Origin of the sequence: Exiguobacterium sp. E4787 (assembly GCF_018618375.1) — a bacterium.
GTDB lineage: Bacteria > Bacillota > Bacilli > Exiguobacteriales > Exiguobacteriaceae > Exiguobacterium > Exiguobacterium chiriqhucha.
Genome location: NZ_JACSLY010000006.1, coordinates 56,245 through 168,975, shown reverse-complemented (window position 1 = coordinate 168,975; position 112,731 = coordinate 56,245). Strand labels below are relative to the sequence as shown.

Genomic DNA, 112,731 nt, shown 5'->3' with positions numbered 1-112,731 from the left:
TTCAAGTGAAGGTGTTTGAGCGGCTCATCGAAGCCGTAGCGTTTCTCGTGATAGAACGCCTTGTAGTCCTCCTCCGAGAGCTCGCTCTTCCGTTTGCGCCAAATCGGCACCATGCTGTTGACCGTCTCTTCTTCGACGTAATCCTCGTACTCGTCCGAGTCTTCTTTTTGACGGTGCTTCGTCACGTCGAGCTTAATCGGATAGCGGATGAAGTCCGAATGCTTCTTGATGAGCGAACGGATCTCGTACTCTTCGAGGAACGATGAGTACGTCTCGTCGTCCGTGTCAGCTTTCACGTGCAACGTGATCTCAGTCCCGATGTCGGTCTTATCTGTCGGCTCGATCGTGTAACCGTCTGTGCCTTCCGACTCCCACAAGTAGCCTTGTTCACTGTCGACCGAGCGGGTGCGGACCGTCACACGGTCTGCCACCATGAACGCCGAGTAGAAGCCGACACCGAATTGGCCGATGAGGCTGTGGTCTTCTTCCATCTTCGTCGCCTGCTTCATCGCGAGCGAGCCGCTCTTGGCGATGATCCCGAGGTTCGATTCGAGCTCATCGGCCGTCATCCCGATTCCGGTGTCACGGATGGTGATTGTGCGGGCGTCTTTGTCGAGCTCGACTTTAATGAAGTAGTCGTCCTTGTTGAAGTCGATTGCCTCATCTGACAAGGCCCGGTAATACATCTTGTCGATGGCGTCACTCGCGTTCGAGATGAGCTCACGGAGGAAGATGTCCTTATGCGTATAGATTGAGTGGACCATCAACTCTAAAATTCGTTTCGATTCGGCTTGAAACTGTTTCTTTGTCATGATCGTTCTCCTTTTTAATTGTTCGTTTTTGGCACTCTGATGATAAGAGTGCTAACACTATTGATTATCCTAATTTTTAGGAAGATGTCAACCCGATTCAAACAAAAGATTGACGCGGGGCTCAGATTCACCTATAGTTGAGTACATGCGATGAGCTGGTCTATGTAAGACGGCGGACATTCCTTCGGGAGCACGTTGTGGAGCGTGGTTCGACGCGGTAGACTTTTCGAGAGCACCTCTAGTGAGAGGTGCTCATTTTTTTGTATATGGGGGATTATGATGCAACTACATACCATCCATCACGTGGCGATTATCGCCTCAAATTATGACGAGGCGAAACGGTTCTACATCGATATCCTCGGTTTCGACGTCATCCGCGAGCATCATCGTCCGGACAAAGGCGATCACAAGATCGACCTGCGGCTCGGCGCGTACGAGCTCGAGCTGTTCATCAAACCGGACAGTCCGAAACGGCCGAGCTTCCCGGAGGCGTGTGGACTCCGTCATCTCGCCTTTAAAGTCGACGACATCGAGTCGGTCGTCGCCGAACTGAATACGCACGGTGTCACGACGGAACCGATTCGGTTTGACACGTTCACGGGCGAGAAGATGACGTTCTTCTTTGACCCAGACGGTCTGCCGCTCGAACTGCACGAATAAAGCCCCTTCACGCGAAGGGGCTTTATTATGGGCGCACATACGACAAGAGCATCTCTCGCAACATCCGTTGTTGGATGCGCGGTTCGATATCGTCCTCTAAATAACTGATGTGAGACTTCAAAATGATATTGTTACCGAACGTACCGAACGCGTTGATGACAGTGACGACGGTTGCTTTCACGTCGAGATCGCTCCGGAGCGAACCGTCCGTCTTCCCGTCCGCGATGAGTGGTTCGAGCGTCTCCATGATTTCGCGCTGCAACTCGATATAGTCGTCAATCCCGGGAAGGGGACTTGCGACGGACGAGGCATAGCTCTCGAACGCCTCACGGAAACGAGAGTGGTTCGTCCGCTTCACTTGTTGGTCGAGCAGATAGTCGAGAATCGCCTCGAGTCGCGAGTAGGCATCTCCCGGTCGGTTCGTCAGTTCTTTGAACGCATCGAGCGTCGGTGCCAAATTGCGAACGGCCGCAGCGACGATCAATTGGTCTTTTTTCGGAAAGTACCGGAACAGCGTCGCGACCCCAAGCTCGGACGCATCCGCGATGTCCTGCATCTGCACCCGTTCAAATCCATCTTGTAAAAAGAGCACCTCGGCTTCTTCGATGATGCGATTCAAACGTTCTTCTTTATTTTGTTGTCGTTTACTCATTAAATCACCTCTTTGTATGTCGTTATTATACCGTGTCGAGGCAGTTTCGTTGAGAATCCAGTGTGCATCGACTACTATAATGATAGTTAGACTATCATATTTAAGGGAATGGAGATGGAATTATGCGGTTAACGGGGAAAGTAGCGGTCATTACGGGGGCAGGCAGTGGTATGGGTGAGGAGACGGCCAAGCTGTTCGCACGCGAAGGGGCGACCGTCGTCGCGACGGACATCAATTTTGAAGCGGTGACGCACGTCGTGGAGACAATTCGGTCGAATGGTGGCGAGGCGATTGCGCTTCAACACGACGTCACGTCACGCAACGATTGGGAAAACATTTATAACGAAGTCCAGTCCGTGTGCGGCAAGCTCGATGTGCTCGTCAACAATGCGGGCATCGCGCTCGCAAAACCGTTCTTGGATCAGACGGAGGAAGACTGGGCGCGCACGTATCGGATCAATATCGATGGCGTCATGCTCGGGACACAGTATGCAATCCCGCTCATGGAGCAAAACGGCGGTGGGTCGATCGTCAACATCTCGTCCATCTCGGCGCTCACAGGCATGGCCGGTGCCGGTGCCTATACGGCCTCGAAAGGAGCCGTTCGGTCGCTCACGAAAGCGGCGGCCGTCGATTACGGGAAACACAACATTCGCGTCAACTCGGTCCATCCGGGCTATATCGTGACACCGATGAGTGCGCCGCACATGGAACACCCGGATTATAAACAACATTTCTTGAATCAAATCGCTTTGCCGAATCTCGGTCGGGCTGAAGAAGTGGCGACGGCCGTCCTCTTCCTCGCGTCGGATGAGGCAAATCACATCACGGGAATCGAACTTCCGGTCGATGGGGGCGTCACAGCAAAATAAGCAACACAACTCGTTCAGGTCAGGGGAAAAATTCCTCTGACCTGTTTTTTAAATTATTTTTCGAAAAAACCATATTAGAGATAGACAAATCAAGAGTTTCCTAAAATAGCGTCTCTCGATTCATATCGAAGATGCGAAAGGCCGCGCCAGCCAGATGAAGCAAGTCATCGTCAAATAAGTGCGCAAACAACAAGGAGTTCGCCGCGGCGAACTCCTTGTTTTATCTTCTACTCGAAGATGCCGAGGAGCTCCATGACCAAGAGGATGAACAGTCCGGAGCCGAGGACGGCCGCGAAGAAGACGAGCACAGCAAATTCTTTTCGTTTCAAGATGGCCCACCAGCCGGTCACGAACGCTCCGAGTCCGAGGACGGAGAACGTGGTCATATAGCTGAGCCGGAGCATGTTCGCGGCGTTGTCGCTCCAAAGCGTCGAGTGGAAGGTCGTATCGAAGTTATCGAGCAGGAGGAACGGCACGTACATGGCCAGGAACAAGCCGATGAGGATGATGGACCACTTGCCGACCGAGGTGCGAGGGAACAAGGCGCCATTCATGACGATTCACCTCTTTTCGTTGCGAAATCATCTGTATAGGTCTATTCCCGTTTTGACCAAAAGTTGACGGGTTTCGTGGAAACGATATGATATAGTCGAAATGAGAGAATGGGGGGACGAGGGTGGAACAGTTCAAACTGAGACGGATTTGGGAAGACGTGTTGGAAATGGAAGTCGAATTGACGCTGAAAGGGAAATGGTGCGCGGTCACGGTGGACGAATATGTCACAGGTGCCGACATCGAATCACTCGTCTCCACGTTACGGGCGTTCAATGCACGAAACGGGAAGTCACCTGAGACTTGGGCGTTCAATGCACGAAACGGGAAGTCACCTGAGACTTGGGCGCTCGATGTCCCGCTCGTTCACGTCTCGTTAAGGTTCGAACTGGCGAATGCGCGAGGGACCGTTCGGGTCAATATTGAGATGGAACAAATGAAAGGCGATGGTGGAGACATGAAGGCGACGTTCTCGTTCGAGACGACGATGGGGCAGATGGATGAGTTGCAGCGACAACTGTCGGCATTCTTGGCGTGCGAAACCGATTGGGTCGAATCGCTTCGCCCAGAATAAGTGGCCAAGTCAAAACGAGAAAGCGGGTGTAGAAAGTGAAAACTCAATTTGAGATGGAACGGATTTGGATGGATGAGACCGAGCTGTTTTACCAGATTAGGCTTCAGCTCCATGCATCCGTCTGTTCGAGCAATCAAGATGTATATATGCAGGACGAGACACTGCAAGAACTGATTGACTCGATTGCTGGATTCAACAACACCTGGGGCAAGGAACCCGTGATTTGGCAGTTGTTGGACCCGGATGCGGATGACCATAAAATCAGCCTCACGTTCACGCTGATTGATCGGACAGGCACGATTCAAGTCGACGTCTTCATCCATGACGAGTGGCAACACGATCCGTTCGACCACTTCCATGCGACCTTCAAGTTCAAGACGACGATGGGGCAGCTCGATGACTTATGCGCTCAACTCAAACGCTTCATCCGACGAGAGACCGACCATGTCGCATCGCTCTATGAACGATGACAAGCCCAGACAAAAAGCGTCTGGGCTTGTTTTAGTACCATTCTTTCGGTTCGTAATTCAATTCGCGGAACAACTGCTCGCGTTCTTTTTTCGACAGGTCGCGCCATTGTCCGGGCGGGAGCTTGCCGAGCGTGATATTCATGACACGTACGCGCTGAAGGCGGTACACTTCGTAACCGAGCGCTTCACACATGCGACGGATTTGGCGGTTGAGCCCTTGTGTCAGCGTGATGTTGAAATCGAACTTCGACAGTTGGTGGACTTTACACGGCAACGTCTTCTGGCCGAGGATTCTGACGCCGGCTTCCATCTGTTCGACGAACTCCGGAGTGATTGGCTTATCGACTGAGACGATGTATTCTTTCTCGTGCTCACCCTCGGCGCGAAGAATCTCGTTGACGATATCACCGTCGTTCGTCATCAAGATGAGCCCTTCCGAGTCTTTATCGAGACGGCCGATATTGAAGATGCGGAGCGGGTGGTTGACGAGGTCGACCAAGTTGCCTTTGACTTTCTTCTCGGTCGTGCTCGTGATGCCGACCGGTTTATGGACGGCGATATAGACGTTGTTTCGTGCGACGCGGGCGGCCGAACCGTTGACGAGCACTTCGTCCCCTGGGTTCACTTGGTCGCCGATTTTCGCTTTCTTCCCGTTGATAGTGACCCGTCCTTCTTCGACGAGACGGTCGGCTTGGCGGCGGGACGCCTTGCCGGATTCACTGATGAATTTATTGATACGCATAGATCCACGTCCTTTTTTTGGCTTCGTCCTCTCACTATAACGTATTTTACATGTGCCTGAAAGCGGGAAACGAACGAGTAGAGAGGATGTGGCACGATGGATCAAGCACGATTGCTATTGCAAGACGCGATTCGATTTCAACAAGCGCTCATGACGTCGTCGTTTCAGGCGGAATTGATTGAGGGGGCCTCTCCGGTCCTATGGTATGGGCGCCCGACGGAGCGACAGTCGCTCACCGTCGGGACGAATCCGTCGCGCGGCGAATTTTTTGAACGGGACGGAACCGTTCGTAGAGGAGAGTCACAAAAGTTCTATTGGCGTGACGAATCACCCGATGTCTACTTGCAAGATGACAACGCGCTCGACGCGACACTTCACTACGCCGCGGCTTACTTCGAGGCCGGACGGGCGACGACGAGCTGGTTCGGCAAACCGGGAGGGGCGAAACTCGAGGCCCTGCTCGAAGGTATGGGTCGCTCGTTCTACGACGGGTCCGCGCTCCATGTCGACTTTTTCAAATATGCGACGTCGCGTCAGATGGGCCAATTGCGAACAGGACGCCAATGGATGGAGCACCCGACATCGCTCGATTTGCTCGAACGGACGATTCGTTATGTGAACCCGTCCCGTTTGATCGTCCTTGGGCGTGATAACTGTGCGGCATTTAATGGGTTCACGCACAGTGAACGGCTGGACGCGTATCCGAGTGCCCGGTTCGAGCTCGGTTATCATGCGACGCTCCATGTCCCGATGGTCGGACTGCATGTCAAACCGTCCGAAGTGTTCGTCGGTCTCGGGAACGGTCGAGACGCGTTTGGGCTCCACCATGGCTCGTATGCGAAACGGGAGCATCTGATGCAAATCGGGTCGGCCATCGAAGCGAGCGCTCGTCGTTATTTCTCCTGAACGTCCTGTGGCGGATACACGCGCGTGATGCTGCCCCAAAAGTTGAACTCGTTGAAATCGATATAGCGGATGTCGCGGGAGCGGTTATCGAGCACCTCGAGCAAGATGACGTCGGGAAAGCCGGGCTTGTGGAAGATGGTGTACCCGATTCCGGTCACGGAGTGATTTTTATAGAACCCATTCGCCATATTCAAGATGAAGGGGCGATCGGCCGCGAGTTCGCGCTCGAACGTCGACCATTTCCATAAATAACGTGAGCTGCTGTGCCCTTTGTAGCCGTAATGGGCCCATAGTTTCGTAACAATCGTACTGATTCGAGTCGGCGGTGTGCCCTTCTCATCTTTGAACTGATGAGCGAGCGCAATCTCACGTGCGTCTCGTTGAATCTCGATTACGTCCTCCGGGATGCGCTCATAGCCAAGGTCATGGTAATAGCGGAAAATAGCCGTCATCGAGGTGAGTGTACAATTGTTCTTGCCCCCGTTGAACGCTTTTTGAAGCAACACTGGAACCCCGTTGATGCGCTTCTCGCTCTTGACCGTCCAATGGCCGTGATAGCGGTCGTTCACGTAGGCCTTGGGGTCGATGATTCCAGCGTAACCTTTCTTTGCCACTTCGAGCTGGCCGGCATAATGTTCGTCCATGACGCACCTCCCTTTTTTCTTTATTATACAAACAACGCCCGTCCTCTGGAATGAGAGAACGGGCGTGTTGTCGTTAAAAGATGAGATGGGCAATCCCGACGATAATCGGTAACGTGATGATCGTCCGTAACAAGAAGATGAGAACGAGATCGAAGAACGAGATTGGCAATTTCGAGCCGAGCAACAGTCCGCCGACCTCAGACATGAAGATGAGCTGGGTGACGGACACACAGGCGATGACGAATCGCGTCAACTCGCTCTCGATGCCGCTGCCGAGCACGGCCGGCAAGAACATATCGGCGAACCCGACGACCATCGTCTGGGCCGCGGCCTCTGCTTCTGGCACTTGTAACAACATGAGAATCGGTTCGAACGGCTTGCCGAGAATCGTGAACAATGATGTATGTTCAGCGATGACGAGCGCGATCGTTCCGACGGCCATGACGACCGGCAAAATGCCGAGCCACATGTCGAGCACGTTTTGGAACCCGTCCTTGAACGTGGCGCCGGCCCCTTTACTCGATTTTGATTTGAGCAATGCTTGACGCAGTGCCCAGACGCGCATTGGGACATTCGCCGGCACCGGTTCTTCCGATTTCAACTCCGTCTTTTCATACGCCGTGTCGGGCTTACGGGACAACGGATAGATGCGCGGCATGATGAGCGCGGCGACGATACCGGATAGGATGATCGTGCCATAATAATGCGGGAAGTAGGCGTCGAGCTCCATGTACGACAAGATGACGATTGTGAACGTGATCGACACGACGGAGAAAGTCGTGGCTATAATCGAGGCTTCTCGTTTCGTGTAATAGCCTTCTTCGTACTGTCTCGTCGTCAATAAAATTCCGATTGTGGCGTCCCCGACCCAAGACGCGAGCGCGTCAAGCGAGGCCCGACCCGGGAGGCGGAACAGCGGGCGCATCACTTTGATGAGCATCGTTCCGACGAACTCGAGCAGCCCGAAGTTCAACAGGAGCGGTAATAACATCCCGGCGAACAAGAACGTCGCGAACAAAATCGGGATTAAATCATATAACAACAGGCCGCCCGTGAACTCGGACGTGATCGCCTCGGGCCCGATGACGAGTAACGTCATAAAGCCGGTGATGAAGCCGATGACGCGCATCACAAACCAAAACGGTGTGACGTTGAACAACGTGTTCAAATGAGGGCGCTCTAAGATGAACGCCGGTTTGACCGCATACGCGATGAGTGAGCCGACGACCGAGATGCCCATCATGATGACGGCAATCGTCGGTACGATGCCGCCGATCAAATCAATCAGCCAGTTCGATAAAAAGGCGACGGGAATGGTGAACCCGTCACCAGACGGGATTGGGACGATGAAGAATAGAATCCCGATTAACGATGGAATGATGAATTTCATGTAATCTGCTGACGTGAATCTGGGCCCGTCATGACCGGACCGGTTTGGTGTGTGATTCATTCAATTTACCCCTTTTCCCCGAAAGTGTAGTGTGCGCTTCACTGGCACGTCCCCATCGTGCGTTACGTGAATTGCTATGAAGGAATAGCTTCTTCCCGTTCATTATAGAGAAGTGAACAGCGAGCCGGCAACAATTCGTTGTAATCTTCTGAAATATAGAAAGCGTTCTCAAGAGCGAACTATTCGTATTCTCCGGCTCACTTTAGTATGATGACGGCGAGTCTTACAAAATCGAGATATTCACCATATATACTTTAGGAACGGAGCGATACAGATGAGATTAAGTGTATTGGATCAAGCGCCGGTGACATCCGGACATACGTCAGAACATGCGTTACAAAGTGCGGTCGAACTGGCCCAATTGGCAGAAGAGCTCGGCTATTACCGGATGTGGATGGCCGAACATCACGGTGGCATGTCGTTTGCCAGCTCGGCACCGGAAGTCGTCGCGGCTTATATTGCGGCCAAAACAGAACGAATTCGTCTTGGTTCAGGTGGAATCATGATGATGCACTATTCCCCGCTCAAAATGGCCGAAGTGTTCAAGACGCTCAGCGCACTCGCACCGGGACGTATCGACTTCGGGGTCGGCCGGGCACCGGGTGGGGACGCGAACGCCATCTACGCGATGTCGCAGGGTCAAAAACCGATGATGGACGGCCTGTATGAAAAGCTCGGGACGACACTCCAACTCATCAACGATGAGGCGCCGGAAGAACGATGGTATAAGAATACGCCGGCAGCGCCGACGGGTGTGTCACTTCCTGAGGCATGGCTCCTCGGATCGAGCGGGAACAGCGCCATCCAAGCAGGCCGGATGGGGCTCGGCTATTCCTTCGCTCAATTCTTCAATGGGGAGCTGAGTGTCGCGGCGCTCGACGCGTATCGTCAGCATTTCACCCCGTCCGCTTTCATGGAGAAGCCGGACATCAGCGTCACATATCTCGTCACGACGGCTGAGACGGAAGAAGAGGCCGAGTATTTGGCACGTCCGTCGGATTTATCACGCCTGTTCTTGATGAAAGGGCAGCTCCGCCAATTGATGAGCCCGGAGGCGGCACACGACTATCCGCTCACCGAGATCGACAAGATTCAAATCGCCAACAACCGAAAAATCCATCTCGTCGGGACACCGAAGCAGATTGCGACGCAACTGCAGGAAGAATCGGTCCATTATGGATTTGATGAGGCGATGATTTGCAGCATCCAGCATACACAAGAGAGCCGCTTGAACGTCTATCGGTTGCTCGCCAAAGAACTTCTATGACAAAAACGCACCTATTCCTAACGGAAAGGTGCGTTTGTCAGTTAGAGGAACAGTTGCATGAGCACGAGCAAAGCGACAAGCCCGCCGAGCGAGACGGTAAAGAAGACGGCGACCGAACGTTCGTGATTGCGTAAGATGGTATACATCCCGACTACGAACGCACCGAGTGCGGCGGCGATGGCCAACATCGAGACAACGGCCGCCCACGTATTGTCGAATAACGTGTCGAAGTTGAACGGTTGAGCGGATTGGACGATGAGAGCAGACACGAATAAGAGCACGAACACCGCAAGCAACAAGAGAACCGACCATTTTCCTGGCTGTGTCTGTGGATAGACGTTTCGACTGAGCATGATGGTTCACCTCACTTTTGTGACGTTTATTTATCTATACCCGATTATTGCCCGCTCGTTAAAAACGTCTTCCCCTTTTTTTAAACGGTTTCGTGAACAAGACCGGCTAAAACCACTAAACTAGAAGAAACGGAGATTGCCTGGAGGTACAGTATGCAGCAGATGAAGATTGACCCGCACTATTTGTTTGACGTATTCGTTCAATTATACCGGATGGTGTTTTTGATGGAAGTGACACCTGAGGGATATCGTTACGCACGCGTCAGTGAACAGGGGAAACTGGCGTCCTCGCTCCCGGACGATGTGAGTGGCTTGTATTTACATGATATGTATGCGGTCGATGTCGCCAACGAGTTAATCGTGCATTATGACGAAGTCGTCGCGACGCATGCACCGGTCTATTTCATGTCGCAGATGAACATCGAGGCCAATACGGCCCGCTTCGCATCATCGGTCCTCATGCCGCTCGAAGATGAGGCGGGTAACGTGCGTTATGTGTTAGGGCTGACGACCGATTTATCGGAAGAGGCAGAGATGAAGCTATTGAGCAGCATCGAGAACATCGATTATTTGACCGGGATGCCGAACTTGATGAAAGTGAAGCTCGAGCTCGAGAAGCTGTTCACGCAACGAGAAGGAGCGGAAGTGACGAGCGTCATGCGGTTGCACATCAACCGGTTTAAAATCATCTTGTCCTTGCAAGGCGTGGAACAATCTCATCGCCTGATTAAAGAGGTGACGCGGCACTTATCGGACCTGTTGCCGAAAGGATCGATTATCGGACGCGTAGACGGTGAAGATTTTATTGCCGTGTTGCCCTACACCTCAATCGAGACGGCGACGATACATGGGGAACGATTGCTAGCGGCCATCGCAGCGTACACGTACCAAGTGGCCGAGACCGAGTTCGCTTTATCCGGTTGTCTCGGAATCAGCGCGGGGAGCGAGGACGCCGACGGGGTCATCATGAATGCGTCAACGGCGCTCCTCGAAGCGAGACAAGCGGGCAAGCAAATCATCAAAGTGTACGAAAAGGACGATTACGTCCAACATTATATCGATGAGATGACGATTGAGATGGAACTCATCAAGGGACTGAAAGCAGATGAACTGAGCGTCGTCTATCAACCGAAAGTTGGCTGTCAGGACGGGGTGGTTCATTTTGAGGCGCTCGTGCGGTGGCATAGTGCGGCGCTCGGTAACGTCTCACCGGAAACGTTTATTAAGATTGCCGAAACGTCGCTCTTGATTGAAGACATTACCGGGTTCGTTTTCGACCGCGTCTGTCGTGACATGATCGAGCAACCGGACCTGTTTGCAGGGCGACGTGTCGCGGTCAACGTATCCCCGGTGTTGTTTCGACAAGACTATATCAAACAGTTATTACAGGTGCTCGCGACATACGGGTTGAGACCAGAACAGCTCGAGTTTGAGATCACGGAACATACGCTTATGCAAGAACCGCTCCTTGGTATTCAGACGGTCGACTATTTGAAAACGAAAGGCTTTCGCGTGTTGATTGACGACTTCGGCGTCAGCTACTCTTCCCTCAATTACTTGAAGATGTTTGAGATTGACGGCATTAAAATCGACCGCTCATTCATCAGTCAATTGGATAAAGACAACGGCCTGAAAGAGTATGAAATCGTCAAATTGATTGTCTCACTCGCTAAAAAATTGAATTTAGAGGTCACGGCCGAGGGGGTCGAGACGGAAGCGCAGTACCGGGTGATGGAACAGCTCGGTTGTGATGAGATTCAGGGGTATTTCTTCAGTCGTCCACTCCCACTAAATGATCTCCAACAGGCGCTCGATGCGCTCGTCTATCAACATGCGGCGCTGCGGCAACTCGAGTTGGCCACGACTTCTCCATCGACGGTACTTGATGAACAAGAAGCCGAGCGTTTGAAGACGATTCTGCGCCTTGAGATTTTAAACACTCCGCGAGAGGAGCGCTATGATCGGATTACGAGGCTTGTCGCGCGCACGCTGAACATGCCGGTCGCGCTCATCTCGATTTTGACGACAGACCAACAATGGTTCAAGTCCTGCGCGGGTCCCTTGCTTGAGAGCCCACACGTGGACCGGGAATGGACGCTGTGTGATCGGGTCGTGACTGGCCAATCGTCGGTTGTCATCGAGGATGTGCAGACGTCTGAGGCCGGGACAAACAATCCGTTGCTTGAAAACCTCGGTTTTTATGCCGGTGTTCCGCTCACGACGCGAAGCGGACATGTCATCGGCACGCTTTGTGTGACGGACGAACGAGCTCGCACGTTTGACGAGGCAGCGTTGCAGTCGCTTGAAGATTTTGCGCGTTGGGTCATGGCTGAAATCGAATTGACGGAACAGACACGGGCCCAGGCCCAACGTCAACAGACGCTCGAGTCGCTGTATGAGGTGACGGCGCTTCATGAACCGTTCGGCAATAAACTAAAACGGATTCAGACGGTGCTCCGCGGCTGGATCGGCTATTCCCATGCCGTCGTCTTCTCGACGGAGTCGAAACATCGCGTCTTATCCGAGGACGGGGAAGGCAGGCTCGACTGGACGAGTGATGCCCTGCAACAACTTCATGCTTTGACGACAATCGGGCACCAAAAATTAGGTCGTGCCGAACTTGTGATCGATGGAATCGAGTTTAGCTCGATGATCAGTCTGCCGTTGTCCAATGATGGCAAGACGTTCGGTTGGGTCGTGTTCTTGGCCGAACAGGGTAGCTTGAACGACGTCGTCGACGCAGCGACGATCAACGAGATGACGGATACGATATTGCTCGTGACCCGGTGGATGGAGAACGAGATTCGGCGCGAACGTAAGCATCAGGAAGTCATCGAACTCATCACCCAAGACAGTTTGACGAAATTGGCGAACCGGCACTCGTTCATGACCGACATGAGACAAAAGATGAATCGGAAGCAGTCGGTCGTGCTGTTGTTCATCGATTTGGATGATTTTAAACAAGTAAACGATTCCTACGGTCATCTGATCGGGGACGAAGTGCTCATCGAGACGGCACGACGGATTCGCTCGTTCAGTCAAACGTATGACGGGAAGGCGTATCGCTTCGCAGGCGACGAGTTTTTAATCGTCATCGATACGGAGCGAGAAATAGTTGAAGCAGACCGATTTGAGGAGTTGAATCGTCTCATTTCCCAGGAAATGAACGTCGGAGATGGCTTGTCCTTGCGGTTGTCGGCCAGCATAGGCGTCGCTTGTTCGGAAGACCACGCTTCGCTCGATGCGATGATTCATCACTCGGATGCGGCGATGTACGTCGCTAAAAATTGCGGTGGGGATGGGTATTACGTGTACGACTCCCATCAAGAAAATTGATACGGAGGTATCATATGAGCAAATTATGGCTGATCGAAGGATTACCAGGGAGCGGGAAGACGACGTTCGCGGAAACACTCGCTGCAACACCAGGCTATACGTTTTATTCGGAAATCGATGCGTCACATCCGGTCGATGTTCATGACGTCTATTGGGTCGAAGCAGACGGTATGACGGAAGGCGAGGTCATCGATCAAGACGGAAACGGTCGATTCATACGATATCGTCCGAACGAACGTCGTTCTGGAGTCGACGTCTATGAGCTGCCGTTCGATATACATGTTGAACTGATGATCGGCCGTTGGCGTCGTTTCGTGGAACGGGTCAAAGGAGAGGACGGTACGTACGTACTCGAATGTGCCTTCCTGCAAAACCCGTTCACAATCGGCATGGTGGCCCAAGACGTCCCGAACGAGCAGATTGAAGCCTATATCGAGACGGTGGCAGACTTACTGGCCCCGCTCGACCCGACTGTCGTCTATTTAGAGACAGTCGACGTTCCGACCGTGTTTCGCGATGTCTATGCGGAACGGCCTACAGAGTGGCAACGTGGTTTCGTCGAGTATTACACGACTCGCGCTTACGCTCAGGCAAACGGATTGGACGGGATTGAAGGGACGATTCAACTGTTGAAAGACCGGCAACGGCGTGAATTGAGCTTGTTAGAGCGTTTGCCGGTCCGGACGATTCGCCTCGTCAATGACGAACGGGGGGCGTTCGAAGCGCTCGACGCATTACGGAGTAGAGAGGAGGCCGATCATGCAGACACTTAAGCAGCATTCGGACCGGTTTTGGTATATGGAACCGGTCGCGAAGACCGACCGTCCCATCTTAGGGGCCGTCGTCGGCGACACACATACGCTCATGATTGATGCGGGGAACTCTGAGGCGCACACGATTTTATTTCTAGATGCCTTGACCGAACGGGGCATCAAACGACCGTCAATCGTCATGTTGACGCATTGGCATTGGGATCATATCTTTGGATTGTCGGCGCTGACCGACATTGTCTCCGTCACGAGCACGGCGACAAAAGCCGGGATGGAACGATTGCTGCCCTATGCGTGGGACGATGCTTCCTTAGCCGAACGGGTCGAAGACGGAAGCGAGATCGCGTTTTGCGCGGAAGCGATCAAACTCGAATATGGAGAAGAGCGATCGATGCGCGTCGTCTTACCGACGCTGACGTTCGATGATACGCTCACCCTCGACCTCGGCGGGGTACACGTCATTCTGAAGCACGTTGGTGGAGATCACGCTGCCGATGCAGTCGTGGCTTATGTACCAGAGGAAAAGGTGTTGTTTTTAGGGGATGCCCTCTATGCGAACTTGTACGCGCCGACTTGGCGAATGACCCCGGCACGGACATTGCGTCTCTTAGACCTGCTCGATCAGTTCGAGGCCGAAGCGTACGTCTGGTCACACGGTCAAGTCGTGACCCGTGCAGAATATGAGAAAGACCGAGACGTTTTACGCCATTTAGCCCGAATTACCACGAATTTCCCAGGAAATAAAGAAGCGATAACCGCTCAATACGAACGTCTGACAGGTCGGACCGTCGACGAAGAAGTACAAGAGTTGATCTCGTTCTTCGTGAACGGTTCGAGCGAGGAAGCGTGATGAACATCAAACGAATTCATGATGAGGACGAAGCGTTTCAACAATTTTTGACGAGTCGATTGCGGATATTCAATGACGCTCATTCGGTACACCATCGCGAGATCCGCAACGCCGACGTCCCGGTCGTTCAGTTGAAAGTGGAACAGGACGGGGACGTAATCGCGGGGTTGTTCGGGAGCGTCTATTGGGGCTGGTTCGACTTGGACCGACTCTGGGTCGCGTCAGAACATGCGGGGACTGGCCTAGGGAGCCGTCTGCTCAAGGAAGGGGAACGGTTGGCCCGTGAACTCGGGGCGACGCGCGTCAAATTGACGACGTTCTCGTTTCAAGCGAAGACGTTTTATGAGCGCTTCGGCTATGAAGTCGCCGGCGTGCTCTATAATTATCCGCCGGGATCGGACTACTATATGATGACGAAGCAACTGACAGCTGATTGAAAAAAGGCGACTCGTGTGAGTCGCCTCTTTTCAATATACTTTATCCCCGTTAAAGATTGAGTTTTTCACCATGACGTAATCGACGGTGCGCAATGCATCGAGATTGTCCCCACCCGAGTAAGAGATAGCCGACTGGAGGTCTTGCTCCATCTCGGTCAACGTGTCTTGGAGCGCCCCTTTATGCTCAACGAACACTTTCTTGCCTTCGACGTTTTTCCGTTCCCCTTTTTGGAATTCAGAAGCCGACCCGAAGTATTCTTTGAGCAACTTCCCGTCCTGTTCGAACGTCTCACCCGGAGACTCGTCGTGTCCAGCGAACAGCGAACCGATCATGACCATCGATGCCCCGAAGCGAATCGATTTGGCGATGTCGCCATGTGTCCGGATGCCCCCATCCGCGATAATCGGTTTTGTCGCCGCCTTGGCACACCAACGGAGCGCGGCGAGTTGCCACCCGCCGGTGCCGAAGCCCGTCTTGATTTTCGTGATACATACTTTCCCGGGCCCAATGCCGACCTTCGTCGCATCTGCCCCGGCATGTTCGAGTTCTCGGACCGCTTCTGGTGTCCCGACGTTACCGGCGATCACGAACGAGCTTGGAAGATGGTGTTTGATATGTTGAATCATCCGGATGACCGCATTCGAATGACCATGCGCAATATCAATCGTAATGAATTCCGGCGTATGTCCGGCTTCCGCAAGCATCTCGACGAAACGATATTCGTCCTCTTTCACACCGACGCTAATCGATGCATACAAGCCACGCCCATGCATGTCCTCGATGAACTGGAGTCGCGTCTCTGGGTTGAAGCGATGCATGATATAGAAATAGCCGTTCTCGGCAAGAGACCGAGCGACGTTCTCATCGATGATGGTCTGCATATTGGCTGGAACGACCGGCAGACGGAACGTGAAGCCGCCGAGCGTCACGCTCGCATCACATTCAGATCTGCTGTCGACGACACATTTTGCGGGAATTAATTGAATATCTTCATAATCAAATACTTTATCCATGTTGTCACACCCCTATTTACGAACAATTTGGTTTGTTGAATGATAAATACTTCGCCCATTCGGTAATGTAACGTAAATTAGAACATATGTCAAAGGAATATGGCGATAAAAGGCAAAATTTCTGGATGATTGCTGATTAATCATCTCTAATGTTCGTGTTTAGTTACTTTTTTCTATGTTTCACGTGAAAAAAAGACCGCTTAGGAGCGGTCTTCAAACAAAGCGTATTGATTGCGGCCGTTAGCTTTCGCTTGATATAAGGCCAAGTCGGCTCGTTTGAGCAACAGTTTTGTCGACATTCCCGGTAGGTACGGAGCCACGCCGACGCTAGAGGTCGTGACGAACGAATGGCCTTCAATCTGCCATGGGCGCTGAAGGGCGGTCACGAGTTTTTCGGCCACGCGTTTTGGCGCGTCAGCTTCCGTGTAGCGGATGAGCACCGAGAATTCGTCACCGCCAAAGCGGGCGACCACATCTTGATTTCGCAATACGTCGGTCAAACGAGTAGAGAATTGGCGCAACAACTCGTCGCCAATGTCGTGGCCGAGCGTGTCGTTGATTTGTTTGAAACAATCGATATCGAGCGACAGGATGGCGAGTGACTCGTCTTCTTCCTCGAACCGGGCCAACGTCTCTTCCAAATAGGCGAGGAAATAGCGCCGATTCGGTAAGTCGGTCAACGTATCATGGTAAGCCAAATGCTTGAGCTGTTTTTCAAGCACTTTTCGCTTCATGATTTCACGCGGGACGGTCAAATAGTGAAGCAGTTGCCCCGTATCATCATAAATCGCTTGAATCTTCGTTTCGAGCCAAATCCAACGACCATCTTGATGCAGATGACGGAATTCGAGAGTGAGCGGCTCGCTCGTCGATGTCATCGTCCGGAGTTGTTGTCTCGCCGGTTCGACGTCATTCGGATGGATGAAGTCGAGCGTGTTCTTGCCCTCGTAGAACGACGGGGCATATCCGAGCACGGTTTGATGAGACGGCGAAGCGTAGCGGACTTGGCCGTCACGCTCGAGGATACAGACAAGGTCGCTCATATTCTCCGTGATCAGTCGATATTGCGTTTCGCTCTGGTGCAGGGCACGCTCCATCTCACGTTTCTCGGTCACGTCACGCAATAAGGTCATGACGGCGGTCGTTCCTTCGTAATCAATTAACAGGCTGCCGATGTCCATATGCAGTTTTCGACCGGCCGGCGTGACGAGCACGATTTCTGTATCTTGGACCGGATCGCCTTGGCGCAACGCCTGAAGGCTTGCCTTGGTCGTCTCATGATATTCCGTGGCGACGAACGTGAAAATCGATTCGCTCTCGATATACGTCTCGCCAATCGTTTCTAGCGCCAAGGCGTTGGCGTATAGAATCACGCCGTCTTTATGGACGACGATCCCTTCAGGAATCGTCTCAATCAATTGGCGATAACGGCGCTCGCTCTCCTGAGTCGCCCGTTCGGCATTCTTCTCCGGGGTGTGGTCGATAATGATGGCGAACAGTCCCGTGATATGTCCCCCGACTTCAATCGGAATATTCAAGATGGCCAAATCGAGCCAGTTGCCCGTCTTTTGCGGAGCGGTCATGCCGTATTTGTGCGGCGTGCCAGACAAGGCAGAGCGGAGACCCTCATCGACAAGGGGCCGTTCTGACTCGGGCAACCATGACAAAAAAGATTCCCCCAACAAATCGGCTTCCTCGTAACCGGTAATCTGTGTGACGGCAGGATTGACCGATTGGACGCGAAACGCATCGTCGAGGACGAAGATGCCGTGCGGTGAATAGCGTTGGAGCGATTCGTGCTGATCTTTCAAGATAGACAACTCGAGTTCACGACGTTTCCGTTCCGTCACTTCCCGGACGACCGAGATGACGTGCGTGCAGGCACCCGCCTCATCGAAGACCGGCGTCACCTCGGACTCGTAGTAATAAACGGGTAAGTGGATCTCGTGTGAGATGACTGCTGTCGTATAAGATGGTTCGGCCAGGCGATAGTCCTCGAAGACGAGACTCTTTCGTTCTCGTACCGCCTCGTCATAATGGCGTGTGACGAGAGCGGCCGTCTCAGGTGGAACCATGTCTTCGACACGTTTCCCGATATCGGCCTCTGTCCAGCCAATCGCCTGTCTTCCTGGTTCGTTTACAAATACGTAACGATAAGTTGAACCGTCCACTTCCATAAAGAAGACAAAATCAGAGATTTTGTCGAACGTACGGAGCAGGACGGAGGAATAGTGTTGGATGGTCTGGTCGGCGTGCATCATGTCCCTCATTTCAATCAAAAACTTTTCGGCGCGTCATTCTCATATTACCGTAAGTCGTAGCAAAATGTGTGAACATTCCAAAAAAGACAGGACGATGAGACGTCCTGTCAGGCAGCTTGCTTCATTTCGGCCCGCTCGCGGCGACCGTTCATTAAGTAATAGAGGAACACGGTGAAGAAGACGACACCGGCAAGTAACAGATAAAGCGTCGAAAAGCCGGTCAACGGAATGAGTAACCCGATCAAGTAAGGGCCGAATCCGAGACCTGCGTCGAGGGCGATAAAGAACGTCGACGTGGCCATACCCATCCGATGAGGGTCCGCCGCTTTGACGGCGATTGCCTGGGTACCGGACTGGATATTCCCGAAGCCAAGTCCAATCAATGCTCCGGCGAGTAACAGCATGACGGCATTGTTCGCCTGGCTCAAGACGAGCATTCCGACGGCGAAGAGGACGATGGCCGGATACATGACGATATTGGCGCCGCGTTCGTCCATCAGACGACCTGTGATCGGGCGCGAGATGAGGACGGCGATGGAGTAGACGAGGAAGAAGATACTCGCCGCTTCAACGAGGTCGAGCTCGCTCGCATAAAAATTAATATAGGACAGCACACTCGAATAGCTGAGGGCGGCGACGCCGATGATAAGCGCAATCGGTAACGCTTTCGGTTCGACGAATGCACCGAGCGAAAGACCCCGGACGACTTGTGGGTTGTCAGCTTCAGGCACCATTACAAACAAGGCGCTCCCTAAGCTGATGAGACCGATGACGAAACAGGCAAGAAAGATGACCGAGAAGCTCGTGTATTGGCTCATCATCAAGCCGACGAACGGTCCGATGGCAGTAGCGAGCGTTGAACTCATGCTATAGTAGCCGATTCCTTCGCCTTTTCGAGAGCCGGGAATGACTTGGGCGACAATCGTTCCGGTCGCCGTGCTCGATAGTCCCATTCCGAGACCGTGGGCAAAGCGCGTAAACAGTAAGAAGCCGATGCCAAAGTCGAGGAAATAGAGCAAAATCGTAGCCGTGAAGAACGTCAGGCCGATCAGGAGCGTCTTGCGACGTCCGATTGAGTCAATCAAGCGCCCGATAAAGAGTCTCCCGAAGAGGGTCCCGATAATGAAAATGCCGGTAACAAGGCCGGCCTCGCTCGTCGAAGCCCCATATGCTGAGACGGCGTGGACGCCAATCGTCACCATCAATAAGAAAAAGATGAGTGTTAAGAAGAAGTTGACGAGAGAGATGATAAGGAAATCTTTCGTCCATAGTTTTTGTGCGGTCAGTTGCATCTGCAGCCCGCCTCCTTATCCGTTTGATTCTAAATAGTTAATAAACATAACTAAAGGAGTATAACAAAACGAGAAGGGTTTGTCCGAATAGACGCATTCCAATCAAAACACCGATTCGCTTCAGCGAATCGGTGACATCGAGCAATTATTTACGGTCCCAGAACCGGCCTTTCGCGATACCGTCGATAAACGTATCGAAGCCATCGAGACTATGTTGTTTGAACGTGTAGACGCCAGGCTGATCTGTCTTCACGCGGCAACGGTCGAGCACTTCATCGTGATGCAAATGCAACGCGAGCGGTTTGAAGTGTTTATACGTGTTCTCGATGAACTCGAGCACGTCGTCTTCGACCGAGGTCGCGGTGCTGACGAGGAAAGCCGCATCGAACAGACTCGAGTCGACCGTGTCGTACGTCTCTTTCACTTTAAGATCTCCGAGCGTATACGATTTTTTTCCGACGAGGCTGTAGTTGACCTTGTGATCAGCGAGCGCTTGGACCCACGCCTTCACTTGCGCGGCATCAACGTCTCCAGCAAGGAGGACGGCGACGCTCTTCGTGTCCGGCTTCGCAATCGTGTTGGCCATGCTGAGCGCCGGTGAGGCTTTGTCCGAGACGACTTCGTTATTCTCGGCCGGGAGGTCGACACCTAGGTTGTCGGCAACGACCGAGGCGAGATGACGGTCGATTCGATTCAACAAATCGACGGCGTTCTCTTTGACCATGTCCGACTCACATTTGCCGAGCTCGAAGCTGCAGGCGTCTTGGATGTGCTGCTTTTCGACGTCGGTCATGCTGTTATAAAACATCTTCGCTTGCGAATAGAAGTCGAGGAAGCTGTCGCTCCGGCCGCGAATCTTGTGGCCGTCGACTTTCTCTTGATAGTGCTCGAATCCGCCTTGGTCGGCTGGGACGGGCTCCGGTTGATTGTTGTTGAGCGCGTTTTTATGGTAGCTCGTCTGGCCCTTATGGACAGACATCTGATGCATGCCGTCGCGCTGGTTGTTATGGAACGGACAGACCGGCTTGTTGATCGGGATTTGATGGAAGTTCGGTCCCCCGAGACGTGACAGTTGCGTATCGGTGTACGAGAACAGGCGCCCTTGAAGGAGCGGGTCGTTCGAGAAGTCGATTCCCGGCACGAGGTGGCCAGGGTGGAACGCGACTTGCTCGGTCTCGGCGAAGAAGTTGTCGACGTTGCGGTTGAGCATCATCTTCCCGACAAGTTTGACGGGAACCTCTTCTTCCGGCCAAAGTTTCGTCGGATCGAGAATGTCGAAGTCGAACTTGAACTCGTCTTCTTCGGAGATGATTTGAAGCCCGAGCTCCCATTCTGGATAATCGCCTTTATCGATTGCTTCATACAGGTCGACGCGGTGGAAGTCGGCGTTCTTACCGAGCGCTTTCTGCGCCTCGTCCCAAACTTGTGAATGAACACCGAGTTTTGGTTTCCAATGGAACTTGACGAAATGCGCCTTACCTTCCTTGTTGACGAGACGGAACGTGTGCACACCGAACCCTTCCATCATGCGAAGGCTGCGCGGGATGCCCCGGTCGCTCATCGCCCACATGATCATATGGGCCGTCTCATGGTTTTGTCCGACGAAGTCCCAGAACGTGTCGTGGGCGCTGCCGCCTTGAGGTACTTCCGTGTGCGGCTCCGGTTTCACGGCATGGACGAGGTCGGGGAACTTGATGGCGTCTTGAATGAAAAAGATCGGCATGTTGTTCCCGACAAGGTCATAGTTGCCTTCGTCGGTATAGAACTTGGTCGCGAACCCACGAACGTCGCGCACGGTATCCCCAGACCCACGCGAACCTTGCACCGTCGAGAAGCGAACGAACACCGGCGTCACTTTCGACGGATCGTTCAAGAAGTCGGCTTTCGTATAGTCGGCGAGCGACTCATACACTTGAAACTCCCCATGTGCCCCGACGCCTCGTGCGTGCACGATACGCTCAGGAATACGTTCGTGGTCGAAGTGCGTCATCTTCTCGCGGAAATGGAAATCCTCGATCAATGTCGGTCCACGACGTCCGGCTTTGAGCGAGAACTCGTCCTCTGCCATCTTCAGCCCTTGGTTCGTCGTGAGCCCGGCTTGTTGCTCGTTATCAATCATATGTTGTTTTAACTGCTCTTCTTTCTTGTTCCCCATGTTCGTGCCTCCCCTTTAAGTATGTGCACACGCTGTAAGCCACATTTTGGCCTACTGTACGAGTTTTCCCTAACCGACCGAGAAAAAACCCCCATTTTTAAAATGGAGGTTAGCGTAACATCGATAGCGTTTTCGTCGTGCCGTCCGACAGTTTGTAGCGCACGACGTAGTGGCGCGACGTCTTCTGAACCGTGGCAGACGTGATTTTCGTCGTCTTTTCACCGATATGGATCAACGTCAAATACTCGACTTGATTGCGGAGTCACCAGTCGTAGTCCCGGTACGCCACATAACTCGCACCGACGGCGAATTTCGGGAGCGGTGCGACTTTAAGTTGCGACAGATGGATCAATCGGTTCTCGTTGTCTTTCATTTCATAGTGTCCTCTTTTATCTGACTGATCAACGGTCGCATATATACCATCATATATTTAGCCAAAGAAAGGAAAATTCGTACTATATTTTTGGATGAATCAGGTTATAATGCGGCCCAGACACTTTGCTTCAAGACGATACGTTGTACCGTTTCGGGATTGAGATCATATTTCGTTGAGACGGTACGGGTCACTTTCGCTTTCAAGTCAGGGTCGTCCGATTGCTCGGCCTCGTAGACGCGATTCCACGCTTGCCAAACGCGTGCTTCTTCATCTGACAGTTGTGTGTCCCATTCCTTCTCTTTTAACTGCCAGCCGAACGACATCTCTTCATAGGCGCCGGGTTGGACCGTGTCCGCCAGGCTCCAATCGCCTTCAGGGGCGAATACGGCTTCGCCGAGTGGCGATTCGGTACCGATATAGGCTTCGTGATCATAAAAGCGGAGGAGGGCGGCTTGGAACGTATCGCGCGCCGTCATCTCGTCCATGACATCCTGACTGATGGACTGGAGCGTCTCGACGTCAGGTTGTCCGTGGACCACGATATCATACGTATAGCGGACGGCCTCATCTTCTGTCACAGCTTGTCTCGTTTCAATCGTGTAACGTCGTTCATCCTCTGTCGCCTCTGCTTGCGTGACGGTTTCGTCGGTCGTTTCTTCGGCTGGCTCGTGCGGCCAGACGTAGACGGTCAAGGCGATGGCGGGGATGAAGAGAAGAGCGCGCCTCAGCCGATACACCCATTTTGGTTTTTGTTTTGTTGTCATTTCACTCACTCCAATGTGTATGTATAAAAAATCCCCTGATGTCAGGGGATTAACGTGTCCGATTTAATCGTACGATTCGAGCATCTGGATTGTCGATGCCGCGGACCAACTCGCTCAAGATTTTAGAACCTAACATGCTGTAGACCGTGCCGTTGCCCCCATACCCAAGTAAATAATAAAGGTTCGGACGGTCCGGATGTTCCCCGATAAAGGGTAGTTGGTCGATTGACTCACCGAACAGGGCCACCCAGGCGTATTCAACTGTCAAATCATACATCGGGAACAGCGCCTCGACTTCTTGGCGCAATCGCTCGGCCCGTTTTTGAATGAGTGCCTCGCTATGCGGGGTTTCTGCTTTTTCTTCATCGAGTCCGCCGGCGATGATGCGGCCGTCGACGGTCGTCCGTAAATAGAGGTACGGCCGTTTCGTTTCCCAAATGAGCGCCTGACCTTCCCACTCGTCGAAGTCAGGAACGGGATTCGTCGCAATCGCATAAGAACGGTTGAGTTCGATCCGATGCGTGTCGAGGAGCGGGGCCGGGCGATAACCGGTCGCAAAGATGACGTGGCCCGCTTTGAACGTTCCCGCGGGGGTCAAGACGAGCCAGTCGTCTCCATCGGCGACGACTTCTGTGACGTCCGTCTCTTCGAAAATCGGGACGTTTTGGGTCGACAAGTAGCGGACGACCTGACGGCTGAGCGTGAGCGGATTGACCTCGGCATCGCCGTTCGTAATCAAGCCGGCCGGTTTATCGAACGGATAGCGGTCTTGTAACGCCTCCCGGTCGAGCCATTCGGCCGCGAGTCCGTGTTTCGTCAGCATCTCATACTCCCGTTTCAATTTGGAGACATCTGCTTCGCTGCTGGCGAAGCAAAGGCTGTCACGCCGGATATAGACGTCTTTGGCGTCGACCGTCCCAGCGACCTCGTCGAGCGCATCCACCGCCTCGGCACACAGTTTATAGAAGCGGACCGCGTCCTCTTCACCGATTTGCTCGGCTAGTTCGTGCAACATAATGTCGTTCGAGTATTGAATGAGTCCTGTGTTCGCGGCCGTACTCCCGGCTCCGACTTTCCCTTGGTCGATGACGGCGAAATCGACACCGTCTTTGTAAAGCGTATAGGCTGTCAGCGTTCCCGACATGCCCGCGCCGATGACGAGTACGTCGTAGCGCTCTTTCTTGATCGGTTTTTGTAAGACGATCTGTTCCGATTCTGTGGTCGGCCAATATAAGTTCCCGTTGTGCATCTCCATAACGTCATCCTCCGATAATCAGCATCTTCTACTTAATCCCCGAATTTCACGAATGAAAACGCAAAAGGCCGCAGACAATCTGTCTGCGGCTTGCGTATTCGATTCAATCGTTACTTTTTGATGACGACTGTGTTCGCGGATGCGCCTTTCGTGTAGCTGATCCGTTTCACATTCTCTGCGCCACGGATTTCAGCCAAGTTCGTTCCATCGACAATTACTTCTTTGACAGTTGCGCCCTCGAAGTCGATGATGGCACCGGCTTCTTTCGGTTTCACTTGAACGACGATGTTTTTGAGCGGGTCACCTGTCAATTCCGTGTAGGCGCCGCGTACGAAGATGCCGTTCTTGAAGTTCGTGCCTTTACCGATCGTCACGCCGATGAAGTCATCTTGGAGGACGAGGCGTGCAGCCTTGTTGTTCTCGACTGTGTAACGCGTCAATTCCACTTCTGGCTCCGGAGTGAGGTCGATTTGTGCGAGGACCGGATCGTGGTCACTGGCGCGGCCCGACATTTCCGTGAAGTCAGCGTTGACGTGAATCATATCGATTTCGGTCGTCGCCGCTAAACGGTTTGACACGAGGATATGGTCGAGCACTTGCGAGTTCCCTTGATAGACGTACGAGTAACGGTCGACAGCTGGAACTTTCTCGACCATGTTCGTCATCAAGTCGCCTTTGAAGATTTGCATCGCATCCGAGAATTCGAAGTCGTTGAAGTCACCGAGGGCGACGACGTTCGCGTCCGGGTTGTCCGTTTTCACGTCAGCGACGAAGTCATGGACGATTTGAGCGATTTGTTTTCGTTGGACTTCACTGCCGAGCACGACCGGCTGTTTCGAGCCGAAGAAACCAGTGTCGCCACCTTTCGAGTTCCAGTGGTTGGCGATGACGACGACGTTCTCGCCTTGGAAGTCGAACTGGGCCGCGAGCGGTTTACGTGAGCTGTTGAACGCTGGGTTGAGCGGGTCGATGCGGCCCGGGTTGTGCGTCAACTTGCCGTTTTCATAACCGACAGCTGTCGTTGCGTCACCGGCAGGGATGCCTTCTGTGAGCGAGACACGTTCCGGGTCATACAAGAAGCCGACACGGATGTTGGCATTTGGTGCGCCGCCGTCTTTATTGTACTCAGGGTCGATGTTGACGTACTTGTACGATTTGCCGCCAATCGAGACGATATTGTCGATCAAACGTTGGTAGCTTTGATCGGCCGCAGAATCGCCTGTACCTTCCCCGTTGTTATCTTGGACTTCGGTCACGCCGATGATGTCCGGGCTGTTCAACTCCTCGACGAACGCTTTCGCAAGTTTGAGGGCTTTCTCGTCCGACGTCTCTTTGACGTTGTTCGAGAAGTTCTCGAGGTTGTAAGAGGCAATCGTCAATTTGTCCTCTTCAGCTTCGATGAACGTCGTCTCGCGCTTGGCATCACCTTTGACGAAGGCAGCCTTCATCTCATCAAGACCAGCTTGAATCTTATAGTTGCCGTACGAGTATCCAACGACACCGACGATCGGGCCGTTGAAGCGGTCACCGGTCGCGACATCGAAATCACGAGCGTCGGCATTTGGTTCGAGACGGAATTGAATCCGTTCCGGGTTGGCATCATCTTTTTTCAACAGAATACCACCGTTGAACGTCTCGGTCGGTGTTGCTTCGAGCACGGTCACGAGGTCGCCGTTCTGTTGCGGTGATACCGATTTGAGGTTGCCCGTCTCGACGCGCATCCCTTCAAGGCTCTCCCAGAAGTCGATGGCGTCTTTGTCCGGGTTGAAGACGGCGAGGGCATCGCTGTCGATGAACTCGGTCGGCAAGTTCGACGCGTCGATTTTCACTGGCGTCGGGAGTGTGACACCGCTCTTGACGGCGTTGACACTTCCGTTGCGTGTATCTATTTGCGTCATCTTCATATCCGTCTGTTGACGGTCGCTGTAGCCTTCGATGGCGTACTCGCTGACGAGACCTTTCACGTTGACGAGGTCACCGACTTGGATGCCCGCGATTGAACGGCCACCATACAAGATGATTCCTTCTGACGTTCGTGCATCTTGGTCGGCTTCCGTGTCAGGCGTTTGGATATAGTAATACGTGGTACCCATCGATACGAACGAGTACGTGACGACGCCCTCGACGCCTTCAACAGTCTGTCCGTTCATCGGTGACGTGTGGCTTGCGCCTTGGATGTCATGAATGCGGATTTTGTCCGTGATTTTATAGTCGAACGTCGTCACGGCGCTGAACGCATCACCCGATTTGACGGCAACTTTGAGCGTTTTCGTCTCCTCGATGCGGACTGGTGACGTATAAAGGGTACCGTTCACTTTCGGATCCGACCCGTCGAGTGTGTAATAGATGTCAGCGCCCGCTGTCGTCGTCGAAAGTGTCACGTCTTGTGGACCGACGAACGTGCCTGCACCTGGCTTCGCTGTTGCCGGACGGAGTACCGATGCGTCGATTACTGCGTCAGATACGTCGCGCGGAATGATTTGATACGTGTTATCGAACTGTTGCACGATACCCGTGATCGACGAGTAGTTGACGTCCGTCTGTAAATCGAGAATGCCGCGCTCATCACGCACGACGAACTCTTTCGTTCCATCCGTGGCCGTCAAGTTTTGCCCGCTGCCCGAGAGTTTAACGTTCTTCACGGTGACGAGTTCCGACTCGACGTCCTCATTGATTTGTTCGCCAGTTAGGACTTGCGCAGCTGGTACGCTCGCCGCTTGTTTCGAGACGACGACGGCGCTGTTCAATTGAAGCAATTCACGGTACGAACCGATGGCACCCGTGACGACGACTTCATCACCGACGTTGACGGCGAGTGACGTCGGACGGACCGAGAGGCCGCCTGTCGCATCTTGAATCGAAATCGTATTGGCCAGCTTCGCTGTGACGACACCTTTAATCGTGACGGTTTCGCCTTCGGCTTTCGACCGGGCGTCACTGATTGAAATCGGAGTGACCGGAGCCGGTGGTTCGACCGTACCGCCATCGCCGTAGACGACGCCTTGGAACGTGTGCGATCCGAGGTTCGTGAACGTATCGATTGGTTGTGAGTTCCATTCAACGGCCGGGTCGAACGCATCCGCTCCGTTCGCATCGCCAGTCGTCACCGTATCTTTACGGACTAACGACTGGTCCACCGTGGCGACCGTCGTTCCCCATTTCGTGCCCGGGTCGAATCCGATTTGACCGAAGACGTCGAGCACCGTGTCTCCTTTTTTCAAGACGAGCGTGTCGTCGCCGTTAAAGTTCGTCACACCGCTCGTCGCGTTCGATTTTGCTTTCAAGGCATCGTTCGCACTGCCGTTGACGATGACGTATGTGCCACCTGGTTGAAGCGTACCTGTCAAGTTGAGCGTCGTGCCTGGAGTGGCCGCTCCGTTCGCATACAATTCAAGTCTATAGGCCGAGAGGTCGATGGCCGCATTCGTTCCATTGAACAATTCGATGGCTTTGTTGTTACTAGACCCTTCAACGTATTCCGAGATGAATAGGTCTGAAGCGTTCAATGTCTCTGCGTGTACGTTTGCCGCGATCGGCGTCATGCTGCTGACGATGAGTCCGGCTGATAAGGCGAGGCCGGTCATTTGTTTGAATGAACGTGCTTGTGGTTTCCCCATGTGTTAGTCTCCCTTTGATTATGTAGATGGCCGATACGATGTCCCAGTTCGTGTGGTCACTTGCTTGAGCGGATGCCCCCTTAATCCAAAAAATGATAGCGCTTACATTACTCGACTTGACGCCAGGAAGACATAATCGTATTTCCCCATCGTTTGACGTATTTCACTATCATTTACCAACTTTTCAACTACATGTTAAACATAACCAAGCAGACGTCAGAACTCAATCCACTTATTGCGAAGTTCATATTACAGTTTGATTACAGACATGAAGAGAACTGAGCAAGTAGGCAATCGGGTTGACGCGACGTGTTGCAACTCTTACAATTCATTAATACAACTAAGTGTATCGGTTAACTGTGGATTAAATAGGGAGGAAACGAATGACGACAATTACTTATCCGGTCATCCCGGGAGCGGGCGCGTTTTATTATGAAGGAAATGATATTGGCATCTTGTTATGCCATGGCTTTAACGGGACGCCTCAAAGTGTGCGTGACGTTGGAACCGCCTTGATGGAGAAAGGATTCACCGTCTTCGCACCGCGGCTCAAAGGACATGGGACGGATCCGGAAGAGTTTCGGCAATCGACACGCCGCTGCTGGTATGAGTCGATGGAAGCCGGTATCCGTCTCTTGCGTGAGCGATGTCGACACGTCATCGTTGTCGGGCAGTCAATGGGCGGGACGCTGGCGATGAAGGCCGCTTTGGCCGGGCAGGCCGATGCGATCGTCACCATCAATGCGGCCTTGTCCGTTCCAGGCTATGCCTGTCACGCCACGGACGATGTCTGTCGTTTCATTGATGAAGACGAACCGGATATCTGTGCGCCGGGTGTGTATGAAATTGTCTACGACAAAGTGCCGACGTCAGCCATTCGGGAATTACTCGCGCTCATCGAGGAAGTGCGACCGATGGCGGCCGAGGTGACCGTGCCGACGTGCGTCATCCATTCGGCCATCGATAACGTCGTGCCGCCCGAGGACTCGATGTGGTTGTACGAAACTGTTCAAGCCCCAAAACAACGAGAGGTGCTCGAACAGTCGTATCATGTGGCGACGATGGACCATGACCGGGAGCGGTTAGCGGACGTCATCGGCGCATTCTGTGAACAAGTTGCGACAGCCCCGAAAATGTAGTCTCCGGACTACATTTTTTTATATCTCATTATTTGCAAACGCTTGCACAAGTGCTATTGTAGTATTAGATTCAGCCTAAAACAGGTATTGCTGTTCAAGTATATAAAATATAAATGATGAGATGTAGGAGGCAAGCGGCGTATGGAGTCAATGGTCAGCAGAGAACAAGTGGCGAAAAAAACGGTCACCCGCACGTGGTGGAAAGAAGCGATCGCGTATCAGATTTACCCGCGTAGCTTTAAAGATTCGAACGGAGACGGGATTGGTGATCTCCGCGGTATTATCGAGAAGCTCGATTATTTAGAAGACCTTGGCATCGATGTGATTTGGCTATGTCCGATGTACAAATCTCCGAACGATGACAACGGCTATGATATCTCGGACTATCAAGACATCATGCAAGAGTTTGGGACGATGGAAGACTTTGACGCATTGCTCAAAGCCGTCCATGCACGCGGCATGAAGCTGCTCTTGGACCTCGTCGTCAACCATACGTCCGATGAGCACCCGTGGTTCGTCGAATCGAAACGCTCGAAAGACGACCCGAAACGCGACTGGTATATCTGGCGCGATGGGACGGATGGGGGACCCCCGAACAACTGGGCGAGCATCTTTGGTGGTTCAGCGTGGGAGTACGATGAGACGACCGAGCAATACTATTTGCACGTCTTCTCCAAAAAACAGCCGGACTTGAACTGGGAAAATGAAGACGTGCGTGGTGCCGTCTACGATATGATCAACTGGTGGCTCGACAAAGGCATCGACGGATTCCGGGTCGACGCAATCAGCCACATCAAGAAGATGCCAACCGAGACGATGTTGCCGTCCCCAGACGGAAAACCGCACGTCACGGCGTTCTCGATGTATTCGAACATCGATGGCATCCACGACTATCTCCAAGAGATGAAGCAGGAGACGTTCGCCAATTACGATATTATGACGGTCGGCGAGACGAACGGGATTGAACCGCAAGCCGCCGATTTATGGATGGGGCCGGAGAACGGGGCGATGAACATGGCCTTCCACTTCGACCATGTCGATATCATGCGGCAATCACGTCTGGCGCCGCTCGATGTCGTCAAGCTGAAGCGCATCTTTGACAAGTGGCAACAAGGCCTACTCGAGACGGGATGGAACGCTCTCTATATCGAGAATCATGACATGGTCCGTGCCGTCTCGCTCGTCGGGGATGAGAACCACTATTGGCGCGAGAGCGCGACTGCGCTTGGTATGATGTATTTCTTCATGCACGGGACACCGTTCATCTATCAAGGGCAGGAAATCGGTATGAAGAATGTGCCGCTTCCGTCCATCCATGACTATGACGATGTGGCGACGAAAAATGAATACTTCGAACGGATTGCCAACGGGATGAGCGAAATCGATTCGATGCAGCACGTATGGGGCACATCACGCGACAACGTCCGCACCCCGATTCAATGGGACGCGTCACCGAACGCTGGTTTCTCGACGGTGACGCCGTGGATGCCGATTCATGAAGAGTATGAGACGCTCAACGTCGACGCCCAATCGAAGGATGCCCATTCGATTCTTTCGTTCTATAAGGCGATGATTCGTCTTCGTCGGACGGAAGACACGTTCACGTACGGCAGTTACCGCGATTTGTTGCCGGAACATCTGCAAGTGTTCGCCTATGAACGGAAGTTTGAAGAACAAACGTTTTATGTCGTCGTGAACCTGACGGCAAACCCTGCCGAGACGACGCTGCCTGGTCTCGACAAAGCGACGCTCGTGTTAACGAATGAGATGGATCCTGAGACGATCGAGACGGACACGTTTATGCTGCGTCCGTTCGAGGCAAGACTGTACCGCTTATAATAAGAAGACACCTTCCCGGCGAAGGTGTCTTTTTAGGAGGTAGGAAGATGCAGCATCAAATAGAGATGGGAAACGATGAGACGATATTCGAGTTCGTCATCGCGGAAGCGTCACGCGACACGTTACGACTCGTCCATGCGCAAGTCATCGAGACGGTCCGGACGGAGGCGTATGTCCAATTTGCACGGGATTTGACCCATGCCTTTCACGCGTTGCAAGGAGTGGCTCGATTACAAAATGAGGCAGGGCGAGTGATTTTGACAATCTCGTTCGAACGAGGCCGCGTCGAGGTCGAGACGGCTTGGGGACAGGGGACGAACCGATTCGAGACCGATCAAAGTTATTTGACGAGGACGGTCGGACAAATCGGCATCGTGGAATAGATTGTGACAAACGCGGGAAAAGAGCATATGATAGAGGTTGACTATACGGAAAGGGGTGTCGGGTATGGATGGCACGAAACGCGCGGACATTCGCCCAGGGCTCCACGTCCAGATTGTCCTAAAACAAGATCAGCGGAGTGGGAAGTTGACGTCAGGCGTCGTCAAAGACATTTTGACGAACTCGCCGCGTCACCCGCACGGCATTAAAGTACGCTTAAGCGATGGACAGGTCGGTCGGGTGAAAGTGATCGAAGCTGGAGGTGAATAACATGACTGAAAAGAAATTAAGTTTTCAAGAGGCGATGAAGCAAAAACTCGCTGAAAAGAAACAAAACGAGACGAAAGTGCCGACAGGACTTCGTGGGACGAAGCAGAAACCGTTGACGAACCAGTTGACGAAGAAGCCGAACAACCAGAAGAAACGGACAGGCGTTTAAAAAGCAGCCGCTCACAATGAGCGACTGCCTTTTTTGTTTGTCCAGGTTTGTTCAGTCATGTGACGTACCGATGAAATAGCCATTGTTGAAGTGGTCGAGCAGCTGTTGATAGTACTTCATCTGTTCAACGTTCTTGCTTGCAAGCGCCGCGTCCGCACCGGCGAGCAATTCACCGACGGTCAACCCGACCTCGCTATTGTCTATGGCATAGACGAGCTCGAGATCGAGCACATCAGTACCGTTTAACAAGACGTTGATTTTTGCAGCCGTCAGTTGCATAATCAATCGTTTCTCTTCGGTCATTCCTCTTTTCGCGGGATCCATGAGCAGGGCGAGTGCTTCACGGTCGTCAGTCACGCTATAGGTTTGGCCGTTGAGTGTAATGAACGTTCCATACGAGAACGTTACTTTGTCGAAGTTGAATGTGTTTTTCCAGAAACCGATCGTATACACATCATAGTCGTCCGTTGGTGGCGGTGGTGGCGTACATTCTTCCACCGTCAACGTGACGTAGCGGACCCAAGGAGTACCGACGCCCGGATCACCCGGATAGGCTGTTTCGTTCGAACCGTTCACGACCGTATCCAAGTGGAGGAAAACATTGAATTGGAATCCGTCTGACAAAAGCGTGGATTCAGTGACTCCAAGGTAACCGGCGAGATTCGCATACGGAATCAGTAACTGTGTCGGGTCGACAAGTGATTTGATCTTGAATTCATATGCACCGGGACTTCCACGCTCAAGAGACTCGGTCGTTAAACGGAAATCAATCTTGATGTTTTCTGGTACATCCTGTAAGACGACCCCGTCATTCAAATCGATGACGATTTTCAGCCCATCGGCAACGAACTCAAAGTCAACAGTACCAATCGGGATGTTTTGTCCCGCATAAATCGTTGTACTCGACGTCGTCGACACACACCATTGTTTACTACTTTCTTCCGCAACGACTCCTTTCATTGGCAAGAGCGACAGCACGAACATGAGCACGAACAACAGTGACCACCATTTTCGATGCTTCTTCATCTCGTTCCCTTCTTTCCTCGTGATGACTGAACGTGGTGTTATAGAAGGTGCACACCTATAGTTATTTATTACCCGGTCAATTAGCGTTCAGTCGCAAATCAGGGAAATAATTCAAACGAGATGAGAAATGTAAACAATATTCACATTAAAACCTATTCACAAAGCGAATAGTTTGAAACAAGTTGAATGAGGACGTCAAAATACAGCAGGGAAATAAAGATTTATTATTTCTTTCAGATAACTTTGTAAGCGCTTTAAATAAAGCTATAACTCAACTTTTGTTATATAACATATGAAATAAGTGTGAACTGACCTATAAAAAAATTATTGATAATTGTCAGAATCTTTGTATAATTCAAAACAAGACATTATAAAACATCTTAACAACTTTAGATTCACACAACAGGGAGGAACTTATTTATGGAAGCCGTGCAAAGCATGTTACAAGGAAGCGTCGATTACATGAACAACATCTTATGGACGTATGTTCTCATCGTCGCGCTCGTCGGAGCCGGGATTTACTTTACAGTGAGGACACGCTTTATGCAGTTCCGTTACTTAAAAGAGATGTTCCGGGTCGTCGCTGAAAAACCGGAGGTCACAGACAGCAAGAGCATCAGTTCAATGAAATCGTTCTTCATCGGAGCAGCCACACGAATCGGGACGGGTAACTTGGCCGGTGTCACCGTCGCCGTGACGGTCGGTGGACCAGGAGCGGTCTTCTGGATGTGGATCGTCGCGCTTCTCGGTGGAGCGACAGCGATGATTGAGAGCACGCTCGCACAAGTCTATAAAGTAAAAGATGACGTCGCGTACCGCGGCGGTCCAGCATACTACATTGAAAAAGGACTCAACAACCGGGCCCTTGGTATCGTCTTCGCCGTCTTAATCGCGGTGACGTTCGGTCTCATCTTCAACTCAGTGCAATCGAACACGATCGCGGCCGCGTTTGATAACGCGTTCGGCATCGATGCCGTCGTCGGTGGAGCCATCCTCGTCGTCTTGACTGGATTGGTCATCTTCGGTGGTGTACACCGTGTCGCCAACTTCTCGGCAATCGTTGTACCGATTATGGCTGGATTGTACTTGGCCATCGCCGCTTATGTCGTCGTCGTCAACATCACAGAAATCCCAGGCGTGTTAGCGATGATCTTCCAGAGCGCATTCGGTCTTGAGCAAGCGTTCGGTGGATCGGTCGGAGCAGCCATCTCGATGGGTGTACGTCGCGGTCTCTTCTCGAACGAAGCAGGTATGGGTTCGGCACCAAACGCGGCAGCAGCTGCTGAAGTTTCACACCCAGCGAAACAAGGTTTCCTTCAAGCGCTCGGTGTCTTCTTGGACACGTTGATCGTCTGTACGGCAACAGCGGCCATCATCCTCCTCTCAGACAGCTATGCTGCCGGTAACGGAGAAGGAATCGTCATGCTTCAAAATGCATTGAGCGAACAAATCGGATCATGGGCGCCAGCGTTCGTCGCTGTCAGTGTCTTCTTGTTCGCCTTCAGTTCAATCGCAGGTAGCTACTACTACGGTGAAACAAACATCGAGTTCATCAAGAAGAGCAAAAACGCAGTTCTTGGTTTCCGCCTTGCGACAATGGCGTTCGTCTTCATCGGAGCGGTCGCAAGCCTCGGCTTCGTCTGGAGCTTGGCTGACTTGTTCATGGCAGGGATGACGTTAATCAACATTGCAGCCATCACGTTACTCGGTGGCGTCGCCTTCAAAGTCCTTCGCGACTACGAAGAGCAGCGTGCCCAAGGGCTCAACCCACGCTTCTCGGCCCGTAAACTCGGCATCGAGAACACGGAATGTTGGGACGTCGAAGAAGAAGAAGTCGCACAAGGTGCAGTCCAAGCGGCTGCTGCCGATACGACAAAAGGTTAATTCGTTCAATGTGCAACAACAGGGGCCCTGCGCATCGGGGCCCCTGTCTTTTTATGCTTGTTGACGGATGGATTCGATTTTCGTATCGGCTGGCTTGGCGTTCAAATGGACGTACGTCCCGGCGACGAACAAGGCACCGCCCACGATATTGCCGAGCGTGGCGAAGACGAGGTTATGCAACGCCAGACTGACGTTAATCGCCTCGGACGGGACATAATAGAGCACAAGCCCGAAAATGCCCATATTGGCAATCGAGTGCTCGAAGCCGGCGGCAAAAAAGATGACGACCGGGAGCATCGTCAGCATGATTTTGGCGACATCATTCTTCGTTTTCAGCGGCATGAAGATGGCGATACAGACGAGGATGTTACACAAAATCCCTTTTAAGAAAATCGCTAACGCCTCACCGCCCATCTTTTTCGTAGCGACGACCGACAACAGGTGATCGGCGTCGACGTCACCCATGCTGTGGGCCCCGATGACGAGTCCGACGAGGAGAAGCGCACCGACGAGGTTACCAATCCAACTGATGCCCCAGACGGCCGTCAAATCGCGCCAGTCGACACGTCCGCGTTTCGCGCCCGTATACAAATACATCGTGTTGCTCGTGAACAGCTCGCCGCCCATCCAGACGATGAAGACGAGGGCGACCGAGAAACTCATCCCGGCAAACAGCATCGTCCCGGGAACATCGATGAACATGTTACCGACCGAAAAGGCAAACACGACCCCAATACCGATTAGAAACCCGGCGACGATGGAGCGGAGTGCGTAGTGACCGAACGCATGACGCAACAGCGTCGCTTTTTTATAGGCGGCTTCTTCCATATACTCGACAGCTTGTTTTTCCATTTGAACACGGCCTCCTTTAGACAACTTAAGTCTAGGAGGTCCACTGAAAGTTTGCAATTGTTTTCACAAACTTTTTTGAAAGCCGTTTCAACTGTTCACATCGTTGCCACGAGTTCGACTTTCATTCGGTCGGGATCCTCGAAATAAAGAGCGATATAGTTCGGACCACCGGCGTAAGGGAATCGATCGGCATAGAGCTCCGTGAATCCGTGCTGAGGCAATTCTGAGCGCAGTCGCTCGAGTTGCTCCAATGAGGAGGCATGAAAAGCGAGGTGGTTCAACCCGGTCTTTTTACGATGATAGGGCGGTTCGAGGTGGTCGGCCTCGGTTTGGACGAAGACAAGATACGTGGCGCCGAAGCGATAACTTCGCCCTTCGTCCCATTGTTGATAGACGGTATAGCCGAGCTCGGTGAGAAGCCAGTCCCAAGCGTTGAGACTCTTCGTTAAATCGGAAACGTACAGTTCGACATGGTGCAGCATCGGTCTCATCCTTCCGTCGGACGTTTCAAATGCGTCCGTTTAGTATAATGGTTATTATATAACGAATGCAGGGGGAACCATATGGACAACACGGGGCTTGTCTCGAACATATTGATCGCCGGGAAGACCGGGGTCGGGAAGAGCGCTTTTTTAAATTACATTTATGGGCGTGACGTTGCCGAGTCACGTGCCGGCAGCCCGGTGACGGCCGAAGGACTTCACGAATACGAGTACTACGATCTCGAGCGCGGTATCCTGTTCCGTTTCTTCGATACGTGGGGACTCGAAGCGGACCGGTCCGACGAATGGCATGAAGCGGTCCTCTCCATCGTCAACAAGCGAGAAGGTGCGCTCGATATCGCCGACTGGTTCCATACCATCTATTATTTACTCTCGATCAACTCGGGGCGCGTCGAGGCGTACGAACTCGAATCGATTCTCAAACCGCTCTACGCGAAGCGAAGCAATGTGACGATCATCTTGACGAACTATAACCCAGACAGTGCGATGAACGTCGAGAAGGCGGAAGCGATGGAGGACGTGCTCATGCGCGAACTCGGAATTTCACGGGATGCGATGATTCGCGTCAACAGTGTCGAAAAGAAATTGCTCGGCGGACAAGTCGTGCCGCATATCGGCTATGAAGCGGTGTGGCAACGTAATCGGACCAACCTTTGGAAAGACGTCGAACGAAAACTACCGCATAACTTGACGCGTCATTTATTGACCGAATTAGAGGCGTGGCGCGCCCGGAGCTATCATTCGGCTGAGACGATTCGCATGATCACCCCGCAAGTGATGATCAGCTGGAAAGCCCGGCAAATCGAAAAAGACTTGGAACGAACGCTCGAAGCGGCCGCTGAGACGACAGAGGCGGCGATGGCCCAAGGCGTTCGGCATTATATTCAATTGATGGAACGCTACCCGCTCGTCGGCGCCCCGTCCGACCTTGTTTTTAAAACGCGTCGGGTCGAGCTCGGGTTTGATTATTCGTTTAACCGGACCGTCCGAAAGATGGTGCTCGGCATGATTCCGGGCGTCCACTTCATTTACTGGGCGTTCAAACGGCGAACGGCGGAGCGCGGCATCAAGAAAGCCGTCAATCAACAGTACGAGCTGGTCAAACAGACGATCGAGCTGGACGTGCACCGCGGATTCGAGGAAGAGATGCGACGGCTCGGCCGGACGCTCAATCAATGAGGAGGAACGGACATGGATAAACAGACCCCATTCAATTTTGATACGTACGATTTGAAGGAAGAGCTCGACCGATTGCGCGGAAAAGTCAAAAAACCGAATATCTTAATCGCGGGAGCGACCGGATCAGGCAAGAGTTCCGTCGTCAACCACGTGTTCGGTCGCGACTTGACGAAAGTGGCCGCCGGTGAACCGGTGACGCGAGGGATTCATCAGTTCATGAGTGATGAGATCGCCATCGTGCTCTACGACAGTGAAGGATATGAAATCGGGAGCGCCCGGCAACAAGCGTATGCCGATGAAGTCATCGGTTTCGTTGAGCGGGCCCAGACGAAAGGGGCGGCCGAACAGATTCATCTCGTCTGGTATGTCATCAACGCCTCGATGAAACGGGTCACCCCGCTCGACCGGGCGCTCATCAAACAGTTGAACGAAGCGACATCGGTCGCCGTCCTGTTGACACAAATCGACCAAGTCGATGTAGATGAGCTCACGGCCCTCCGACAGGAATTAATGGATGTGGTACCTGAAGAGGCCGTGTTCCAAGTCAGCGTCGCCGCCGAGCTGTTGAATGATCCGGAATTACGGGCCCATCTCGATTGGGAACGTCTTGTCACGTGGTCGGTCGAACAGCTCGATCACTCGCTCCAAGAAGGGTTGCTCATGGAGATTCATGCCGAGAGTGAGGCGATGCTCAAATTGAAGCGGAAGAAGGCGAACCGCATCATCTCGGGTTATGTCGCCAGTGCCGGAACGGCGGCCGCCGTTCCGCTTCCGTTCGCTGATGCGATCGCGCTCACACCGATTCAAGTGACGATGAGCGTTCACTTGTTCCGCTACTGGGGCGTGAAAGCGAACGACGATATGCTGAAGACGCTGATCGGCAGCACCATCATCCCGCAAATCGGACGGGCGCTCTCGAAGACGATTTTACTGAACGTTATGAAATTCTTCCCGGGGGCGAACGCGGCGGCGAGCGTCATCAATGCGACTGTCGCATCAGGCATCACGTGGGCGATCGGCCTCGCCATCAACGAAGTCGCGTACCGGAACGCGATGGACTCATCGAAGACGATTGAGCAACTGCTCGACAGTGACTTTGGCTCGTTGTTCGAAAAGTTCATGGAACAAAATCCAGTGACGAAAAAGAAGTCTTGATTGAATCGGTTTGATACACTGGTCGAGACGAGACAAAAGGGGGAAACGACATGAAGAAACGAATTTACATCACGAGACGATTACCGGAAGAGGCTGTGGCACCGCTACGGGACAAGTATGAGGTCCGCATGTGGGAAGAAGAAGCGAAGAGTGTCCCGCGTGACGTGTTAGTGGAAGAAGCGGCGTCGGCACATGCGCTTTGGACGATGCTCAGTGACACGATTGACCGGGAACTGATGGAGCAAGCCCCGCAGCTCGAAGTCATCTCGAACTTGGCGGTCGGCTATAACAATATCGATATCGAGGCGGCGAAAGAACGTGGCATTATCGTGACGAACACGCCAGACGTGTTGACCGAGACGACGGCCGACCTCGCTTTCGGACTGATGATGATGACGGCACGCCGGCTTGGGGAAGCGGAACGTGATTTACGGGCCGGGGAGTGGAAGTCGTGGACGCCGATGGGGTACGTCGGTATGGACTTGTATCGGGCCAAGCTCGGGATTATCGGAATGGGACGTATCGGCGAGGCGGTCGCACGCCGGGCCCGTGGCTTCGACATGGACGTGTTGTACCATAATCGGACGCGACGGCATGAATCGGAATCGATGTACGGGTTCGTCTACGCGGAACTCGATGAACTGCTCGAACAATCCGATTTCGTCGTCGTCCTTGCGCCCCTCACCGAGGAAACACGTGGGATGCTAGGGGTGGAACAGTTCGCTAAAATGAAATCGACTGCCATCTTCATCAATGTCGCCCGTGGCGAGATTATCGATGAGACGGCGTTATACGAGGCGTTAAACGAACAGCGAATTTGGGCGGCCGGTCTCGACGTGTTTGCGAAAGAGCCGGTGGCAATGGACCATCCGCTCTTGACACTCCCGAACGTGACGACACTTCCGCACATCGGCAGCGCCTCGATTCAGACCCGACTCGCGATGATGGCGCTCAATCGAGAAGCCATCATGAACGTGCTTGATGGGGAAGAACCGAAGAACCGTTTGACGTAAAACAAGGACCTGACCGGGTTGCGGTCAGGTCCTTGTTGCATCCGTGGATTAGAAACGGCGAATATTATCCGGATCTTCATAGTCGTTACGAAGTGCCCGATCATCGAGTCCGCGCAATTTGTTCTCGCGGTCGTTTATATCGGACTCTTTATCCAAGCGATCTTGTTCAGGGTCGACGGCTCGGTTCGGGTCATCACCGACCGATTCATTGAACGGTTTCGAATCGACCTCTAAGCCATCAGATGACGGGCGGTCAGAACGACTCGCATCATGTGTGGCATGTTTCCGTTCATTATATGGAGTCGAATCGATTTCAAGACCATCAGCCGTATGGTGGCCTTGATGGCTCGAGTCGTGTCTCGAGTCGTTATAAGGCGTCGAATCGACCGTCAGTCCTTCATTGTGGCGACGTTCGAAATCTTCGTCCACATAAATCAAGATTTTTCCGGCCTCGACGTCGCTATAGTGGCGATTTACCTCTTCTTCGCTCAAGCCCATGTTTCGAAGTCCCGCGTGTACATCCTCATGCCCGCTCAAGAAAGCCCGAACTTTATCGAACCATCCGGTATGGTGCGACGCTTCGGTATGGACGTCTGTCTGACGACGCAAAATTGAGACATTGTCCTCATGCTTGGCGACGACATAGATGTCTGAATCTTTGTAGCCTTTCGCACGCAACTCCTCGACTTTGCCGAGCGCTGCATCTTGCGTGTCATACATGCTGATGAATCGTTTCTCACTCATGTTGGTTTCCTCCTTATAATCGGCGATGGTCTTCTAAGCCAGAATGTCCGCGGACGATTGGGTCCTCTTTCGTGCCGCGCGGTTCCTCGTCATGATCATTGAACGGTTTCGCGTCGAAGGCGATGCCATCCGCTTCCTCCCCTTTATCATGATCGAGCTCACTATCTTTTTTATACATGTTCGGATAGCGTTCGTATGAATGCTTATCGATGTAAAGCAATAGTTTGCCGGCATCAATTGACGTGTAATACTCTTCAGCCTCCGCGTCACTAAGCCCCATATTCCGCAACTCATCGCGAATGCGGTCGCTTCCGTGAAGGAACGCTTTCACACGGTCCAACCAGTTGACATCACGAATCCCCGATTCGGCGTTCACATCGGTGTGGTAACGCAAGGCAGAAATTTCCCCATCCCGCTTGGCTACGACGTGCATGTTTTTCTCTGCTTCCCCAGCTTGCTTGAGTTCATTCACCTTATCCATGACTTCTTGCTCATTATGGAATAACCCAATGATTTTGCGATCCGACATGTTGTGCCTCCTTCGTAATCGTTTATTTGTTAAATCGACGTCACGCTATTAGTAATTTCCGTTCTAACAAAGGTTCAAACAAAAAACGCCATCTCAAGGCGAGAATGGCGTCATCAATAATAAATCATCAATGTTTCGTTTCCGAGATGGCATCGCGTGTTCTTCCAAACGAACTCGACGAGTGTCCACATGGCCATGAATCCACTGATCGCGAGCAGAATGAGCGCATACACAGGCGTCAATTGAATCAAGAATGACCATCCGAGCGAGAACAGGATGGGCTGGGTCAGTAAAACGAACCCGACGTATACGGCAATGATGAGCAAGGCGAATAGAATCCGTCGTCCTAACGTCTGAAAGTGATGGCGAAACCGCGTCAAAAGTCCAAACACGGCACCAGTCAACAACACTGGGAGCACGAATCCGAAGTAGTCGAGCGGATAAGGCGTGGCCGGTGCCGTGAACAAGCGCAAACTGAATACGTCATCCATAACGAGCAACAGATTCGCATAAGCGAACGCTAAAATCATGCCGAGCAGCCAACCGAATTGATTCCAGACGCGACGCGATGATTTGATGGCCTCGATTTTTGTATAGGCCAAAAAGGAGACGTCACGCATCTCGACATCTTGAAGCTTGACCTGGACGTCGTTGAGCCGATCGATGGCCCAGTCGAATTCCCGATTGGCTTGAGTTTTCTCATGCGATTTCAATTCTTCTGACGCCTCGATCATCGTATGGTAGCGACGGCGATACTCTTCGTTCGTCGTCGGTTGTTCGATTAAGAATAAGGCATATTCCTTCGGGTTTTGCTTGGTCAGCCCCTCTAGCGACTGTTCGTTCTTTTCCGCTTGTCGAATATAGCCCGCTAAACTGTCGAGCAACCGATCGGCTTTCGTCTCATCATTGAGCAGGTCGTGCAAGTGCGTTCGGACTTGATCGTAAAACTGTTGAACGATTGGGTCGTTCGATACGTGTGATTTCAGAAAAATTCCTCTCTTCTCATAGTTGGATTATTCCGGGGGTGGGTCGTTATGCGATAGCGTCAATGATTCGAAGTCCCCTTGTTCGATGCTGCGGATGAGAATCTCACTGCCTCCCATATTCGTCGCTAGCGGAATCGAATACACGTCACAGAGACGCATCAAGGCGCTCACATCGGGTTCGTGCGGCTGGGCCGTCAACGGGTCACGGAAGAAAATAATCATGTCTATCTCGCCTCGGGCGACGGCGGCACCGATTTCTTGGTCCCCGCCAAGCGGTCCGGATTGAAAACAATGGACCGGTAAACCGGTCGCCTCGGCGACGCGCTTCCCGGTTGTGCCGGTCGCGAATAATTGATGTTGTTTCAAGACGTGGGCGTAGGCTTTTACGAGCACAATCAAATCATCTTTTTTCTTATCGTGGGCAATCAGGGCGATGTTCATCTTGATTCCTCCTCAAAAGACTTCTTCTTTTAATTCGTATCACATTTACTGGAGAAAGACACGACTTCTTTCTTATAAGAGCACTTTCTAAAAAACGTTTTGACGAGAATGATTTATAGAGGAATAGGAAATGGCAAGGTTTAGGCAGATGAAAATGTTGGTATTTATACAAAGAGTCAAATAAATGAAATCATTTCAAAAAGAGATTGGAGGAAGATGTTAAATGAACGATACTACTTATAACTTCAACACATTCATGTCATGGCTGCCTGAGCTTTTGCTTGCCTTGGTCATTCTTGTCGTCGGATTCATTTTGGCGAAAGTTCTTGAAAATGTGACGCGCAAAGCGCTTCGCAAAGCACGTCTTGACGACCGTGTAGGGGTAAAACAAGAAGGTGAACCCGGAAAGCCTGGAAGAGAGGAAAAGCGGTGGACGCCTGAACGCATCATCGCAAAAGTCGTCTTCTTCGGCGTACTGCTTCTCGCATTCTTAATTATCTTTGAATTCTTGAACGTACCAGCTGTCGCTCAACCGTTCAGTCAAATCTATGCCGGCTTCTCTGGCTTGATCACAGGCGTGATTAAAGCAGGTCTCATCCTGCTCGTCGCATGGATTATCGCCACGCTCTTGAAGAAAGGGATTCAAATGGCAGGTCATCGTCTCAACTTGAACAAGTTGATGGAGAAGACAGGCCAAGAGTCGACTAGTGTCAATCAGACGAAATGGGTTGACACGGTCGCCAATATCGTCTTTTACCTTGTCCTATTGTTAGCTCTTCCAGCGGTACTCGATGCGCTTGGGTTACGAGGCATCAGCGGTCCGTTTGAAGACTTGTTGAACAGTTTCCTTGCCTTCATTCCAAAACTTGTCGCTGCAGCCCTTATCTTCGCGATTGGTTATGTCGTTGCGAAAATCGTCCGCGATATTTTGACGAAGTTCTTGGAAGCGGCAGGTCTTAACCGCTTCGCCGAGAAACTTCACTTGGCTGATTACGTGAAAGGGTCAAGTCTCGCAAAAGCGGTTGGAACGATCGTCTTCATCTTGATTATGATTCCGGTCACGATTTCAGCGCTTGAAGCACTTGATGTTCGTGGAATTTCAGATCCGGCCATCTCGATGCTCAATGATGTCTTGGCGATGATTCCGAATATCATCGTGGCAATCGTCTTGATTCTCGCCGGTGTGTTTATTGCCAAGTGGTTGAAAGGTGTCGTCGTGTCTCTCCTTGAGAACTTGGGCGTCAACTCACTCGCTAGCAAAATGGGTCTCGGTGGCCGCTCAACATCATCGACATCGATTGCACAAGTCATCGGAACCATCGTTCAAATCATCATCATCTTGTTGTTCGTATCAGAGGCACTTCAAGTCGCGAACCTCGACTTTATGGCTTCGCTCGCAACAGCAATCTTCGCATACTTGCCAATGGTCATCGCAGCCATCGTCATCTTGGCGGTCGGTTTCTGGCTCGCGAACATGGCAGAGCGTCTCGTCGGTAGCGTGCTCGTAGATGGAGCTGGCCAACCGAGCGTCTTGCGCCACGTCGCGAAATACGCGATTCTTGGAATCGCTTTCTTCATGGCAATCAGCCAACTTGGCATCGCGCCAATGATCGTCAATACGGCATTCTTGCTCATCCTCGGTGCAGTTGCCCTCGCCTTCGGTCTTGCCTTCGGTCTTGGTGGACGCGAGACAGCAGCTCGCTACTTGAAGAAAGCGGAGAAACGAATTGATGAGACAGAAGTATCGAAAGAAGGTCTCGAGCAAGAAAAAGCCCAAATGAATCAAGAAGCCGAAGCTGCGAAGCAACAGGCGAAACAAGGTGTGGAGCAGTCGAAACGTGAAGCGAATCAAACGAAACAAGAGTTGAAACGCGAAACGAATCGTCCCCAAACCCCACAATCTGATGTGACGAACGTAGACGGTCCAGAGCCGAACCCGTTCCATGACAACATCACACCAGATCAAGATAACCGTTCACTTGATGACAACGAAGGTCCACTTCGTCCATAACAGTGAAGGACGGGTCCCTGTACAGGGGCCCGTTTTGTTTTGCTGTAAAATAGTGTCACTTTTGTCGATATAATAAGAAACAGGTCGGTAAGAAGGCAGGAGTGACATACATATGTTCAAACAGTTTCAACGTACGCTCATTATGAACTACATATGGGGATCAGGCATCGCTGTGTTTGGGGTCGGGGGTCTGTTTATTTTTCAGACGCTCAGTCTTTCCCCGGCCGAGATGCTCATCTTGGCCGTCATCATGGGGTTGTCGGGCATGACGATGATTGGGCTTGAATTACTCCTCTATCGGCGTCACATTCGTCCTATCTATCACGTGTTCCATACGGATGCACCGACCTATGAGGCGTTACAACAAGCGTTCAATCAGACGAGTCACTTTCCAACGTTGACGGTAAAGCGGATTCTTGGTCCGCACTTATTCGGGTTATCCGTTCCAGCGATGAGTTTGACGGCGTTCGCCATTCACCAAGGCTGGATCGACCTCCCGTATCGGTTGATTGGTTTGGCGGCATTCGGCGCCATCTTGATTGCCATCTTACACGCGCTTATCGAATTCTTTTTGACGTACCGGTCGGTGGAAACGCTCTTGCTCCAATTGCAAGAGATGAGCCATCGCCTGCATCAACGTCCGCTGCAAGCGACGTATCGGTCCATCAGCGTCCGAACGAAGTTGTTGATTAGCATGCTCGTCATCGGGGTCTTCCCGGTCGCATTGTTCATTTTAGCGTCAGGAGTGCAGCTGTCGGCGGTAGAACAAGCCGATGCGTATTGGCAGTGGGCGGCTTTGATTTTGGTCGTCATCATCGGAGTTGCGACGTTCAGTAGTTTTTTGTTGTATGACAACATCAAGCGTCCAATCGGGGCCTTGACCGAAGGGGTCGCCGCATTGGATGCCGGGCGGTTGAACACAATCGACAACCCTTACTCCGATGAGTTCGCCCAACTCGTCACCGGGTTCAACCAAATGGTGACGAACGTCACGTACCGTGATCAGGAAAACGAACAACTGTTAAATAGCCTATTTGTTTTGTTCGCCGCGACACTCGATGCCCGCGATTCGTATACGGCCGGACATTCTGAGCGGGTGGCCGCCTATTCAGTCGAATTGGCGCAGGCACTTCAGTTGCCGAATGAACAGATTGAACTGCTCCGCAAATCGGCGTTGCTACACGATATCGGGAAAATTGGGATTCGTGACGATGTGCTGTTGAAAGAAGGAAAGTTGACGGACCATGAGTTCGCCCAGATTCAAGAGCATCCGACAATCGGCATTCATATATTGAATCAAATCGCCTTGCCCGAGTCACTGCAACCGATTATGGCCGGGGTCCGGTCTCACCATGAACGGATTGACGGGCGCGGATATCCGGACGGATTGGTCGGAGAACGTATTCCGCTCTTCGGTCGCATCATGGCGATTGCCGACGCGTATGACGCCATGACATCGGACCGTCCGTATCGGAAGGGGATGCCTGTCGAAAAAGCACTCTCGATTCTCGAGAGTGGACGTGGTACCCAGTGGGATGCCGCATTCGTCGACGTGTTCGTTCAATTACGACGTCAGGCCGTCTCTGCCTAAACAAACAAGTCCGCCCAAATCGGGCGGACTTGTTTGTTAGAGAAACGCATCAACGAGATACACCCCGGCGATGCCGCCGATGACGACGAGCATCAAGTTGGCCCGGAGTAATGCGAGCGCTGCGGCGACCATCCCACCCGCTAAAGCGGACGTGAGACTGTTCGTCGCCTGTAGGATGCCCGGAAAAATCAGGCTGGCGAGCACCGCATAAGGCGTGAACAGTAAAAATCGCTTCAAGAGCGGCGGCAACTTGACGTCCCGGAGCCAAAGCAGCGGAACGAGCCGCGGGATGTATGTGACGAACGCCATGGCAAGGACGAGCAAAAACAGACTGATCATACCTCATCCTCCTTGTATACGAAAGCGCCGATGCCGGCTGCGACCATCGTGGCCAAGATGATGCTCAAACCGGACGACAGCGGGATGAATGGAGAGACGCCGAAGTAGAGAATGGCTTGAGTCAAGACGGCGATTGCAGCTACGACGATGACCGGTTTGCGGGTAAGGGATGGGACGAGTAGGCCGATGAACATGGCGTACAAGGCGATGCCCATACTCGTTTGGACCGAGGCGGGCAAGCCGAAGGCGAGAAAGACGCCAATCCATGTCCCGACGTTCCAAGCCAAGAAGGCAATCATGTTTAGCCCGAGCACAAAGTGGCCGCGCGTCGACTCGTCACGCGTCGAGGCGACACTGAACGTCTCATCGGTCACGCCGAACGCGATGGCGGCCAGAAATCGATTCGAGGTCGTCTCGAGACGTTGGGACAACGACGCCGACATCAGGAAGTGCCGTAAGTTCAGGATGAACGTCGTCAAGATAATCTCCCAATACATCGAACCGGCCATAATCAACTGGACACCGATGAACTGACTGGCACCGGCAAAGATGAATAAGGACATGGCAAGCGTGATGACGTTTGGCATATCGAATGATTTCGCAAGCAGGCCGAAGGCGATGGCAATCGGGATGTAGCCGACGGCGACGGGAATGCCGGCACGCATGCCAGAACGGAAGGCGTCCTTATTCGGAATCGGTGTCATTTGAGAGACCGGGGTTGCCATGAGACCTCCTCCATTTCATAGATGATTTAATGTGGATTCGAGATTGGGTCACGCTTTCCTGCTCGAAACTAAAAAAATAGGGTATATAAAGGCGATAAGGAGCGTGAATGTATGAGTCGAGCTGAAGAATTTATCGCATCGTATCATCGGATTGAGGATTACTTGAGTCGAGAGATGGGGGACGGCCAGCATTTCAGTTTCAGCAACATGGTTAACCGTCTTGCCAAACATAATCCGATTATTGACAGGTATAAAGAAGATTTACATCAAATGAGTCAGTTGCGGAACGCCATCGTCCACGAACGGCGGGAGCCAGACTTCATCATCGCTGAACCGCATGACTCCATCGTCAATTTGATTCTCGAAGTGGAGAAAGAACTGCTCCATCCGCGTCAAGTCATCCCGCTGTTCCGTAAAATCGTGACGACGTTTGACGCCGACGATTCGCTCGTCGCCGTGCTCGGCGAGATTCGAGACAAGAATTATTCGCAGTTCCCTGTCTATAACCAAGACGGGTCGTGGCGTGGGTTGTTGACGAAAAAAGGAGTGACCAGTTGGCTCGCCGAAACGGTCGACGGGCCGCATGTGTCACTCGAAGGCGTTCAAGTCAAGCACGTACTCCAACACGACCCGCACCGGCGACGGTACCGATTTATCGCGCAAGAGACGTCGGTCATCGAGGCGCACCATCATTTCATTAGTATGAAGGACGGCGTCCGTCTCGATGCCTTGCTCATTACCGAGACGGGACAAGAAGATGAGCCGTTACTCGGGATTATCCGACCACAAGATATTTTATACGTCATCGGTTGAGGCGCCGTGCTCGATGGCGACCTCATATTGAGTGACCGTGTTTCCGAGGACGATGGGCTTCACTTCAGAAGTGCCGTCGTCCCGTTTTTTGTGGGCATGTTTATACGCACCGCTATCGCGCCAATTCTCAAAGCTCGCCGCGTCGCGCCACGTCGTCATGATGACGACCTGATCTTTCGTCTCATCCGATGTATCCGTCAACACTTGCATCCGGATGAATCCATCCATCGACTCGATGCCTTTCGTCGTTTGGAAACGGGCGGTGACCGCCTCAATCTTCCCTTTTTCAATGTCTAGTTTGTTCATGACAATCCACATGCACATGTCCTCCTCTGCGATATCGTACGGGTTCATTATACATGGAACACGATCGATGCCTCGCTCGAGATGCTCGCATCAACGTTCGGCCCACCACTCCTCGAACGTCCAATTTTGTTGTTTCATCGTTGTCGCTTCTTTCACACCGACGTACCGTAGATGCCATGGCTCGTAGTTGTAGCCGGTGATTTTCTCTTTGCCTTTCGGATAGCGGACGATAAATCCGTAACGGTGTGCCTGTTGGAGCATCCATTTGCCTTCTGGGGTCTGGTCGAACGAGGCATAGAGTCCCATCTGCATGCGTGCACTCGTCATATCGACGGCGAGGCCGGTTTGATGCTCACTATATCCAGGACGGGCGACATATTTTGAGGCGTACGCCGTGCCTCGCGTGTTGACCCAATACGTATAAAGTGATTTTTGAGTGGCGTAGGAGCGATAGGCGCTGAGGGCATACAACGTGTGGCCTTCTTTTCGCCCGGCGTAATAGAGGAGGGCTAGCGCGTGAGCGGCTTCAGCGGCCATGAGGGTTCGCTCGCTTCCTTTCGTGTAGACGGTCGGGATGGTCAACGTGACGAGTTGCCGCGAACGATACGTGCTCGAGAGGCCGTGTTGTTTATTGACGAGTCGAATCCGTTCCGCAGGCGCAAGTTTCGGGATGCCAGCTTTCAAGTTGCTCGACGGGGTATAGTAGCGTGTGCCATCGATATAGACGTTTGACCAACTGCGATTATACATCGTGTAACGGACAGGTGTGTTCGTGGACAGCGTCTTGGCGACCGGGGACGCTTGCATGGCCCGCCAGTACAGTTTCGTCGTTTTAATCGTGTAGCCTGGCTGGGGTGACGGGGTTGCGGCGGAAGTGGATATGACGGGAAAGATGAGCATCAGGACGAGGAGTACACGGATGAGTTTCATGAGGATGACCTCCTTTTGAGTCGTTGCTCTTCTTTTCCCTTTTTTTCAAATGATGAAAAGATAACGAATCAGGGAATAAGAGATAAATCGTCTCCGTCTCTTGACCTGAAGCGTGTACTGCCTGAGCCCGATGTGCCGGCAGCCCAAAAAAGATACACTTATCGTGTAGGGAAGAGATGGATCGAAGTATCGAAAGGAGTGAGTGCATATGGAACTCATTTTTGGTTTACCATTGTTATTGCTTGTCCTATTCTTTGCCTTTTTGTATTTCAACATCAAAGGGCTATCGAGTATGTGGAAAGATTACAATCGGACGAAATCGATGATTCCTCTCGGATTCTTCATCATCGGGATTATCGGGATTTTCACCGGCGTCTGGACGTGGCTCGTCATCTTGATTTACTATGCCGTCCGTCCAAAAGCTTGACCGGACACCATGTGCGAAAGTGCATGGTGTTTTTTTGCTATACTGAGGACGAGGTGTTGTCATGGATAAATTGATTAAGGCGTGGTTCATCATCACGCTCATTACGTTTGTGCTTTTTAAGCTAGGTGAGACGATGACCGCCGCTTATACGGAACCGGCGGGCGAGGGGAATCCGTACGTACTCGTTTTGCTGGTCGGTTGGCCGTTCGTCCTGTTGTTCATTTGGATTACGATTCGGCTCGCGCAGCGCACCGTCGCGTCGGTAAACCGTTTGGCGCGAATCGGTCTCTTGGTGGGGAGTCTCGTCATGGCGGGAGTCAGTTTCTATATTAACGCCGAGCAGGCCGCTTCGCTCCGCGCAGGCATCCGTGCTTCTGAGAACGCGGCCTATGCGTCAGGGTGGAATCAGTTCACGAACATCATTTATGCGAACCAATTGACGTTTTTCGTTTTGACGGTCAGTTGTATGGCACTTGGAGTGGCGTTTTCCTTCGTCACCCGCAAACGAACGAACGAGGAACGGCTCAACTAGCCGTTCCTCGTTCGTTTGTTTAGCTTAGTTTACTTTGATACAGGAGGGCGTAGCGGTCGGCCGCGATGATGGCATCGGCGACTTGTTCTGGGGTCACATCGAATCCGCTATGAATCGTCTCGCCTTCTGCGGTCGCGGCTTGGCCGACTTTTAGGATGTCCTCGCGGGAAGCATCTTTCAATTTCACGTCTTCAAGCGTGACCGGCAAATCGAGCGCCATATACAAGGCGACGTAGCGGTCAAACTCTGCCTGCGTCCGGCCTTCGAGTGCGAGTTGGACGAGTGTACCGAAGGCGACTTTTTCGCCGTGCGTCAAATGGTGAATGTCGCCATGCAGGGCCGTGAATCCGTTATGGATGGCATGCGCAGCGGCTAATCCACCACTCTCGAACCCGAGACCGCTCAAGAGCGTGTTCGCTTCGACGACGGACTCGAGTGCCGGCGTGACAACTTTGGCTTTTACGGATTCGTAAGCTAAAATCCCGTAATCGAACAGCACTTCTTCACAGCGTTTGGCAATTGCCTCCGCGGCAATGGTCGGGACACCGCCCGCCATCGTTTTTCCCCCAAAGGCGAGGACGCTTCGAACCTCGACCCATGTCGCGAGCGCGTCGGCAATTCCTGAGGCGAGGAAACGAGCCGGGGCCTCAGCAATCAGTTTCGTGTCGACGAGAACCAAATCCGGATTCTTTTTATAGAACCGATATGTCTCAAAGTTTCCTTCATCCGTATAGATGACAGAGAGGGCACTCGTCGGCGCATCCGTCGAAGCGATGGTCGGTACGATCACGATGCGGGCATCCAGTTCGTCAGCGACGGCTTTGGCCGTATCGAGCGTTTTTCCGCCGCCCATCCCGATGACGACTGCGGTATGGCTCTCTGCGGCCGCTTTGGCAATCCGTTCAATCTCGTGACGCGAAGCCTCCCCGACGAAATCAGCCTTCTCAGCGTTGACGCCGCTCGCTTTAAGTGAATCGGTCACCCGCTCCCCAATCAAGCGCCAGACGATGTCATCGGCGATGAGCAGCGCCTGTGACCCGAAGTGACCGACATGGTCCCCAATCCGATCGATTGTATTCTTGCCTTGCACGTACTTGGCTGGACTGATAAATACACGTTCTGACATATTCAACATCCTTTCTGAAGTAACGGTAGCGATAGGGCAACAGTAGATTTGTTCCCGATTCAACCCTAGCTTCAAACAGTCATCCTTGTGACAGCTCCGTGAATCCAACCTGAACATCGTTCACAGCCCACTCATCATCACGAGTAACACAATTAAAACGGCGACGGCAAGAAATCCCCAATCGAGTACGTATTTCATCACAATCGTTCCCTTCTACTATTATGTGATGAGTATAGATGATTGGCAGGCGGACGCCATTTCCAAAATCGGACCAGGTCAAAAAAAGACCGACGTCGCAGGTCCAGAGGTTTGAATGGAGCCAGAGCGGGAACAACTCTTTCGTATGCTTAATTTAGAAGGAGGAATTTTCAATGTCTAAACATGTACTGATTGTCACGACGTCTGCCGATCAATTAGAAAACGGTCACGCGACAGGGCTTTGGCTCGAGGAATTTGCTGCACCGTACCTTCAATTTGAGAAGCAAGGCTATAAAGTCACAGTAGCGAGCATCGAAGGCGGAGACGTGCCAATCGATGCGAACAGCTTAGAGGGCGAATTGCCGCAAGAGGTGTTGGATACGCAGCATCTATTGAAAGATACAGCCCGACTTGATCAAGTGGCGGATGACACGTATGACGCTGTTTTCCTTCCGGGTGGACATGGGACGGTCGTTGACTTCCCGAACAGTGAGACGCTACAGCGTGTCATCCGTGACACGTATGAAGGTGGAAACGTCGTCGCAGCCGTCTGTCATGGCCCGATCGGTCTCGTCAACGTCAAGTTAAGCAACGGAGAACCGCTCGTCAAAGACAAGCGCGTGACAGGGTTCACGGACGCAGAAGAGCGCGAGATGCAGCTCGACTCAGCGGTGCCGTTCCTACTTGAATCAGCAATGCGTGAGCGCGGCGGGAAATTCGATAACGCCGACAACTGGGCCGTCAATGTAGCCGTGGACGAGCGCCTTGTCACGGGTCAGAACCCGCAGTCGTCAGAACAAGTCGGCGCGGAAATCGTCAAATTGCTTGGATAATCGTAACGACAGCTTAGGAATCATTTCTAAGCTGTCTTTTTTTCGGACATATGTCCTTTTCAAAGCGCTCCATCTCACGTACAGTCAGACGAGGAGATAGGAGGGGAACTTGTTTGGGAATTTTATTTGCCGTGCTCTCGGGCACGTTCATCGCGCTGCAAGGTATTTTTAACGCTAAGCTCGGTTACGCGGTCGGCGCCTGGTTGTCGGTCACAGTCGTCCATCTCGTCGGTCTCGTGCTCGCACTCCTCATTTATGCGTTCAAACGGGATGCAGATTTGACAGCGTTTCGGCGCGTGCCTTGGTATTACAGCCTCGGCGGGTTGTTCGGAGTCTTCGTCGTCTTCGGGGAATTGACAGCCATTCAACAGCTCGGTGTCACGTGGGCCATTTGCGTCTTGCTCGTCGCCCAATTGATTGGCGCATTCTTGATTGATGTGAACGGGTGGTTCGGTGTGAAGCAGAAACCTGTCAATCAAGGTCAGCTTATGGGGCTCGCTTTAATGATCATCGGGATTGGGATTTACACGTTCACGTAAGGAGGAGCCAGATGAGAGTAGAAACAGCGTTAGCACGGCTCGGGTGGGCCCATCTGTTTTCAGGACAAACGTTAGAGGCGTCGACAATCATGACCTATCCGTCCGGGGCGATGCTCTGCACGAATGGTAACCCGATTGAGTCACTCTTCGTCGTGTTGTCGGGACGTGTCAAAATCTATACGTTAAGCGAGGAAGGCAAGTTGCGCTTACTGCGTTTAAAGATGGCTCCGACGTTGATTGGAGATATCGAATATGCGAGTGGACGCAACGTGCTCCACACGGTCGAGACGGTCGGCCCGGTGACGTGTCTGCGCATCCCATTCGATGTGTTGCGCACACATAACAGGACGATTGAATTTACGGAGCACCTTCTCCGCGGCGTGTCTGATAAGTTGTTCATCGAGGCGAACGCCTCATCGAACCATCTCATGTCGACGCTCGAAGAACGGTTGGCGGGTTATCTCGTCTCGCTCAGCGAGTCAGGGAATGAGTTGTTCCAAGATGAGATGAGTCAGTTGAAGCGAAAAGAAGTCGCGGAATGGCTCGGGACGAGCTATCGCCATTTGAACCGGACGTTACAGGCATTCGCGGATGAGGGACTCGTCGAGAAAACACGGACGCAAGTGACGATTTTAGATGCGACTCGATTAAAAGAACGTGCCAATGGCATGTTGTACGAATAAGGAGGCAATTCATGATAGTAGGAATTATTTGTTCGGCAGTGGCCGGTGCGTTCATTAGTGTCCAAGCGGCGGTTAATGCAAAAATGAACATCTATTTAGGCGCCTGGGCGACGACGGTGCTCGTCTTTATTGTCGGGCTAATCGGTTCGCTGATCCCACTCATTTTATTTGGCGGCAATCTGCAGGGACTGTTTGATATCTCTCCGATTTACGCGCTCGGCGGTCTGCTCGGTGTCGGTGTCGTCTTCTGTGTCATGCGAAGCATTCAATTGCTCGGACCGACCTTATCAGTGTCGATTATTCTCGTCTCTCAATTGATTTGGGCACTTGGTGTCGACTTGTCCGGAGCGTTCGGAATGCCACAGTTGTCATTGTCCCCAGGTCAGGTCATCGGACTGATGGTGCTACTTCTCGGTGTCATCGTCTTCAAGCAGTCACAAGCAACGGCTCTTCAGCAAGAAAGTTCAAACGAAGCGACTTCACGTTGAAGTGGCTTCTTTTTGAGCAAAACGGGTACAGGTGGATAACGAATCTCTGATAGGATAGAGAGGGAAGCAGTACGAAATATACGTAGAGGTGATGAAAACGGTGGATTCTTCCATAGTAATCGATTTACTGATTGTTTTATTCTTGATTGTGTTGAACGGGATTTTCGCGATGACGGAGATCGCGCTCATCTCGTCTAAACCGGCCAAACTTGAAGTCGAGGCGAACCGCGGTAAGCGCAGTGCCGAAATCGCACTCAAGTATTCAAAAGATCCGACCGACCTGTTATCGACGGTCCAAGTCGGAATCACGTTAATCGGGATCATTAACGGTGCCTATGGGGGTGCGCGTTTCTCGGCACCGCTCGGCGAATTGTTCGCGGAGCTCGGAATGAGTGCCCAATACGCACCGACCGTCGGTTACGTCGTCGTGGTCACGCTCATCACATACTTGTCGCTCATCATTGGTGAGCTCGTGCCGAAACGAATTGCCCTCGTTGCACCGGAAAAAGTGACGATGGCCATCATTCCAGCGCTGGACGTGTTCAGCAAAGTGATGCGACCGTTCATTTGGATTTTATCGAAATCGACGTTGTTCCTCTTTAAACTGCTCGGCTTGAAAGCAGAACAATCGAGTGGCGAGACGGAGCTCGAGATTAAACAGCTCTTATTCGAAGGGGCCCAACAAGGGGCGTTCGCTCACGAAGAAGTACAACAGGTCGAGCGCGTGTTTGCGTTCCATGACCAGTTGATTTATGAGTTGATGCAGCCGCGGACGACGCTCGAATGGGTCGACCTCGAAGATGATATGGACGATATCAAGAAATCGATTTATGAGAGTAAACACAATAAACTCCCGGTCGGTCGCGATACGCTCGATGAATTCGTGGGCTATATCGATGTCCGCGATATTTTGACCTTGCCGACGCTTCGGGAGCCATCGCAAATCTTGAAACGAATCAAACAACCGCTCGTCGTGCCAAAACAGCGAGAAGCGAGCCAAGTCTTGCAGATGATGCAAAAGAACGGCGTCGAGATCGCCTTCGTGCTCGATGAGTATGGTGGATTCCTCGGAATGGTCACGTTGTTCGATATCCTTGAAGAAATCGTCGGCGAAGTGATGATCGAAGAAGAGACGCCGGAAGTCGTGCGCCGTGAAGACGGATCGTACTTGGCAGACGGCCTCCTCGGAATTGAAGATTTAAAACGGACGTTCGGGATTCGAGATAATCGTTTCGATGAAGGACGAAGCTCGTATCATACGCTTGCCGGTCTCGTCATTTACGCGCTCGGGGACTTCCCGAAGCGAGGTGATGTCGTCGAGGCGTACGGACTCCGGTTCGAAGTCGTCGATATGGACGGAAAACGTGTCGACCAAGTACTCGTATCTGAATTGCCAGCAACCGAAATAGAAGAAGACTGACGCCGCGGCGTCAGTCTTCTTTTTTGTGCGTGTTCCACGTCTCGAACGCCGCCTGCATGAGGATGCGGGCAGTATGCAGCATCGCCCGTTCATCGACATCGAACCGAGGGTGATGGTGCGGGAATACGGCACCGACTTCCGGGTTGCCAGCCCCTGTGAAAAAGAAGCTACCAGGAACGTGTTGCATATAGTAGGCGAAGTCTTCACCGACCATGAGCGGTGCCATCTCGATGACGCCATCCGTTCCGACGACACGTGCGGCACTGCGCCGCACATGGTCGGTCTCGGTCGCATGGTTGATGACGGCGGGATAGCCACGAATGTACTCGAGCTCATAATGTGCCTCACTGGCCGAGCAGATGTGGGCGATGGTGCGCTCCATCTCGGCGATGATGCGTGTTTGCGTCTCCGGTGTGAACGTTCGCACCGTGCCAGACAGCTTTGCTTCATCGGCGATGACGTTGAACGCTTGACCGGCGACGAACGTGCCGACGGTCAAGACGGCCGGTTCGAGCGGGTCGATGCGGCGGCTGATGATTTGTTGCAACTGGCTGACGATATTGGTTCCGACCATGACGGCATCGACCGTGTGTTGCGGGATGGCCCCGTGACCTCCCTTGCCTTTGACGGTCAGTTCGAACCGGTCGGCCGCCGCCATGATCGGTCCGGTCTTCACACCAACCGTGCCGAATGGAAGCGGCGTCCAAATATGAGAACCATAAATGTAGTCGACCCCATCGAGGCAGCCATCTTCGATCATCGGTTTGGCCCCGCCTGGTGCGAGCTCTTCCGCGAACTGATGGATGAGGACGACATCGCCGGGAAGATCGATTTCCGTAAGGGCTTTCGCCAAGACGAGCAGCGTCGCCGTATGGGCATCATGACCGCAAGCGTGCATCGAGCCGTTTACTTTTGAACGATACGGAACATCTTTTAAATCTTGAATCGGTAACGCATCGAAGTCGGCACGAAACGCGATGGTTGGACCGTCACCGCCATGAATCCGTCCGACGACACCGTTGCCGCCGACGTGTTCGCGCACATCGAGCCCGAGCTCACGTAAATAGGCCGCAATCGTCCGCGGTGTCTCCCGTTCTTCAAACGAGAGTTCGGGATGTTGGTGGAAGTGGCGTCGAAGCGACACCATCTCTTCGTATAACTCAGTCAATCGGGAATCGAGGTCAGTCACAAGCATAGCAAGCACTCCTGTCAGTTGATTGTTTTTGTTTGAATCAAGGTCCATACGTCATGCGAATCCAAATCATCGAGAATCGGTTGAAGTAACATCTGTCGTGCTTCATCAGCCGTCACCCATCTGGCATTGCTATGCTCTTCAGAGAGAGTGATGGTTGTTGCGACGGGATGAGCCCAGTACGTCATCAGAACGACTTGACGATTCGAGTCGGTCAAAAATGTCGTGGCGTACAGTAAGTGTTGAATCGTTACGCGTAGCCCAGTTTCTTCGAATACTTCCCGTTCCAGGGACTGTTCGAGCGTCTCACCAAAATCGAGCTTGCCGCCGACAAGCTCCCACGTGCCAGGATGGATTTCATCATCGGTTGCCCGTTTAATGATGAGGAGCCGGTCGTCTTGCACAATCACTGCCTTCACAGCGACGACGATAGATGGAATAGACATCGTGACACTCCTTTGTATGAAATCATGAGGAAGCTCACTGTAGATATGAATCATTTACTATATTTTCCGAAGTTATGCTTATGGTATACGACGAGAGGGAATTAATACAGGAGAAAATCATGAAATGAGGTGTCGAAATGGGTTGGATTATCGCAATTGGGATTATCGTTGTCTTGGCGTTCGTCTATTTTTCGATGTACAACGGACTTGTCAAATATCGAAACTGGGTCGACGAGGCGTGGGCACAGATTGATGTACAGTTGAAACGGCGTTACGATTTGATTCCAAACTTGGTCGAAACGGTGAAGGGCTATGCCAAACACGAGCAAGAGACGCTTGCGAAAGTCGTTGAGCTCCGGAATCAGCTCGGGTCGAAGACGAGCCGTCAAGAACAGATGGAAGTGAACGATCAATTGAGCGGCGCGCTGAAAAACTTGTTCGCTCTCCGTGAGGCATATCCAGATTTGAAAGCGAACGAGAATTTTAAGATGCTTCAAGAAGAACTGACGCAGACTGAAAATAAAGTCGCCTACTCACGACAGTTGTATAACAATACGGTCATGAAATATAACACGAAAGTCGAATCGGTCCCGACAAACATCATCGCCTCCGTTCACAACTTCGAAAAACGCGACATGCTCGAAGCTCGTGAAGAAGAACGCGAAAACGTGCGTGTTTCATTCTAATGGATTGGAGTGGCGACGATGATTTTATATGAACAGATTCGCAAAAATAAAATCAAGACCGTGTTCATCGTGGCCGGATTCGTCCTTCTCGTCTTAGGCGTCGGGGTGGTCATCTCGTATTTGAATTATGGTGACCCGCTCCCAGGCCTCATCTTCACGCCGGTGTTCTCGCTGTTTTATATCGGGATCGTCATCATGTCGAGCACGAACATCGTCATGAAAATGAACCACGCCCAAGAGATCACTTCGGTCGACCAGCACCGGTTTCTCTGGCACACCGTCGAGAATATGGCGATGGTCGCGCGCGTCCCGATGCCGCGCATCTTCATCATCAACGATGCGTCACCGAACGCGTTCGCGACCGGCCTGAAACCAGAAAAGGCAGCTGTCGCCGTGACGACCGGACTGCTCGACCAGTTGACGCGAGAAGAAGTCGAGGGCGTCATCGCCCATGAAGTCGCCCATATCAAAAATTACGATGTACGACTGGCGACAGTGACGCTCGCCCTCGTCTCGGTCATCGCCATCATGAGCGATATCGGGTCGCGGATGCTGTTCTTCCGCAGCGTCGGCGGCCGTCGCGACAACAACCAAAACCCGATTTTTATGATTGTCGGGCTCGTGTTGTTGATTCTCGCACCGCTCATTGCCACGCTCGTTAACTTGGCCATCTCACGGAATCGTGAGTTTTTGGCGGACGCGAGCGGGGCCGAATTGACGCGTAATCCGGATGCCCTCGCATCGGCGCTCGAGAAAATCGCCAATATCCAGACACCGGTGAAGGAAGCCTCACGTGCCTCGGCGTCGCTCTACTTTTCAGACCCGCTCAAGAAAAAGCTGAGCGGTCTGTTCTCCACGCACCCGAACCCGGATGAACGGATTGCCAGACTGCGAAGTATGTAGTGCATAACGAAGGTCCTCTTTTTAGGAAGAGGGCCTTTGTACGTGAATCGGATCAGCCCATTTCACATACCCAGTTTGTATGAATAGTGAATGGGAATGATAGTAAAAAGAGGACGGATTGGAGGGGACTTCATGTTTGAGTCGGCACTTGAGTTAGGCATTGTCATCTTCTTATTGATTTACTCAGTCACGGTTTCGCTGATGTTGATGTCAGTCAAAAAGAAGAGCTGAACTAACATATGAGCAAAGGCAGTAAAAAGCCACCTCGCGCGCGAGGTGGCTTTCGTCAGTTACCCGGCGCGATGGCTCCGGAGTTTTTCAATCTCTTCGAGGACGAATTGGACGTTCGTTCCGACGATGACTTGAATGTGGTTCGGGCTGACAACCTTGATACCAGGGATGCCTGCTTTCTTGATTTGGGCTTGGTCGACCGTATCCATGTCTTTCACATCGACACGAAGGCGCGTGACGCACGATTCGATGCCTGTGACGTTTTGATCGCCGCCGAGACCGTCGTAAATCGTGGCTGCCATCGCTGAATATTGACCGCCGACAGCGACTGGAGCCGTCTTCGTTTCGCCTTCAGGAGTCGTTTCCGTTGCGACCGCGTCAACCGCTTCGTCTGACTCACGGCCTGGCGTTGCCAAGTTGAGCTTGACGATCATGAAGCGGAAGATGACGTAGTAGATGGCACCGAAGACGAGACCTTGGACGAGCAACATGTACGGCTGGTTCGCGAGCGGTAACCGTGAGCTGAGGACAAAGTCGACAAGACCAGCGCTGAAGCCGAATCCGGCCGTCCATTGGAACGTCGCCGCAATGAAGAGGGAAACCCCTGTCAAGACCGCGTGGACGAGGTAGAGAACTGGTGCGAGGAACATGAACGAGAATTCGAGCGGTTCCGTGACACCTGTGAAGAACGATGCGAACGCTGCGGCGAGAAGGAGCGAGGCCGCTTGTTTTTTACGTTTTGTTTTCGCGGTGTGGTACATGGCGAGGGCTGCTGCCGGAAGACCGAACATCATGATTGGGAAGAATCCAGCTTGATATCGACCAGTGATTCCTTTCACGCCTTCGCCTGACCAGAAGTTACCGATGTCGTTGATACCGGCCACATCGAACCAGAATACCGAGTTCAAGGCGTGGTGAAGACCAGTTGGGATTAACAGACGGTTGAAGAAGCCGTAAAGGCCTGCCCCGATTGCACCCATTTTAGAGATCGTTTCCCCAAATCCGACGAGTCCTGTGTAAACGACCGGCCAGACGAAGTAAAGGGCGACCGAGACGAGAATCATCGAGAATGCCGTCATGATTGGCACGAGACGCTTACCACTGAAGAAAGCGAGCGCGTCTGGAAGCTTCACATGGCTAAAGCGGTTGTACATTTGAGCGGCGACGATACCTGACAAGATCCCGACGAACGCGTTGGCAATTTTACCGAATGCTGGGTTGACGGCTTCGACGTCGATACCTTGGAACAAGGCGACAGTAGCCGAAGACAAGAGCGTCGTGACCGTGAGGAAGGCGACAAGTCCGCTTAGAGCGGCTGAGCCGTCACGGTTTTTCGCCATTCCGAGGGCGACCCCGACTGCGAAGAGAATTGGAATGTTATCGATAATGGCTGCACCGGCTTTGATCAAGAATGCGGCGGCGATGTTTTCAGAACCCCAGCCGACGGGATCAATCCAGTAACCAATCCCCATGAGAATGGCAGCTGCAGGAAGTACGGCAACTGGCAACATGAGGGAACGTCCGAGACGTTGTAAAAAGTTCATCATTGTGAATTTCCTCCTTTTTGATGGTGTTGATCTTGCAGGCGTTGAATGTGGAGCGTAATATAACCAAGCTCTGATTCGGGCAAGACGATGCCGTATAAGTCTTCCATTTCGTTTGCGACGTCAGACGCACATGCATAGGCCGACGAGAACTTCGTTTGAATCATGAGAAGCATATCTTCGTCGATCGTATGGTGATCGTAATGGTTGACCCGATCCATGACGAATCGTAAATGAGTTAATAAGCGTTGATAGGATAAGTCATCTTCTTCTATAGATAGATCGAGTCGTCTCGAAATCGATTGAATCATGTCACGTACGATTGTCGTCTGTTTGACCGTCTTGCGTAAATCACCTCCCTTCACTTTTAGTGTATGGATGTGCAGCGCGATGAAGGCCGCCTCATCTTTCGGCATCTTGACGCCGAGTTTGTCCTCGATGAGGTGAAGCGCCCATAGTCCGATTTCGTACTCGTTGCGATATAAAATCTTAATCTCGTTCAACAGTTTATTTCGGAGCGAGATGCCTTCTTGCTCGCGCTCGATGGCGAATGAGATGTGATCGGTGAGGACGATATGGATGTGTTCGTTGAACGTCGTCTCGAGCCGTTTTTCCGCATGCGAAATGATTTCTTCTGAAATCGTGAAGTGCTCGATTGGAATCCGCGTCAGCAGTTGTTGAAATTTATCGTTCTCCGACATGACGAACAGCTTTTCAACTTTATGCGGATTGACGATATCGTTGCGTGCCTTCTTGAATGCGACGCCCGGTCCGATGGCGATTTTCTCTTCACCCTCATCTGAGACGATGACCGCGTTGTTGTTTAGAATCTTTTTGATTTTTAACATGTGTCCTCCTATCGAGGAGTCATTGTCCCGCTTGAGCGACGACGGTCTTCCCAGGAAGCGATGGGCCGCCTGCATGGAACGAGTAGGGCTGTTCCAAAGCGCCTCCGTTCGTGATGACCATTGGGGTGACCGTGTCTTTTCCGGCTTGTCGGATTTGTTCCAAGTCGGCCGTCAACAGTGGCTGTCCGGTCGTGACCGTGTCACCGACTTTGACGTGGACATCGAACGGGCTTCCCGCAAGCTCGACCGTATCTAGTCCGACATGAATCAAAATTTCAGCTCCGTCTCCCGAACGGAGCCCGATGGCATGCTTCGTCGGTGCGACTTGGACGATGGTCCCATCAGCCGGGGCGACGACGGTTCCGTTCGTCGGCATGATGGCAATCCCGTCGCCCATCATCTTCTCGCTGAAGACAGGGTCGGTCACTTCCTCAAGTGGAATGATGTCTCCTTCCATGGGTGCATAAAGTGTCAGTGTATGTCTCTTCATCCACTTATTCAATAACATCTTCGAATCATCCTTTCGCTTGAAAAATGATTGTGAAAAAACAAAACAGGCATGGAGTATAGACGGGTGGCCTGAGCCTTTCGTCTTACCCCATGCCTGATCGAATCAGTCACATGTGATTATTATTCGTTTCGTCACCCTCAAGATAGCACGCCGATGTATAGATATCAAGACCTAATTTGAAAGCGTTCTCTAGAAATTTTACTTCTTCGAAAATCTGTTGTATAGTTAGGGCGAAACTGAATGAGAAAGGTGTTGCATGTTAATGAGTGAGGTTGTATCTGCCTAACGAACTGAAAAAATGTTGGATGACACGTCTTTTTGTCATGCCTTCATGTTCTGTTACAGATACCGCCCTTCATAAACTGCCAGACACCGGTCTGTCTTTTTGCGTTGGTCGTCATCGGCCGACGCTTTTTGTTTGCGCGGTATCTCCATCCCATTTTTAAGGAGACTCCATCATGAATGAACAAACTTTAGACAAACTACAATATAACGACTTGATTCAACACGTCGAACGCTACTGCATCAGCGGATTCGGACGCAACTTGTTACGAAACCAGCGTCCGACGAGCCATTTGCAAACGGTTAAAAAACGGCTCCAAGAGACATCGGAAGCACGCGCGATTCTCGACGCGACGTCACACGTCCCCTTTATCGGGGTATCCGATATGGAACCACTCATCGGTAAAATCAGCCGGGGTATCCAGCTCGAGGCAAGCGAACTCGAAGCCGTCGCCGAATTTTTCCGGGGTGCCCGGAAACTGAAGCGGTTCATGGCCGAGCAGGCGTTCTTTGCACCGCTCTTGTCCCTTTACGCGGGAGAGATGAGCGAGTGGCGCAGTATCGAGGAAGACATTATCCAGTCGATTCGCGGGGGACGTGTCGTCGACGAGGCGTCCAAAGAATTGAAACGGGTCCGCAAACAAATCGACATTCTCGAAGGACGGATCGAGGAGCGGTTGAGCAAGTTCTTGAAGAGCGCTGCGAACCGGGAAGCGATTCAAGACGGCTTTGTGACTAAGAAACAAGACCGATTCACGATTCCGATCAAAGCGTCGTATAAACATAAAATCGCCGGGACAATCGTCGACACGTCGAGCCGCGGCACGACTGTGTTCATCGAACCGGAAGCGGTGGCGAAGCTGAACGCAGAACTCGTCGTCAAACGGACGGAGGAAGCAGTCGAAATCTATCAAGTGCTCGCCACGCTTACCGGCATAGTGGCGGAGGCGTTGCCGACCATCGAGGCGACGCTCGACGTCATCGCCCAATACGACATGGTGTTCGCGAAAGGGAAGTATAGCCAAGCCATCGATGGCATCGCCCCGCGCGTGAACGGTGTCGGGAACATCCGTTTGAAACAAGTCCGCCATCCGCTTCTCGAACGAGCGGTCCCTCTCGACTTCTCACTCGGGGACACGTACCGCGGTCTGATTATCACCGGACCGAACGCCGGCGGGAAGACGGTCGTCTTGAAGACGATCGGTCTGCTAAGTTTGATGACGATGAGCGGGCTTCATATCCCGGCCCATCCGGACACGGACATCTCAACGTTTGACGACGTATTCGTCGACATCGGGGACAACCAGGACATGGGTTCGGCGCTCAGCACGTTCTCGGCCCATATGCATAACGTGGCGAGCATCATGCAGGAGGCTGGGAAACGATCATTACTATTATTCGATGAGATCGGAAGCGGGACCGAGCCGAACGAGGGTGCGGCACTCGCCATCGCGATTTTAGAAGAGGCATACAAGCGCGGCTGTCTCGTCGTCGCCTCGACCCATTACGGCGAAATCAAAGCGTACTCAGAGACGCATCCGGACTTCATGAACGCGGCCATGCAGTTCGACCCGGACACGCTCGAACCGAAGTATCGGCTGTTGATTGGGCAGTCCGGCGACAGCAACGCCTTGTTCATTGCCCGGAAAATGAAATTGCCCGAATCGATTTTGAAGCAGGCGGCCCGCTATATGCACGACAAGACGTATGACCAGTCGCTCCTTGATGCGACGCGCCTGACACAAGAAGTCGTCCGCCCTGTCGTCGAACCTGACCAAATGCTAGCGAAAGGTGACCGGGTCCGCCTGCTTGAGACGAATCAAGTTGGTCTTGTCTATGCGATGGATGAATCGTTGCGCCAAGTCACCGTGTATGTCGACGGTGTTTTCAGTGAGCACCCGCTCCGTCGAGTTCGACGCGAGGCGAAAGCGCTCGACTTGTATCCAGCCGGCTATGACCTCGAAACGTTATTCGTCGATTACCGGGACCGGAAAGAAGCGCATGACTTTGCCCGTGGCTCGAAAAAAGCGCTCCGTCGCGTCGAGAAAGAGATTCGGGCGCGGCAACGTGCCGAACGAGGCGAATGAGTGTATCCGGCAGGACACTCGGGTAAGGAACAAGGACCGGGAGTCATCACAGCAGTTCGGCTTACGGGTAACGTGTCGGAGGTGACTGGATGTTTTGGTTAAGTTTATTGTTCGCCATCGGATTTGTCTTGATCCACTACTTTTCAGGACAGTTGATTCACGTGCGCGAGACGCCGCGGAGCCGGTTTCTGTCACTCGCCGGCGGAGTCGCTGTCGCGTATGTGTTTCTTCATCTCTTGCCTGAACTGAACGAATATCAACAAGAACTCGAAGGACATCTCGAGAGTGGACTGTTCGCCTCAATCGAAAACCATATCCTCGTCGTCAGCATGCTCGGTCTGGCAGTGTTTTATGGCTTGGAACGGTTGGCCACGCAAATGAAACGGCGTGGCAACGGCAGCGTTTTTTGGATTCACATGGCGTTGTTCATCGTCTACAACTTCAGCATCGGCTATGTGCTCGCGGAGAGCGAGTTCGATACGGCATGGGCAATGACACTCTACTTTGTCGCATTAGGGATTCATTTCATCACAGTCGACCAGGGTCTGAGGCATCACCATCAGGAGTCGTACGACAGGCGAGGCCGATTGTGGTTGTCGTTGGCCGTGCTTGCCGGGTGGAGCGTCGGCGCATTTTCAGCGCTCCATGAAGTGACGCTGTCGATGATTGTCGCGTTCTTGGCCGGGGGGATTATTTTGAACGTCATGAAAGAAGAGCTGCCAGAAGAACGAGACAGCAGCTTTCGTGCGTTTGCTGTCGGGCTCATCGGATACGCTTTACTGTTATTGGCCATATGAAAAGGCAACCGCGAGGTTGCCTTTTTGCTTACAGTGAATTGGTGCTCTGATTGTCTACGTTATCATCGGACGCAGGTGTGTCCTCATCTTGGTTAGGTCCACCGAATTGACCACCGTGATGTGGGCCATGCCCACCCCCACCCCCGTGACGTCCACCACCAAAGCCACGCATGTCGCCTAAGTCGTCGTAACTCGTGACGTCAGCAAAACGTTCTTCGTGGTCGGCAAGAATCGTGTCGGCCTCATCTTGCGTCAAGTCACCGGATTCGATGGCTGCCTCAAGTTTCGCTTCATGAGAGGTGATGATCGCCTCGATGAACTGTTCGATGGTGATCCCTTTTTCTTCCGCGAGTTCAGGAAGCGATTGTCCTTCTTCTCGCGCTGCGTCCACCTCGTCTTCGGTCAAACCGAGCGCCTCGAGCAAAGCGGCCTGCTCGGCGGCCCGGTCACCGAACATACCCCGCTCGCCGCGTTCTCCGCGTTCGCATTGTGTCGTCGTTTCCGTTCCGTCGGTCGTTGTCGTATCGTTCGTGGCGGCATAGACGCCGGTTCCTGAGACGGCAAGTAGGCCGGCCAGGGCGATGGCTAATTTAGATGTTTTCATATTAATCTCCTCCTTTACTACTTCAAGTGTAGGGCGGGGACGTTCAAAAGTTGTGAGGGAGTTGCAAGGTTTCTGCAAATTGTCTTTGGGAAATGATGGGTTCGTTTCACGATGCGATATAATGAGAGTGGAGGCGATAAAGATGAACGTACTCGTAGTCGAAGATGAACCGAAATTAGCGGACGGGCTCGCCCGCTTTTTAACGTACGCGGGGTTTTATGTCAGTGTGGCCGGCACGCTCGCCGAAGCGAAACGACAGCTTGAGCAACCGTTCGATGCAGTCTTGCTCGACGTTCGTTTGCCGGACGGAGAAGGATGGACGCTCATTCCAAAACTGAAGGCACTTAAGCCACGGCCGGCCATCATCTTGGCGACGGCACGAGGAGAGGCAGATGACCGTGTGTTCGGTCTCGAGCTCGGGGCCGACGATTATTTGGTCAAACCGATTGTGTTAAAAGAACTCGAAATTCGTCTGAAGCGTCTCGTGAAACAGACGGACGAGATTTCGTTCGGCGACATGACGGTGGACGCACGTTCTCGCATAGTGATTGACGCCGGGCAAGTGATTCGAATGACCAATAAAGAATATGAGTTGTTACTCTACTTCTTGAAGCATAGCGGAGAAGCGCTCGATCGGAACCGCCTACTCGACGAGGTGTGGGATTATACGTTCGCCGGGGATACGCGGACGGTCGATACGCACGTCAAGCAGTTGCGCGACAAATCACCGACGATGAAACGGCAATTGAAGACGGTGCACCGCGTCGGTTATCGATTGGAGGAAGTCTGATGAGCCGTTTGATGAAGAAACTGCTATGGACGGCAATCCTTCCGCTCGTCGTAATGGCGTTGCTCACGTTCGGCCTGACGTCGCTATTGATTGGACGTTTCGCTGAGACGGAGAGCTATGACCAATTAGCGCGTGAAGCGGATATCGTCTACGAGGCACTCGTGGATGGGCGCGGCATACCCGGACAGCTCGATGTCCTCGTGTTTCAAGACGGGGAGGCGGTCAATCCTGAACGGGGAGGTAGGATGCGTCGACAGATGACGCCGATGCTCGACCCGGACGGATTGTCCGAACGAGACGAGGTCAGCGTGAACGGGATGCGGCTATTGACGTTCCTTCGGGAAGAAGGAGATGTTCAAATCGTGACGTATGCACCTGTCCCGCTGTCGAACCCTCAGTTTCGCCAAATTTATGTCATTCTTGGCAGCGGTTTTTTGCTCGCACTCCTCGTCGCCGTCGGTGTCACATATTGGATGGGTCGGCGTTTGACGTCCCCGCTCATCGAGCTGAAGCAAGCGACCGCGTCCATCATGTCGGGTCGTCATGATCTCACGTTGCCACCGGTCACTGACGATGAAATCGGCGATTTGACGGAAGCGGTCCGTCAAATGAACACGTCGCTCGAAGAGAAAGAGCGACTGCAAAACACGTTCATCTCGGGAATCACGCACGACGTCCGCACCCCGCTCGCCATCGTCCGAAACGAGGCAGAAATGCTTGAACTCGGTGTCGTTAAACAAGAAGACGTGGCCGAGACGGGACGCAGCATGACCGAAGAGGTCGATCGCATCGACCGGCTCGTCACCCAGATGCTCGAATACTCGAAGCTATCGGCAGGCAAGCTGGCGCTCACGATTGAGACTGTTCACATGAATGAATTGATTGAAGCGACGGTCACGCGGATGGAGGAATGGTTCCGTCACAAGCAAGTGACGGTCACACTTGAACTCGTCGAGGATGCGGTCGTTCAGGCGGACCGGTTGGCGATGGAGCGCATCTTGTCAAACTTTCTTCAGAACGCGTATCATGCGAGTCCGATTGGCGGAATGATTACAATCAGGCTCACCGAGCGACGGCTTGAAATCGAGGATCAGGGTCCGGGCATCACAGCATCGATGCTTGTCAACATCTGGGACATGTATGTGAAAGGCGACCGCTCGAACGGGCACGGGCTCGGTCTGGCTATCAATAAGCTGTTACTCGAGGCACAAGGGCTGTCGTACGGGATTGAGTCGAGAGAGGGGGCGCTATTTTGGATCGAATGGGATTAAACTTATTTTTGCGGGGCGTGCGCTTGGAACGGGACCGGATTGAGACACCGGGCTATCCGTTCTCGCTACCGATTTTTGAGGGGTTTGATGAACTGACGCTGACGAAGCCGGTCACGTTCTTGGTCGGCGAGAATGGGAGTGGAAAATCGACGTTGGTCGAAGGGATGGCCATCGCCGCCGGATTCAATCCGGAAGGTGGGGCGACGACGTTCCGTTTTGAGACCGAGGCAACGCATAGCCCGTTGTTCGAGGCGCTCCGTCCGATTCGGGGTGCCTATCGACCGAAGGACGGATTTTTCCTCCGGGCCGAGACGGCATATCAATTGTCGAGTTATGTGGATGAGATTGCACGAACGTCGCCCGACCCGGAACGGTTCTATGCGTCTTACGGCGGTCGATCGCTCCATGAGCAATCGCACGGGGAGGCGTTCTTGTCGCTCATGCTCCATCGTTTCTGGGATGGCGGGCTCTATATATTGGACGAGCCTGAGGCCGCCTTGTCCCCGATGCGGCAGTTGACGATGCTCGCGCGGATGCATGAACTCGTCCAATCGGGCAGTCAATTCATCATCGCGACCCATTCACCAATCCTCATGTCGTATCCTGACGCCGACATACTCCAAGTCGAGACGGGACTCCGGCCGACGACATTCGACGAACTCGAGCACGTCCGTGTCATGCGTGACTTTCTAGCGGCACCAGAACGGATGCAACGCATCCTGTTCGAGTGAAAACGGTCATGGTGTAAGCGTTTTATTTTTATGTTGACGTCAAGATTTCAAGGGAGTATGCTAGTAGCGAGAAGAAGAAAATCCATTTTGGGATTGTTACTGGTCAAGCAGGCAAAACCTAAATTGATGCCGATCATCCAAATTTGGGCGGACCGGTGTGAATTTAGGTTTTTTTCTTTTCACTCGAACTTGAGCGGAGGTGAATTGATTCCATGCAGATTTCAAAAGTGTTCAACAATAACGTCGTGGCCATTCAAGCGAACGGTCAAGAACAAGTCGTCATGGGACGGGGGATTGCGTTTCAAAAACGTCCGGGTGATGCGATTGATCAAGCGCGGATTGAAAAAGTCTTTACGCTCGAGAGTAAAGAGAGCCACGAACGGTTCGTTCATTTTTTGAATGAGATGCCAGCGGCGGAGATGGATACGGTCAAAGAGATCGTCAAGTTGGCGGAGACGCGGCTTGAGAAGTCGGTCCATGATTCGCTATATGTGACCCTCGCCGACCACATCCATTTCGCCCTCAGTCGGTATCGGGATGGAATCATCATTCGGAACCCGCTCGTTTGGGAAGTGAAACGATTTTACGGACCCGAGTTCACCATCGGGAAAGAAGCGGTCGCCCTCATCAATGAACGGCACGACGTCAAATTAGACGAAGACGAGGCGGTCGCCATCGCGCTCCATCTCGTCAACGCAACGATGTCGGGTGCCAAAGGTGAGAATTTGCATCTCGTCACTGAGATGACACGCGCCACACAAGCAATCCTCACCATCATCACGTACCACTTTCAAATTGATTTGGATGAAGAATCATACGCCTATTCACGATTCTTGACCCACTTGAAGTATTTCGTCCAACGGCTTGCCTCAGGTGAGAAGATTAAGCAGGGGGGCGACGAGACGCTGTTCGAGATGGTGAAGCTGCGCTATCCGGACGCTTACGAATGTGTCGAGAAAATCGCCGGTCTAATCGCCACGAAGTACAATTACGAGGTTTCGACCGATGAGCGGTTGTATATGATGATTCATATCGAAAACTTAATGAAAGAACGACGATCCTAAGGATGGTTACTGATGATGCAGGCCAAACCTAAATGACGACACCTCCCGTGTGCGTTCATTTAGGTTTTTCTTTTTATACAAATTGAAGGAGTGAACAGTATGAGCCAAACAAAAACGCTCGCCGCGGACATCATTCGTCACGTCGGCGGGAAAGACAACGTCAAAAGCGTGTTCCATTGTGCGACACGGTTACGTTTTAAATTGAAAGATGAACAGAAAGCTAACCCCGAAGCGTTAAAAAATCATGACGGCGTCATCACGGTCGTCCAAAGTGGTGGCCAGTTCCAAGTCGTCATCGGCAACAACGTCCCATACGTCTACAAGGACGTGGTCGAGGCCGGTGGATTCCAGACGTCATCAAATGACGATACGGAAAAAACGGGCGTCTTTAACCGTTTGATTGATGTGATTGCGGGGATTTTCACCCCGATCCTCGGACCTATGGCCGGTAGTGGTCTATTGAAAGGGTTGCTCGCCATTCTCGTCGCCCTTGGCTTACTGACACAAGACATGGGCACATACATCGTCTTGAACGCAGCGGCCGACGCGCTCTTCTACTTCTTACCGGTCATCCTCGGCCATTCGGCAGCGAAGAAGTTTGGCGGCAATCCGTATATTGGGATGATTATCGGGGGTGCGCTCGTCTATCCGGCCATCGTCGCGATACAAGGTGCGGGCGAGTCACTCTCATTCCTCACGGTGCCAGTCGTCTTGATGAGCTACGCGTCCTCGGTCATTCCGATTATCTTGGCGGCGTACGTGTCATCGAAAGTAGAGACGTTCTTCAACAAACACACGCATGAGGCGGTCCGTAACTTCACGACCCCGATGATGGCACTCTTGATTGTCGTCCCGCTCACGTTCCTCGCCATCGGTCCGGTCGCGACATACGCGAGTCAAGGTCTCGCCGGCGGCTACTCGTTCTTATATGAACTCAGTCCAGTCGTCGCCATCGCTTTCATCGGTGCATTTTGGCAAGTGCTCGTCATGTTCGGTCTCCATTGGGGGCTCGTGCCGATTATCATCAACAACTTGGCAGTCGTCGGCATGGACACGATTGTCGTCGGGGTCCTCATGGCCACATTCGGTCAAGTCGGGGCAACGCTCGCCATCACATTGAAGGCGCGTGACCCGAAGACGAAGGGACTCGGTACCTCGTCGACGATCGCTGGTGTGTTCGGTATCACCGAGCCGGCGATTTACGGATTGACGCTCCCGCGTAAAAAACCGTTCGTCTTTGGGATGGTTGGCGGCGCGGCCGGCGGTGTCGTCGGCGGTATGCTCGGGACGGCCGCTTATGCGATGGGTGGTCTCGGCGTGTTCAGTATCCCGGTCATGATTCCGGCAACGGGCCTTGATATGACATTCTATGGTGCGTTGATTGGGATGGCAGTTGCGACGCTCGTCTCGTTCGGACTCACGTTCGCATTCCATAAAGAAGTAGCATCGGAAGAAACGTCGCTGCGTGTCGAATCAGCACCTGTCTTGACTGATCACGTCGGTACACCGGTCTCCTCACCGGTCAAAGGGGAAGTCGTCGCACTTGAGACCGTTCGCGATGAAGTGTTCTCGAGTGGCGCGATGGGGAAAGGAATTGCCATCATGCCGACAGAAGGCGTCGTCTATGCGCCGTTCGACGGGGAAGTCGTCACGGTCTATCAATCGAAGCACGCAATCGGACTCCGGTCGCATAGCGGTGTCGAGGTATTGATTCACGTCGGGCTCGACACGGTCCAGCTCGGGGGACAACATTTCGAATCGTTCGTCACAGACGGACAACAAGTGACCGAAGGCGACGTGTTGGTGAAATTTGATTTAGAAGCCATCGCTCAAGCCGGTTACGACACGATAACTCCAGTAATTGTCACCAATACAGGGAACTACTTAGATGTCTTGCCGACACATAGCGGCATCGTCGAACCAAACCACGGCGTCTTGCGCGTCTTAGCCTAAAAGGAGGAAATGGATATGAAACAAGTAGCGAAAAACTTTTTATGGGGTGGCGCCACAGCGGCGAACCAATTTGAAGGCGGATATCAAGAAGGCGGCAAAGGACTGTCGATCGCGGATGTGATGCCGGGCGGCAAGGACCGGATGAAAATCATCCATGACCCGACGTTCGATTTCGAGCTACATGACGAGTATACGTACCCGAACCACGAAGGCATTGACTTCTATCATCACTACAAGGAAGACATCGCTCTCTTCAAAGAGATGGGCTTCAAGACGTTCCGCATGTCAATCGCTTGGTCGCGCATCTTCCCGAACGGTGACGAACTCGAGCCGAACGAGGAAGGTCTTCAATTCTATGACCGCGTCATCGACGAGCTCGTCGCGCAGGGGATTGAGCCGCTCGTCACAATCTCGCACTATGAGTTGCCGCTCCACTTGGCGACAGCATACGGTGGTTGGCGTGACCGCCGCCTCGTGACATTTTTCGAGCGGTACAGCCGTGTCTTGTTCGAACGTTACCAAGGCAAGGTCAAGTATTGGCTCACGTTCAATGAAATCAACGGGGCCCAATTCATGCCGATGCTCAGTCTCGGGATGGCGATCCGTGAAGGGGATGACCAGTTGCAATTGACGTATCAAGGGTTGCACCATCAACTCGTGGCAAGTGCGCTCGCGACAAAAGCGGCACGCGAAATCGACCCATCGATGCAAATCGGCTGCATGCTCATCGCGGCGCCGGTCTATCCGTACAGCTCGAACCCGGAAGACATTTGGTACGCGCATGACGCCGAGCGCATGATGAACTTCTTCTGCGGCGACGTTCACGTTCGCGGTGAATATCCGTCGTTCGCGAAACGATTCTTCCGTGAGAATGGGATTGAACTCGTGATGGAAGACGGCGATCTCGAGACGCTGAAAGCACACACGGTCGACTTCTTCTCACTCAGCTACTATATGTCGCGTACCGAGAAAGCGGAGAAGACAGAAGACGAAGCAGCAGGGAACATTATGAGCGGTGTGAAAAACCCTTACTTGAAAGCAAGCGACTGGGGTTGGGAAATCGATCCGATGGGACTTCGCGTCATTTTGAACAAACTGTATGAGCGTTATGAATTGCCGCTCTTCATCGTCGAGAACGGTCTCGGGGCTTATGATAAGGTCGAAGCGGACGGTTCGGTCCATGACGATTATCGGATTGAGTATTTGCGTGACCATTTGAAAGCGATGGTGGAGGCGATTGAAGACGGTGTCGACGTCATCGGTTATACGAGCTGGGGCTGTATCGACCTTGTCAGCGCATCGACCGGGGAGTACAGCAAACGTTACGGTTTCATCTACGTCGATAAGCACGACGACGGGTCAGGGACGCTCGAACGTTCACGGAAAGACTCGTTCTTCTGGTATCAAAACGTCATCCAGACGAACGGGGCAAGCTTGTTCGAGGACGAGACGGTGAAATAATAAAAGAGCGGCCGCAGCCGCTCTTTTATTATGCTTTCGTGATTTTTCGCAAAACGATGATGGCGAGACTGACGCCGCCTGCAATCAACATATATGTGAGAATCTCTGTCCAGGCTGCCATCAGACGTCATCTTCGGCGAAGACGGCCAAGTCTCCTTGAGGCATGGCGACGAGTAAAAAGTGCTCGCCTCCGAGCGGGCGGGCGTCTCCGGCCTGCCAACTCTCATACTGCTCATGATAACCGTTCACGAACAAGACCGATCCGGATTCAAATGTGAGTTCAAGGTTGGGGTTGTCTTCTGTTAAACGGACGGAGCGGACGCGTTCACGTCGCAGTCCGACGAGGTGATGGAGTTGTTCATCTTCATTGAACGACGGACCCGATGAATGGACGTACCAGGGTCCTTCGATTGAGAGCCAAGACTCGTTGCCATCTCGTTTAAAGTAAAGTAGGTGATGGTTTGGGCCGGAACCGAAGTCGATTCCGACGAAGGAAGACGCGTTGAATAGATGTTGTAAAATCCGTGTAGCTTCTAGATGTTCGGTACGGGTCACGCTTCCACCTCGCTTAAATAGGTTAGTTAATTCCATCATTCCACGTTACTCCACTAAAGTAAACGAAAGGATTATGTGAAATCACTCATAAGAGGGGGATGAAGACGTTCGACATCTTATGGAAAATACTTCAAGGAAGTTAAAAGTTTGGTCAGTGATTGGGCGAATTCGGTCCCGCCTTCGAAGATTCGATTTATAATCAAAAGTATAGATGAATCGATGAAACGAGGGGTAACCATGGTTTATGGCTTATTGATTGGCGGTACCGTCCTAATCACCATCGTCCTCAACGTCCTCCGGTTGATGACGACCCCCGCCCTGAATCGCTGGCTGCTCGCCGGGACGAGCAGTCTCGTCGTGATTTGGCACGGGGTGTTGTTCGACTTTTATGATTTACATTGGTCCGTACTGTTGTTGATTGTGACGGGACTCGTCTGTTTTCACTGGAAGGGCATGGTGACGGCCATTCTGGTCGGTTGGATTTTGGTGTACAGCCAATCGGGAACGTTGTCGTTCCCGTTGTTACTCAGTTATATCTTTTTCGGACTAGGTGCGGCGTTGCTCTTCGGCTATGTCAAACAGTTGAAGCGTGAGCGATCGGGACGGTTACGGATGTTGACGGCAAGTTCTCGTCAATTGAACGTGTTTCGGGAAGTCAGTTTTACAATGCAAGACACGCTCGATCCGGATCGGTTGCTGCAAACAATTTTGACATCGGTGACGGCGGGGCACGGGCTCGGGTTTAACCGTTCAATCATCTTCTTTGCGGATTTGGAAAAAGATAGCATTTACGGAGTGATGGGGACAGGACCTATGAATCCAGAAGACGGCTTTCAAATTTGGGAAGAAATTACGCGCCAACATTATGACCTCCAAGGACTGATTGATGAGAAGGAGACGGACTCGACGCACGATGAACAGTTGAACGAACGGATTCGGAAGATGACGATCCCGTTTCATGGCAACCACCTGTTCAAACAGACACTCGATTCAGGACGACCGCTCCATGTCTACGCGAGCATCACCGATGACCCGGTGCTGCGGATGCTACATACCGATTTACAAATGGATGAGTGTACGATTTTCCCGCTTCACCATCAAGGCATTCCTTACGGACTCCTTGTCATCGATAACGTCGTCAATAAAAAGCCGATTACCCCTCAAAAAATTGATAGCGTCCGTCCGATTGCGGAGCAAGCCTCGCTCGCGCTCCATCAAACGATGTTGTACCAGCGCATCGAGACATTAGCACTTCGTGACGGCTTGACGCGTCTTAAAAACCATCGCTCATTCGAACAAGATTTGGACGTCTTGTTCCGGGAGTGCGAAACGGACGAGCTGTCACTAATTGTCATGGATATCGATCATTTCAAGCACTTCAACGACACGAATGGTCACTTGGCTGGAAATGAGTTACTCACGCGACTCGCGAGCGTCATTCGACGGAGCGTGCCGGATGAACAGATGGCGTATCGGTTCGGTGGCGAAGAGTTTGTCGTGCTATTGCCGCAGTATGACGAGGTCGAGGCAGCACAGGTGGCGGAGACAATCCGCAGCGCCGTGCTCGGAACGAACTTTATGAACGGAGAACGACAACCGGGTGGACAGTTGACGCTAAGCTTCGGCGTCGCTTCAAAGCACACCCTTCATGAACAGTCCCTTGAACAGTTGATTGAGTGTGCCGATCAAGCCCTCTATATAGCCAAATCAAAAGGGAAAAACCAAGTTTGTCGTTGGGAAGGGGTGCCGCTTTGACCGAATTCAGTGTCATGATTATGACCGTCGCCTTTATCGGTTCAATCTTATTGACGAGTCAGCCGTGTTATCGTTTCGTGACAGGTAAGTTAGCGAGACGACATGCTGCGGCGCTCGGCGTCTCATTGAAAGACGTCTCGTTCTCGTTCGATCAAATGGTATATTTCATCGCGTTGCCGACGACGATTCCAGAAGTCCGAGATGCGGGGAAATCAGAACTGGTCGTCGAACCGTATTATGAATCTTATTTCTTTCCAGAAGTGAACGGCGTGCAAGTCTCGGTGAAGTCAGGGTCAGTCGTGATTGCTATCGCCTATTTGCCGATTGACGACTTCAGCCTTCCCGTGTTGGATCGACACTTGGAGGCCGGCAAGATTAATGAACGCGTTAACCGGACGATTCGGGAGCATATGATTGTCCATGATCGTACGCTCGCAGCGATTCGAGACGAGGTGTATCATCAACTCCATGAAGATCGCCTCGCAAAATAAAAGGGTTTCCATCACAGATTCGTGATGGAAACCCTTTTTTTTACTGCGCTAACATGTGAAACCGTGCGGCACCAATCAAGTTGGCCTCGTTGAAATGGGCACACGTCTCGATGTCGATGCGGAACGTGCCGAACGCGTCACAGAGCGCATCCAAGTGTCGTTTAATCCCGTCCCGGACTTCCGGACGGCGACTGATGCCACCACCGATTAAAATCAGATCCGGGTCGAGCCCGAATTGGAGATTGTACATGCCAATCGCGTTCCAGCGATAGAAGCGCTCCAATTCCGTTTGGATGACCGGATCGGTTTGAAGCGCGAACACATCTTTTCCGGTGAGTGGACGACCGAGCTGTTCGCTGCAACGCTTGACGAGGACGGCCGTCGAGCCGATGGCGCTCCATGTTCCGTCAGGATGAGGTAAGTTCGGGTCCAAAATCCAGTACCCGTACTCACCGCCGTGGAAGTGCGACCCGACCATAAGGACGTTCGAGTCGACGAACGCTCCACCGATGCCGGTTCCGATGACCACGGTCGCATAGCGTTTCACGGATGCGGCCGCACCATTCCATCCTTCTGCAAGTGCTGCCGCATTGGCATCGTTCAAGACGGTGACCGGTAAGTCGTAACGGTCTTCGAACGGCTGTAGAAACGGACGATTGTGGATATAAGGCAATGCGCTGATGCCATGAATCACACCGGTCGTCGAATCGACGGAGCCGGGCGCACTGAAGGCGATTCCGTCGAGTGGGGCCTCGACGTTAGCTTCGTTAAAAATCACATCGACGTGATCAAGCAGGCCGTCCCACGTCGCTGGGGTTGGGACGTGTTTGTTCGACAGGAGGTTGCCGTCGGCTTGGACGACTCCGTATTTGATACTAGTACCACCAATATCGATGGCTAAATAATGTTGCATGTCTTGTTTCCACTCCTTATGGCAAGAATGCGGCCCCGATGACGCCAGCGTCGCCATGCAGTTGCTGCAGGACGAGGGGGGTCGCTCCTCTCAAATGAGGGTATACTCGCATCGCGACCGCGTCTTGTAACTGATTCCAGTATAACGGAGCCGAAGCCGTCACGCCTCCTCCAAGAATGATGACGTCAGGATCGACCGTGTGGATGATATTGGCGAGACCGGTCGCTAAATCCTCGACGAACGTGTTGCGTTCGATTTCGTCTGTCAAAAGCGTCATCGAATCAGTCATTCCTTTAGTGCGGGCACGTTCGTGAAGTGCCGTTCCACTCGCATGCGTCTCAAGCGCTCCGACGTTCAGCGTCGGATGTGTTGGTCCGTCCGTACGAATAATCATATTGCCGACTTCTCCGGCGCTACCATGAGCCCCACTAATCAAATTTTGCTTATAGACGAAGCCGCCGCCAATACCTGTGCTGACCGTGACGTAAAAGACGGAGTCGACATGACGACCAGCCCCGAACTTCGCTTCAGCGAGTGCCGCCGCATTGGCATCATTCTCTAACGTGACAGGTAGGCCGAGCAGAGTGCATAGCGGCTCCACGATCGTCTGATGGTGCCAGTTCGGGAGGTTCGGCGGGGTCAAGAACGCACCTCGTTTTAAGTCGAGCGGACCAGGAGCCGCGATGCCGACGTGCGTGATGTCATATTCGAGTTGGAATCGTTCGACGGCAAGCTTGATTTGGTTCAACAAGGTGTCGAGCTCAAGGTGTGGCTGTGTCTTCAACTTATATTGTTTCTCGAGTCGCCCTTCTGTCGACACGACGGCGATTCGTGTGTTTGTGCCGCCCAAATCGATGCCGATGCGGGCTTTTTGTTTCGTTGGAGAGGATACGCCGGTGACGAGGCACGTGGCCGTTCCGTCCAACTGAAATGACTGACCCGCTGGCAAAAGCAACGTCGCACCAATATCGAAGGACGAACCGTCAATCTCAAGTGTCCCATCGACGACCGAGAGCAAACGGAACGTGTCCGTCGAGACGGATTCTTCGCGTTCGATCGTCCATTTTTCGACAAAGAAATACGGATTGCGCGTCAACTGCGTCCGGAAATGATTCAGTGACAGGACATGTTCCACATAGTCGAGATGGGGTGCAAAGGAGGCAAGGGTACCTTGATTGACGTGGAGATCACGTGTGCGGCCCGTCGTCGGTTCAGTGCGTCCGTAATCATAGAGACGGTACGTCGTATCCGAACTTTGTTGAATCTCGAGAACAGATACGTCTTTCGTCAAAGCGTGGACAGTCCCGGCCGGCACGTACAAAAAATCGCCGCGGCTGACAGGTCTTCGAATTAAACCGGACATGACATCACCAGCCTCGAGCGCCTGTTGTAACGTCTCTTTCGACTCGAACGTATGCCCGTAGATGATTTCTCCCCCTTCTGGCGCGTCGAGGATGTACCAGCATTCATTCTTTCCATACGGTTGACCCTCGAGCGACTGCGCCAACTCGTCATCAGGATGGACTTGAATCGATAAATCATCGTTCGGATCAATCCACTTGATTAACAATGGAAATACCGAAGCATCGATACCGAATAGTTCACGATGCGTGTTGTACAGTTCGCCTAGTGGCGTCCCCGCGTAAGGGCCAGCAGACACGACGGAACTGCCTTGCGGCAACGCCGAGGCGGTCCATGCTTCGCCAATCGAGACTTCATCAAAATAAAAACCAAAACGCTTTAAGCGGTCGCCTCCCCAAAGACGATATTGATAATGCGGCTGTAACGGGATGATTTTCATCGTCAATTCCCTCACTCTCATTTATTATCGTATACACTTTTAAATTTAAAAACTAAACAAACTTTAAATCAAGTATAGACATGAAATTAATCATGTGTATAATAAAAGTTGTAAACGATTTCAAAAAAGGAGTGATCGAACATGAAGAAGGTATTACTTGCTTGTAGTTCAGGAATGTCGACGAGCCTGCTCGTCACGAAAATGCAACAGCACGCGGCGTCAATCGGGGACGAAGCGAAAATTTGGGCAGTCGGTCAAGACCAGGTTGGTAAGGAGATGGAAGAGGCGGACGTCATCCTCATCGGACCGCAAATGCGCTTTTTGCTCGACAAATTGAAAGCGCAAACATCAAAGCCGGTCGAAGTCATCGACATGATGGCCTACGGAACGGCGAATGGGAAAGCAGCGTATGAGCAAGCAATCAAATTGATGGGGTGAGGTCATGGAAGGAACGGAAGAGTTAACGTTAGAACAGATGGCGTTCATGATGATTTTGCATAGCGGGAACGCTCGGAGCACGATTCAAGAAGCAATCCAAACGTATAAGAAGGGTTCCTACGAAGCGTTTGAAGCGCAGCTAGCGACAGCACGTGAACAGTTAAAAGAAGCGCATCAGACGCACTTTAGCCAAATTCAAAAAGAGGCGAACGGGGAGAAGACGGACATGTCACTGTTGCTCCTTCACGCCGAAGACCATCTCATGTCGACTCAGACGATGCTAGATTTGACGGCAGGTCTGATTGAAATGATGGAGCAAAAGATTGTAAATCCTAATCAAGAAGGGTGAATCCTATGTCACAGGACAACAAAATGTTCTTATTGATCAGCAAGTTGCTCATGCCGATGGCGACTTACTTGAACAACAGTCGGTATTTGCAAGTCTTACGGGATGCGTTCATGCTCGCGTTCCCGATTACCATGTTCGGTTCAATCGTCGTCGTTATTGCCAACTTGCCGTTCTTAGACAAGTTCATGTCGGAAGGGACGCTGAATGCGTTCAAATCGTCACTCGGTAACGCCCCATCGGCCACGATGGGAATCATGTCAATCTTCGTCGTTTTCGGTATTGGCTATTATCTTTCGAAAAGTTACAACGTCGAAGCCGTCTTCGGTGGGGCGATTTCGCTCGTATCGTTCCTCTTGTTGACACCGTTCCTCATTGAAGTCGAAGGAATGACAGAAGCGGTCGGTAACGTCCTCCCGCTCGATCGTCTTGGCGCCAAAGGAATGTTCCTCGCCATGATTACAGGTTTCCTCTCAGGTGAGATTTATCGATTCGTCGTTCAAAAGAACTGGACGATCAAAATGCCGGATGGCGTACCGCCGGCGGTTGCGAAGTCGTTCTCGGCGCTCGTTCCGGCCTTGTTGACGCTCACGGTCTTCTTGCTCCTCAACATCGGTGTGACGAGCTTGTTCAATACGAACTTACATGACGTCATCTTCAACGTCGTGCAACAGCCGCTCGTTAAATTGGGTAACGGTCTCGTCCCAACGTTGATCGCCATCTTCTTCGTCCAATTGTTCTGGTTCTTCGGGTTGCACGGACAAGTCATCGTCAACTCGGTCATGGATCCGATTTGGAATACGTTGTCGCTTGAAAACTTGAACGCGTACACGGCGACCGGAGATGTGCCGAACATCATAAGTAAACAGTTCGTCGAAATCTATACGGTCGGCCTTGGTGGCTCCGGCTCGACGCTTGCCGTCATCGTAGCGATTTTGTTGTTCTTGAAATCGAAGCAGTTGAAACAAATCGGAAAACTGTCACTCGGACCAGGGATTTTTAACGTCAACGAACCGGTCATTTTCGGTCTGCCGATCGTCATGAACCCGCTCATCATGATTCCGTGGATTGTCGCCCCACTCATCACGGTCACAGTCACTTACTTTGCAATGTCGACAGGGCTCGTCCCGCCGCCGACAGGGGTCGCGGTACCTTGGACCGTCCCGATGTTCATCAGCGGGATGATGGCAACGAACTCACTTGCCGGCGGATTGCTACAACTCGTCAACTTCTTGATCATCTTGGCGGTCTGGTTCCCATTCCTTAAATTTATTGACCGTTTGAACTTGAAGAAAGAACAGGAAGAAGCCGCTAACCATAAAGACGAAGCGGTATGAATGAGAAATAGAGAATAAGGGAGAGAAAGTTTATGACGAACCCGACAGAAACGAAAACATCAGCAGCAGTGACGTATCAATTCCCGACCGATTTTTGGTGGGGGACGGCCTCTTCGGCGACGCAAATGGAAGGTGCGGCTTTTGAGGGAGGCAAAGGCTTAAATATTTGGGATTATTGGTATATGCAACAGCCGAACCGATTCTTCAATGGCGTCAGCGCGACGGAGGCGTCTAACTTCTATCATTTGTACGAGCAAGACATCGCACTCATGAAGGAGCTCGGACATAACACGTTTCGTTTCTCAATCTCGTGGTCACGTCTATTCCCAGAAGGCGTCGGTGAGGTGAATGAAGAGGCGATCACGTTCTATAACAATGTGATCAATTGCCTCATCGATCATGACATCGAGCCGTTCATCAACTTGTATCACTTCGACATGCCGATGGCGCTTCAAGACCGAGGCGGTTGGGAATCACGTGACGTCGTCGACGCTTACGTACAGTTCGCGAAGACGTGTTTCGAACTTTTCGGAGACCGTGTGATGACATGGTTCACCCATAACGAACCGATTGTACCGGTCGAAGGCGGCTACTTGTACGATTTCCACTATCCGAACGTCGTCGATTTCAAGCGTGCCGTTCAAGTCGCTTACCATTCGATCTTATCGAGCGCGCTCGCTATCCAGGCGTATCGGAAGCAGGGACAACCCGGTCAAATCGGGATCATCCTGAATTTGACACCGTCGTATCCGCGCAGTCAACATCCGGCCGATCTGAAGGCGTCGCGCTTGGCCGACGCCATCTTCAACCGCTCGTTCTTGGACCCGTCCGTGCTCGGGACGTTCCCTAAAGAACTCATCGACGTGTTACAGGAACAAGGCGCGATGCCGGAGATGCAGCCGGGCGACTTGGATCTTATTCGGGCGAATACGATCGACCTCCTTGGCATCAACTACTATCAACCGCGTCGGGTCAAGGCAAAGGCGTCGCTTCCGAATCCTGATGCGCCGTTCCTACCCGAGAATTTGTTCGACTTCTATGAGATGCCGGGTCGCAAGATGAACCCGTATCGTGGTTGGGAAATTTATGAGCAGGGCGTCTATGACATCTTGATCAACTTGAAAGACAACTATGGCAACATCCCGTGTTTCATTTCTGAGAACGGGATGGGCGTTGAAGGGGAAGAACGTTACCGTGACACCGACGGCAGCGTCCAAGACGACTACCGGATCGATTTCATTCGCGAGCATTTGAAATGGACGCATCGGGCGCTCGAAGAAGGTGCGAACGTGAAAGGGTACCATTTATGGACGTTCATGGACAACTGGTCATGGAGCAACGCCTATAAGAACCGCTATGGGTTCGTCGGTGTCGACTTGGCGACCCAAGAGCGGACCGTTAAAAAGTCTGGTCACTGGTTCAAACAAGTGATTACCAATCATGGATTTACAGAATAATAGGAAAAGCTGACAAGGACCTACTCTTTGTCAGCTTTTTTTGATATATTATTTGTATATGTCTATACATGAGGTGGAATATGTCTACAAAGAAAAAACCAAAATATGAATCGATTGCGGATGAGATTCGGCATCGGATCAATGAACAGGCTTATGAACTCGAAACACCGCTCCCAGATGAGATTCAATTGGCAGAAGAATTTGGTGTCAGCCGTATGACGATGAAGCGTGCTCTCGAGATTCTCGTGATGGAAGGCTTGATTTATCGGAAGCGTGGCAAAGGGACGTTCATCTTGCCGGCCAGTTTCCAAAAAGAACGCATCAACATCATCAGTAAAGAGACGAGAGGATTGACGCAAGTCATCGGCGACCGCAGTTTGCGCAGTGAAGTGCTCGATTTTGAAGTGAAGTTCCCGACCCAGGAAGTCGCTGACCATTTGATGATTGAGCTGACGGAACCAGTCTATGAGATTCGTCGTGTCCGCTATGTGGACGAAGAGCCGTATGTCATCGAATTGACGTACATGGTCGCCAATCTAATTACAGGACTGTCGCGTAAAATTTTAGAGAAGTCGGTCTATAGTTACATCCAACAGGAGCTCGGTTATACAATCACGAGTTCACACAAGATGATTCGAGCCGACAAGCCTGACGAGTACGACCAACGTTACTTGAAGAATGACATTACCGACCCAATCATTGAAGTCGAACAAGTCGTTTACTTGAGTAACGGGAAGCCATTCGAATATTCATTCGCCCGGCACCGCTATGACAAGTTCGTTTTCTCTTCGGTCAATATCGTTCGATGACGTCGCCGGAAAAGGCGACTTTTTGCGAAGGAGGTTCGAATGGACGTTTACATTGAACAAGCCGGGTATGAACGCGGTGAGTCGGTCATTGAGGACATCGAATTTGAGGTCCGACCGGGCGAAATCGTTGGGATGATTGGGTCGAACGGGGCCGGGAAGAGCACGACGCTCGCCTGTCTCACCGGAACAATCCCGTGGATGCGTGGAACGGTGAAAATCGACCGCTACGCCTATATCCCCGAGCAACCGGTTTACTATGATTATTTGACGCTCGAGGAACATATCGCTCTCGTGTTGGAATTGACGGATGTTGACAATCGTGAGCGGACGGAAGAACTGATCCGGTTGTTTCGGCTCGAGACGGTCCGGCACGACTATATCGCCTCGTTCTCAAAAGGAATGAAGCAAAAAGCGATGATTCTTTTGGCGCTCATCCAAGAAGCGAAGTTTCTCCTTGTCGATGAGCCGTTCGTCGGACTCGACGCGACGACGACGATTCAGTTGCTTCGTTTACTTGAAGCGGAACGTCGTCAAGGCACCGGGGTGCTTCTCGTCACCCACGTCCTCGACACGGCAGAGCGGTTATGCGACCGCTTCGTCTGGATCGATGACGGACGCATGCTCGCAAGTGGGACGAAAGATGAATTGCGTCTCAGCCTTCAAACCGAAGGCAAGTCACTGTTTGACATGATGGAAGATGTGGTCATGCGATGAATGAACATCAGCTGTTTGCTAGACGTATTCGAGTCCATATGACCAAGCAGTGGAAGACGTGGCGGCTCATTTTGGATTGGACAGTCGTTCTTTACGGAGTCATTCCGTTCGCCATCTTTCTCGGATATCAATACCGATTGCTTTGGCAAGGTGAGTTTAGATGGGTGAGCCAAGTACCGATGTTCGTTTGGGCGCTTGGAATTGGAATCGTACTACTCAGAAATCAGTTTTTCGTCTGGATCGAACGGGCGGACGTGACGCTGATCGCCAAACGTTCTTTGATTCACAGATTGAAGCACGATTCGTTGTTTTATTACGCCATCAAACTAGGTTCAACGCTCCTCTTTGTCCTATTGGCATTCATCCCCGTGCTTTGGCTTGACGGTTGGCCCGTTGTCTCCATATCCGCATTTGGGATCAGCCTCCTGTTTTTGACCGGGATTCATACGTGGATCCGTTATCAGTTGACAGTCCGGCGCAGCCATTGGATGTTACGAGTTACGGTCACGTGTGTGACGTTCGTTTGTATGTATGCGCTCCTCAGCGACTCGCCTTTAGGGGCGGTCGTCCTCGGCAGCGGCCTCGTTGCATTTGCGATGTATATCGGAGAAGGATGGCTGTCACGCCACCCATATCTTAGTCAAGAACTCGAACGTAGTGAGGCGCTGCGTACCGCCTTTGACCGGGCCTTATTATCAACGTCGGGCGCAATCGAGAAGCCGAGTCGGCGCAAGCGCCCGCTCTATCGACCGAGACCGAATCGGTTCGGGACCGCCCGGCGTACGTCGGCCATCTTACTCTATATACGGACGCCGCGTCACCGGAACTTATGGTTGCGTCTCATCCCGCTTGCCGTCACGGGGATGTTCCTCGTGCCGAGCTGGTTCAAGTTGCTCATCCCGCTCTATGTCGGCTATGTGATGTGGCAAGAACGACAGGCGTTCAAACAAGAGATGGAGCGTCATCCGTTTTTCCGCGCCATCCAAGAAAGGACAGATTTATGACTGAACAAGATTATGAACGATTGCTTCAAATCGAGACGGCGAAACCGCAACAAGGGTTCCCGGCCTCGGCTGAATACCATCGCTATGAACCGACTCCTTATGAGGCGCTCGACTTGTTGCGTGACGCCTATCCGCTCGCCGCAACGGACACGGTCGTAGATTTCGGTTCGGGGAAGGGGCGGCTTCCGTTTTATCTCGCCTATACGTTCCGGGTCCGGGCCATCGGTGTCGAGATGGACGGCGGCTTCCACGAGGCGGCGCTCGAGAATTGGATGAACTATGCCAAGAAACATCGGACGCGTGGCAGTGTTCAGCTCGTCCGCGGCTACGCCGAACAGTTTGAGGTGCCGGCTGAGGCGAACCGCTTTTATTTCTTCAACCCGTTCTCGGTGAACGTGTTCCGGCAGGTAGTCGCGAATATTATCGACTCGGTCGAGCGCACACCGCGCCCGGTCGACCTCATCCTCTATTATCCGGCCGATGAGTACTTACATTTTTTGAACGATGAGACGCCGTTTCGCTACGTGCAGGATGTCCGATTACCATTGAAGAATCTTCATGAGCGCTTTCTCATTTATCGTTTTGATATGATGGAGTCATCTTGGTGAATGGGGAGTGGAAAATCGTGAAAAAAGAAGATATTTTAGACGCGTATCGTTGGCGTCAAGCGACGAAAGAGTTCGATGCGGACCGAAAAATCGATGAGGAAGATTTCGAGTTCATCTTGGAGACGGGCCGTTTGTCACCGAGTTCGTTCGGTTTCGAGCCGTGGCAGTTCGTCGTCGTTCGTCGCGAAGACTTGCTCCAAAAGATTAAAGACCATGCTTGGGGTGCACAAGGACAAGCGTTGACGGCAAGTCATTTCGTGTTGATTTTGGCGCGGACGCCTGAAGCGATGCGATATGATTCGGACTATATCCGTCACGTCGTCACGGACGTCCAAGGGCGGACGGAAGACGAATATGCCCTCCGTGTGAAGCGTGTCCGTGAGTTCCAAGAACAAGATTATCGATTGTTGGACGACGAGCGTGTGTTCCAAGAGTGGATTAAACGTCAGACGTACATTCCGCTCGGCAACATGATGACGGCTGCTGCCCAAATCGGTGTCGACTCATGCCCGATTGAAGGGTTCAATCAAGCAGATATTGACGAATTGTTGATTTCAGAAGGTGTCATGGAACGAGGCGCTTGGTCGCTCTCGGTCATGGTCGCGTTCGGACATCGGGCCCGTGACTTCGCGCCGAAGACACGCCGTGACTTCAACGAGGTCGTCAAATACATCGGATGAAAAAAAGCTCAAGCGCCTCGGCGTTTGAGCTTTTTCTTATTTCCAGTCTGTGATGCGGTCGATTGGGAAGCGGACTGATTGGTAACCGTCTTCCGCGGCTTTTCCGATTGAGAGGAGCATGACCGGAAGGTAGCGCTCTTTTTCGAGGCCGAACGCTTCCGCGATGTTCGCTTTGTCATAGCCACCAATCGGGTTCGTGTCATAGCCGTGGGCGCGGGCGACGAGCATGAGCTGCATCGCGACGAGGCCTGAGTCGAGCAAGATACTGTCTTTGATTGACTCTTTCGGTGCATCTTTGAAGATGCCTGTAATCATATCGACTTGACGGTCGCGGACGTCTGGCGGCATGAGGCCACGTTCAACGGCCGTATCGAAAATCTCTTCTGTGTAATCGGCCATTTGATAATCGGCGAAGATGGCGATGACGGCAGATGACGTCTCGACTTGGCGTTTGTTGAAGCTTGCGAGCGGGAGGAGCGTGTCTTTGCCTTCCGCGCTATCGATGACGACGAAGCGCCAAGGTTGTAAGTTAAGTGAAGACGGAGCCGTCGTCGCTTCCTCCAAGATTTGTGTCATATCTTCTTTCGAGATTTTGACATTCTCATCGTATACGCGAATCGAGCGGCGTCCTTTGACGATCTCCATAAAGTCTTTTTGTGTAGTCGTGTTCATATAAGGGTCTTCCTTTCGTGTTGAATGTTGGTTTGTAATGTATTTAGCAATTCGAGTAGCTGTTGTTGATCCTCTACCTTCATGTTTACAAAAAGTCGGTCCGATAAGCACTTCTTTTGCTCGGTCCAATGTGCAATCCGCTCACGACCGTCATCCGTCAAATCGACAAAGATGACCCGATTGTCTTGAAGACATCGTTCGCGCGTGATTAAGCCCTGTGTCTCAAGCTGTTTTAAGTGACGCGTGATGGCGGCATGGTCGACGCCGACCCGTTGTTGCAATTCACGTTGCCGTAACGGTCCGACGTGATGCAGGTTGCTTAAAATATCGAAGCGGGTCGAACTGAGTCCGTCCATTTCCGTATCGAACAGTTGGGCGAGTTCTTTTTGTACGGTGATGACGTGGTAAAGGATTTCGTCGCTGAGCGAACAGGCGTCGCGCATGAGACATCCTCCTTAAAACTAATTGATAAATCAATCATTGATAGGTCACACAATTCATCCTAATCGGTTTGAAGAGAGAAGGCAAATAAAAAGATTCAAAAAAACTGTTGTCAAACTGTTATATAATAGTCTATATTATATTCAACTGATATATAACAATTATTCGAAAGGATGTGACGGATTGGAACAATACGTAAGGATTGGCACATATCGTGTCCATCGTGCACTCGTCAACTTGATTGCGCAGCGGGTATTGCCCGAAGAGGCTTCCCGGCAACAGTTTTGGGTGGGGGTCGGTCAAATTCTAGACGACTTCACGGAGCGGAACGAAGCATTGCTGGAAGAACGAGTAGCATATGAACGACTGTTACAGGACTGGTACAAGGAACATGGTCCGACCTTCGAGCAACATCGATACGAGGCGTTCTTGCAAGACATCCACTACATCGAGCCAATCGTTCCCGATTTTACAATCGACGTCACGAACGTCGACTCAGAGATTATACAGGCCGGGCCACAGCTCGTCGTCCCGCTCGATAATGCGCGCTATGCGTTGAACGCGGCGAATGCTCGCTGGGGCAGCTTGTACGACGCCTTGTACGGAACGGACGTCATCGACACGGACGAGGAGCCGACGGCTGGATATAATCCGGAACGGGGGGCGAAGGTCATCGCCTACGCCAAACAGTTTCTCGACAATACGTTTCCGCTCGGGGAAGGCTCACATGAGGAAACGGACGGCTATCTCGTGTCAGAGGGCAGGCCGTACGCCATCATCGAAGGGAACCGCATCGCGTTCCAAGACGATTGTCTCGTCGGCTATGTCGGGGAGGCAAGTGATCCGAAGAAGCTCCTGCTCGTCCACAACGGGATTCACGTCGAGCTGAAGTTTGACCGGAACCATCCAATCGGAAAAACAGATCGAGCGGGACTTGTCGATATCGAGCTCGAATCAGCGTTATCGGCCATCATCGACTGTGAGGACTCGGTCGCGGCCGTGTGCGCCGAAGAGAAAGTCCAGCTCTACTCGAACTGGCTCGGTCTCATGGACGGAACACTCGAGGCGACATTCATGAAAGGCGGGAGACGACTCACACGGAAATTGAACCCGGACCGGCATTATATCGGACCGGAAGGACGTGAAGTCACGCTACCGGGACGGTCACTCTTGTTCATTCGCAACGTCGGACACTTGATGACGACGGATTTGATGCTTGATGAGGCAGGGCGTGAAGTGCCGGAAGGCATCCTGGACGGGATTTTCACAGCGCTCATCTCGAGCCGTCATCTCGACGCTAGACACAATTCTCGCGAACGTTCGATCTATATCGTCAAACCGAAAATGCATGGCTCGAAAGAAGTCGCCTTCACGAACGATTTGTTCGACGCGATTGAAGACGTGCTCGAGCTGCCGCGTCACACGATTAAAGTTGGTGTGATGGACGAGGAGCGTCGGACGTCGCTCAATCTAAAGAACTGCATTGAACGAGTGAAAGAGCGCATCGTCTTTATCAATACAGGCTTCCTCGACCGGACCGGGGATGAGATTCACTCCTCGCTCACGCTCGGACCGATGCGCCGAAAAGGTGAGATGAAAGCCTCGGCTTGGCTCGACGCGTATGAGCGGTCGAACGTCCGGTGCGGACTCGACGCCGGATTCCATCGAAGCGGACAAATCGGGAAAGGAATGTGGGCCATGCCGGACCGTATGGGCGAGATGATGCGCGAAAAAATCAACCATGTCCGGTCCGGGGCGACGACGGCCTGGGTCCCATCACCGACGGCCGCCACGCTTCATGCACTCCATTACCATCAAGTCGACGCCTTTGACGTCCAACGTGAAGTGGCCGCTCGTTCGTTCGATCATGTGATGGAACGGAGTCGGTTGCTTGAAATCCCACTCGCCACGCGAGACTACACGGACGAAGACGTGAACGAGGAGCTCGAGAATAACTTGCAAGGCTTACTCGGGTATGTCGTCCGTTGGGTCGAACAAGGTGTCGGCTGCTCGAAAGTGCCCGATATTCATCATGTCGGCTTAATGGAAGACCGGGCGACGCTCCGCATCTCGAGTCAGCACGTGGCCAACTGGTTGTATCATGGCGTCTGTAGTCGAGAGCAAGTGGAAGCGACGCTCGTCCGGATGGCCGGTGTCGTCGACGCGCAAAACGCGTCGGACCCGTACTATCGCCCGATGACGCCTGACGTGGAGCGTTCGATCGCCTATCAAGCGGCGCGAGATTTAGTATTCGAAGGCGGCGAATCGCCGAATGGATATACGGAACCGATTTTGCACCGGCGCCGTCGACAGTTTTTACAACAAGTGACATTAGAACCGAACTTAAAAGGAGGAGCATCATTATGACAACGAAAAAAATCGAAAGCGAACAGTTAATTGAACGTTGGGTCGTCCGTCGAATCATCTCAGGGGAATCGACAGCGACGCTCGCGAACACGGCGTTCGTCTACGGGAACGATTTGATGCGCCTCGTCCTAGACCGGGCCGACGGATCGCTCCAAATCATGAGAGAGCCAGTCGAAGAAGTCGTCGTGTTCCGCAAACCGGAAGAACGTGATGAAGAGAACGTCTGTCGCTGCTGCGGCATGGAACACTCATCCTTCAAGTCGGCGCTTGAGTGCTGCGCATACTTGGATTAATCATGCACCACTTGTTATATAACAAATGATTAAATCTAAAATTAATATAATACAGGAGGAATGGGTATGAACGAACAACGCGCACAAGTTGAGGAAATGATACAGTCGGAACGATTTATTGGGGTCGAACGTCCATACGGAGTGGTAGACGTGATGCGACTTCGGGGGTCGGTGTTAATTGAACATACGCTCGCGACAAAAGGAGCGGAACGGTTATGGGAGTTACTCCACGAGCGGGACTACGTCCACGCGCTCGGGGCGTTAACGGGGAACCAGGCTATCCAGCAAGTAAAGGCTGGTCTTGAGGCCATCTATTTGAGCGGTTGGCAAGTTGCCGCCGACGCGAACTTGTCGGGACATATGTATCCGGATCAAAGCCTGTATCCGGCCAATTCGGTGCCGAGCGTCGTCAAACGGATCAATCAGGCGCTTCAACGCGCCGACCAAATCCAAACGGCGGAAGGAAAAGGCGATACGCATTGGTTCGCCCCGATTGTCGCTGACATGGAGGCCGGTTTCGGCGGTGTGCTCAACGTGTTCGAACTGACGAAGGCGATGATTGAGGCGGGGGCGGCCGGTGTCCATCTTGAGGATCAATTGTCGTCAGAGAAGAAGTGCGGACATCTCGGCGGGAAAGTGTTGCTACCGACACAGACGGCCGTGAAAAACTTGATTGCCGCTCGGCTCGCGGCAGACGTCATGGGGGTGTCGACGATTATCGTCGCCCGGACGGATGCTCACGCGGCGAATTTGATTACGAGCGACATCGACCCAATCGACCATCCGTTCATCGTCGGTGACCGGACACCGGAAGGGTTTTACCGCACCGAGGCAGGCATCGAGCAGGCAATCGCGCGTGGTCTTGCCTACGCACCGTACGCTGACCTCGTCTGGTGCGAGACGTCCGAGCCCGATTTGGACGAGGCACGCCAATTCGCAAATGCGATTCACGCGAAATATCCGGGCAAACTGCTTGCTTACAACTGCTCACCTTCGTTCAACTGGAAGAAGAAGCTGTCGGACGAGGAAATCGCAACATTCCAACAAGAGATCGGTGCGATGGGGTACAAGTTCCAATTCGTCACGCTCGCTGGCTTCCACTCGCTCAACTTCGGAATGTTCGAACTCGCACGCGGATACAAAGCCCGCGGGATGGCTGCCTATTCCGAGTTGCAGCAAGCTGAATTCTCGGCGGAGCAGCATGGCTATACGGCGACACGTCACCAGCGCGAAGTTGGGACCGGGTACTTTGATGAAGTGTCACTCGTCATTTCTGGAGGCCAGTCGTCGACGACGGCACTGGCCGGATCGACAGAGGCAGAGCAGTTTGAAACGCCTTCCCATTAATCGACGCCCCTCACAAAATGAGGGGCTGTTTTGTGTCCAAATTTGGAACGAGGCAATCCCGTTCACCTAAATGTGACGTATTTCACATTTTTGTCGTCAAACTCTTGCTACGCTAAACATGTCAAAACGAATATGGAGGTTATGACAGATGACACAGACATTCACGGGCGATACGCACGTATCTGAAATCGTCAAACAATGCCCGCAAGCAGCAGACATCTTCAAACGGAACCGAATCGATTTTTGTTGTGGTGGCAACCGACCACTCGCTGAAGCGACTGACAAATCGAAACGGTCGACAGAAGATATTTTAGAAGAAGTCAATGCGCTCTATCAACGCAAGCAAGAGATGAACGAGAAGAGCATCGATTGGGATGCCGCTTCTTCTTCGGAATTGATTGAGCACATCATTTATAAGCATCACCAGTTTTTGACGGACGAATTGCCTCAGCTCACACCATATGTGACAAAAGTGTTCCGGGTTCACGGACAAAATCATCCGCACCTCGGTCGCATTCACCAATTGTTCAATCAATTGAAAGTGGAACTTGAACAACATATCGTCAAAGAAGAGACGGAAGACTTCCCGACGTTGCTTCGTCATGAGACGGCACCGACAGCTGAAACGAGACGGGAGCTTGATGACATTTTGGCTTCGCTCGAGTCAGAACATGCAGCAGCGGGTGACATCTTGAAAGAGCTTCGGCACATCACGAACGACTATACGCCGCCTGAAGGTGCGTGTGGGACGTATCGTCTTGTCTATCAACGGTTAGAAGCGCTCGAATCGGATACGTTCGAACATATTCATCTCGAGAACAACATTTTATTCCCGCGGGCGCGCACGTTCGCTTAATAAGGGCACACCTCTACTGACGTAGGGGTGTATTTTTGTGACGTTTGATACAGATGGGAGGCGAAGCAATCGCTACGATAAAAGAGAAGCAAAGGAGTGATCAATCATGAAACGGGTGAGTGGAGTCATCATAGGGATGGCAGTCGCCTTATTACTAAGTCAAGTCTGGTCGAGTTCAGATTCGGAGGACACCGTGACCATCCTAGCAGCGGCGAGCTTAGGACCGGCTTTGGAAGAGATCGAGCGACAACTTGAAGCGGAATTCGAGGGGATTGATGTTCGGGTCGTGACGAACGGGAGCGGCGCTTTGCGAGCACAAATCAATCACGGGTCTCCGGCAGATATCTTTTTAGCCGCGAGCGTTGACGATGTCGACCGATTACAAATCCCGATTCTAGAGCGGGATATGTTCTTGCATAACGAATTGTGGCTCGTAACACCGAAAGGGAAACCGTGCGCGGAGACGTGGGACGACTTAAATACATGTGCTCGCATCGTCATCGGTGATCCGATCAATGTCCCGGCCGGTCGTTACGCAAAAGTGGCGCTCGAAGGGGAAGATGTGTGGGAGGAAGTGGAGCCGCGAGTCATGTTCGCCCAAAACGTGAGACAAGTGCTGACGCTCATCGAACAAGGTGACGCCAATGCGGGATTCGTTTATAAAACGGAACTCACGACGGCCATCGAGTCGATTCAGTCGGTCCCGTTTGAAGCGACGGGTGCGATTTCGTATCCGGCAGTTCGCTTAACGCATGATCCATACGTCCGCGATATCTATGCGCGTTTGTTTGATGATGAGATTCAAGCTCACTTTTTGGCGAAAGGATTTTCCAAATGACGCAATCTCCACTTCAACTCACATTCGAAGTCGGGATGATGGCGACGGTGAGCGCCTTCGTCCTTGCCTTCGGAGCGGCCTATTTCATGCATCACCGTCAATTTAAAGGAAAGCGGCTGCTGGAGACAGTGTTTTTACTGCCGCTTATCTTGCCGCCGACAGTCATCGGGCTATACGCTTTGATTGTCCTTGGGAACAACGGGATCGGTGGGTTCTTGCCCGTCACCATCTTGTTCACCAAACAGGCGAACGTCATCGCGTCCGCCTTGGCCGCGTTTCCGCTCATCTACCAAACAATTCGTCTCGGGCTCAAACAACTCGATGCAGAATGGTATGAGGCCGGACGCGTGCTCGGCGGGTCAGAGCGTCAACTGTTCACTTACGTGACGATTCCACTGCTGCTACCCGCGTTGACGAGCGGCTTCGTCCTCGGTTTCGCACGGTCAATCGGCGAGTTCGGGATCACGATGATGATTGCCGGGAACATTCCGGGCGAGACGATGACACTCGCTACTGCGATTTATATGGCGACAATCAACGGTGATATGACCCAGGCACTCGTCTGGAGCGGATGGTTGGTTGGTTTGGCGTTTTTAGTCCTATGGCTGAGTGAACGTTATGGCAAACGTCAATATTAGTCAATCACGTCGACTTTTTTCACATAAGACCGGTTCGGAGTATTTAAGATACTTGGGCCGGTCTTTTTCCAAATGTGGACGTGGTCCCCGACAGCGATTTGTTCGAACGTGGCTTTCACTTGAAACTTGAACCAACTTACGTCTTCCGGTTCACTTTGCGCGAAAAGAGTGTCAGGAGAGAGCGTGGCCTCTTCTGCAGTGATACCACTGATGACGAGAGCGGTGCGGTCAAACTCATTCACTTCAATCACATATCCTTCGACGTCTGGCTCGGTCGTCGCCCGGTTAGCGAAGACAAACCCGATGGAAAAGACGACAAGCATGGCTGCGATGGCGAGAAATAACATGATTTTGAATGATGATTTCATAAGGGAACGCCTCCTTCGTTCATTATTCTGTCACGTCTCGAATCGCTTATCTGTGAAAAAAGTAACAGTTAAGTCGAGATGTCATCTTTATGATGAAACTATGAAGTCGCTCGGAAAGAGAAGGAGGAACACATATGTCCGATCGTTATTTTTATTCGACCGCTGCAAAGTGGTCGTTCGTAGGATTCACCGCCTTGGTGCTCTCGACGTGGGTCGCGTCGGCAGGATTTGAGCACGTGGACATGGCGTTGTTCGGCTACTATATCGCCGCCGTCATTTGCATGATTGGGATGGTCGTTCGTTTGACGTTATTCTTTGCACGGCCGGCCACTTCGCAAGTATTGAAGCGGAGCCTTAAACAAATGAAGGCAGGAAAGAAACGGGCCAGTAAAGCCGTCGCCACGACAACTGTCAATAACATCGTCTTACAGAAGTTCATCTGGGAACGTGGCTGGTACCGCTGGACCCAACATATGTTGATCGCCTGGGGATGCCTCGGGTCGTTCGCCATCACGTTCGGCTTGACGTTCCAATGGATGCGCTTTGATTTGATTGATATCGAGACGTATCAAATCGTCGTCTTCAACATCCCGACCATCAAAATGGCCGCGCACGGGTTGTTCGCCGAGCTCGTCTATAACGGCTTGAACATCACCGCGCTCATGTTGCTCGTCGGCGTGCTCATGGCACTCTATCGCCGGATTAACGACCAGGACGTGAAAGTGACCCAGCGATTCGAATTTGATATTTTACCGCTCCTCATGTTGCTCATCGTCACCGTATCAGGTCTCTTGTTGACCGTGTCGTACGTATTCTTCGGCGGCTTCGTCCATCATGAACTCGCCTTGTTCCATCAATTGACCGTCATCATCTTTTTATGCTACTTCCCGTTCGGTAAACTGTTCCACTTGCCGGTCCGACCGATGGCAGCCAGCGTACCGATGAACTACCGGGAAGTCGAAGCGGATGAGACGCGTGTCTGCGCTGGTTGTGGCACACGCTATGCAACGGACAATCAAGTCGAGGACGTCCAAGCGATTTTACAAGCACAGACGATTCAGCTCGGACTCAGTGACGGGACCCAGCTGTCGGATTACTGCCAACCGTGTCGACGTTCGATGCGTGTGAAGATGCAGTTGAACTTGATGAATGGACAGTTGTCGACGCACCCGGTCGATACGAATACCGGCATGTCGATGCCAGGGTTCGGCCGGCCGAAGGAGACGAAAGATGAGGCAAAAGATGAGACACCTGTGCGTTAAATGCGGAGAACCGACCGGGACGCTTGAAGAAATCGAGCAAGTGAAACAATTGCTCGAAGGGTCGGACCAACTCGTAAAAGTCGATGCGGCACATACGGTCCAAGACCTCTGTCACGCCTGTCGTCGTCGGGCCCGGCTCGATTCGGCGCTCGGACGGCCAGGAAGTGACGGGATGCATTATCCGCTTCAAACGATTAACGGCTATCACGTCAGTGGATTTTCAAAACGAAGAGCGGAAACGTTCTATGGAGGGGAAGACGATGAGTGACTTTTTAACGTCGCCAGAAGTACAGAACTTAATCAAACCTGGTGAGAAACTGATTACGACCCATTGTTGTTACTGCGGTATGCAGTGCGGCATGCACATCCGGGTCGATGAGAAGACCGGAGCCGTCAAAGGCGTCGAACCACGCTACGATTTCCCGGTGAATAAAGGCAAGCTTTGTCCGAAAGGCGTCACGGCCTATCAAACGATTGAGCATCCGGACCGCATCCTCACACCGCTCATCAAGCGGAATGGCAAGTTTGAGAAAGCGACATGGGACGAAGCGCTCGACGTGATCGAAGCGAACTTTAAACGGATTCAACGAGAGCACGGAAAGGATGCGGTGTCTGTCTTCGGCGGCGTCTCGATGACGAATGAGAAATGTTACCTCGTCGGGAAGTATGCGCGGGTCGCACTCGGCACACGATTCATCGACTATAACGGCCGCTTCTGTATGTCATCTGCTGCCGGCGGTTTCTTAAAGACTCTCGGGATTGACCGCGGGGCGACGCTCCCGTGGACGGAGTTCGAGCATGTCGACACGTTCTTTGTCGCCGGTTCGAATATCGCCGAATGTCATCCGACGACGACGCAACATATTTGGAAAGCAAAGGACAAAGGCGCGAAAATCATCGTCGCCGATCCGCGTGAGATTCCGATGGCGCGTGTCGCCGATGTTCACCTCGATTTGAAACCGGGGACGGATGCGGCGCTTGCGATGGGACTGCTCAACTTTTTAGTCGAACACGATTATGTCGATCAAGCGTATGTGGATGAGCGTTGCGATAACTACGAAGAGTTGAAGGCGTCGGTCCGTGACTGGACGCTCGAACGGACGAGTGATGTGACGGGGATTGCTATCGAAAAGCTTGAAAAGGCAGGTCACATTTACGGAAAGAGCCCACGGTCGGTCATGTTGTTTGCCCGTGGTGTCGAACAACAGTCAAAAGGCGTCGACAACGTCTCGCTCTACACGTCGATGGCACTTCTGCGCGGCATGGTCGGAAAATTCGCCTCGGGTGTCGCTACGATGACCGGGCAAGGGAATGGCCAAGGCGGACGGGAACATGGACAAAAAGCCGATTTGTTACCGGGCTACCGGAAGTTAACTGACCCGAAAGCCGTCGAATATGTGAGCGGTGTCTGGGGCATCGATCCTTCTGAGATGCCAAAACCAGGTGTGTCTGCATTCGAAATGTTCGATGAGATTCAAGCGGGAACGATTCGGGCGATGCACCTCATGTGTTCGAATCCGGCCGTCTCGGCACCGAACCTACCGTACGTGTGGGACAGTTTCAATAAGCTCGATTTCTTCGTCGTCAGCGACTTCTTCATGTCAGAATCTTGCGAGTTCGCGGACGTCGTCTTGCCGGCGTGTTCGTGGGCCGAAGATGAAGGGACGACGACGAACCTAGAAGGACGTGTCATTCGGATCCGGAAAGTGCGCGAACCGCTCGGAGACTCGCTTCCAGACTGGGAAATCATGAAGCGGATCGCTGAACGGATGGGACGCGGACAGTACTTCCCGTACGAGACGGCGCGTGACATTTGGGAGGAGTTCCGCATCGCGACAAAAGGTGGAGCGGCCGACTACTCTGGGATCACGTGGGAGCGAATCGACAACGAATATGGTGTCTTCTGGCCGTGTCCGTCTGAAGACCATCCAGGCACACCGACGATGTTCAAAGAACGGTTTGGTACGGCAAACGGGAAAGCGAATTTGCCCGTCGTCACGTATCGACCGGCCGGCGAATATGCGAATGAAGAATATCCGGTCACGCTCACGACGGGCCGTGTCGTCTTCCATTACTTGTCTGGCAACCAGACGCGTCGTGTCGATTTCTTGAGCACGATGTCAAAATTGCCGTTCGTGGAGATTCATCCCGAGCTCGCCTCAAGTTATGGCCTACAAACGGGTGACAAAGTCGAACTGCGGACACGCCGCGGAGCGATGGTCGTCGAGGCGCGTTTGACGAAGGCGATTCGAAACGATACCGTCTTTGTCCCTTACCATTGGGGCAAAGAGCTCGCCATCAATCAATTGACGAATCCGTGTCTCGATCCGATGTCACGCATGCCTGAGTTCAAAGTATGTGCGGTTCAATTGAAGAAGTTACCGGCGAATACGCCGCTACACATTAACCCGTTGACGGTGCCACTCGGTTCGAGCGTACCGTTCATGGCGGACCATGCGATTACGACGAGCTGTCACGTCATGGATGAGGAGGTTCATACGAAATGAATAAAGTCATGTATTTAGAATTTGAACGTTGTATCGGCTGTCGAGCTTGTCAGGCTGCTTGCCGCGAATGTGGTGATCATGACGGACTTGAGCGCAACTACGTGGACTATATCGATTTCTCGGAGAACCGTCAGACGTTCCCGATGATCTGTATGCAATGTAAAAATCCAGCTTGTGCTCAAGTGTGTCCGGCCAATGCGATTCAAATCACGCCAGAAGGTGTCGTCTTATCGGCTTCCGAAGAAAAATGTATCGGCTGCCGGAACTGTACGTTCGCCTGTCCGTTTGGAATTCCGAAGTTCGATTTTGAGAAGAACAAGATGTATAAATGCGACATGTGTTACGACCGTTCCAAACATGATATCGCGCCGATGTGTGCGTCAGTTTGTCCGTCAGATGCGATTCGTTTCATTGACCATGACGAGATGATGCAACTGCGTCGTCAGCGCGTTCAAATGAACATGATTGAAGGAAAAAAACCTTCACAAGACGATAAATGGAATTACGTCCCTGAATTCTTTGGCGTCTATTCCGACTGAGACAGAAAGGAAGATGACTTATGTCGAAAGATTCAAAAGAGCGGGAACGGTTATCCGCACTTGTCGATAACTTGAGTCGGGCCGATGATGTGAAACTGAACCGACGTGCCTTCATCAAATCGACGTTTGGGGCCGGCATCGCGCTCGGTCTCGCGACGGTCCCGTTTAATATCGCGACTTTCGTCCGCAGTGCACCGAGAACCAATCGTCAGTTCATCACGACGGTCGCGGCGCTCGAGCGGGGGAAATCACTCGAATTCGAATATCCAGGCACGGAGCCATCGTTGCTTGTTCATTTAAAGACCGGTGAGTTCGTTGCCTATAACAACAAATGTACACATCTGCAGTGTCCTGTGTTTTATGTAGAGGAAGAAGATGTGCTACTCTGCCCATGTCACCGCGGCTACTTCGGTCTGGATGGACAGCCCCAAGCGGGTCCGCCACAACGGGAGCTTCCTAAAATCCTACTTGAGATTGAAAACGGGAAAATCTTTGCGGTCGGAAGAGAGATTCATCATGGGGCGTAACGGTTGGAGTTTAATCGGATTGGTCGTGTTGCTCGCAACGAACATGGTGCTGTTGCAATATACAATTGAGAGCTATATGGTGTATGATCATGCCTCGATGCGACTATATATGGTCATCGCCATCATCAATGTCGGATTGATCACCTTGTTATATCGATATTGGGAAAAAATTGAATATCGTACAAAAGAATAGTCGTCCCCTTGAAACGCTTCCAAATGTTGATTGCGTTTCGAGGGGGTTTGTGTTTAGAATGAAGGCAAGCTTTCATATGGTGCAACGTGTTTTTAAGGAAGGTCGGTGGAAATGGCTCATTCAAGTAAATCGATGGTGCTCGAAGAAACAAAAAAATTGGCACATCGAATCATTCATGTCCCCAAAGGCGGGTTTCTGTTCCGGGAACAAGAAGACGCATCCGAATTTTATATTGTAAAGAGTGGACTAATCCAAATTTCGAAATTGACGGAAAATGGAAAAGAATTGACGTTACGTTGTTTAAGCGCTGAGGCTTGTTGCGGAGAATTGACGTTGTTCGCAATCGATCCGAAATATCTGTTTAACGCGAAAGCGTTAGAAGACAGTGAAATTTATGCGGTCAAAATCGAACGGATTGAAACGATGATTTTGTCATCGAATCCCGAGTTCGTCCGCGAGTTCATGATTATGATTAACGAACATATGCGGAAGCAGCATACGAAATTTAGAGACTTGGTGTTGAACGGGAAGAAAGGGGCGCTTTATTCGACGCTCATTCGCATGGCGAACAGCTATGGGGTGGAAGTCGAAGGTGGCATTCTCATCGACTTGAAACTGAAAAATCAAGAGCTCGCCAACTATTGCGGAACGTCGCGCGAACGCGTGAACCGCATGTTGAACGAGCTCGCCCAAGAGGGGATTTTGTCGCTCCCGTCTCGTCAAATCATCATTCATGACCTCGACCGCTTGAAACAGCTCAACCATTGTGAGGACTGTCCCATTTCAGTCTGTGTCATCGATTGATCACATCACGGCGGCAAGTGATAGCTCGCCCTCGAAATGTTCTAACCCATCGGCCTCGATTGTACAGGCCGATACATAAAAATCGCCATCTTCCATCAACTCGTAAGACCGAAGTACTCCTTCGGCTAGCTTGACCCCGTTAGCACGGACTTCGACGACGACACCTTCCATCGAGCGAACGCGCGCTGCGGACAAAAAGTCCAGCCAACGTTTGAAGTGGCGATAGACGGTGACCACCGTCCCGTCCCCTAGGTAGCCGATGACCGCCTGGGTATCATCGATCGTCACGTCGTGGTTTGTATCGATTCGGACAAGCAAGTCATGCAGGGCTTGCAGTTCTTCCATCGGACTTTCCAGTGGGAACGTGACGGTGATGCCCGTCTCCGTGAACGCCGCTTCGGCAATCGAGACACCGAAGACGCGGAACACATGGGCCCGATCTTGACTGAAGAAATATGGCTGCAGCGCCAAACGAGCCTCGGATGCGCAATGAATTTGAATAAGATGTGACACAGTTATCCCTCCTCTATTCCTTACGATAAGGAATCGGGGAGGGTTTTTCTGTGTTCAATGTCACAGAACCGAAAGAAAGGCGATTTTGTCACAGATTGATGACAAGCCGATAAAAAAACTCAACATGCGAAATAAGTGTGAAAGAAGGCACACTTTTTTAAGGGAGGGGTCGATAGGATGGGATTAGGATACGAATTGAACCGTTTAGAGGAGGAATAGACAATGCAACAATTAGACAAAGGGTCGCATGCACTCGCCGAGTGGAAGCCAGAGGACGTGGGGTTCTGGGAAGGGACGGGGAAGCAAGTCGCCAATCGCAACCTGCTCGTCTCGGTCCCGGCCCTGACGCTTGCGTTCATCGTTTGGCAGATGTGGTCGGTCGCGGCCGTCCAATTGAATTCGATCGGGTTCAGCTTTACCCAAAGTCAACTGTTCACCTTGGCCGCCCTGCCTGGACTTGTCGGGGCATCGTTGCGCTTTTTCTACACGTTTGCGAACAGCATATTCGGCGGACGGAACTGGACGATTTTCTCGACATCGATTTTGCTGTTGCCGCTCCTTGGTATCGCCTACGCCGTCCAAAACGTCGAAACACCGTATTGGGTGTTCATGATTTTGGCCGCTCTGTGCGGGCTCGGCGGTGGAAATTTCTCGTCGTCAAACGCCAATATCGGTGCCTTTTATCCGAAAGCGAAAAAAGGGACCGCGCTCGGGATTAACGGTGGCATCGGGAACTTAGGCGTCTCGCTCGTCCAATTGATCACGCCGCTCGTCATCACGACAGGAATCTTCGGGGTCATCGGTGGAAACGCCCTCGTGACGGAGACCGGACAAGAGATTTGGCTCCAAAACGCCGCATTGCTCTGGGTCGTGCCGACCATCATCTTGACGGTGTGTGCGTACTTGTTCATGGACAACTTACCGACGGCACGCCAATCGATTCGTGAACAAGCGAGCGTGTTCAAAGACAAGCACTTCTGGATTCAAACGTTGCTCTATACCGCGGCGTTCGGTTCGTTCATCGGATACGCAGCGGCGTTCCCGATGATCTTGAAGTTAAAATTCCCGGAATCGGATTTGATGGCGCTCGCCTTCCTCGGTGCCTTCCTCGGTGCTTCCTCGCGGCCGTTCGGAGGATGGATTAGCGATAAAGTCGGGGCCGCCAAAGTGACATTGGTCGTGTTCGGAATCATGGCACTCGGGACGATGAGTGTCATCTTGGCCATCACGAACAACAACTTGACGATGTTTTTCATCTCGTTCGTCGTTTTGTTCATTGCGACGGGACTCAACTCCGGTGCGACGTTCGCGATGATTCCCCACGTGTTCGTGGCGACGAAGACGCCGGCTGTCGTCGGATTCTCGGCAGCGTTTGCCGCTTACGGTGCTTTCTTCATTCCGAAGATGTTTGGCTGGTCGCTTGAGTTCGTCGGCTCATTTAATGGCGCGTTGTTCGTCATGCTCGCTCTTTATGCGATTTCAATCATCACTACCATTTATTACTATTTGCGAAACGGTGCTGAAAAGCCGATTCGCTGACTTTTGGGAAGGGACTTCGTCGGTCCCTTCTGTCGTTGACAGAAAGGATGAACCTACATGACACCATGGACCGATCGTCGGAGACGACCGTTGGAAGATTTGCGTATCTCGGTGATTGATAAATGTAACTTCCGATGCCGCTACTGCATGCCGGAAGAAGCGTTTCGCCACCACCAATTTTTAAAGCGAGATGAGTTATTATCATTCGATGAGATTGAGCGATTCGTTCGGATTATCGCCCCGCATGGCGTGAAGAAAGTGCGCTTGACCGGAGGTGAACCGTTACTCCGAGCGAATCTCGATGAACTGATTCACCGTCTCCGAGCGGTCACGACCATCGAGACGATCGGGTTGACGACGAACGGCGTCTATTTAGAACGGATGGCGAAGGCGTTGAAACAAGCAGGGCTGGACCGGGTCAATGTGAGTCTAGACGCCTTATCAGCCGAGACGTTCGGGATGATGAACGGGCGCGGGACGTCGCCCGAGACGGTGTTACGAGGCATCGATGAGGCGAAACGACAAGGGCTTGAGGTGAAAGTGAACATGGTCGTCCGGAAAGGATGGAACGATCATGAAGTTGCCCCGATGGCCGCTTATTTCAAAGAACGGAATATCACGCTTCGTTATATCGAGTTCATGGATGTTGGCACGGCGAATGAGTGGAATGTCGAACATGTCGTATCGTCCGAATCGATTCTCGAGGTGTTGCGCCAACAGAACGGCTTGCTCGAACCACTTGCTCCCGAGGCGCTCGGGGAGGTGGCCAAACGTTACCGCTACGATGATGGAGCAGAAGTTGGTTTTATCTCTTCGGTCAGTCAACCGTTCTGCGGGACGTGCACACGAGGTCGGCTATCGAGCGATGGCAAATGGTATACGTGCCTGTTCGCGGAAGAAGGGACAGATATTCGCGAGTTGCTTCGCAGCGGAGCGAGTGACGACCTCATCGCGATGACGTTAAAAATGGTATGGGAAGTGCGCGACGATCGCTATTCGGAAGAACGATCACGAAATGGGAACCGGACACGCAACCGGATTGAAATGAGTTACATCGGAGGGTGAAGACCATGCAAACACACAATCACGTACATGAAAATACAAAGCGTGTCCGGGCCGCGATTTTAACAATCTCGGATACACGCACGCTCGATACAGATGTTTCGGGAGAACATATTTGCTCGTTGTTAAAAGCAGAGGCTCACACAGTCACATACCGTGAAATCACGAAAGATGATCCGATAGAGATTGAGGCGGCCGTCAGACGAATGGTTGATGAGAAGATGGATGTCATCTTAACGACCGGTGGGACGGGAATTACGAAGCGCGATGTCACCATCGAGACGATTCGACCACTGCTTGACCGGGAGATGGTCGGCTTTGGCGAGTTGTTCCGTCACGTAAGCTTCACGGACGACATCGGACCGGCCGCGATGTTGTCGCGCGCTCTCGCCGGACGTATCGGGGATACAATCATCTTCTCGATGCCAGGGTCACGGGGCGCCGTCGACTTGGCGATGACCCGTTTGATTCTCCCCGAGCTCTCGCACATTGTCTGGGAAGCGACGCGATGATTGGCATCGTTTTGGCAGGCGGCCAATCGCGTCGGTTCGGCTCCCCTAAATGGCAAGCTCGCTACAAAGACGCCTCGTTTGAAGAACGAGCAAGGAACATCCTAGCTACGACGACGGAGACCCAGTGGAGCGTCGTTCCCGCCGGACAGTCGACGACCGCGTATCAACTTGAAGACGACCGAGAATGGCGAGGCATGGGGCCGATCGCAGGCATCGTCACCGTCATGCGGCACGTTACGAGTGATTGGTACGCCGTCTGTGCGTGTGATACGCCCTTGGTGCCAGCAAGTGTTTATGAACGCCTAGCGACGGAACGAAGCGATCAACCGGTCATCGCCTACGCTGACAATCGCATTCATCCGCTCATCGGCTTGTACCCCTGTTCGATGCTTTCAAAATTTGAAGCTGCCTTACATCGTGGCGAACGGGCGGTCATGCCCCACTTGACTGAGGCGACAATTGTCTCATTTGAAGAGCAAGATTGGTTTAAAAATGTGAATACACCAAATGAGTATGAATCTCTGTTCGGGAAGGAAGTGAAGTGATGGAGAAGATGTCGACCCTATTTCGAAAGCCGCTCGCCGTTGACGAGGCGATCGCACTCGTCGAAGAAACGACGGGACGAGCCAAATCGGAAACGGTACCGTTATATCGAGCACACGGACGAATCTTGGCGCTGGACCTTGTCGCGACGCATGACGTTCCAGCGTTCGATAAATCACCGTATGACGGTTTTGCCGTCCGAGCAAGCGACTTGTTGACTGCGAGTCGCGACGAACCAGTGACCTTACCTGTCCAATACGTACAGGGAGCTGGACACGTCGGGGAACCGTTATGTGATGGCGAGGCGATTCGCATCATGACCGGAGCAAAAATCCCAGACGGAGCGGATGCGATTGTCATGCTCGAACTCGTGCAAGCAGATGACCGAGTCGTGACGTTCAAACGGCCAGCCCGCGATGCCAACATCTCCTATCGCGGGGAAGATGTGGCGGCGGGGACGAAACTCATTGACCGAGGTACCCGCATCAATCCAGGCGTCATTGCCTTGCTCGCGACGTTCGGCTACGACCAGGTCGACGTGTACGTGAAACCACACATCACCGTATTCGCGACCGGAGACGAACTCGTCGAACCGGGACGGAAGAAAACCGACGGTCAAATTTATAATTCAAATGCCTATATGATTCTTGCCCAAATCGAGGCACTCGGCGGCACGGCGACGTATGGTGGCATTTTGCCGGATACGTTCCTCTCGACAAAGTGGGCGATTGAAGAGGCGCTTCGGACGAGTGATGCCATCGTCACGACGGGCGGGGTGTCGGTCGGCGATTTCGATTATTTGCCCGATGTGTATGACGCACTCGGAGCGACCGTGTTGTTCAATAAAGTTGGGATGCGTCCAGGTTCTGTCACAACGGTCGCACGCTTCAAGGATCGACTGCTGTTCGGGTTATCGGGTAATCCGTCGGCCTGCTTCGTCGGCACGGAACTATTTGTCGGCACGTATATGAAAACCTTGTTTGGGCAAGCATCGCGTCCGGTCGTTGACGCGATGCTCGGTGCCGATTTCCCGAAACCGAATCCGTTCGACCGGTTCGTGCGCGGACATATATCAATTAACGAAGCCGGACAGGCGGTCGTTCATCCGAGCGGCAAAGATAAGTCGGGCATCGTCTCCTCGCTCGCGACGTGTAACGCGTTGATTCAGCTGCCAGGCGGAACGAGAGGCTTTCAGAAAGGGGACACGGTGCGATGTCGAATCATCGATCAGCTTTAATTTTACAAGTGGTCGGCTATCAAAATAGCGGCAAGACATCGTTCGTTTCCGAATTGACAAAGCAGTTGTCGGCGACAGGAAAACGAGTCGGTGTCATCAAGCATCACGGTCACGGAGGGGCGCTCGATTTGCCAATGACAGACTCGCACCGTCATGCGTTGGCTGGTGCCGTGCTCTCGAGTGTGATTGGTGAAGGGGAGACGTTGATCGAATGGCGAGACACCGACACGTTTGAGTTGCTCCTCAACTGGTACGAGATGCACGTCGACATCGTGCTCATCGAAGGATACAAACGGAAAGACTATCCGAAAGTGGTGCTCGTGCGAGACGGGCATGAACAACCGGTCGATGTGACGAACGTGATCGCACGCGGAGACTCCGTGGCAGATAAGGACCGGTTGATGCGTTCAGTGGAAAGGTGGATGGAGGATGAAATGGTATCAAGTGAATGAACATCCGCTCGAACCGATGGTGCTTTATGAAACGGTCCGGCATCGAAACGTCGGTGCGGTTGTACTCTTCATCGGAACGGTGCGGGAGATGACGGGTTCGAAACAGACGGAGCTCCTCGAGTACGAATCATACGTACCGATGGCCGAGAAGATGCTCGAACAAATCGCGACCGAAGTCGCGGCACGTTGGCCAGGGGCATTGACGGCCATCCATCACCGGATTGGCCGGCTCGACATCATGGAAGAGGCAGTCGTCATCGCCACGAGTTCATCCCATCGTGCCGACGCGTACGAGGCGAATCGATATGCCATCGAACGGATTAAAGAGATCGTCCCGATTTGGAAGCGAGAGCATTGGACCGACGGAACGAAATGGATGGGCGATCAAAAAGAACAACACCCGGGCCGACCGGAAGGAGTGACGTATACATGATTGAAGTACTTTGTTTTGCTCACGTGGCAGAAGAATTAGCGACGCGGTCCTATACGGTCGCGGGTCCACAAACGCTTGCCGCGTTGCGAGCGGATTTGGCCGATCGAGGGGTGTCAGGTGCAGAGCGTCTCATGTTCGCGGTCAATGAACGCTATGAGACGGATACGTATCTCGTTGAAGATGGGGACACGGTCGCCGTCATTCCAATGGTGAGTGGGGGGTAAATGATGGAACTGACACATCTAAACAATCAAGGGCGGGCACGAATGGTCGATGTTTCCGACAAAGCGGAGACGACACGGACGGCTCGGGCCCGTACATCGGTTGAACTGAGCGACACGCTAAAACAGCTGATTACGGGTGGTCGAGTATCGAAAGGCGACGTGCTCGCGGTCGCACAAGTCGCCGGTATCATGGCTGCTAAAGAGACGAGCCGCATCATCCCGATGTGCCATCCGCTCGCCTTGAAAAAAGTCGACTTGACGTTCGAGTGGGACGGGACACAGCTCATCATCGAGTCGTTCGTGAAGACGAAAGGCGATACCGGGGTCGAGATGGAGGCGTTGACGGCCGCGTCCGTCGCTGCCTTGACCGTCTACGACATGACGAAGGCGATCGATAAAGGCATCGTCATCGGACCGACGTATTTACTCGAGAAACAAGGCGGGAAGTCAGGGGATTACGTCCGATGACACACGTTCCGGAACGTTACGCACGGCAAGCGCGATTTCACGGCATCGGAGTGGAGGGTCAAAGCGAGTTGATGGAAAAGCGCGTGCTCGTCGTCGGACTCGGCGCACTTGGTGCGGCTGTTGCTGATCAGCTCGTTCGGGCTGGCGTCCCACTCATCCTCGTCGATCGCGATTATGTCGAAGTGACCAATTTACAACGTCAGACGCTCTACACGGAACAGGACGCACTTGCCGAGACACCGAAAGCGATTGCGGCGCTCGAACGTCTACGTGCCATCAACTCGGACGTTGAGTTGGATGCTCGGATTGCCGACGTATCGTGGGAGTGGCTCCGTACCTTGTCGCCTGTCGACCTCGTCTTGGACGCAACCGATAACGTTGACACACGGTTGTTGTTAAATGATTTCGCACTCGAGCGTGGCATCCCGTTCATGTTCGCCTCCTGTGTCGGGGCGTACGGCATGAACTACACCATCATGCCGGGAGAGGCCCCATGTCTTCGTTGCCTCATGCGTCACTTGCCATTAGCCGGACAGACGTGTGCGACAGCGGGGGTCGTGGCCCCCATCGTCCAACATGTGGCGAGCCGTCAAGTCGTCGAGACGTTGAAGTTTTTAACGGGCCGGCTGGAAAAGCTGGAACGTCGACTTTTGATTGAAGACATGTGGGAAAACCAGTCACAGCGGCTCGATGTCGCACGGCTCGTCGATGTGTCTTGTCCGTCTTGCCAAACCCACGAGTATCCGAGTCTCGTCTCGAATCGACAGCAGACGGCACTTCTATGCGGTCGCGATGTCGTCCAAGTCCGTCGCTCTATCGAAGGGCTTGAACCGATCGCACATCAGCTCGAGCGTGCGGACATCGCGGTGAAACGAACACCGTTCACGTTAGAATGGCGTTGGCGGAATCATCGGATGCTTTTATTTCTTGATGGACGGGTGCTCGTGCATGGGACCGATGAGGCGCATGTTGCCGTTGCCATAGTCGATGAATGTTTAGGGGTATGAAAAAACTGTCCACCGAGCGAACACGTCGGTGGACAGTTTTTTTAGCCAGTGGTTTTTAGACGTCGCCGCCCGCGGATAGACCGAAGCATCTCGACGAGGACGATCCAACTACCGGTGATGACAATCCCAAGCCACGTCATATTTGTATGATTTGGGATTCCGTACCCATCCGCAATTCGGTAAATGTCAATGCCAGCGAATGTAACGGGTTGTCCCGTCGTTTGTGCATCTGAGTAGCCTAACCAAATCAACGTAGAGAACAGCATCGTGGCGATTGCCATCCCAATCGTCGTCCCGACGCCAAGACGTAGCAGTGTTCGTCCCATCAATTGTGCCTCCTCTGAAAATGAATAGTGCTTCCCTTTCATTTACGAGGAGGAGAGGAGAAGGTTTCATCTCCTTCGTCTGTTTAGCGCGGAATCGTGAGCACTTGCCCGACGCTGATCAAGCTGGTGTTCGTGATGTTGTTGGCGGCTGCGATTTTAGCGACAGTCGTGTTATACATCGTCGCAATCTTATAGAGGGTGTCCCCTGATTTAACCGTGTATTTTACTGTGGTCGTTGGTGGTGTGACGGTCGTCCCTGGGATGACGAGGACTTGTCCGACAGTGATTGAATTGATGTTCGTAATCTTGTTGGCGGCGGCAATCTTAGCGACGGTCGTTTTGTACAAAGTGGCGATCTTATAAAGCGTGTCACCCGATTTGACCGTATATTTGACGGTCGTCGTAGGTGGAGGAGTTACAGTGGTACCTGGGATGACGAGCACTTGCCCGACATAAATCGAGTTGTAGTTGGTGATTTTATTGGCGGCTGCAAGGGCAGAGACGGTGACGCCGTAAGCACGAGCGATGCTGTAAAGGGTGTCACCTGATTTGACGGTATACGTTTTGGCAGTCGAAGTAGAACGATAAGCAAGGAGTTGGGAGACGGTGACGAATTTATAGCCCTTCGCTTTCAATTGCGAAATCATCGTCGGCAAGGCGAGCGGTGTGCCCGGAGCGCCGGCACCGGTGTGCATTAAGACGATTGAGCCAGGTTTGATATTCGCTTGAACTTTCGTATTGATTTGGCTTGCGGTGACACCTTTCCAGTCTACTGTGTCGATGTTCCATTGAATCGTGTAGCCGTAGCCGGCTGCACCGACCCCGCTCAACACGGCGCTATTCACGGCGCCAAATGGGGCTCGGAAAATTGGTTTTGTTGTTTTACCGGTGATCGATTTGACTTTTGCTTCTGTCCGGTCAAGTTCTGATTTCATCTGCGTGGCGGTCAACTTCGTGAAGTCTGGATGAGTGTAGGAGTGGTTACCGAGTTGGTGACCTTTAGCGGCGATGTTTTTGATGTATTGAGGATGGTTAGCGGCGCCCGATCCAGTCAAAAAGAAAGTGGCTTTGACGTTGTTCTTGGCAAGTATGTCCAAAATCTTATTCGTGTTCGCACCATCCGCACCGTCATCGAAGGTTAACGCGACGACTTTACTCGTCGTGTTCACGCTCGTGATGAATTTCGAAGCGGCGGCATCGGCCGATTTTGGATAAGCGACTAACGGTGCCAACATGATCAACAAGGCCATTAACACACGTACGAACCTGCTCTTCATTTTGGTTTCGCCTCCATTCTTGGGTGTATGTATCTTGATGTTAAGGCTTTCCATATATTGAGCTGTGTATATATTTTATATACCCCCTTTTGATGGTAAACATCGTTCAACCCTAAAATTAGGCAAAGGATTTTTTGGATAATATCTCTCAAAATTTGTGTTCAATTTATGAGTGACAAACGTGGCAAATCTCACACAATCCTCACACATTTCCTAAAAAAGGGTGCTATCATGAACAATGTGTGAAGAATGTAAGCGATTGAATAGGGGGATTCAACATGAACAATATGGTGAAACGATTCGGCGTGACGTTTGGGCTTGTCGGTCTATTCGTTCTTGGGGCATGCGGGACAGATGAGGCAACAAAAAGTGCCGAGACCGCACCGTCGATGGAGCCAGTAGAGGCAGAATTGAACGTGCCGGCGACAGCCGACAAAGACGAGGCGATCACGTTGGCAGTTCGCGTCACGCAAGACGGGAAAGCAGTCGATGACGCCGACGAGATTAAGTTCGAAGTCTGGAAAAACGGTGCCAAGGAAGAGAGCGAGACGACCGAAGCGGCGCTCACAGAAGACGGAGTGTATGAGGCGGAGACAACTTTTTCCGATGAAGCGGTCTATACGGTACAAGTGCACGTGACGGCTCGATCGATGCACACGATGCCGACGACGAACGTGACGGTCGGTCATCCGGAGGCTGAAGCCGAGGCCAAGGAAGATCATCATAACCATGCCGGAGCGGACATCGTCCTTGATCCGACGCAAGCTGTCGCCAAGGAAGTCCAACCGTTCACCGTCAACGTTGAGATTGAGCATGAGGCGTTGACGGGTGCGGACGTTCAGCTCGAAGTGTTCAAAGACGGAGCGGACAAGCACGACTGGGTCAAGCTTGATGAAACGGAAGGCGGAAGCTATGCAGGTGAGCATACGTTCCCTGAGGCCGGTACGTACAACGTCCAAGTTCATGTGACAAAAGGACACGATATCCATGAACACATTATGGAGACCGTCGAGGTCAAATAAAAAACGATCGGCCGCGGCCGATCGTTTTTCTTATGCGTTCTGATAGAGTGATTCGACTTGTTGTTGAAGCGATTCGTTCTCGAGGAACTCGTCATACGTCGCTTCTTTATCGACGATCCCGTTCGGCGTCACTTCGATGATGCGCGTGGCAATCGTCGAGATGAGCTGATGGTCATGCGAGCTGAAGAGGAGTACGCCTTTGAACGTTTCGAGCCCGTTGTTAAGCGCCGTAATCGACTCGAGGTCCAAGTGGTTCGTCGGATCGTCAAGAACGAGGACGTTCGAGTTTGAGAGCATCATTTTCGAGAGCATGCAACGCACTTTCTCGCCCCCTGAGAGGACAGACGCTTTCTTCATGACTTCTTCGCCTGAGAAGAGCATACGACCGAGGAAGCCGCGAAGGAACGTATCCGACTCGTCTGCTGGTGAGAACTGGCGTAACCAATCCAAGATGCTCTTATCTGAGCCTTCGAAGTATTCTGAGTTGTCTTTCGGGAAGTAAGACTGTGTCGTCGTCACGCCCCATTTGATTGTACCTGTGTCGGGCTCCATCTCACCCATGATGATTTTGAAGAGTGTCGTGATGGCGACGTCCGAACGGCCGACGAATGCGACTTTGTCCGTCTTGTTCAGTGAGAACGTGACGTTATCGAGTACTTTGACGCCATCGATTGTTTTCGAGACGTTGTCGACGTAGAGTACGTCATTCCCGATTTCGCGTTCCATCGAGAAGCCGACGAACGGATAACGGCGTGATGATGGACGGATATCGTCGAGTGTGATTTTATCGAGCAACTTCTTACGCGACGTCGCTTGACGCGCCTTCGAGGCGTTCGAGCTGAAACGGGCGATGAAGTTTTGAAGTTCTTTGATCTTCTCTTCTTTTTTCTTGTTCTGGTCGTTGGCCATACGTGAAGCAAGTTGGCTCGACTCGTACCAGAAGTCGTAGTTCCCGACGTACAATTGAATCTTACCGAAGTCGAGATCGGCCATGTGCGTACATACTTTGTTCAAGAAGTGACGGTCATGGGATACGACGATGACGGTGTTCTCGAAGTTGATTAAGAACTCTTCGAGCCATTGAATCGCTTTAAGGTCAAGACCGTTCGTCGGCTCATCGAGGAGAAGAATGTCAGGTTTGCCAAACAATGCTTGTGCAAGGAGGACTTTGACTTTCTCGCCACCTGTGAGCTCGCTCATGAGCTTGTGGTGTGATGCGTCCGTGATACCGAGCCCTTGAAGGACCATGGCAGCTTCTGATTCAGCTTCCCAACCGTTCATCTCGGCGAATTCGCCTTCGAGTTCAGCCGCGCGCATACCATCTTCGTCAGAGAAGTCTTCCTTCATATAGATGGCGTCTTTTTCTTTCATGACTTGATACAAACGCTCGTGGCCCATGATGACCGTCTCGAGTACCGCTTGATCTTCGTACGCGTAATGGTCCTGTTTAAGGACAGCGAGGCGTTCGCCAGGCGAGAAGCTGACGTCACCTGTTGTCGTCTCTTGCTCACCGGCAAGAATTTTTAAGAATGTTGATTTCCCGGCGCCGTTTGCGCCGATCAAGCCGTAGCAGTTGCCTGGTGTGAACTTGATGTTCACGTCTTCGAACAACTTGCGTCCACCGAATTGGAGACTTACGTTATTTACTGTAATCATGTATAGGATCCCTCGTTTTTCTGATTTGTTTACGACGTGTATTGTATCACGTTTTTGGAAAACGCGCAGTCGTGGGTAAAAATGAAACGAACGTTGACGAGATTCGTATAGCTTGATAAGGGGGAATTCAAATGAAAACATCACTATCCATTCGCGAGGCGTGGTCGAACTATTATCGGAACGACTTTCTGCGACTGTGGATCCTTTTCATCATTACCAGCATCGGGTCGTACTTCTTGTTTCGATCGTTTATCGCACCCGATCAAGTAGACGAGATTTTAGCCCAGCTCGGAGATACGTTTGAATCGAGGGGCTTGACGTTCGATACGAGCGCGCGCGAGACGATGATCGCCTTGTTCGTTAACAATACACGCGTCACGTTGTTCGCTTTCCTGCTCGGGATGATTCCGCTCTTCATTCCATACGTGTTCGTCGTCATCAACGCCGCTGTCATCGGTTTAGTCGCCATGCTCGTCGGGTTCGCCGGCGAATCGGTCGTCCGGGTCATCGTGCTCGGCATCTTGCCGCACGGAATCACCGAGATTTCGGCCATCTTGCTCGGAGCGGCGATGGGATTATCGCTCAACCGTTACGTGTGGAAGAAACTGCGCGGGAAAGAGACGGACGTCACGTTCAAGGCGCTATTTGTGGCAGGCGTGAAGATGTTTCTCTTCATCGCGGTGCCGCTCCTCGCCATTTCGGCCGTCATCGAGGCATACGTGACCCCACTGTTGTTACAGTAAAAAAGCCATCAGCGATGGCTTTTTTACTTGAAATGATTCGTTGTCTCAACGCAACGGATCATACGAATCCCTTCTGTGGTCAGCTCGCCGTTCACTTGCCACATTTCTAGTCCGTCCGCAATCGCCTCGCGAATCATCTGGCGAATCCGTGCGTCTTGTTTCCGGTTCGGATTGCCGGTGAACACGGGCGCGTCGTATAGGAAGACATACAGCAGGACAGCCCGTTTGGTTTCAGGCAACGTCGCAATCAACGTCTCGAGATGCCGCATCAACCGTTCGGTCTCGACCGGTCTCGTCACCGCACGTCGTTCAAAGCGCGAGAGAGGCGTCACGAACAGCTCGGCGAGTGGTGCCTTCACTTCCATATAAACACCATCGACCTTGAAATCGAGTCGTGATGACCCGACGACTTGCTCACGCCCCACCTGTTTGGGGGAAGGAAAGACCGGTAATGCGTCCGTGTCCAAACAATGCGCGACGAAATCGTTGGCGCGACCTTGATGAATCCCGATCCATTGTCCATCCGCATCGATTGAGACGGCTTCTACCGTGTAGGCCGTGTGCCGTCGCGGGTCGTTCGTCGTCGAGACGAGACAAGGCACCC

General features: G+C 52.3%; 119 protein-coding genes (2 of these 119 cut by a window edge). 75 read left to right on the top strand and 44 right to left on the bottom strand.

Going from position 1 to position 112,731, the window contains the following annotated elements; translation table 11 throughout:
* A protein-coding gene (gene htpG / locus KNP80_RS08975; protein ID WP_214834566.1) for a molecular chaperone HtpG crosses the window boundary here: on the bottom strand, positions 1-812 show its beginning. The gene continues 1,057 nt to the left of window position 1, outside the view; 812 of the gene's 1,869 nt are visible here — the first part of the coding sequence; the start codon lies at positions 810-812; its stop codon lies beyond the left edge, outside the window.
* 279 nt (positions 813-1,091) lie between these two features.
* On the opposite strand from htpG, the gene gloA2 reads away from it, so the two are divergent.
* On the top strand, positions 1,092-1,472 hold the full coding sequence (gloA2, locus tag KNP80_RS08970) for an SMU1112c/YaeR family gloxylase I-like metalloprotein (RefSeq protein ID WP_058765255.1): 381 nt from the start codon (positions 1,092-1,094) through the stop codon (positions 1,470-1,472).
* A gap of 25 nt (positions 1,473-1,497) precedes the next feature.
* Here gloA2 and KNP80_RS08965 read toward each other — a convergent pair whose 3' ends face one another.
* Positions 1,498-2,124 carry a TetR/AcrR family transcriptional regulator gene (locus tag KNP80_RS08965; RefSeq protein ID WP_214834564.1) on the bottom strand — a complete coding sequence of 209 codons (627 nt, stop codon included), beginning with the start codon at positions 2,122-2,124 and terminating at the stop codon, positions 1,498-1,500.
* Positions 2,125-2,246: 122 nt separating this feature from the next.
* Between KNP80_RS08965 and KNP80_RS08960 the strand changes: the two genes are divergently transcribed.
* Positions 2,247-2,996 (top strand): SDR family NAD(P)-dependent oxidoreductase, encoded by a 750-nt coding sequence (locus KNP80_RS08960; protein ID WP_214834561.1) that lies wholly within the window; start codon positions 2,247-2,249, stop codon positions 2,994-2,996.
* Positions 2,997-3,223: 227 nt separating this feature from the next.
* Here KNP80_RS08960 and KNP80_RS08955 read toward each other — a convergent pair whose 3' ends face one another.
* A complete protein-coding gene (locus KNP80_RS08955; RefSeq protein WP_214834559.1) occupies positions 3,224-3,550 on the bottom strand; it encodes a hypothetical protein in 327 nt (108 codons plus the stop codon).
* A gap of 122 nt (positions 3,551-3,672) precedes the next feature.
* On the opposite strand from KNP80_RS08955, the gene KNP80_RS08950 reads away from it, so the two are divergent.
* Entirely contained in the window at positions 3,673-4,122 is a 450-nt protein-coding gene (locus tag KNP80_RS08950; RefSeq protein WP_214834556.1) for a hypothetical protein, read from the top strand.
* Between the two features lie 53 nt (positions 4,123-4,175).
* Positions 4,176-4,592: a hypothetical protein gene (locus KNP80_RS08945; RefSeq protein ID WP_251131204.1), complete on the top strand. Its 417-nt coding sequence runs from the start codon at positions 4,176-4,178 to the stop codon at positions 4,590-4,592.
* Positions 4,593-4,623: 31 nt separating this feature from the next.
* Here KNP80_RS08945 and rluF read toward each other — a convergent pair whose 3' ends face one another.
* Positions 4,624-5,334 (bottom strand): 23S rRNA pseudouridine(2604) synthase RluF, encoded by a 711-nt coding sequence (rluF, locus tag KNP80_RS08940; protein ID WP_214710769.1) that lies wholly within the window; start codon positions 5,332-5,334, stop codon positions 4,624-4,626.
* Between the two features lie 96 nt (positions 5,335-5,430).
* Here rluF and KNP80_RS08935 point away from each other — a divergent pair, with 96 nt between their 5' ends.
* Complete coding sequence (locus KNP80_RS08935; RefSeq protein WP_214834552.1) at positions 5,431-6,240, top strand: hypothetical protein; 810 nt, start codon at positions 5,431-5,433, stop codon at positions 6,238-6,240.
* Here the strand turns inward: KNP80_RS08935 and KNP80_RS08930 are convergent.
* Both KNP80_RS08930 and KNP80_RS08925 read right to left on the bottom strand, forming a co-directional pair.
* Positions 6,228-6,884: a C39 family peptidase gene (locus KNP80_RS08930; protein ID WP_214834551.1), complete on the bottom strand. Its 657-nt coding sequence runs from the start codon at positions 6,882-6,884 to the stop codon at positions 6,228-6,230. The genes KNP80_RS08935 and KNP80_RS08930 overlap by 13 nt on opposite strands.
* 73 nt (positions 6,885-6,957) lie before the next feature.
* Entirely contained in the window at positions 6,958-8,334 is a 1,377-nt protein-coding gene (locus tag KNP80_RS08925) for a YjiH family protein (protein ID WP_214834549.1), read from the bottom strand.
* A gap of 274 nt (positions 8,335-8,608) precedes the next feature.
* On the opposite strand from KNP80_RS08925, the gene KNP80_RS08920 reads away from it, so the two are divergent.
* The gene (locus KNP80_RS08920; RefSeq protein ID WP_214801764.1) at positions 8,609-9,601 is read left to right on the top strand and encodes an LLM class flavin-dependent oxidoreductase; all 993 of its coding nucleotides are present in this window, start codon (positions 8,609-8,611) and stop codon (positions 9,599-9,601) included.
* A 41-nt stretch (positions 9,602-9,642) separates the two neighbouring features.
* On the opposite strand, the gene KNP80_RS08915 is transcribed toward KNP80_RS08920, so the two are convergent.
* The gene (locus KNP80_RS08915) at positions 9,643-9,954 is read right to left on the bottom strand and encodes a hypothetical protein (protein ID WP_214834547.1); all 312 of its coding nucleotides are present in this window, start codon (positions 9,952-9,954) and stop codon (positions 9,643-9,645) included.
* A gap of 153 nt (positions 9,955-10,107) precedes the next feature.
* Between KNP80_RS08915 and KNP80_RS08910 the strand changes: the two genes are divergently transcribed.
* From KNP80_RS08910 to KNP80_RS08895, 4 genes are read left to right on the top strand one after another with little or no spacing between them, the layout of a single operon-like run.
* Positions 10,108-13,290, top strand: coding sequence for a bifunctional diguanylate cyclase/phosphodiesterase (locus tag KNP80_RS08910; RefSeq protein ID WP_214834545.1), 3,183 nt, complete (start codon positions 10,108-10,110; stop codon positions 13,288-13,290).
* Between the two features lie 14 nt (positions 13,291-13,304).
* Positions 13,305-14,063 (top strand): P-loop NTPase family protein, encoded by a 759-nt coding sequence (locus tag KNP80_RS08905; RefSeq protein ID WP_214834543.1) that lies wholly within the window; start codon positions 13,305-13,307, stop codon positions 14,061-14,063.
* Entirely contained in the window at positions 14,050-14,910 is an 861-nt protein-coding gene (locus tag KNP80_RS08900; RefSeq protein ID WP_214834541.1) for an MBL fold metallo-hydrolase, read from the top strand. The genes KNP80_RS08905 and KNP80_RS08900 overlap by 14 nt, the downstream gene beginning before the upstream one ends.
* Complete coding sequence (locus KNP80_RS08895) at positions 14,910-15,347, top strand: GNAT family N-acetyltransferase (protein WP_214834539.1); 438 nt, start codon at positions 14,910-14,912, stop codon at positions 15,345-15,347. Before KNP80_RS08900 ends, KNP80_RS08895 begins: the two co-directional genes overlap by 1 nt.
* Before the next feature lie 30 nt (positions 15,348-15,377).
* On the opposite strand, the gene guaC is transcribed toward KNP80_RS08895, so the two are convergent.
* The 8 genes from guaC to KNP80_RS08860 all read right to left on the bottom strand — a co-directional run bounded on the left by guaC (position 15,378) and on the right by KNP80_RS08860 (position 28,081).
* Entirely contained in the window at positions 15,378-16,361 is a 984-nt protein-coding gene (gene guaC, locus KNP80_RS08890) for a GMP reductase (protein WP_021067936.1), read from the bottom strand.
* 200 nt (positions 16,362-16,561) lie between these two features.
* Positions 16,562-18,619, bottom strand: coding sequence for a PAS domain S-box protein (locus KNP80_RS08885; RefSeq protein ID WP_214834537.1), 2,058 nt, complete (start codon positions 18,617-18,619; stop codon positions 16,562-16,564).
* A gap of 110 nt (positions 18,620-18,729) precedes the next feature.
* The gene (locus KNP80_RS08880) at positions 18,730-19,914 is read right to left on the bottom strand and encodes an MFS transporter (RefSeq protein ID WP_214834535.1); all 1,185 of its coding nucleotides are present in this window, start codon (positions 19,912-19,914) and stop codon (positions 18,730-18,732) included.
* Between the two features lie 145 nt (positions 19,915-20,059).
* On the bottom strand, positions 20,060-22,069 hold the full coding sequence (locus KNP80_RS08875; protein WP_214834533.1) for a catalase: 2,010 nt from the start codon (positions 22,067-22,069) through the stop codon (positions 20,060-20,062).
* Between the two features lie 109 nt (positions 22,070-22,178).
* Entirely contained in the window at positions 22,179-22,310 is a 132-nt protein-coding gene (locus tag KNP80_RS15915; RefSeq protein WP_285800965.1) for a hypothetical protein, read from the bottom strand.
* Between the two features lie 236 nt (positions 22,311-22,546).
* Positions 22,547-23,209, bottom strand: a complete 663-nt coding sequence (locus tag KNP80_RS08870) for a hypothetical protein (RefSeq protein WP_214833029.1) — start codon at positions 23,207-23,209, stop codon at positions 22,547-22,549.
* 49 nt (positions 23,210-23,258) lie between these two features.
* A complete protein-coding gene (locus tag KNP80_RS08865; protein WP_214833027.1) occupies positions 23,259-24,464 on the bottom strand; it encodes an NAD(P)/FAD-dependent oxidoreductase in 1,206 nt (401 codons plus the stop codon).
* Positions 24,465-24,574: 110 nt separating this feature from the next.
* Positions 24,575-28,081 (bottom strand): chitobiase/beta-hexosaminidase C-terminal domain-containing protein, encoded by a 3,507-nt coding sequence (locus tag KNP80_RS08860; protein ID WP_214834530.1) that lies wholly within the window; start codon positions 28,079-28,081, stop codon positions 24,575-24,577.
* 383 nt (positions 28,082-28,464) lie between these two features.
* On the opposite strand from KNP80_RS08860, the gene KNP80_RS08855 reads away from it, so the two are divergent.
* From KNP80_RS08855 to KNP80_RS08835, 5 genes are all read left to right on the top strand, one after another.
* Positions 28,465-29,220, top strand: a complete 756-nt coding sequence (locus KNP80_RS08855; protein WP_128123028.1) for an alpha/beta hydrolase — start codon at positions 28,465-28,467, stop codon at positions 29,218-29,220.
* A 141-nt stretch (positions 29,221-29,361) separates the two neighbouring features.
* Entirely contained in the window at positions 29,362-31,059 is a 1,698-nt protein-coding gene (locus tag KNP80_RS08850; RefSeq protein ID WP_251128954.1) for a glycoside hydrolase family 13 protein, read from the top strand.
* A gap of 47 nt (positions 31,060-31,106) precedes the next feature.
* Positions 31,107-31,442 carry a hypothetical protein gene (locus KNP80_RS08845; RefSeq protein WP_214718677.1) on the top strand — a complete coding sequence of 112 codons (336 nt, stop codon included), beginning with the start codon at positions 31,107-31,109 and terminating at the stop codon, positions 31,440-31,442.
* A gap of 64 nt (positions 31,443-31,506) precedes the next feature.
* A complete protein-coding gene (locus KNP80_RS08840; RefSeq protein WP_021067949.1) occupies positions 31,507-31,710 on the top strand; it encodes a YwbE family protein in 204 nt (67 codons plus the stop codon).
* Between the two features lies 1 nt (position 31,711).
* Positions 31,712-31,879 (top strand): hypothetical protein, encoded by a 168-nt coding sequence (locus tag KNP80_RS08835; RefSeq protein WP_021067950.1) that lies wholly within the window; start codon positions 31,712-31,714, stop codon positions 31,877-31,879.
* Between the two features lie 51 nt (positions 31,880-31,930).
* Here the strand turns inward: KNP80_RS08835 and KNP80_RS08830 are convergent, their stop codons facing one another.
* Positions 31,931-32,905 (bottom strand): hypothetical protein, encoded by a 975-nt coding sequence (locus KNP80_RS08830; protein ID WP_214833023.1) that lies wholly within the window; start codon positions 32,903-32,905, stop codon positions 31,931-31,933.
* Between the two features lie 420 nt (positions 32,906-33,325).
* Between KNP80_RS08830 and KNP80_RS08825 the strand changes: the two genes are divergently transcribed.
* Positions 33,326-34,789: an alanine/glycine:cation symporter family protein gene (locus KNP80_RS08825; RefSeq protein WP_214718674.1), complete on the top strand. Its 1,464-nt coding sequence runs from the start codon at positions 33,326-33,328 to the stop codon at positions 34,787-34,789.
* Positions 34,790-34,840: 51 nt separating this feature from the next.
* Here the strand turns inward: KNP80_RS08825 and KNP80_RS08820 are convergent, their stop codons facing one another.
* Positions 34,841-35,641 (bottom strand): formate/nitrite transporter family protein, encoded by an 801-nt coding sequence (locus KNP80_RS08820; protein WP_214718673.1) that lies wholly within the window; start codon positions 35,639-35,641, stop codon positions 34,841-34,843.
* 95 nt (positions 35,642-35,736) lie between these two features.
* On the bottom strand, positions 35,737-36,123 hold the full coding sequence (locus KNP80_RS08815) for a VOC family protein (protein WP_214718672.1): 387 nt from the start codon (positions 36,121-36,123) through the stop codon (positions 35,737-35,739).
* A gap of 81 nt (positions 36,124-36,204) precedes the next feature.
* Here KNP80_RS08815 and KNP80_RS08810 point away from each other — a divergent pair, with 81 nt between their 5' ends.
* From KNP80_RS08810 to KNP80_RS08800, 3 genes are read left to right on the top strand one after another with little or no spacing between them, the layout of a single operon-like run.
* Positions 36,205-37,323 carry a GTPase gene (locus KNP80_RS08810; RefSeq protein WP_214718671.1) on the top strand — a complete coding sequence of 373 codons (1,119 nt, stop codon included), beginning with the start codon at positions 36,205-36,207 and terminating at the stop codon, positions 37,321-37,323.
* Positions 37,324-37,335: 12 nt separating this feature from the next.
* Positions 37,336-38,478 (top strand): YcjF family protein, encoded by a 1,143-nt coding sequence (locus KNP80_RS08805; protein WP_214799430.1) that lies wholly within the window; start codon positions 37,336-37,338, stop codon positions 38,476-38,478.
* Positions 38,479-38,528: 50 nt separating this feature from the next.
* Positions 38,529-39,491, top strand: coding sequence for a 2-hydroxyacid dehydrogenase (locus tag KNP80_RS08800; RefSeq protein WP_214834528.1), 963 nt, complete (start codon positions 38,529-38,531; stop codon positions 39,489-39,491).
* Positions 39,492-39,539: 48 nt separating this feature from the next.
* Here KNP80_RS08800 and KNP80_RS08795 read toward each other — a convergent pair whose 3' ends face one another.
* The 4 genes from KNP80_RS08795 to mgsA all read right to left on the bottom strand — a co-directional run bounded on the left by KNP80_RS08795 (position 39,540) and on the right by mgsA (position 42,191).
* A complete protein-coding gene (locus KNP80_RS08795) occupies positions 39,540-40,235 on the bottom strand; it encodes a YflT domain-containing protein (RefSeq protein WP_214718661.1) in 696 nt (231 codons plus the stop codon).
* 13 nt (positions 40,236-40,248) lie between these two features.
* Positions 40,249-40,764 (bottom strand): YflT domain-containing protein, encoded by a 516-nt coding sequence (locus tag KNP80_RS08790; protein ID WP_029596367.1) that lies wholly within the window; start codon positions 40,762-40,764, stop codon positions 40,249-40,251.
* Positions 40,765-40,877: 113 nt separating this feature from the next.
* Entirely contained in the window at positions 40,878-41,687 is an 810-nt protein-coding gene (locus KNP80_RS08785) for a hypothetical protein (RefSeq protein WP_251128953.1), read from the bottom strand.
* A gap of 90 nt (positions 41,688-41,777) precedes the next feature.
* Positions 41,778-42,191 (bottom strand): methylglyoxal synthase, encoded by a 414-nt coding sequence (mgsA, locus tag KNP80_RS08780; protein WP_214718660.1) that lies wholly within the window; start codon positions 42,189-42,191, stop codon positions 41,778-41,780.
* Positions 42,192-42,414: 223 nt separating this feature from the next.
* Between mgsA and KNP80_RS08775 the strand changes: the two genes are divergently transcribed.
* Together KNP80_RS08775 and KNP80_RS08770 are read left to right on the top strand one after the other, a co-directional pair.
* Complete coding sequence (locus KNP80_RS08775; protein WP_214718659.1) at positions 42,415-44,202, top strand: mechanosensitive ion channel; 1,788 nt, start codon at positions 42,415-42,417, stop codon at positions 44,200-44,202.
* A gap of 112 nt (positions 44,203-44,314) precedes the next feature.
* Positions 44,315-45,793 carry an HD-GYP domain-containing protein gene (locus KNP80_RS08770; RefSeq protein ID WP_214718658.1) on the top strand — a complete coding sequence of 493 codons (1,479 nt, stop codon included), beginning with the start codon at positions 44,315-44,317 and terminating at the stop codon, positions 45,791-45,793.
* A gap of 36 nt (positions 45,794-45,829) precedes the next feature.
* On the opposite strand, the gene KNP80_RS08765 is transcribed toward KNP80_RS08770, so the two are convergent.
* On the bottom strand, positions 45,830-46,132 hold the full coding sequence (locus KNP80_RS08765; RefSeq protein ID WP_214718657.1) for an AzlD domain-containing protein: 303 nt from the start codon (positions 46,130-46,132) through the stop codon (positions 45,830-45,832).
* Positions 46,129-46,857, bottom strand: coding sequence for an AzlC family ABC transporter permease (locus KNP80_RS08760; protein ID WP_214718656.1), 729 nt, complete (start codon positions 46,855-46,857; stop codon positions 46,129-46,131). The genes KNP80_RS08765 and KNP80_RS08760 overlap by 4 nt, the downstream gene beginning before the upstream one ends.
* A gap of 111 nt (positions 46,858-46,968) precedes the next feature.
* On the opposite strand from KNP80_RS08760, the gene KNP80_RS08755 reads away from it, so the two are divergent.
* Positions 46,969-47,670 (top strand): CBS domain-containing protein, encoded by a 702-nt coding sequence (locus KNP80_RS08755; protein WP_214718655.1) that lies wholly within the window; start codon positions 46,969-46,971, stop codon positions 47,668-47,670.
* Here KNP80_RS08755 and KNP80_RS08750 read toward each other — a convergent pair.
* Together KNP80_RS08750 and KNP80_RS08745 are read right to left on the bottom strand one after the other, a co-directional pair.
* Positions 47,653-47,988 (bottom strand): antibiotic biosynthesis monooxygenase, encoded by a 336-nt coding sequence (locus KNP80_RS08750; protein WP_214834526.1) that lies wholly within the window; start codon positions 47,986-47,988, stop codon positions 47,653-47,655. The two genes, KNP80_RS08755 and KNP80_RS08750, sit on opposite strands and share 18 nt — an antisense overlap.
* A 78-nt stretch (positions 47,989-48,066) precedes the next feature.
* Positions 48,067-48,906, bottom strand: a complete 840-nt coding sequence (locus KNP80_RS08745; RefSeq protein WP_214834524.1) for a M15 family metallopeptidase — start codon at positions 48,904-48,906, stop codon at positions 48,067-48,069.
* A gap of 208 nt (positions 48,907-49,114) precedes the next feature.
* Here KNP80_RS08745 and KNP80_RS08740 point away from each other — a divergent pair, with 208 nt between their 5' ends.
* Both KNP80_RS08740 and KNP80_RS08735 read left to right on the top strand, forming a co-directional pair.
* The gene (locus KNP80_RS08740) at positions 49,115-49,333 is read left to right on the top strand and encodes a hypothetical protein (RefSeq protein ID WP_021067968.1); all 219 of its coding nucleotides are present in this window, start codon (positions 49,115-49,117) and stop codon (positions 49,331-49,333) included.
* A 61-nt stretch (positions 49,334-49,394) separates the two neighbouring features.
* The gene (locus KNP80_RS08735) at positions 49,395-49,865 is read left to right on the top strand and encodes a hypothetical protein (RefSeq protein ID WP_214833015.1); all 471 of its coding nucleotides are present in this window, start codon (positions 49,395-49,397) and stop codon (positions 49,863-49,865) included.
* Positions 49,866-49,884: 19 nt separating this feature from the next.
* Here KNP80_RS08735 and KNP80_RS08730 read toward each other — a convergent pair whose 3' ends face one another.
* The gene (locus KNP80_RS08730; protein ID WP_214718643.1) at positions 49,885-50,991 is read right to left on the bottom strand and encodes a glycerol dehydrogenase; all 1,107 of its coding nucleotides are present in this window, start codon (positions 50,989-50,991) and stop codon (positions 49,885-49,887) included.
* A gap of 371 nt (positions 50,992-51,362) precedes the next feature.
* Here KNP80_RS08730 and KNP80_RS08725 point away from each other — a divergent pair, with 371 nt between their 5' ends.
* The 5 genes from KNP80_RS08725 to KNP80_RS08705 all read left to right on the top strand — a co-directional run bounded on the left by KNP80_RS08725 (position 51,363) and on the right by KNP80_RS08705 (position 55,152).
* Complete coding sequence (locus KNP80_RS08725) at positions 51,363-52,022, top strand: type 1 glutamine amidotransferase domain-containing protein (protein WP_021067971.1); 660 nt, start codon at positions 51,363-51,365, stop codon at positions 52,020-52,022.
* 113 nt (positions 52,023-52,135) lie between these two features.
* On the top strand, positions 52,136-52,561 hold the full coding sequence (locus KNP80_RS08720; RefSeq protein WP_214718641.1) for a DMT family transporter: 426 nt from the start codon (positions 52,136-52,138) through the stop codon (positions 52,559-52,561).
* 11 nt (positions 52,562-52,572) lie between these two features.
* Entirely contained in the window at positions 52,573-53,244 is a 672-nt protein-coding gene (locus KNP80_RS08715) for a Crp/Fnr family transcriptional regulator (RefSeq protein ID WP_214833013.1), read from the top strand.
* An 11-nt stretch (positions 53,245-53,255) separates the two neighbouring features.
* Positions 53,256-53,732: a DMT family transporter gene (locus KNP80_RS08710; RefSeq protein ID WP_214718638.1), complete on the top strand. Its 477-nt coding sequence runs from the start codon at positions 53,256-53,258 to the stop codon at positions 53,730-53,732.
* Between the two features lie 91 nt (positions 53,733-53,823).
* Positions 53,824-55,152 carry a hemolysin family protein gene (locus tag KNP80_RS08705; RefSeq protein ID WP_214718636.1) on the top strand — a complete coding sequence of 443 codons (1,329 nt, stop codon included), beginning with the start codon at positions 53,824-53,826 and terminating at the stop codon, positions 55,150-55,152.
* Positions 55,153-55,162: 10 nt separating this feature from the next.
* On the opposite strand, the gene KNP80_RS08700 is transcribed toward KNP80_RS08705, so the two are convergent.
* Complete coding sequence (locus KNP80_RS08700; protein WP_251130267.1) at positions 55,163-56,347, bottom strand: M20 metallopeptidase family protein; 1,185 nt, start codon at positions 56,345-56,347, stop codon at positions 55,163-55,165.
* 14 nt (positions 56,348-56,361) lie between these two features.
* Complete coding sequence (locus KNP80_RS08695) at positions 56,362-56,790, bottom strand: NUDIX hydrolase (protein WP_214834521.1); 429 nt, start codon at positions 56,788-56,790, stop codon at positions 56,362-56,364.
* Between the two features lie 137 nt (positions 56,791-56,927).
* Here KNP80_RS08695 and KNP80_RS08690 point away from each other — a divergent pair, with 137 nt between their 5' ends.
* Positions 56,928-57,476, top strand: a complete 549-nt coding sequence (locus KNP80_RS08690; RefSeq protein WP_021067978.1) for a LemA family protein — start codon at positions 56,928-56,930, stop codon at positions 57,474-57,476.
* A 21-nt stretch (positions 57,477-57,497) separates the two neighbouring features.
* Positions 57,498-58,379 carry a zinc metalloprotease HtpX gene (htpX, locus tag KNP80_RS08685; RefSeq protein WP_286038398.1) on the top strand — a complete coding sequence of 294 codons (882 nt, stop codon included), beginning with the start codon at positions 57,498-57,500 and terminating at the stop codon, positions 58,377-58,379.
* 290 nt (positions 58,380-58,669) lie between these two features.
* Here the strand turns inward: htpX and nagE are convergent, their stop codons facing one another.
* Genes nagE through KNP80_RS08670 form a run of 3 tightly spaced genes read right to left on the bottom strand, consistent with a single transcriptional unit; the run spans position 58,670 to position 61,492 of the window.
* A complete protein-coding gene (nagE, locus tag KNP80_RS08680) occupies positions 58,670-60,157 on the bottom strand; it encodes an N-acetylglucosamine-specific PTS transporter subunit IIBC (protein WP_214718632.1) in 1,488 nt (495 codons plus the stop codon).
* Entirely contained in the window at positions 60,154-61,002 is an 849-nt protein-coding gene (locus KNP80_RS08675; RefSeq protein ID WP_021067982.1) for a PRD domain-containing protein, read from the bottom strand. The genes nagE and KNP80_RS08675 overlap by 4 nt, the downstream gene beginning before the upstream one ends.
* A gap of 19 nt (positions 61,003-61,021) precedes the next feature.
* Positions 61,022-61,492 carry a PTS sugar transporter subunit IIA gene (locus tag KNP80_RS08670; RefSeq protein WP_251132362.1) on the bottom strand — a complete coding sequence of 157 codons (471 nt, stop codon included), beginning with the start codon at positions 61,490-61,492 and terminating at the stop codon, positions 61,022-61,024.
* Between the two features lie 479 nt (positions 61,493-61,971).
* Between KNP80_RS08670 and KNP80_RS08665 the strand changes: the two genes are divergently transcribed.
* Entirely contained in the window at positions 61,972-63,882 is a 1,911-nt protein-coding gene (locus KNP80_RS08665; RefSeq protein WP_214833009.1) for an endonuclease MutS2, read from the top strand.
* Between the two features lie 89 nt (positions 63,883-63,971).
* Complete coding sequence (locus KNP80_RS08660; protein WP_214833007.1) at positions 63,972-64,679, top strand: hypothetical protein; 708 nt, start codon at positions 63,972-63,974, stop codon at positions 64,677-64,679.
* 28 nt (positions 64,680-64,707) lie between these two features.
* Here the strand turns inward: KNP80_RS08660 and KNP80_RS08655 are convergent, their stop codons facing one another.
* Positions 64,708-65,283, bottom strand: coding sequence for a hypothetical protein (locus KNP80_RS08655; RefSeq protein ID WP_214833005.1), 576 nt, complete (start codon positions 65,281-65,283; stop codon positions 64,708-64,710).
* Between the two features lie 142 nt (positions 65,284-65,425).
* On the opposite strand from KNP80_RS08655, the gene KNP80_RS08650 reads away from it, so the two are divergent.
* The 6 genes from KNP80_RS08650 to KNP80_RS08625 all read left to right on the top strand — a co-directional run bounded on the left by KNP80_RS08650 (position 65,426) and on the right by KNP80_RS08625 (position 72,553).
* Positions 65,426-66,073, top strand: a complete 648-nt coding sequence (locus tag KNP80_RS08650) for a response regulator transcription factor (RefSeq protein ID WP_214833003.1) — start codon at positions 65,426-65,428, stop codon at positions 66,071-66,073.
* A complete protein-coding gene (locus KNP80_RS08645) occupies positions 66,073-67,344 on the top strand; it encodes a HAMP domain-containing sensor histidine kinase (RefSeq protein ID WP_214833001.1) in 1,272 nt (423 codons plus the stop codon). Before KNP80_RS08650 ends, KNP80_RS08645 begins: the two co-directional genes overlap by 1 nt.
* On the top strand, positions 67,335-68,075 hold the full coding sequence (locus tag KNP80_RS08640) for an AAA family ATPase (RefSeq protein WP_214834580.1): 741 nt from the start codon (positions 67,335-67,337) through the stop codon (positions 68,073-68,075). Before KNP80_RS08645 ends, KNP80_RS08640 begins: the two co-directional genes overlap by 10 nt.
* A 212-nt stretch (positions 68,076-68,287) precedes the next feature.
* Complete coding sequence (gene licT, locus KNP80_RS08635) at positions 68,288-69,139, top strand: BglG family transcription antiterminator LicT (protein WP_021067990.1); 852 nt, start codon at positions 68,288-68,290, stop codon at positions 69,137-69,139.
* Between the two features lie 99 nt (positions 69,140-69,238).
* Complete coding sequence (locus KNP80_RS08630; protein ID WP_214834518.1) at positions 69,239-71,092, top strand: beta-glucoside-specific PTS transporter subunit IIABC; 1,854 nt, start codon at positions 69,239-69,241, stop codon at positions 71,090-71,092.
* Between the two features lie 9 nt (positions 71,093-71,101).
* Positions 71,102-72,553 (top strand): glycoside hydrolase family 1 protein, encoded by a 1,452-nt coding sequence (locus tag KNP80_RS08625; RefSeq protein WP_418508259.1) that lies wholly within the window; start codon positions 71,102-71,104, stop codon positions 72,551-72,553.
* A 120-nt stretch (positions 72,554-72,673) separates the two neighbouring features.
* On the opposite strand, the gene KNP80_RS08620 is transcribed toward KNP80_RS08625, so the two are convergent.
* Positions 72,674-73,147 carry a DUF6188 family protein gene (locus tag KNP80_RS08620; protein ID WP_125318031.1) on the bottom strand — a complete coding sequence of 158 codons (474 nt, stop codon included), beginning with the start codon at positions 73,145-73,147 and terminating at the stop codon, positions 72,674-72,676.
* 198 nt (positions 73,148-73,345) lie between these two features.
* On the opposite strand from KNP80_RS08620, the gene KNP80_RS08615 reads away from it, so the two are divergent.
* On the top strand, positions 73,346-74,863 hold the full coding sequence (locus tag KNP80_RS08615; RefSeq protein ID WP_214832997.1) for a sensor domain-containing diguanylate cyclase: 1,518 nt from the start codon (positions 73,346-73,348) through the stop codon (positions 74,861-74,863).
* Entirely contained in the window at positions 74,860-75,354 is a 495-nt protein-coding gene (locus KNP80_RS08610; protein WP_214801676.1) for a hypothetical protein, read from the top strand. The genes KNP80_RS08615 and KNP80_RS08610 overlap by 4 nt, the downstream gene beginning before the upstream one ends.
* Before the next feature lie 40 nt (positions 75,355-75,394).
* Here the strand turns inward: KNP80_RS08610 and KNP80_RS08605 are convergent, their stop codons facing one another.
* Both KNP80_RS08605 and KNP80_RS08600 read right to left on the bottom strand, forming a co-directional pair.
* The gene (locus KNP80_RS08605; protein ID WP_214801673.1) at positions 75,395-76,267 is read right to left on the bottom strand and encodes an ROK family protein; all 873 of its coding nucleotides are present in this window, start codon (positions 76,265-76,267) and stop codon (positions 75,395-75,397) included.
* A gap of 16 nt (positions 76,268-76,283) precedes the next feature.
* A complete protein-coding gene (locus tag KNP80_RS08600) occupies positions 76,284-78,068 on the bottom strand; it encodes a type I phosphomannose isomerase catalytic subunit (protein WP_214801670.1) in 1,785 nt (594 codons plus the stop codon).
* Positions 78,069-78,209: 141 nt separating this feature from the next.
* On the opposite strand from KNP80_RS08600, the gene KNP80_RS08595 reads away from it, so the two are divergent.
* The 9 genes from KNP80_RS08595 to KNP80_RS08555 all read left to right on the top strand — a co-directional run bounded on the left by KNP80_RS08595 (position 78,210) and on the right by KNP80_RS08555 (position 85,461).
* Positions 78,210-78,506 (top strand): PTS sugar transporter subunit IIB, encoded by a 297-nt coding sequence (locus KNP80_RS08595; protein WP_021067999.1) that lies wholly within the window; start codon positions 78,210-78,212, stop codon positions 78,504-78,506.
* A 4-nt stretch (positions 78,507-78,510) separates the two neighbouring features.
* Complete coding sequence (locus KNP80_RS08590) at positions 78,511-78,855, top strand: PTS sugar transporter subunit IIA (RefSeq protein ID WP_214832991.1); 345 nt, start codon at positions 78,511-78,513, stop codon at positions 78,853-78,855.
* A 23-nt stretch (positions 78,856-78,878) separates the two neighbouring features.
* Positions 78,879-80,189 (top strand): PTS cellobiose transporter subunit IIC, encoded by a 1,311-nt coding sequence (gene celB / locus KNP80_RS08585; RefSeq protein WP_058765536.1) that lies wholly within the window; start codon positions 78,879-78,881, stop codon positions 80,187-80,189.
* A 32-nt stretch (positions 80,190-80,221) separates the two neighbouring features.
* Positions 80,222-81,646, top strand: coding sequence for a glycoside hydrolase family 1 protein (locus KNP80_RS08580; protein WP_214832989.1), 1,425 nt, complete (start codon positions 80,222-80,224; stop codon positions 81,644-81,646).
* Between the two features lie 80 nt (positions 81,647-81,726).
* Positions 81,727-82,455 (top strand): GntR family transcriptional regulator, encoded by a 729-nt coding sequence (locus KNP80_RS08575; protein ID WP_021068003.1) that lies wholly within the window; start codon positions 81,727-81,729, stop codon positions 82,453-82,455.
* Positions 82,456-82,494: 39 nt separating this feature from the next.
* Positions 82,495-83,169 (top strand): ABC transporter ATP-binding protein, encoded by a 675-nt coding sequence (locus tag KNP80_RS08570; protein ID WP_214834515.1) that lies wholly within the window; start codon positions 82,495-82,497, stop codon positions 83,167-83,169.
* Positions 83,166-84,173 carry an ABC transporter permease gene (locus KNP80_RS08565; RefSeq protein ID WP_214834513.1) on the top strand — a complete coding sequence of 336 codons (1,008 nt, stop codon included), beginning with the start codon at positions 83,166-83,168 and terminating at the stop codon, positions 84,171-84,173. The genes KNP80_RS08570 and KNP80_RS08565 overlap by 4 nt, the downstream gene beginning before the upstream one ends.
* A complete protein-coding gene (locus KNP80_RS08560) occupies positions 84,170-84,781 on the top strand; it encodes a class I SAM-dependent methyltransferase (RefSeq protein WP_058765356.1) in 612 nt (203 codons plus the stop codon). Before KNP80_RS08565 ends, KNP80_RS08560 begins: the two co-directional genes overlap by 4 nt.
* A gap of 17 nt (positions 84,782-84,798) precedes the next feature.
* Positions 84,799-85,461 carry an NAD(P)H-dependent oxidoreductase gene (locus tag KNP80_RS08555; RefSeq protein ID WP_214801658.1) on the top strand — a complete coding sequence of 221 codons (663 nt, stop codon included), beginning with the start codon at positions 84,799-84,801 and terminating at the stop codon, positions 85,459-85,461.
* Between the two features lie 36 nt (positions 85,462-85,497).
* Here the strand turns inward: KNP80_RS08555 and KNP80_RS08550 are convergent, their stop codons facing one another.
* Positions 85,498-86,133, bottom strand: coding sequence for a nitroreductase family protein (locus KNP80_RS08550; protein WP_214834511.1), 636 nt, complete (start codon positions 86,131-86,133; stop codon positions 85,498-85,500).
* Positions 86,130-86,576 (bottom strand): MarR family winged helix-turn-helix transcriptional regulator, encoded by a 447-nt coding sequence (locus KNP80_RS08545; RefSeq protein ID WP_021068009.1) that lies wholly within the window; start codon positions 86,574-86,576, stop codon positions 86,130-86,132. Before KNP80_RS08545 ends, KNP80_RS08550 begins: the two co-directional genes overlap by 4 nt.
* A gap of 181 nt (positions 86,577-86,757) precedes the next feature.
* Between KNP80_RS08545 and KNP80_RS08540 the strand changes: the two genes are divergently transcribed.
* The 6 genes from KNP80_RS08540 to modB all read left to right on the top strand — a co-directional run bounded on the left by KNP80_RS08540 (position 86,758) and on the right by modB (position 92,913).
* Positions 86,758-88,941: a malate synthase G gene (locus KNP80_RS08540; RefSeq protein WP_214834509.1), complete on the top strand. Its 2,184-nt coding sequence runs from the start codon at positions 86,758-86,760 to the stop codon at positions 88,939-88,941.
* A complete protein-coding gene (locus tag KNP80_RS08535) occupies positions 88,938-89,234 on the top strand; it encodes a hypothetical protein (RefSeq protein ID WP_021068011.1) in 297 nt (98 codons plus the stop codon). Before KNP80_RS08540 ends, KNP80_RS08535 begins: the two co-directional genes overlap by 4 nt.
* Positions 89,235-89,300: 66 nt before the next feature.
* A complete protein-coding gene (aceA, locus tag KNP80_RS08530) occupies positions 89,301-90,581 on the top strand; it encodes an isocitrate lyase (protein WP_214830532.1) in 1,281 nt (426 codons plus the stop codon).
* Between the two features lie 148 nt (positions 90,582-90,729).
* The gene (ric, locus tag KNP80_RS08525) at positions 90,730-91,437 is read left to right on the top strand and encodes an iron-sulfur cluster repair di-iron protein (RefSeq protein ID WP_021068013.1); all 708 of its coding nucleotides are present in this window, start codon (positions 90,730-90,732) and stop codon (positions 91,435-91,437) included.
* Between the two features lie 106 nt (positions 91,438-91,543).
* Positions 91,544-92,275 (top strand): molybdate ABC transporter substrate-binding protein, encoded by a 732-nt coding sequence (modA, locus tag KNP80_RS08520; RefSeq protein WP_214832979.1) that lies wholly within the window; start codon positions 91,544-91,546, stop codon positions 92,273-92,275.
* Positions 92,272-92,913 (top strand): molybdate ABC transporter permease subunit, encoded by a 642-nt coding sequence (gene modB / locus KNP80_RS08515; RefSeq protein WP_214801645.1) that lies wholly within the window; start codon positions 92,272-92,274, stop codon positions 92,911-92,913. The genes modA and modB overlap by 4 nt, the downstream gene beginning before the upstream one ends.
* Here modB and KNP80_RS08510 read toward each other — a convergent pair.
* Positions 92,910-93,281, bottom strand: a complete 372-nt coding sequence (locus KNP80_RS08510) for a DUF3221 domain-containing protein (protein WP_214801642.1) — start codon at positions 93,279-93,281, stop codon at positions 92,910-92,912. The two genes, modB and KNP80_RS08510, sit on opposite strands and share 4 nt — an antisense overlap.
* 134 nt (positions 93,282-93,415) lie before the next feature.
* Here KNP80_RS08510 and KNP80_RS08505 point away from each other — a divergent pair, with 134 nt between their 5' ends.
* From KNP80_RS08505 to KNP80_RS08475, 7 genes are all read left to right on the top strand, one after another.
* Positions 93,416-94,543, top strand: coding sequence for an MFS transporter (locus KNP80_RS08505; RefSeq protein ID WP_214834507.1), 1,128 nt, complete (start codon positions 93,416-93,418; stop codon positions 94,541-94,543).
* Complete coding sequence (locus tag KNP80_RS08500; protein WP_114164958.1) at positions 94,524-94,811, top strand: hypothetical protein; 288 nt, start codon at positions 94,524-94,526, stop codon at positions 94,809-94,811. Before KNP80_RS08505 ends, KNP80_RS08500 begins: the two co-directional genes overlap by 20 nt.
* A complete protein-coding gene (locus KNP80_RS08495) occupies positions 94,804-97,050 on the top strand; it encodes a molybdopterin oxidoreductase family protein (RefSeq protein ID WP_214834505.1) in 2,247 nt (748 codons plus the stop codon). The genes KNP80_RS08500 and KNP80_RS08495 overlap by 8 nt, the downstream gene beginning before the upstream one ends.
* Complete coding sequence (locus tag KNP80_RS08490; RefSeq protein WP_021068020.1) at positions 97,047-97,589, top strand: 4Fe-4S dicluster domain-containing protein; 543 nt, start codon at positions 97,047-97,049, stop codon at positions 97,587-97,589. The genes KNP80_RS08495 and KNP80_RS08490 overlap by 4 nt, the downstream gene beginning before the upstream one ends.
* 20 nt (positions 97,590-97,609) lie before the next feature.
* A complete protein-coding gene (locus KNP80_RS08485; protein WP_214832973.1) occupies positions 97,610-98,116 on the top strand; it encodes a QcrA and Rieske domain-containing protein in 507 nt (168 codons plus the stop codon).
* Positions 98,106-98,309 carry a hypothetical protein gene (locus KNP80_RS08480; RefSeq protein WP_214834503.1) on the top strand — a complete coding sequence of 68 codons (204 nt, stop codon included), beginning with the start codon at positions 98,106-98,108 and terminating at the stop codon, positions 98,307-98,309. Before KNP80_RS08485 ends, KNP80_RS08480 begins: the two co-directional genes overlap by 11 nt.
* A 111-nt stretch (positions 98,310-98,420) precedes the next feature.
* Positions 98,421-99,113 carry a Crp/Fnr family transcriptional regulator gene (locus tag KNP80_RS08475; RefSeq protein ID WP_021068023.1) on the top strand — a complete coding sequence of 231 codons (693 nt, stop codon included), beginning with the start codon at positions 98,421-98,423 and terminating at the stop codon, positions 99,111-99,113.
* On the opposite strand, the gene KNP80_RS08470 is transcribed toward KNP80_RS08475, so the two are convergent.
* Positions 99,114-99,626: a hypothetical protein gene (locus KNP80_RS08470; protein WP_214834502.1), complete on the bottom strand. Its 513-nt coding sequence runs from the start codon at positions 99,624-99,626 to the stop codon at positions 99,114-99,116.
* Positions 99,627-99,848: 222 nt separating this feature from the next.
* Here KNP80_RS08470 and KNP80_RS08465 point away from each other — a divergent pair, with 222 nt between their 5' ends.
* Genes KNP80_RS08465 through KNP80_RS08420 form a run of 10 tightly spaced genes read left to right on the top strand, consistent with a single transcriptional unit; the run spans position 99,849 to position 107,103 of the window.
* Positions 99,849-101,165: an MFS transporter gene (locus KNP80_RS08465; protein WP_214832969.1), complete on the top strand. Its 1,317-nt coding sequence runs from the start codon at positions 99,849-99,851 to the stop codon at positions 101,163-101,165.
* Positions 101,166-101,222: 57 nt separating this feature from the next.
* Positions 101,223-102,230 (top strand): GTP 3',8-cyclase MoaA, encoded by a 1,008-nt coding sequence (gene moaA, locus KNP80_RS08460; RefSeq protein ID WP_214801631.1) that lies wholly within the window; start codon positions 101,223-101,225, stop codon positions 102,228-102,230.
* Positions 102,231-102,235: 5 nt separating this feature from the next.
* Positions 102,236-102,739: a MogA/MoaB family molybdenum cofactor biosynthesis protein gene (locus tag KNP80_RS08455; RefSeq protein WP_021068027.1), complete on the top strand. Its 504-nt coding sequence runs from the start codon at positions 102,236-102,238 to the stop codon at positions 102,737-102,739.
* On the top strand, positions 102,736-103,284 hold the full coding sequence (locus tag KNP80_RS08450; RefSeq protein ID WP_214832967.1) for a molybdenum cofactor guanylyltransferase: 549 nt from the start codon (positions 102,736-102,738) through the stop codon (positions 103,282-103,284). Before KNP80_RS08455 ends, KNP80_RS08450 begins: the two co-directional genes overlap by 4 nt.
* Positions 103,284-104,519, top strand: coding sequence for a molybdopterin molybdotransferase MoeA (locus KNP80_RS08445; RefSeq protein ID WP_214834499.1), 1,236 nt, complete (start codon positions 103,284-103,286; stop codon positions 104,517-104,519). The genes KNP80_RS08450 and KNP80_RS08445 overlap by 1 nt, the downstream gene beginning before the upstream one ends.
* Positions 104,495-104,971, top strand: coding sequence for a molybdopterin-guanine dinucleotide biosynthesis protein B (mobB, locus tag KNP80_RS08440; protein WP_214834498.1), 477 nt, complete (start codon positions 104,495-104,497; stop codon positions 104,969-104,971). Before KNP80_RS08445 ends, mobB begins: the two co-directional genes overlap by 25 nt.
* Entirely contained in the window at positions 104,949-105,404 is a 456-nt protein-coding gene (locus KNP80_RS08435; protein WP_214832961.1) for a molybdenum cofactor biosynthesis protein MoaE, read from the top strand. Before mobB ends, KNP80_RS08435 begins: the two co-directional genes overlap by 23 nt.
* On the top strand, positions 105,401-105,628 hold the full coding sequence (locus KNP80_RS08430; protein WP_214834496.1) for a MoaD/ThiS family protein: 228 nt from the start codon (positions 105,401-105,403) through the stop codon (positions 105,626-105,628). Before KNP80_RS08435 ends, KNP80_RS08430 begins: the two co-directional genes overlap by 4 nt.
* Positions 105,629-106,096: a cyclic pyranopterin monophosphate synthase MoaC gene (moaC, locus tag KNP80_RS08425; RefSeq protein WP_214832956.1), complete on the top strand. Its 468-nt coding sequence runs from the start codon at positions 105,629-105,631 to the stop codon at positions 106,094-106,096. It abuts the gene before it with no gap.
* Positions 106,093-107,103 carry a ThiF family adenylyltransferase gene (locus tag KNP80_RS08420; RefSeq protein WP_214834493.1) on the top strand — a complete coding sequence of 337 codons (1,011 nt, stop codon included), beginning with the start codon at positions 106,093-106,095 and terminating at the stop codon, positions 107,101-107,103. Before moaC ends, KNP80_RS08420 begins: the two co-directional genes overlap by 4 nt.
* A 41-nt stretch (positions 107,104-107,144) precedes the next feature.
* On the opposite strand, the gene KNP80_RS08415 is transcribed toward KNP80_RS08420, so the two are convergent.
* Positions 107,145-107,429, bottom strand: coding sequence for an LlsX family protein (locus KNP80_RS08415; RefSeq protein WP_214834491.1), 285 nt, complete (start codon positions 107,427-107,429; stop codon positions 107,145-107,147).
* Between the two features lie 83 nt (positions 107,430-107,512).
* On the bottom strand, positions 107,513-108,664 hold the full coding sequence (locus KNP80_RS08410; RefSeq protein ID WP_353047986.1) for a LysM peptidoglycan-binding domain-containing protein: 1,152 nt from the start codon (positions 108,662-108,664) through the stop codon (positions 107,513-107,515).
* A gap of 320 nt (positions 108,665-108,984) precedes the next feature.
* Here KNP80_RS08410 and KNP80_RS08405 point away from each other — a divergent pair, with 320 nt between their 5' ends.
* Complete coding sequence (locus tag KNP80_RS08405) at positions 108,985-109,728, top strand: FixH family protein (protein WP_214834487.1); 744 nt, start codon at positions 108,985-108,987, stop codon at positions 109,726-109,728.
* 30 nt (positions 109,729-109,758) lie between these two features.
* On the opposite strand, the gene KNP80_RS08400 is transcribed toward KNP80_RS08405, so the two are convergent.
* On the bottom strand, positions 109,759-111,384 hold the full coding sequence (locus KNP80_RS08400; RefSeq protein WP_214718566.1) for an ABC-F family ATP-binding cassette domain-containing protein: 1,626 nt from the start codon (positions 111,382-111,384) through the stop codon (positions 109,759-109,761).
* 131 nt (positions 111,385-111,515) lie between these two features.
* Between KNP80_RS08400 and KNP80_RS08395 the strand changes: the two genes are divergently transcribed.
* Positions 111,516-112,127: a stage II sporulation protein M gene (locus KNP80_RS08395; protein ID WP_214834485.1), complete on the top strand. Its 612-nt coding sequence runs from the start codon at positions 111,516-111,518 to the stop codon at positions 112,125-112,127.
* Between the two features lie 23 nt (positions 112,128-112,150).
* Here KNP80_RS08395 and KNP80_RS08390 read toward each other — a convergent pair whose 3' ends face one another.
* Positions 112,151-112,731, bottom strand: the 3' portion of a protein-coding gene (locus tag KNP80_RS08390) for a DNA/RNA nuclease SfsA (protein ID WP_214832945.1). Its footprint extends 217 nt past the window's final position; 581 of the gene's 798 nt are visible here — the last part of the coding sequence; its start codon lies off the right edge, out of view; it ends in the stop codon at positions 112,151-112,153.

What these genes read in the sequence shown, in the direction of transcription:
- KNP80_RS08495 (WP_214834505.1), top strand. Translation starts at nt 94,804, where the DNA reads ATGAGTGACTTTTTAACGTCGCCAGAAGTACAGAACTTAATCAAACCT.
- KNP80_RS08955 (WP_214834559.1), bottom strand. Translation starts at nt 3,550, where the DNA reads ATGAATGGCGCCTTGTTCCCTCGCACCTCGGTCGGCAAGTGGTCCATC.
- KNP80_RS08475 (WP_021068023.1), top strand. Translation starts at nt 98,421, where the DNA reads ATGGCTCATTCAAGTAAATCGATGGTGCTCGAAGAAACAAAAAAATTG.
- KNP80_RS08835 (WP_021067950.1), top strand. Translation starts at nt 31,712, where the DNA reads ATGACTGAAAAGAAATTAAGTTTTCAAGAGGCGATGAAGCAAAAACTC.
- KNP80_RS08695 (WP_214834521.1), bottom strand. Translation starts at nt 56,790, where the DNA reads ATGTCTATTCCATCTATCGTCGTCGCTGTGAAGGCAGTGATTGTGCAA.
- KNP80_RS08485 (WP_214832973.1), top strand. Translation starts at nt 97,610, where the DNA reads ATGTCGAAAGATTCAAAAGAGCGGGAACGGTTATCCGCACTTGTCGAT.
- KNP80_RS08870 (WP_214833029.1), bottom strand. Translation starts at nt 23,209, where the DNA reads ATGACAACAAAACAAAAACCAAAATGGGTGTATCGGCTGAGGCGCGCT.
- KNP80_RS08855 (WP_128123028.1), top strand. Translation starts at nt 28,465, where the DNA reads ATGACGACAATTACTTATCCGGTCATCCCGGGAGCGGGCGCGTTTTAT.
- KNP80_RS08535 (WP_021068011.1), top strand. Translation starts at nt 88,938, where the DNA reads ATGACAACGAAAAAAATCGAAAGCGAACAGTTAATTGAACGTTGGGTC.
- KNP80_RS08765 (WP_214718657.1), bottom strand. Translation starts at nt 46,132, where the DNA reads ATGATCAGTCTGTTTTTGCTCGTCCTTGCCATGGCGTTCGTCACATAC.
- KNP80_RS08450 (WP_214832967.1), top strand. Translation starts at nt 102,736, where the DNA reads ATGATTGGCATCGTTTTGGCAGGCGGCCAATCGCGTCGGTTCGGCTCC.
- KNP80_RS08445 (WP_214834499.1), top strand. Translation starts at nt 103,284, where the DNA reads ATGGAGAAGATGTCGACCCTATTTCGAAAGCCGCTCGCCGTTGACGAG.
- KNP80_RS08885 (WP_214834537.1), bottom strand. Translation starts at nt 18,619, where the DNA reads ATGCACGCCGACCAGACCATCCAACACTATTCCTCCGTCCTGCTCCGT.
- KNP80_RS08750 (WP_214834526.1), bottom strand. Translation starts at nt 47,988, where the DNA reads ATGTGGATTGTCATGAACAAACTAGACATTGAAAAAGGGAAGATTGAG.
- KNP80_RS08930 (WP_214834551.1), bottom strand. Translation starts at nt 6,884, where the DNA reads ATGGACGAACATTATGCCGGCCAGCTCGAAGTGGCAAAGAAAGGTTAC.
- KNP80_RS08650 (WP_214833003.1), top strand. Translation starts at nt 65,426, where the DNA reads ATGAACGTACTCGTAGTCGAAGATGAACCGAAATTAGCGGACGGGCTC.
- modA (WP_214832979.1), top strand. Translation starts at nt 91,544, where the DNA reads ATGAAACGGGTGAGTGGAGTCATCATAGGGATGGCAGTCGCCTTATTA.
- KNP80_RS08865 (WP_214833027.1), bottom strand. Translation starts at nt 24,464, where the DNA reads ATGGAGATGCACAACGGGAACTTATATTGGCCGACCACAGAATCGGAA.
- KNP80_RS08805 (WP_214799430.1), top strand. Translation starts at nt 37,336, where the DNA reads ATGGATAAACAGACCCCATTCAATTTTGATACGTACGATTTGAAGGAA.
- KNP80_RS08840 (WP_021067949.1), top strand. Translation starts at nt 31,507, where the DNA reads ATGGATGGCACGAAACGCGCGGACATTCGCCCAGGGCTCCACGTCCAG.
- KNP80_RS08845 (WP_214718677.1), top strand. Translation starts at nt 31,107, where the DNA reads ATGCAGCATCAAATAGAGATGGGAAACGATGAGACGATATTCGAGTTC.
- KNP80_RS08670 (WP_251132362.1), bottom strand. Translation starts at nt 61,492, where the DNA reads ATGAAGAGACATACACTGACACTTTATGCACCCATGGAAGGAGACATC.
- KNP80_RS08550 (WP_214834511.1), bottom strand. Translation starts at nt 86,133, where the DNA reads ATGAACACGACTACACAAAAAGACTTTATGGAGATCGTCAAAGGACGC.
- KNP80_RS08745 (WP_214834524.1), bottom strand. Translation starts at nt 48,906, where the DNA reads ATGAAACTCATCCGTGTACTCCTCGTCCTGATGCTCATCTTTCCCGTC.
- KNP80_RS08945 (WP_251131204.1), top strand. Translation starts at nt 4,176, where the DNA reads ATGGAACGGATTTGGATGGATGAGACCGAGCTGTTTTACCAGATTAGG.
- KNP80_RS08625 (WP_418508259.1), top strand. Translation starts at nt 71,102, where the DNA reads ATGGATATGAAACAAGTAGCGAAAAACTTTTTATGGGGTGGCGCCACA.
- KNP80_RS08465 (WP_214832969.1), top strand. Translation starts at nt 99,849, where the DNA reads ATGCAACAATTAGACAAAGGGTCGCATGCACTCGCCGAGTGGAAGCCA.
- gloA2 (WP_058765255.1), top strand. Translation starts at nt 1,092, where the DNA reads ATGCAACTACATACCATCCATCACGTGGCGATTATCGCCTCAAATTAT.
- KNP80_RS08700 (WP_251130267.1), bottom strand. Translation starts at nt 56,347, where the DNA reads ATGCTTGTGACTGACCTCGATTCCCGATTGACTGAGTTATACGAAGAG.
- ric (WP_021068013.1), top strand. Translation starts at nt 90,730, where the DNA reads ATGACACAGACATTCACGGGCGATACGCACGTATCTGAAATCGTCAAA.
- KNP80_RS08505 (WP_214834507.1), top strand. Translation starts at nt 93,416, where the DNA reads ATGTCCGATCGTTATTTTTATTCGACCGCTGCAAAGTGGTCGTTCGTA.
- mobB (WP_214834498.1), top strand. Translation starts at nt 104,495, where the DNA reads ATGTCGAATCATCGATCAGCTTTAATTTTACAAGTGGTCGGCTATCAA.
- KNP80_RS08740 (WP_021067968.1), top strand. Translation starts at nt 49,115, where the DNA reads ATGGAACTCATTTTTGGTTTACCATTGTTATTGCTTGTCCTATTCTTT.
- KNP80_RS08725 (WP_021067971.1), top strand. Translation starts at nt 51,363, where the DNA reads ATGTCTAAACATGTACTGATTGTCACGACGTCTGCCGATCAATTAGAA.
- modB (WP_214801645.1), top strand. Translation starts at nt 92,272, where the DNA reads ATGACGCAATCTCCACTTCAACTCACATTCGAAGTCGGGATGATGGCG.
- KNP80_RS08430 (WP_214834496.1), top strand. Translation starts at nt 105,401, where the DNA reads ATGATTGAAGTACTTTGTTTTGCTCACGTGGCAGAAGAATTAGCGACG.
- moaC (WP_214832956.1), top strand. Translation starts at nt 105,629, where the DNA reads ATGATGGAACTGACACATCTAAACAATCAAGGGCGGGCACGAATGGTC.
- KNP80_RS08480 (WP_214834503.1), top strand. Translation starts at nt 98,106, where the DNA reads ATGGGGCGTAACGGTTGGAGTTTAATCGGATTGGTCGTGTTGCTCGCA.
- KNP80_RS08630 (WP_214834518.1), top strand. Translation starts at nt 69,239, where the DNA reads ATGAGCCAAACAAAAACGCTCGCCGCGGACATCATTCGTCACGTCGGC.
- KNP80_RS08435 (WP_214832961.1), top strand. Translation starts at nt 104,949, where the DNA reads ATGAAATGGTATCAAGTGAATGAACATCCGCTCGAACCGATGGTGCTT.
- KNP80_RS08645 (WP_214833001.1), top strand. Translation starts at nt 66,073, where the DNA reads ATGAGCCGTTTGATGAAGAAACTGCTATGGACGGCAATCCTTCCGCTC.
- nagE (WP_214718632.1), bottom strand. Translation starts at nt 60,157, where the DNA reads ATGATGAACTTTTTACAACGTCTCGGACGTTCCCTCATGTTGCCAGTT.
- KNP80_RS08965 (WP_214834564.1), bottom strand. Translation starts at nt 2,124, where the DNA reads ATGAGTAAACGACAACAAAATAAAGAAGAACGTTTGAATCGCATCATC.
- KNP80_RS08860 (WP_214834530.1), bottom strand. Translation starts at nt 28,081, where the DNA reads ATGGGGAAACCACAAGCACGTTCATTCAAACAAATGACCGGCCTCGCC.
- KNP80_RS08735 (WP_214833015.1), top strand. Translation starts at nt 49,395, where the DNA reads ATGGATAAATTGATTAAGGCGTGGTTCATCATCACGCTCATTACGTTT.
- KNP80_RS08665 (WP_214833009.1), top strand. Translation starts at nt 61,972, where the DNA reads ATGAATGAACAAACTTTAGACAAACTACAATATAACGACTTGATTCAA.
- KNP80_RS08675 (WP_021067982.1), bottom strand. Translation starts at nt 61,002, where the DNA reads ATGTTAAAAATCAAAAAGATTCTAAACAACAACGCGGTCATCGTCTCA.
- KNP80_RS08640 (WP_214834580.1), top strand. Translation starts at nt 67,335, where the DNA reads ATGGGATTAAACTTATTTTTGCGGGGCGTGCGCTTGGAACGGGACCGG.
- KNP80_RS08690 (WP_021067978.1), top strand. Translation starts at nt 56,928, where the DNA reads ATGGGTTGGATTATCGCAATTGGGATTATCGTTGTCTTGGCGTTCGTC.
- KNP80_RS08715 (WP_214833013.1), top strand. Translation starts at nt 52,573, where the DNA reads ATGAGAGTAGAAACAGCGTTAGCACGGCTCGGGTGGGCCCATCTGTTT.
- KNP80_RS08770 (WP_214718658.1), top strand. Translation starts at nt 44,315, where the DNA reads ATGTTCAAACAGTTTCAACGTACGCTCATTATGAACTACATATGGGGA.
- KNP80_RS08790 (WP_029596367.1), bottom strand. Translation starts at nt 40,764, where the DNA reads ATGTCGGATCGCAAAATCATTGGGTTATTCCATAATGAGCAAGAAGTC.
- KNP80_RS08545 (WP_021068009.1), bottom strand. Translation starts at nt 86,576, where the DNA reads ATGCGCGACGCCTGTTCGCTCAGCGACGAAATCCTTTACCACGTCATC.
- KNP80_RS08455 (WP_021068027.1), top strand. Translation starts at nt 102,236, where the DNA reads ATGCAAACACACAATCACGTACATGAAAATACAAAGCGTGTCCGGGCC.
- KNP80_RS08775 (WP_214718659.1), top strand. Translation starts at nt 42,415, where the DNA reads ATGAACGATACTACTTATAACTTCAACACATTCATGTCATGGCTGCCT.
- KNP80_RS08920 (WP_214801764.1), top strand. Translation starts at nt 8,609, where the DNA reads ATGAGATTAAGTGTATTGGATCAAGCGCCGGTGACATCCGGACATACG.
- mgsA (WP_214718660.1), bottom strand. Translation starts at nt 42,191, where the DNA reads ATGAACATCGCCCTGATTGCCCACGATAAGAAAAAAGATGATTTGATT.
- KNP80_RS08915 (WP_214834547.1), bottom strand. Translation starts at nt 9,954, where the DNA reads ATGCTCAGTCGAAACGTCTATCCACAGACACAGCCAGGAAAATGGTCG.
- KNP80_RS08850 (WP_251128954.1), top strand. Translation starts at nt 29,362, where the DNA reads ATGGAGTCAATGGTCAGCAGAGAACAAGTGGCGAAAAAAACGGTCACC.
- KNP80_RS08760 (WP_214718656.1), bottom strand. Translation starts at nt 46,857, where the DNA reads ATGGCAACCCCGGTCTCTCAAATGACACCGATTCCGAATAAGGACGCC.
- celB (WP_058765536.1), top strand. Translation starts at nt 78,879, where the DNA reads ATGTTCTTATTGATCAGCAAGTTGCTCATGCCGATGGCGACTTACTTG.
- KNP80_RS08510 (WP_214801642.1), bottom strand. Translation starts at nt 93,281, where the DNA reads ATGAAATCATCATTCAAAATCATGTTATTTCTCGCCATCGCAGCCATG.
- KNP80_RS08410 (WP_353047986.1), bottom strand. Translation starts at nt 108,664, where the DNA reads ATGTTGGCACCGTTAGTCGCTTATCCAAAATCGGCCGATGCCGCCGCT.
- KNP80_RS08500 (WP_114164958.1), top strand. Translation starts at nt 94,524, where the DNA reads ATGAGACACCTGTGCGTTAAATGCGGAGAACCGACCGGGACGCTTGAA.
- KNP80_RS08875 (WP_214834533.1), bottom strand. Translation starts at nt 22,069, where the DNA reads ATGGGGAACAAGAAAGAAGAGCAGTTAAAACAACATATGATTGATAAC.
- guaC (WP_021067936.1), bottom strand. Translation starts at nt 16,361, where the DNA reads ATGGATAAAGTATTTGATTATGAAGATATTCAATTAATTCCCGCAAAA.
- KNP80_RS08620 (WP_125318031.1), bottom strand. Translation starts at nt 73,147, where the DNA reads ATGATGGAATTAACTAACCTATTTAAGCGAGGTGGAAGCGTGACCCGT.
- KNP80_RS08880 (WP_214834535.1), bottom strand. Translation starts at nt 19,914, where the DNA reads ATGCAACTGACCGCACAAAAACTATGGACGAAAGATTTCCTTATCATC.
- KNP80_RS08580 (WP_214832989.1), top strand. Translation starts at nt 80,222, where the DNA reads ATGACGAACCCGACAGAAACGAAAACATCAGCAGCAGTGACGTATCAA.
- KNP80_RS08655 (WP_214833005.1), bottom strand. Translation starts at nt 65,283, where the DNA reads ATGAAAACATCTAAATTAGCCATCGCCCTGGCCGGCCTACTTGCCGTC.
- KNP80_RS08925 (WP_214834549.1), bottom strand. Translation starts at nt 8,334, where the DNA reads ATGAATCACACACCAAACCGGTCCGGTCATGACGGGCCCAGATTCACG.
- KNP80_RS08820 (WP_214718673.1), bottom strand. Translation starts at nt 35,641, where the DNA reads ATGGAAAAACAAGCTGTCGAGTATATGGAAGAAGCCGCCTATAAAAAA.
- KNP80_RS08830 (WP_214833023.1), bottom strand. Translation starts at nt 32,905, where the DNA reads ATGAAGAAGCATCGAAAATGGTGGTCACTGTTGTTCGTGCTCATGTTC.
- KNP80_RS08730 (WP_214718643.1), bottom strand. Translation starts at nt 50,991, where the DNA reads ATGTCAGAACGTGTATTTATCAGTCCAGCCAAGTACGTGCAAGGCAAG.
- KNP80_RS08960 (WP_214834561.1), top strand. Translation starts at nt 2,247, where the DNA reads ATGCGGTTAACGGGGAAAGTAGCGGTCATTACGGGGGCAGGCAGTGGT.
- KNP80_RS08615 (WP_214832997.1), top strand. Translation starts at nt 73,346, where the DNA reads ATGGTTTATGGCTTATTGATTGGCGGTACCGTCCTAATCACCATCGTC.
- KNP80_RS08910 (WP_214834545.1), top strand. Translation starts at nt 10,108, where the DNA reads ATGCAGCAGATGAAGATTGACCCGCACTATTTGTTTGACGTATTCGTT.
- KNP80_RS08710 (WP_214718638.1), top strand. Translation starts at nt 53,256, where the DNA reads ATGATAGTAGGAATTATTTGTTCGGCAGTGGCCGGTGCGTTCATTAGT.
- KNP80_RS08900 (WP_214834541.1), top strand. Translation starts at nt 14,050, where the DNA reads ATGCAGACACTTAAGCAGCATTCGGACCGGTTTTGGTATATGGAACCG.
- KNP80_RS08600 (WP_214801670.1), bottom strand. Translation starts at nt 78,068, where the DNA reads ATGAAAATCATCCCGTTACAGCCGCATTATCAATATCGTCTTTGGGGA.
- KNP80_RS08705 (WP_214718636.1), top strand. Translation starts at nt 53,824, where the DNA reads ATGAAAACGGTGGATTCTTCCATAGTAATCGATTTACTGATTGTTTTA.
- KNP80_RS08590 (WP_214832991.1), top strand. Translation starts at nt 78,511, where the DNA reads ATGGAAGGAACGGAAGAGTTAACGTTAGAACAGATGGCGTTCATGATG.
- KNP80_RS08795 (WP_214718661.1), bottom strand. Translation starts at nt 40,235, where the DNA reads ATGAGTGAGAAACGATTCATCAGCATGTATGACACGCAAGATGCAGCG.
- KNP80_RS08415 (WP_214834491.1), bottom strand. Translation starts at nt 107,429, where the DNA reads ATGGGACGAACACTGCTACGTCTTGGCGTCGGGACGACGATTGGGATG.
- rluF (WP_214710769.1), bottom strand. Translation starts at nt 5,334, where the DNA reads ATGCGTATCAATAAATTCATCAGTGAATCCGGCAAGGCGTCCCGCCGC.
- KNP80_RS08420 (WP_214834493.1), top strand. Translation starts at nt 106,093, where the DNA reads ATGACACACGTTCCGGAACGTTACGCACGGCAAGCGCGATTTCACGGC.
- KNP80_RS08575 (WP_021068003.1), top strand. Translation starts at nt 81,727, where the DNA reads ATGTCTACAAAGAAAAAACCAAAATATGAATCGATTGCGGATGAGATT.
- KNP80_RS08825 (WP_214718674.1), top strand. Translation starts at nt 33,326, where the DNA reads ATGGAAGCCGTGCAAAGCATGTTACAAGGAAGCGTCGATTACATGAAC.
- KNP80_RS08810 (WP_214718671.1), top strand. Translation starts at nt 36,205, where the DNA reads ATGGACAACACGGGGCTTGTCTCGAACATATTGATCGCCGGGAAGACC.
- KNP80_RS08570 (WP_214834515.1), top strand. Translation starts at nt 82,495, where the DNA reads ATGGACGTTTACATTGAACAAGCCGGGTATGAACGCGGTGAGTCGGTC.
- KNP80_RS08565 (WP_214834513.1), top strand. Translation starts at nt 83,166, where the DNA reads ATGAATGAACATCAGCTGTTTGCTAGACGTATTCGAGTCCATATGACC.
- KNP80_RS08660 (WP_214833007.1), top strand. Translation starts at nt 63,972, where the DNA reads ATGTTTTGGTTAAGTTTATTGTTCGCCATCGGATTTGTCTTGATCCAC.
- KNP80_RS08405 (WP_214834487.1), top strand. Translation starts at nt 108,985, where the DNA reads ATGAACAATATGGTGAAACGATTCGGCGTGACGTTTGGGCTTGTCGGT.
- moaA (WP_214801631.1), top strand. Translation starts at nt 101,223, where the DNA reads ATGACACCATGGACCGATCGTCGGAGACGACCGTTGGAAGATTTGCGT.
- KNP80_RS08560 (WP_058765356.1), top strand. Translation starts at nt 84,170, where the DNA reads ATGACTGAACAAGATTATGAACGATTGCTTCAAATCGAGACGGCGAAA.
- KNP80_RS08800 (WP_214834528.1), top strand. Translation starts at nt 38,529, where the DNA reads ATGAAGAAACGAATTTACATCACGAGACGATTACCGGAAGAGGCTGTG.
- KNP80_RS08605 (WP_214801673.1), bottom strand. Translation starts at nt 76,267, where the DNA reads ATGCAACATTATTTAGCCATCGATATTGGTGGTACTAGTATCAAATAC.
- licT (WP_021067990.1), top strand. Translation starts at nt 68,288, where the DNA reads ATGCAGATTTCAAAAGTGTTCAACAATAACGTCGTGGCCATTCAAGCG.
- KNP80_RS08935 (WP_214834552.1), top strand. Translation starts at nt 5,431, where the DNA reads ATGGATCAAGCACGATTGCTATTGCAAGACGCGATTCGATTTCAACAA.
- KNP80_RS08895 (WP_214834539.1), top strand. Translation starts at nt 14,910, where the DNA reads ATGAACATCAAACGAATTCATGATGAGGACGAAGCGTTTCAACAATTT.
- KNP80_RS08755 (WP_214718655.1), top strand. Translation starts at nt 46,969, where the DNA reads ATGAGTCGAGCTGAAGAATTTATCGCATCGTATCATCGGATTGAGGAT.
- KNP80_RS08395 (WP_214834485.1), top strand. Translation starts at nt 111,516, where the DNA reads ATGAAAACATCACTATCCATTCGCGAGGCGTGGTCGAACTATTATCGG.
- KNP80_RS08905 (WP_214834543.1), top strand. Translation starts at nt 13,305, where the DNA reads ATGAGCAAATTATGGCTGATCGAAGGATTACCAGGGAGCGGGAAGACG.
- KNP80_RS08400 (WP_214718566.1), bottom strand. Translation starts at nt 111,384, where the DNA reads ATGATTACAGTAAATAACGTAAGTCTCCAATTCGGTGGACGCAAGTTG.
- aceA (WP_214830532.1), top strand. Translation starts at nt 89,301, where the DNA reads ATGAACGAACAACGCGCACAAGTTGAGGAAATGATACAGTCGGAACGA.
- KNP80_RS08815 (WP_214718672.1), bottom strand. Translation starts at nt 36,123, where the DNA reads ATGCTGCACCATGTCGAACTGTACGTTTCCGATTTAACGAAGAGTCTC.
- KNP80_RS08490 (WP_021068020.1), top strand. Translation starts at nt 97,047, where the DNA reads ATGAATAAAGTCATGTATTTAGAATTTGAACGTTGTATCGGCTGTCGA.
- KNP80_RS08595 (WP_021067999.1), top strand. Translation starts at nt 78,210, where the DNA reads ATGAAGAAGGTATTACTTGCTTGTAGTTCAGGAATGTCGACGAGCCTG.